This window comes from Capnocytophaga sp. H2931 (genome assembly GCF_002302535.1).
GTDB classification, from domain to species: Bacteria; Bacteroidota; Bacteroidia; order Flavobacteriales; family Flavobacteriaceae; genus Capnocytophaga; species Capnocytophaga canis.
Genome location: NZ_CP022381.1, coordinates 1,763,980 through 1,879,322, shown reverse-complemented (window position 1 = coordinate 1,879,322; position 115,343 = coordinate 1,763,980). Strand labels below are relative to the sequence as shown.

At 36.1% G+C, this 115,343-nt stretch carries 86 protein-coding genes, 1 tRNA gene and 2 other RNA genes (2 of these 89 only partly in view); 41 read left to right on the top strand and 48 right to left on the bottom strand.

The annotated features are described in order from the left end of the window. The 8 genes from CGC52_RS08015 to CGC52_RS07980 all read right to left on the bottom strand — a co-directional run. On the bottom strand, positions 1–1,539 hold the 5' portion of the coding sequence (locus CGC52_RS08015; RefSeq protein ID WP_095894040.1) for a BatD family protein. 225 nt of this gene lie to the left of the window's left edge; 1,539 of the gene's 1,764 nt are visible here — the first part of the coding sequence; it begins with the start codon at positions 1,537–1,539; the stop codon falls past the left edge of the window. Between the two features lie 87 nt (positions 1,540–1,626). Then, positions 1,627–2,532 carry a tetratricopeptide repeat protein gene (locus tag CGC52_RS08010; protein WP_042008628.1) on the bottom strand — a complete coding sequence of 302 codons (906 nt, stop codon included), beginning with the start codon at positions 2,530–2,532 and terminating at the stop codon, positions 1,627–1,629. A gap of 1 nt (position 2,533) precedes the next feature. Further along, entirely contained in the window at positions 2,534–3,571 is a 1,038-nt protein-coding gene (locus CGC52_RS08005) for a VWA domain-containing protein (RefSeq protein ID WP_042008631.1), read from the bottom strand. 95 nt (positions 3,572–3,666) lie between these two features. Further along, complete coding sequence (locus CGC52_RS08000) at positions 3,667–4,668, bottom strand: VWA domain-containing protein (RefSeq protein ID WP_042008633.1); 1,002 nt, start codon at positions 4,666–4,668, stop codon at positions 3,667–3,669. A 94-nt stretch (positions 4,669–4,762) separates the two neighbouring features. Beyond that, positions 4,763–6,379, bottom strand: a complete 1,617-nt coding sequence (locus CGC52_RS07995; protein WP_095894039.1) for a hypothetical protein — start codon at positions 6,377–6,379, stop codon at positions 4,763–4,765. Between the two features lies 1 nt (position 6,380). After that, positions 6,381–7,247 (bottom strand): DUF58 domain-containing protein, encoded by an 867-nt coding sequence (locus tag CGC52_RS07990; protein ID WP_042008638.1) that lies wholly within the window; start codon positions 7,245–7,247, stop codon positions 6,381–6,383. 388 nt (positions 7,248–7,635) lie between these two features. Continuing rightward, on the bottom strand, positions 7,636–8,289 hold the full coding sequence (locus CGC52_RS07985; RefSeq protein WP_095894038.1) for an SGNH/GDSL hydrolase family protein: 654 nt from the start codon (positions 8,287–8,289) through the stop codon (positions 7,636–7,638). A 40-nt stretch (positions 8,290–8,329) separates the two neighbouring features. Beyond that, entirely contained in the window at positions 8,330–9,331 is a 1,002-nt protein-coding gene (locus tag CGC52_RS07980; RefSeq protein ID WP_042008642.1) for a MoxR family ATPase, read from the bottom strand. A 321-nt stretch (positions 9,332–9,652) separates the two neighbouring features. On the opposite strand from CGC52_RS07980, the gene thrS reads away from it, so the two are divergent. The 4 genes from thrS to rplT all read left to right on the top strand — a co-directional run bounded on the left by thrS (position 9,653) and on the right by rplT (position 13,052). Beyond that, a complete protein-coding gene (gene thrS / locus CGC52_RS07975) occupies positions 9,653–11,590 on the top strand; it encodes a threonine--tRNA ligase (protein ID WP_095894037.1) in 1,938 nt (645 codons plus the stop codon). A 215-nt stretch (positions 11,591–11,805) separates the two neighbouring features. After that, the gene (gene infC / locus CGC52_RS07970) at positions 11,806–12,303 is read left to right on the top strand and encodes a translation initiation factor IF-3 (protein ID WP_212895895.1); all 498 of its coding nucleotides are present in this window, start codon (positions 11,806–11,808) and stop codon (positions 12,301–12,303) included. Between the two features lie 77 nt (positions 12,304–12,380). Continuing rightward, a complete protein-coding gene (gene rpmI / locus CGC52_RS07965) occupies positions 12,381–12,578 on the top strand; it encodes a 50S ribosomal protein L35 (RefSeq protein WP_042008648.1) in 198 nt (65 codons plus the stop codon). Between the two features lie 129 nt (positions 12,579–12,707). Next, positions 12,708–13,052: a 50S ribosomal protein L20 gene (gene rplT / locus CGC52_RS07960; RefSeq protein ID WP_042008651.1), complete on the top strand. Its 345-nt coding sequence runs from the start codon at positions 12,708–12,710 to the stop codon at positions 13,050–13,052. A gap of 523 nt (positions 13,053–13,575) precedes the next feature. Here rplT and CGC52_RS07955 read toward each other — a convergent pair. Next, entirely contained in the window at positions 13,576–25,284 is an 11,709-nt protein-coding gene (locus tag CGC52_RS07955) for a T9SS type B sorting domain-containing protein (RefSeq protein WP_095894036.1), read from the bottom strand. Positions 25,285–25,420: 136 nt separating this feature from the next. Here CGC52_RS07955 and CGC52_RS07950 point away from each other — a divergent pair, with 136 nt between their 5' ends. Both CGC52_RS07950 and ald read left to right on the top strand, forming a co-directional pair. Beyond that, positions 25,421–26,320, top strand: a complete 900-nt coding sequence (locus tag CGC52_RS07950; protein WP_095893075.1) for an IS1595 family transposase — start codon at positions 25,421–25,423, stop codon at positions 26,318–26,320. Between the two features lie 184 nt (positions 26,321–26,504). Then, positions 26,505–27,617, top strand: coding sequence for an alanine dehydrogenase (ald, locus tag CGC52_RS07945; RefSeq protein WP_095894035.1), 1,113 nt, complete (start codon positions 26,505–26,507; stop codon positions 27,615–27,617). A gap of 228 nt (positions 27,618–27,845) precedes the next feature. Here the strand turns inward: ald and rplS are convergent, their stop codons facing one another. From rplS to CGC52_RS07930, 3 genes are all read right to left on the bottom strand, one after another. Then, complete coding sequence (gene rplS, locus CGC52_RS07940) at positions 27,846–28,193, bottom strand: 50S ribosomal protein L19 (protein ID WP_042006040.1); 348 nt, start codon at positions 28,191–28,193, stop codon at positions 27,846–27,848. Between the two features lie 106 nt (positions 28,194–28,299). Beyond that, complete coding sequence (locus CGC52_RS07935; RefSeq protein WP_095894034.1) at positions 28,300–30,198, bottom strand: LysM peptidoglycan-binding domain-containing protein; 1,899 nt, start codon at positions 30,196–30,198, stop codon at positions 28,300–28,302. A 169-nt stretch (positions 30,199–30,367) separates the two neighbouring features. Continuing rightward, entirely contained in the window at positions 30,368–31,129 is a 762-nt protein-coding gene (locus CGC52_RS07930) for a creatininase family protein (RefSeq protein ID WP_095894033.1), read from the bottom strand. 93 nt (positions 31,130–31,222) lie between these two features. Between CGC52_RS07930 and trpS the strand changes: the two genes are divergently transcribed. The 4 genes from trpS to CGC52_RS07910 all read left to right on the top strand — a co-directional run bounded on the left by trpS (position 31,223) and on the right by CGC52_RS07910 (position 36,752). Further along, positions 31,223–32,191, top strand: coding sequence for a tryptophan--tRNA ligase (gene trpS / locus CGC52_RS07925; protein WP_095894032.1), 969 nt, complete (start codon positions 31,223–31,225; stop codon positions 32,189–32,191). Between the two features lie 20 nt (positions 32,192–32,211). Beyond that, the gene (locus CGC52_RS07920) at positions 32,212–33,027 is read left to right on the top strand and encodes a 2,3,4,5-tetrahydropyridine-2,6-dicarboxylate N-succinyltransferase (RefSeq protein ID WP_042006035.1); all 816 of its coding nucleotides are present in this window, start codon (positions 32,212–32,214) and stop codon (positions 33,025–33,027) included. 96 nt (positions 33,028–33,123) lie between these two features. Beyond that, entirely contained in the window at positions 33,124–33,855 is a 732-nt protein-coding gene (locus CGC52_RS07915) for a YggS family pyridoxal phosphate-dependent enzyme (RefSeq protein ID WP_095894031.1), read from the top strand. A 47-nt stretch (positions 33,856–33,902) separates the two neighbouring features. Next, positions 33,903–36,752, top strand: a complete 2,850-nt coding sequence (locus CGC52_RS07910; protein ID WP_095894030.1) for a DEAD/DEAH box helicase — start codon at positions 33,903–33,905, stop codon at positions 36,750–36,752. A 266-nt stretch (positions 36,753–37,018) separates the two neighbouring features. On the opposite strand, the gene CGC52_RS07905 is transcribed toward CGC52_RS07910, so the two are convergent. After that, positions 37,019–38,785: an aminopeptidase P family protein gene (locus CGC52_RS07905; RefSeq protein ID WP_095894496.1), complete on the bottom strand. Its 1,767-nt coding sequence runs from the start codon at positions 38,783–38,785 to the stop codon at positions 37,019–37,021. A gap of 131 nt (positions 38,786–38,916) precedes the next feature. Here CGC52_RS07905 and CGC52_RS07900 point away from each other — a divergent pair, with 131 nt between their 5' ends. Next, a complete protein-coding gene (locus tag CGC52_RS07900; protein ID WP_232751806.1) occupies positions 38,917–39,138 on the top strand; it encodes a hypothetical protein in 222 nt (73 codons plus the stop codon). A gap of 332 nt (positions 39,139–39,470) precedes the next feature. Here the strand turns inward: CGC52_RS07900 and CGC52_RS07895 are convergent, their stop codons facing one another. After that, entirely contained in the window at positions 39,471–46,301 is a 6,831-nt protein-coding gene (locus tag CGC52_RS07895; RefSeq protein ID WP_095894029.1) for a gliding motility-associated C-terminal domain-containing protein, read from the bottom strand. Positions 46,302–46,881: 580 nt separating this feature from the next. Then, entirely contained in the window at positions 46,882–47,301 is a 420-nt protein-coding gene (locus tag CGC52_RS07885; protein ID WP_232751805.1) for an IS1 family transposase, read from the bottom strand. Between the two features lie 216 nt (positions 47,302–47,517). On the opposite strand from CGC52_RS07885, the gene CGC52_RS11370 reads away from it, so the two are divergent. From CGC52_RS11370 to CGC52_RS07865, 4 genes are read left to right on the top strand one after another with little or no spacing between them, the layout of a single operon-like run. Further along, on the top strand, positions 47,518–47,985 hold the full coding sequence (locus CGC52_RS11370; protein WP_111966940.1) for a tetratricopeptide repeat protein: 468 nt from the start codon (positions 47,518–47,520) through the stop codon (positions 47,983–47,985). A gap of 6 nt (positions 47,986–47,991) precedes the next feature. After that, the gene (locus CGC52_RS07875) at positions 47,992–51,702 is read left to right on the top strand and encodes a DEAD/DEAH box helicase (RefSeq protein ID WP_095894027.1); all 3,711 of its coding nucleotides are present in this window, start codon (positions 47,992–47,994) and stop codon (positions 51,700–51,702) included. Further along, entirely contained in the window at positions 51,680–52,333 is a 654-nt protein-coding gene (locus tag CGC52_RS07870; protein WP_095894026.1) for a hypothetical protein, read from the top strand. The genes CGC52_RS07875 and CGC52_RS07870 overlap by 23 nt, the downstream gene beginning before the upstream one ends. A gap of 1 nt (position 52,334) precedes the next feature. Beyond that, positions 52,335–53,801, top strand: a complete 1,467-nt coding sequence (locus CGC52_RS07865) for a tetratricopeptide repeat protein (protein WP_095894025.1) — start codon at positions 52,335–52,337, stop codon at positions 53,799–53,801. Positions 53,802–53,993: 192 nt separating this feature from the next. Here CGC52_RS07865 and CGC52_RS07860 read toward each other — a convergent pair. From CGC52_RS07860 to CGC52_RS07820, 9 genes are all read right to left on the bottom strand, one after another. Beyond that, positions 53,994–54,067 (bottom strand) — tRNA-Ile (locus tag CGC52_RS07860). Positions 54,068–54,172: 105 nt separating this feature from the next. Then, positions 54,173–55,072 (bottom strand): DUF1835 domain-containing protein, encoded by a 900-nt coding sequence (locus tag CGC52_RS07855; RefSeq protein ID WP_095894024.1) that lies wholly within the window; start codon positions 55,070–55,072, stop codon positions 54,173–54,175. 140 nt (positions 55,073–55,212) lie between these two features. Next, positions 55,213–57,432 (bottom strand): NADP-dependent isocitrate dehydrogenase, encoded by a 2,220-nt coding sequence (locus CGC52_RS07850; protein WP_095894023.1) that lies wholly within the window; start codon positions 57,430–57,432, stop codon positions 55,213–55,215. 205 nt (positions 57,433–57,637) lie between these two features. After that, positions 57,638–58,309 carry a spermidine synthase gene (locus CGC52_RS07845; RefSeq protein WP_095894022.1) on the bottom strand — a complete coding sequence of 224 codons (672 nt, stop codon included), beginning with the start codon at positions 58,307–58,309 and terminating at the stop codon, positions 57,638–57,640. Next, positions 58,306–58,803, bottom strand: coding sequence for a hypothetical protein (locus tag CGC52_RS07840; protein ID WP_095894021.1), 498 nt, complete (start codon positions 58,801–58,803; stop codon positions 58,306–58,308). Before CGC52_RS07840 ends, CGC52_RS07845 begins: the two co-directional genes overlap by 4 nt. A gap of 200 nt (positions 58,804–59,003) precedes the next feature. Then, positions 59,004–59,678 (bottom strand): hypothetical protein, encoded by a 675-nt coding sequence (locus tag CGC52_RS07835; RefSeq protein WP_095894020.1) that lies wholly within the window; start codon positions 59,676–59,678, stop codon positions 59,004–59,006. Between the two features lie 95 nt (positions 59,679–59,773). Further along, a complete protein-coding gene (locus CGC52_RS07830) occupies positions 59,774–60,295 on the bottom strand; it encodes a hypothetical protein (RefSeq protein ID WP_042347739.1) in 522 nt (173 codons plus the stop codon). 294 nt (positions 60,296–60,589) lie between these two features. Further along, positions 60,590–61,771: a hypothetical protein gene (locus tag CGC52_RS07825; protein WP_095894019.1), complete on the bottom strand. Its 1,182-nt coding sequence runs from the start codon at positions 61,769–61,771 to the stop codon at positions 60,590–60,592. Positions 61,772–61,920: 149 nt separating this feature from the next. Then, on the bottom strand, positions 61,921–62,826 hold the full coding sequence (locus CGC52_RS07820; protein ID WP_111966938.1) for a leucine-rich repeat domain-containing protein: 906 nt from the start codon (positions 62,824–62,826) through the stop codon (positions 61,921–61,923). Between the two features lie 905 nt (positions 62,827–63,731). Here CGC52_RS07820 and CGC52_RS07815 point away from each other — a divergent pair. Genes CGC52_RS07815 through CGC52_RS07805 form a run of 3 tightly spaced genes read left to right on the top strand, consistent with a single transcriptional unit; the run spans position 63,732 to position 69,552 of the window. Continuing rightward, positions 63,732–66,608 (top strand): ATP-binding protein, encoded by a 2,877-nt coding sequence (locus CGC52_RS07815; protein WP_095894017.1) that lies wholly within the window; start codon positions 63,732–63,734, stop codon positions 66,606–66,608. 18 nt (positions 66,609–66,626) lie between these two features. Further along, positions 66,627–67,748: a formimidoylglutamase gene (locus CGC52_RS07810; protein WP_042006101.1), complete on the top strand. Its 1,122-nt coding sequence runs from the start codon at positions 66,627–66,629 to the stop codon at positions 67,746–67,748. Positions 67,749–67,767: 19 nt separating this feature from the next. After that, a complete protein-coding gene (locus tag CGC52_RS07805) occupies positions 67,768–69,552 on the top strand; it encodes a M14 family metallopeptidase (RefSeq protein WP_095894016.1) in 1,785 nt (594 codons plus the stop codon). A gap of 110 nt (positions 69,553–69,662) precedes the next feature. On the opposite strand, the gene CGC52_RS07800 is transcribed toward CGC52_RS07805, so the two are convergent. From CGC52_RS07800 to CGC52_RS07785, 4 genes are all read right to left on the bottom strand, one after another. Then, entirely contained in the window at positions 69,663–70,451 is a 789-nt protein-coding gene (locus CGC52_RS07800) for a hypothetical protein (RefSeq protein WP_095894015.1), read from the bottom strand. Positions 70,452–70,463: 12 nt separating this feature from the next. Further along, on the bottom strand, positions 70,464–70,895 hold the full coding sequence (locus tag CGC52_RS07795; protein WP_157909020.1) for a DoxX family membrane protein: 432 nt from the start codon (positions 70,893–70,895) through the stop codon (positions 70,464–70,466). 63 nt (positions 70,896–70,958) lie between these two features. Further along, positions 70,959–72,200, bottom strand: coding sequence for a hypothetical protein (locus tag CGC52_RS07790; protein WP_095894013.1), 1,242 nt, complete (start codon positions 72,198–72,200; stop codon positions 70,959–70,961). Between the two features lie 26 nt (positions 72,201–72,226). Continuing rightward, positions 72,227–74,599, bottom strand: a complete 2,373-nt coding sequence (locus CGC52_RS07785) for a TonB-dependent receptor (protein ID WP_095894012.1) — start codon at positions 74,597–74,599, stop codon at positions 72,227–72,229. Positions 74,600–74,670: 71 nt separating this feature from the next. Here CGC52_RS07785 and CGC52_RS07780 point away from each other — a divergent pair, with 71 nt between their 5' ends. The 4 genes from CGC52_RS07780 (at position 74,671) to CGC52_RS07765 (ending at position 78,705) form a co-directional block, all read left to right on the top strand. Next, on the top strand, positions 74,671–75,639 hold the full coding sequence (locus CGC52_RS07780; protein WP_095894011.1) for an AraC family transcriptional regulator: 969 nt from the start codon (positions 74,671–74,673) through the stop codon (positions 75,637–75,639). A 191-nt stretch (positions 75,640–75,830) separates the two neighbouring features. Then, positions 75,831–77,696 (top strand): M1 family metallopeptidase, encoded by a 1,866-nt coding sequence (locus CGC52_RS07775; protein WP_095894010.1) that lies wholly within the window; start codon positions 75,831–75,833, stop codon positions 77,694–77,696. A 4-nt stretch (positions 77,697–77,700) separates the two neighbouring features. Next, the gene (gene rnpA / locus CGC52_RS07770; RefSeq protein WP_042006106.1) at positions 77,701–78,105 is read left to right on the top strand and encodes a ribonuclease P protein component; all 405 of its coding nucleotides are present in this window, start codon (positions 77,701–77,703) and stop codon (positions 78,103–78,105) included. A gap of 21 nt (positions 78,106–78,126) precedes the next feature. Further along, positions 78,127–78,705: an alkylphosphonate utilization protein gene (locus tag CGC52_RS07765; protein WP_042006107.1), complete on the top strand. Its 579-nt coding sequence runs from the start codon at positions 78,127–78,129 to the stop codon at positions 78,703–78,705. Between the two features lie 143 nt (positions 78,706–78,848). Here the strand turns inward: CGC52_RS07765 and polA are convergent, their stop codons facing one another. Beyond that, positions 78,849–81,653: a DNA polymerase I gene (gene polA / locus CGC52_RS07760; RefSeq protein WP_095894009.1), complete on the bottom strand. Its 2,805-nt coding sequence runs from the start codon at positions 81,651–81,653 to the stop codon at positions 78,849–78,851. 189 nt (positions 81,654–81,842) lie between these two features. Next, positions 81,843–82,520: a DNA repair protein RadC gene (gene radC / locus CGC52_RS07755; RefSeq protein ID WP_042344248.1), complete on the bottom strand. Its 678-nt coding sequence runs from the start codon at positions 82,518–82,520 to the stop codon at positions 81,843–81,845. Positions 82,521–82,639: 119 nt separating this feature from the next. Between radC and CGC52_RS07750 the strand changes: the two genes are divergently transcribed. After that, positions 82,640–85,000 carry a hypothetical protein gene (locus CGC52_RS07750; RefSeq protein ID WP_095894008.1) on the top strand — a complete coding sequence of 787 codons (2,361 nt, stop codon included), beginning with the start codon at positions 82,640–82,642 and terminating at the stop codon, positions 84,998–85,000. Positions 85,001–85,018: 18 nt separating this feature from the next. Next, the gene (ruvX, locus tag CGC52_RS07745; RefSeq protein WP_095894007.1) at positions 85,019–85,432 is read left to right on the top strand and encodes a Holliday junction resolvase RuvX; all 414 of its coding nucleotides are present in this window, start codon (positions 85,019–85,021) and stop codon (positions 85,430–85,432) included. 11 nt (positions 85,433–85,443) lie between these two features. Here the strand turns inward: ruvX and CGC52_RS07740 are convergent, their stop codons facing one another. Continuing rightward, a complete protein-coding gene (locus CGC52_RS07740; RefSeq protein ID WP_232751804.1) occupies positions 85,444–86,661 on the bottom strand; it encodes an HD domain-containing protein in 1,218 nt (405 codons plus the stop codon). 266 nt (positions 86,662–86,927) lie between these two features. Between CGC52_RS07740 and CGC52_RS07735 the strand changes: the two genes are divergently transcribed. The 4 genes from CGC52_RS07735 (at position 86,928) to rny (ending at position 89,321) form a co-directional block, all read left to right on the top strand. Continuing rightward, positions 86,928–87,227: a hypothetical protein gene (locus tag CGC52_RS07735; protein ID WP_172917655.1), complete on the top strand. Its 300-nt coding sequence runs from the start codon at positions 86,928–86,930 to the stop codon at positions 87,225–87,227. A 12-nt stretch (positions 87,228–87,239) separates the two neighbouring features. Then, positions 87,240–87,527 (top strand): cell division protein ZapA, encoded by a 288-nt coding sequence (locus CGC52_RS07730; RefSeq protein WP_042006118.1) that lies wholly within the window; start codon positions 87,240–87,242, stop codon positions 87,525–87,527. Between the two features lie 61 nt (positions 87,528–87,588). Further along, positions 87,589–87,694, top strand: a non-coding RNA gene (gene ssrS, locus CGC52_RS07725) — 6S RNA. A gap of 58 nt (positions 87,695–87,752) precedes the next feature. Continuing rightward, on the top strand, positions 87,753–89,321 hold the full coding sequence (gene rny / locus CGC52_RS07720) for a ribonuclease Y (RefSeq protein ID WP_095894006.1): 1,569 nt from the start codon (positions 87,753–87,755) through the stop codon (positions 89,319–89,321). A gap of 156 nt (positions 89,322–89,477) precedes the next feature. Here rny and CGC52_RS07715 read toward each other — a convergent pair whose 3' ends face one another. Further along, positions 89,478–90,002 (bottom strand): adenine phosphoribosyltransferase, encoded by a 525-nt coding sequence (locus CGC52_RS07715; protein ID WP_042006123.1) that lies wholly within the window; start codon positions 90,000–90,002, stop codon positions 89,478–89,480. Positions 90,003–90,011: 9 nt separating this feature from the next. Then, positions 90,012–90,431 (bottom strand): nucleoside-diphosphate kinase, encoded by a 420-nt coding sequence (locus CGC52_RS07710; RefSeq protein WP_042006125.1) that lies wholly within the window; start codon positions 90,429–90,431, stop codon positions 90,012–90,014. A 149-nt stretch (positions 90,432–90,580) separates the two neighbouring features. Here CGC52_RS07710 and ffs point away from each other — a divergent pair. Next, an RNA gene (ffs, locus tag CGC52_RS07705) (signal recognition particle sRNA small type) lies at positions 90,581–90,679 on the top strand. A 9-nt stretch (positions 90,680–90,688) separates the two neighbouring features. Here the strand turns inward: ffs and CGC52_RS07700 are convergent. The 12 genes from CGC52_RS07700 to CGC52_RS07645 form a co-directional block, all read right to left on the bottom strand. Then, complete coding sequence (locus CGC52_RS07700; protein WP_042006142.1) at positions 90,689–91,441, bottom strand: TerB family tellurite resistance protein; 753 nt, start codon at positions 91,439–91,441, stop codon at positions 90,689–90,691. A 98-nt stretch (positions 91,442–91,539) separates the two neighbouring features. After that, positions 91,540–91,791, bottom strand: coding sequence for a type B 50S ribosomal protein L31 (locus CGC52_RS07695; RefSeq protein ID WP_042006127.1), 252 nt, complete (start codon positions 91,789–91,791; stop codon positions 91,540–91,542). A 197-nt stretch (positions 91,792–91,988) separates the two neighbouring features. Then, positions 91,989–92,459 carry a DinB family protein gene (locus tag CGC52_RS07690; protein ID WP_095894005.1) on the bottom strand — a complete coding sequence of 157 codons (471 nt, stop codon included), beginning with the start codon at positions 92,457–92,459 and terminating at the stop codon, positions 91,989–91,991. Positions 92,460–92,571: 112 nt separating this feature from the next. Beyond that, positions 92,572–93,321, bottom strand: a complete 750-nt coding sequence (gene rnc, locus CGC52_RS07685) for a ribonuclease III (RefSeq protein ID WP_095894493.1) — start codon at positions 93,319–93,321, stop codon at positions 92,572–92,574. Between the two features lie 5 nt (positions 93,322–93,326). Beyond that, positions 93,327–94,574: a beta-ketoacyl-ACP synthase II gene (fabF, locus tag CGC52_RS07680; protein ID WP_095894004.1), complete on the bottom strand. Its 1,248-nt coding sequence runs from the start codon at positions 94,572–94,574 to the stop codon at positions 93,327–93,329. Between the two features lie 120 nt (positions 94,575–94,694). Then, complete coding sequence (locus CGC52_RS07675; protein WP_042006133.1) at positions 94,695–94,931, bottom strand: acyl carrier protein; 237 nt, start codon at positions 94,929–94,931, stop codon at positions 94,695–94,697. A gap of 175 nt (positions 94,932–95,106) precedes the next feature. Beyond that, complete coding sequence (locus CGC52_RS07670) at positions 95,107–95,976, bottom strand: sugar-binding protein (RefSeq protein ID WP_095894003.1); 870 nt, start codon at positions 95,974–95,976, stop codon at positions 95,107–95,109. Positions 95,977–96,347: 371 nt separating this feature from the next. After that, positions 96,348–97,103, bottom strand: coding sequence for a hypothetical protein (locus CGC52_RS07665; protein WP_147362910.1), 756 nt, complete (start codon positions 97,101–97,103; stop codon positions 96,348–96,350). Positions 97,104–97,109: 6 nt separating this feature from the next. Next, complete coding sequence (locus tag CGC52_RS07660) at positions 97,110–98,267, bottom strand: 5-(carboxyamino)imidazole ribonucleotide synthase (protein WP_095894002.1); 1,158 nt, start codon at positions 98,265–98,267, stop codon at positions 97,110–97,112. Between the two features lie 169 nt (positions 98,268–98,436). Then, positions 98,437–99,114, bottom strand: a complete 678-nt coding sequence (locus tag CGC52_RS07655; RefSeq protein WP_042006138.1) for a metal-dependent hydrolase — start codon at positions 99,112–99,114, stop codon at positions 98,437–98,439. Positions 99,115–99,173: 59 nt separating this feature from the next. Beyond that, positions 99,174–100,073, bottom strand: coding sequence for a 1,4-dihydroxy-2-naphthoate polyprenyltransferase (locus tag CGC52_RS07650; RefSeq protein WP_095894001.1), 900 nt, complete (start codon positions 100,071–100,073; stop codon positions 99,174–99,176). A 74-nt stretch (positions 100,074–100,147) separates the two neighbouring features. Then, entirely contained in the window at positions 100,148–101,494 is a 1,347-nt protein-coding gene (locus CGC52_RS07645) for a carboxypeptidase-like regulatory domain-containing protein (protein WP_198540560.1), read from the bottom strand. A gap of 273 nt (positions 101,495–101,767) precedes the next feature. Here CGC52_RS07645 and accD point away from each other — a divergent pair, with 273 nt between their 5' ends. The 5 genes from accD (at position 101,768) to nrdG (ending at position 107,667) form a co-directional block, all read left to right on the top strand. After that, positions 101,768–102,622, top strand: coding sequence for an acetyl-CoA carboxylase, carboxyltransferase subunit beta (gene accD / locus CGC52_RS07640; RefSeq protein ID WP_042007812.1), 855 nt, complete (start codon positions 101,768–101,770; stop codon positions 102,620–102,622). A gap of 54 nt (positions 102,623–102,676) precedes the next feature. Then, positions 102,677–103,711: a diphosphomevalonate/mevalonate 3,5-bisphosphate decarboxylase family protein gene (locus CGC52_RS07635; RefSeq protein ID WP_095893999.1), complete on the top strand. Its 1,035-nt coding sequence runs from the start codon at positions 102,677–102,679 to the stop codon at positions 103,709–103,711. A 136-nt stretch (positions 103,712–103,847) separates the two neighbouring features. After that, the gene (locus CGC52_RS07630) at positions 103,848–104,798 is read left to right on the top strand and encodes a mevalonate kinase (RefSeq protein ID WP_042007810.1); all 951 of its coding nucleotides are present in this window, start codon (positions 103,848–103,850) and stop codon (positions 104,796–104,798) included. 624 nt (positions 104,799–105,422) lie between these two features. Next, positions 105,423–107,213, top strand: coding sequence for an anaerobic ribonucleoside-triphosphate reductase (gene nrdD, locus CGC52_RS07625; RefSeq protein WP_095893998.1), 1,791 nt, complete (start codon positions 105,423–105,425; stop codon positions 107,211–107,213). After that, complete coding sequence (nrdG, locus tag CGC52_RS07620) at positions 107,194–107,667, top strand: anaerobic ribonucleoside-triphosphate reductase activating protein (protein WP_095893997.1); 474 nt, start codon at positions 107,194–107,196, stop codon at positions 107,665–107,667. Before nrdD ends, nrdG begins: the two co-directional genes overlap by 20 nt. A 133-nt stretch (positions 107,668–107,800) precedes the next feature. On the opposite strand, the gene CGC52_RS07615 is transcribed toward nrdG, so the two are convergent. Both CGC52_RS07615 and CGC52_RS07610 read right to left on the bottom strand, forming a co-directional pair. Beyond that, a complete protein-coding gene (locus tag CGC52_RS07615) occupies positions 107,801–108,514 on the bottom strand; it encodes a tRNA1(Val) (adenine(37)-N6)-methyltransferase (RefSeq protein ID WP_095893996.1) in 714 nt (237 codons plus the stop codon). A gap of 21 nt (positions 108,515–108,535) precedes the next feature. Continuing rightward, positions 108,536–108,967, bottom strand: a complete 432-nt coding sequence (locus CGC52_RS07610) for an Rrf2 family transcriptional regulator (protein WP_042343925.1) — start codon at positions 108,965–108,967, stop codon at positions 108,536–108,538. Between the two features lie 105 nt (positions 108,968–109,072). On the opposite strand from CGC52_RS07610, the gene era reads away from it, so the two are divergent. The 7 genes from era (at position 109,073) to rlmN (ending at position 115,295) form a co-directional block, all read left to right on the top strand. Further along, entirely contained in the window at positions 109,073–109,954 is an 882-nt protein-coding gene (gene era, locus CGC52_RS07605) for a GTPase Era (RefSeq protein ID WP_095893995.1), read from the top strand. A gap of 162 nt (positions 109,955–110,116) precedes the next feature. Next, a complete protein-coding gene (tatA, locus tag CGC52_RS07600; RefSeq protein ID WP_042346262.1) occupies positions 110,117–110,320 on the top strand; it encodes a twin-arginine translocase TatA/TatE family subunit in 204 nt (67 codons plus the stop codon). Between the two features lie 196 nt (positions 110,321–110,516). Continuing rightward, a complete protein-coding gene (gene mutY, locus CGC52_RS07595; RefSeq protein ID WP_172914707.1) occupies positions 110,517–111,596 on the top strand; it encodes an A/G-specific adenine glycosylase in 1,080 nt (359 codons plus the stop codon). Positions 111,597–111,820: 224 nt separating this feature from the next. Then, positions 111,821–112,225, top strand: a complete 405-nt coding sequence (locus tag CGC52_RS07590) for a single-stranded DNA-binding protein (RefSeq protein ID WP_095893994.1) — start codon at positions 111,821–111,823, stop codon at positions 112,223–112,225. Between the two features lie 60 nt (positions 112,226–112,285). Beyond that, on the top strand, positions 112,286–113,608 hold the full coding sequence (gldE, locus tag CGC52_RS07585) for a gliding motility-associated protein GldE (RefSeq protein ID WP_369800718.1): 1,323 nt from the start codon (positions 112,286–112,288) through the stop codon (positions 113,606–113,608). Further along, complete coding sequence (gldD, locus tag CGC52_RS07580; RefSeq protein ID WP_095893993.1) at positions 113,601–114,158, top strand: gliding motility lipoprotein GldD; 558 nt, start codon at positions 113,601–113,603, stop codon at positions 114,156–114,158. Before gldE ends, gldD begins: the two co-directional genes overlap by 8 nt. A 99-nt stretch (positions 114,159–114,257) precedes the next feature. Next, positions 114,258–115,295, top strand: coding sequence for a 23S rRNA (adenine(2503)-C(2))-methyltransferase RlmN (rlmN, locus tag CGC52_RS07575; RefSeq protein ID WP_042007798.1), 1,038 nt, complete (start codon positions 114,258–114,260; stop codon positions 115,293–115,295). Here rlmN and tsaB read toward each other — a convergent pair. Continuing rightward, positions 115,278–115,343, bottom strand: partial view of a tRNA (adenosine(37)-N6)-threonylcarbamoyltransferase complex dimerization subunit type 1 TsaB gene (gene tsaB / locus CGC52_RS07570; protein ID WP_095893992.1) — the end only. It continues 603 nt past the right edge of the window; only the last 66 of its 669 coding nucleotides appear in the window; its start codon lies off the right edge, out of view; the stop codon is at positions 115,278–115,280. The two genes, rlmN and tsaB, sit on opposite strands and share 18 nt — an antisense overlap.

Here is a 115,343-nt window from a genome sequence, read left to right as displayed (position 1 = left end):
ATAGTTGTGAAAAGCTCGTTCTAGTGCTTCATAGAACGTATCTTTGTCCGTTATTCTCTGTTTTGCTTCACTTAAATACTTCTTGGCTAAACGGTTTGCTTTACGGATTTTGTTTCCTTCCACATCGCCTTGTCTTTTTTGCTGGAATCGTTGCCAGAATAAAGCTATTGGTATAGCGAGTAGGGGTAAAAATAACCACCAATAATAAGCCGATGTACTGAAAAAAAGAGGCTGATCTATTGGTTGTAAATTTGGATTGAGTTGTAAAAATCGGAACTGATTTCCTAAATTTTGTACGCTTTGTTTTACTATTTCTCCCGTGCTTTGAATTTCTTTGGCAGGAGTTCCTGCAATATCAAGGAGAATATCTTCTGTTTTAACGGTATGATACTTCTGTGTACTTGGGTTAAAGTAGGAAAACGAAGTAGCTCCTACGGGATATTTTCCTCCATATTGAGGCACAATTGTATAAGTTTGCTCTACTGTTCCTCGCATTCCCGAAAGGGTGGTGTTGACGTTGTCCTTTTGCTCAGGGTTGTAGACCTCCAAAGATGAAGGGAAAGTAAGTTTAGGTAAATCAAATAGTTTCAAGTTCCCATTCCCCGAAACTTGTACTTTAATTTGAGTCGATTCTGATGCATTCAGCTCTTTGCGGGTTGCGTTTACCTCAAAAGTAAAATCACCCACAGCTCCTGAAAAATCATCGGGTTTTCCTTCTTCGGGAAGCTCACGAACGTTAAGTACTCTATTCCCAGAGCTAACTCGCTGTACGGATTGTTGCATAATGTTTCTGCCGAAAAAATCGCGTTGTTGCGTAGGTACAGCCAAAACTGCATCCATTGATAGTGGTTCCAAGGTAATTTTTCCTGTTTTTTGTGGATATAGCACCATCTTTTTTATGGTCACACAACGGAAATTTTTCCCTTGGTAGGTGCAATTATCTACCTCATACTGCGACATGGCCATCCGTATTTCTTGACTCCAAAAGTTAGGAAATTTTGGAACATCCACAACTCTTAAATCATTCAATGCAACTTGTCCACCCACATAAAGTTTATAGATTACGCTGATTCCTTCGTTCAGATATGGATTTCCTTTTGAAACTTCTGCTACCAAAAACAAATTGTCTTTAATAAGGTCAGTGGTCGGTTTATCCAACGAAGGTGTTTCTACTGCTTTCGTAACACTTATTTCAACTGGCTTTGTGGTATAGGTCTTTCCACCAATATCAATACTCGCCCCTTGAATAGTGAATTTTCCCTCAGCAGTAGGTTGCAAGGTATAACTAAATGATTTTGAGAAAGTTCTCACCCCATTCATCCACATATCTGAAACCGATTGCGAAGGCCCCATAACTACTGTGAACCCTTTAAAGTCAGGAGGAGTAAAATTATCTCCATTTTTGTTCATTGTGAAGTCGATACGCAAACGTTCATTTACTCCCAATTTGTCTTTGCTGACCTTGGCAATAAATTCCACTTCTTGAGAGTGTAACACACTGAAAAATAAGCTAATAATAAATAATATGCGATGTTTCATATTTTTTCTTTATTTCTAATTGTATAGATGACAAAACCTTAAAGCCAATCAACTCCAACTTATTGATTAGTAGTAACATAGAAGCTATTACCAATCTTTTTCTGATTTGATACGCTCACCTTTTACCTTTTTAGCGTTAATTTTCTCCTGAACTTTCCGATCTTCGTTATTCATAGCCTCTAAAATACGCTCCATCTGCTGAGGCGATAGTGACGCAGGAGTGTTTTTGCCTTCACCCTTATCTTTGTCATTCTTGCCATCTTCAGGATTATTGGGTCTATCTTGGTTGTTGCCTTTATCTTGATTTTTATCTTCTTTATTGTCGTCCTTCTCTTTGTCCTTATTGTTTTTGTTATCTTGATTATCTTTATTCTCCTCCTTTTCGTTTTCTTTGTTATCTTGTTTATTATCCTTATTCTGGTCTTTGTTTTCCTCTTTATTTTGACTGTCTTTGTTCTCGTCGTTTTTGTTTTCGTTGTTATCTTGTTTATTGTCTTTATTATCTTGACTTTGAGGAGGATTTTTCTTCAACATCTCTTTAGCAACAGCTAAGTTATAGCGAGTTTCTTCGTCGTTAGGATTATTTCGTAATGCTTCTTGATATGCCTGTACAGCTTTTTCATATGCCTTTTCTTTCATAAATGTATTCCCTAAGTTATGGAAGATTTGATGTTTTTCGGCATGACTTACCTCTGCTGAAGTGGACGCATTTTTCAATCGGTAGAAAGCTTCGTCGTAGCTTTTTTGTTTATAGTACATCGTCCCTAAATTGTACTGAGCAATGCCGTTTTCTTTGTTTTCAGCAATTGCATTTCGATATTCAACCTCTGCTTGAATAGGTTTATCACTGTTGAAAGCCTTGTTTCCCTTTTGAGTATATTTTTCAGACCTATTTTTTGCTTCTTCAAGAGTTTTCTTAGTTTGTTCTTCTCTGTTTTGAGCAAAAGTTATGAAGCCTGTTAATAAAAATACAAATAATAAAATCCGCATCATTCTATTTCTTTTCGTTAAACAAATTGAGTTTTTTTACCCACAGGGTTTTACGTTCAAAAATAAATAAATCGAAGACCAATAGTAACAGAGCTACCGCCAAAAACCATTGGAATTGATCTTGATAATCAACAAATTTTTGAGTTTCAAATTCGGTTTTTTGAGTGCCATCTAAAATGGTTATAAGTTCATCAATCGTTTCTTTTGTATTTTCGCCGTTTATGTATTTTCCGTTGGCATTTTCTGCGATTTCTTTTAGTAGATTCTCGTTCAGTCGAGAGATGACTACCTCGCCATTCTTGTCACGTTTGTAGGACTGAGTTACGTTGCCTTGCTTGATTGGGATAGGGCCTCCTTTTTCAGTTCCTATACCGATGGTGTAGATGCTTACTCCTTGATTAACAGCTTCTTCCGAGACTTCCAAAGCTCCCATTTCATGATCTTCACCATCAGAGACGATTATCAAGATTCGTGCCGTTTCCTGCGTATTGTCGAAATAACTGCATGTCATTCGTATCGCCTCTTGGATTGCCGTCCCTTGTGAGGAAAGCATATCGGTGTCCATACTTTGCAAAAACATTTTGGCAGCCGAATGGTCAGTTGTCAAGGGTAACACCGGATAAGCACTGGCCGCATACGCTACAATTCCTACTCGGTCGCCTTTCAGTTGATTTAGAGTTTCGGACACTAATCGCTTAGCCTTTTCCAATCGATTGGGAGCCACGTCTTCCACTAGCATACTCTTAGAAACATCAATAACAAAAAACACGTCCACACCTTCTCGTTTAACAGTTTCGAGTTTCGTTCCTACTTTTGGATTTGCTAATGCTACCGATAGAGCCACGATTACAACAGAAAGTATTCCTAACTTTAACAACGGTTTAAAGCGTGAACGATCGGGTGCTAAACGTTTTAGTAGATTCTCATCGGAAAATTGTTTTTGTTGTCGTCTCATCCGGATGCGGGAGATAGAAAACAATAAAAATAGTACCCCTACCGATAAAATGAGCCACAAATATATTTTTTCGTCTATGTGTATCATGACACGATTTATTTCTTATCTAATTATTTTACTTTTTAAGTGTTTCGTAACTATTTGGTTTACATGTTTTTTTTCTACGAATAGATATCAAAACCTTATATTTCGTTCCTGAAAATGGAGTGCTTCAATAAAAATTCTAATAGCAATAAAAAGACTCCAATTAGAGCTAAAATTCGAAACTTTTCTTCCACCTTTGTGTATTTGAATTCTTCAATTTCAGTAGTTTCCATTTTATTAATTTCTTCGTAAATCTCTTCCAATTTTTTGTTATTGGTAGCTCTAAAGTATTTTCCCTCAGTAGTTTGAGCTATTTTTTTCATCAGTGGTTCATCAATGTTTACTTGAGTCATTCGGTAAACGAAACTTCCGTCAGCATTTAAAGCATAAGGAGATAGAGCCATTCCATTAGTTCCGATACCAATTGTGTACACCTTTATGCCAAACTCAGCAGCCATTTCAGCAGCGGTTTGTGGGTCTATAAACCCTGTGTTATTCACTCCATCGGTAAGTAGAATGATGACACGGCTCTTTGCTTTGCTGTCTTTCAACCGGTTTACGGCAGTAGCGAGTCCCATACCAATGGCAGTTCCATCTTCTATTTGTCCGTAAGTAAGAGCATTTATTGCGTTGATTATTACTGATTTATCACTTGTTACAGGTGTCTGAGTGTAACTTTCTCCTGCGTAAACAACCAAACCAATTCTGTCCGAAACTCTATCGCGTACGAACTGCGATGCTACTTTTTTCAATGCTTCAAACCGATTTGGCTTTAAATCTTGTGAAAGCATACTGGACGACACATCAATTGCCATCACGATGTCGATTCCTTCAGTAATCTTGGTTTTAGCAGATTCTGAGCGAGTTTGTGGACGAGCTAATGCTATTATAATCAACGTTATAGCTAATATTCGCAACGCAAATAATAAATGATACCCAAAGGTTGTCCATCCGCTTTTTTGCTTAAAAATGGCGGCTGATGAAAGGGTTAGCGTTGGTCTTGATTTTTTGTATGTATAAACATACCATAAGACTAACAAAGGAATGATTGCCAATAACCAAAAGAAGATTGGATTTGCAAAAGTTATATCTTTAAACATACGTTAATTCTTAAAATCATTTTTCTTACATATTTTTTTGATGATATAAATCAACATTCCATGAGGATTATACCATGTTCTTTTCGAATAAGAGCTATTCCCGTTTGAAATGAATTGAATTTACAATTTTTTCGGCGATTTTATAAGCATTAGGGTCGTCAATATGAGTGATTAATAGTTGCTGTAAAGCTCCATTTTCTGTGAAACTATATAGTTCATAATGAGCCTGAAAAGGCGATTTTGTTTTTTCATTTACTAAAACCATTTTTCCGTAAACTTTCATACCCTTCGCACCTGAGGTTGAAGTATATTCTTCGGTGAATGTCGTAATATTGGTTGCTTTAGCAGCTTCTATTTGCGATAGTATCAAATTGTTGACTAATTCGGGATTTAACTCAGCTTGTTGTCCGTTCGTTTGAGGGTGAAATGTAATAATACTAGTCATTACGTACAATTCTGAATGAATACTTCCAAATTCAAAAAAATGTTGTTTCTTCACAGGCATTCCAACCTCTTGTAAATTAACAATTTGTTTACGTTTTAGAATTTCAGGAGTTGATAGTTCTGTAATCGGCACACCATAGTCACTTGTTACCCATTTTTTTTCATATAATTCTTTGATGTATTGACTGTTATAAAAAAGTTGAGTAATGCTATCGGCATAGAAATAGACTAAACTCCCGATAAGCAATGCCACCGTACAGGCAATCCCTGAAATGACAACAAGTTTCCGTTTTTTGTTTTTGTTCTGAATTTCCGCAACTTTTTCGGACAAGCCTTCTGTCGTTTCTATTACTTCGGGTATGGCTTGTTTAGTTTTAATGATGACCTCTTCAATGATTTTCCGATCGTATTCGGCGGTACTGTCAGCGGGTTTGCTTTTGGCAAATTTTACTAAATCAGCAGTTTGTAGTACTGATTTTAGGTTTTTTACCGTTTCTTCCGAAAGATTCAGACTGCCATTTTCTTGCATTAATTTTATTTTAGAAAGTAACTCATCCGTAGTACTTTCTTTAGCTAAAATATGTACATCGTCTTCCAAATATTCGCGGACAATATCTGTCAATTTTGAGTAATACGCCTTGTGATTCGATTCGATTAGATATTTGGAATTTTGCAATTTTTTCAGATCTTCAATTGCCCTTTCGAAAGGAGGTAACCTCCTTCGCAATTCCTCTTCGGACAATTTTTTCTTATGGAAAAAGAAGTAATATGCTAAAAATCCGATTGTTATAATGATGATGATTCCAAGTAAAACCCACAGATAAACCCTTGATTTTGAAGTTGAATTCACACCTATGATTGGTTTCACATCAAAAAGAGGTTGTTTGAGCGTGTCTATTGGTATCGAACGTACCTCTACGAGTAAAGAATCAGTGTAAAAATCTTTAGAATTAATAATTATTTTTTGACGTGGAATGGTGTAACTTCCTGAGTCGAATTGCGTTAGAAAATATTCTTTTATCAAGCGATATTTTTCTTGCTTTCGCATTGTGTCAATGGCAGACGAACGCACCATCTCCAGAGGCATAAATGTCTGTCCTTCAGGGAATGAAATAGGTTCTTCAGTTGTAGTTTCTACCGAAATTTTATATCGTATCTGTTCACCTATTTTGATGTTTTTAGTGTCGGTTTCTACCTTAATTTCCTGTGAATTAGCTGAAAATATACTCCAAAACAATCCACAAAAAATGATAAATTTATCTTTCATTTTATCCTCTTCGTTTAAAATAACCTAATAACTTTTGAGTGTAACTCTCATCACATCGGCAACTTACAGTTCCAGCTCCTGACTTTTGTAACAAATTTTCGTAATAAGCAACATTTTCTCTGTAATACTTTTCATACTGCATCCGAGCCGATTTTGAAGCCGTGTTCACCAGTATCAGTTCGCCTGTTTCTGCATCTTTCACAGTGATGTATCCCAAGTTTGGTAAAGTAGTTTCCTTTTGGTCATAAATGCGGATGCCTGTTACATCGTGCTTTTTAGCCGCAATCTGAATAGGTTTTTCGTACCCTTTATCCATAAAGTCAGAAAGTATAAATACGATTGCTTTCTTTTTCAGTACCTGACTTAGAAATTCCAAGGCTTTGGAAATGTTTGTTTTCTTGCTTTTTGGTTGAAATTCAATCAGTTCGCGTATTATTCTCAGTACGTGTGATTTTCCTTTTTTCGGAGGAATGTAAAGTTCTACTGTGTCAGAAAAAAGAATTAATCCTGTTTTATCATTGTTTTGCAAGGCCGAAAACGCTAAAGTTGCAGCTATTTCAGTGATGATTTCGCTTTTGAATTGGTTCATCGTCCCGAAGAGTTCACTACCACTAACATCAACCATTAGCATTAGCGTCAGTTCACGCTCCTCTTCAAAAACTTTTACGAAAGGTTCGTTATAACGAGCCGTTACGTTCCAGTCGATATTGCGGATATCATCACCATATTGGTATGGACGCACCTCCGAGAAAGTCATCCCACGTCCTTTAAACGTAGAATGATATTCCCCTCCGAAGATGTTATCACTCAATCGGCGGGTTTTAATTTCTACTTTTCGTACCTTTTTTAATATTTCTTTTGTGTCCATTTTTTCAGTTAAATACTTTCAAACCAGGCGTTAAACATAGGTTTTATCTGTAAAAATTGCCTAATCAAGTAACTTCCCTTTTAGTATCATTTATAAATCTGAATTTAGAAAATCAGTAAAAACAGTGTTAAAATCTTGTTTTTTTAACCAGTTATTTCGTCTATCATTTTGCTACCCTTTGTGTATTCTGAACTACGTAATCCTCACGTAGATTCTTCTTACAAGATGTTGCAAAAACTAAAAAAAGACATAAAATATCCTACAGCTACCATTTGCATCTGTTAAAACGTTGATATATTGCATTGATGCTAATCGGTTTTGAATTGATTTTATATCCTTGTATTTCTTTTTTTTTTCATTTCCCATCTAATAATAAATGAATTCAGGTTCACAAATACGGGTGTAAAATATCTCTCCATTGAAAATACCCCTCTGCCATTAAGTGCAAACCATCATTGGTGTATTTGGCTGCCAATTTATCGGTTCCTTTTTCCACAAAATATGGGTATAGGTCAATGTACATAGCTCCATATTCTTCAGCAATAAGTTTATACCTTTGGTTGATATGCTTTATTACTTCTGGTCTCATATGATTTTTGAATGTGCCGAAATCAGGATTTACAGGCAATAAACTCTGAATATGAATCTTTGTTGTGGGAGATTCTTGTTGTATTTTTTGTACAATTTTCTTCATATTATCGACGATGGTTTTTACCTCAAAACCTCGGGCGATGTCATTCACTCCTATCATCAAAAATATTTTAGCAGGTTTAGCCTTTACGATATAATCTAAACGCTCATAAACTCCTTCGGTCGTATCTGCACTGATACCTCTGTTTTTCACTTTTTTCTCAGGGAATAACTCACTCCATTCACCTCCGTTAGTTATGCTATTTCCTATGAAAACAATATCTTCTGAGGTTACAGGTAGCTTTTCAAACAAATCTGACCGTTGCTCGTAAAAATGCGAGTATTTTCGTTCTTGTGTATATCCATTGAGAATAAAAACAACAAAAAAAGACAAGACGACAAATCGTTTCATAATCAAAAAAGTAATAATTTTAAATGTAAAAACAACAGCTCTAAGGAACTTCTACTGTGTTTACGATTTTGTTGATAATCTCAACGGAAGTAACATTTTCTGCTTCTGCTTCATATGTAATTCCAATACGATGACGCAACACATCATAAATAACAGCACGTACGTCCTCAGGAATCACATAACCACGTCGTTTGATAAAAGCATGACACTTGGCAGCAGTTGCTAAATTGATACTTCCACGAGGCGAAGCTCCAAATTTTATAAGAGGTTTTAAATCAGCTAAATTATATTTTTCAGGATAGCGTGTGGCAAAAATAATATCCAAAATATATTTTTCAATTTTTTCATCCATATACACTTCACGAACCACTTGCTGAGCTCTGCGAATTTGATCTAGGCTAACTACTTGATTTACTACCTCTTGTTGGCCTGATAAGTTGTTACGCATAATGAATTGCTCTTCATCCAGTTTTGGGTAGTCAATCACAGCTTTGAGCATGAAACGATCCACTTGAGCCTCTGGTAAAGGATATGTACCTTCTTGTTCTACAGGGTTCTGTGTAGCCATTACCATGAAAGGTTTGTCGAGGACAAAAGTATTATCGCCGATAGTAACTTGTTTTTCCTGCATCGCTTCCAGTAGTGCAGATTGCACTTTGGCAGGAGCTCTGTTTATTTCATCCGCAAGAATAAAGTTAGCAAATATAGGCCCCTTTTTGATAGAAAATTCATTTTGCTTGATGTTGTAGGTCATCGTTCCTACCACGTCAGCAGGGAGTAAATCAGGGGTAAACTGAATGCGACTGAAGGATCCATGTACAGCCTTAGCTAAAGTGTTTATTGATAGTGTTTTCGCTAAGCCTGGAACTCCTTCCAAAAGGATATGTCCTTGTCCTAACAATCCGATGAGCAAAGCATCAACCATATGTCGTTGCCCAACGATTACTTTATTCATCTCTCGCGTGAGTGAATCTACAAAAAGGCTTTCATTTTCAATTCGCTCATTAATTTGTCGTATGTCGACAGTAGTATTATTTTCCATATGTTATACCTCGTATTTTGTGCCTCGCAAGGTAGTAAAAATATTTGTCTTAAGTGTTAAAAATCTTATAAAATAATTAGATTTGTAATGATTTAAGAAATTCGTTTCAGTTTTTCTAAGACAAAGAGGTTTTATTTAACATTTTTTATATCTTGTTATCTGCTATGACAGCACTAAATAACGTCTTCTGTATTAACAAGCAGCTGTGTATCAAAACTCACAAAAGTTGATGAAAATCGATTCTCACTAATAGAATATGCGTTAATTTTTTCATTTTTCGTTTTATTTTTTTACATTTGTCGCTTTAAATAAGTAAATTATATGATCAAAGTTACACTACCCGACGGTTCAGTTAAAGAGTTTAACAAGGGCATAACTCCTTATGAAGTGGCTCTCAGCATTAGTGAGGGCTTGGCAAGAAACGTGTTGTCAGCAAGTTACGACGGAAAAGTGGTTGAGACTACCACGCCTTTGACCACCGACGGAAGTCTAATTTTATATACCTGGAATGATACCGAAGGAAAGAAAACTTTCTGGCATTCCTCAGCCCACATTTTAGCACAGGCTTTGGAAGAAACATACTCAGATATTAAACTAACGATAGGCCCTGCTATTGATAATGGATTCTATTATGATGTAGACTTCGGACAACATAGTTTTTCTGAAAAAGATATTCCAGAAATTGAGAAAAAAATGCTCGAAATCGCCAAAGGAAAGCATTTATTTTCAATGCGTTCCGTAAGTAAAAAGGAGGCATTGGATTTTTACAAAAACAATCCGTACAAAACAGAATTGATAGAAAATTTAGAGGATGGTTCAATCACTTTCTGTGATCACAGCACCTTTACCGATCTTTGTCGTGGAGGGCATTTGCCTAATACAGGTTTTGTGAAAGCGGTAAAAATATTGAGTATCGCAGGAGCGTATTGGCGAGGTGATGAAAAAAACAAACAGCTAACACGTGTTTACGGAATTTCGTTCCCAAAACAGAAAGATTTGACGGAATATTTAGCCCTTTTGGAAGAAGCTAAAAAACGAGACCACAGAAAGTTAGGCAAAGAGTTAGAGTTGTTTACCTTTTCAAATAAGGTTGGGCAAGGGCTTCCGTTGTGGTTACCCAAAGGAGCAGCACTTCGTGAGCGTTTAGAACAATTCTTGCGGAAAGCACAAAAACAAGCTGGATACGAGCAGGTTGTGTCTCCACATATCGGACATAAAGATTTGTATGTAACTTCAGGACATTGGGAAAAATATGGCAAAGATAGTTTCCAACCCATTGCAACACCTAACGAAGGTGAAGAGTACCTACTAAAACCGATGAACTGTCCGCATCACTGCGAAATTTATAACTCAAAACCTTGGAGTTATCGTGATTTGCCGAAGCGTTTTGCCGAATTTGGAACGGTGTATCGCTACGAGCAAAGTGGTGAACTTCACGGACTTACTCGTGTGCGTTGCTTCACTCAAGACGATGCTCACATATTCTGTACTCCTGAGCAGTTAGATCAAGAGTTTAAAAACGTGATTGATTTGGTGTTGTATGTATTTGGTTCGCTTGGTTTTGAGAATTTTACAGCGCAAGTTTCGTTGCGTGACCCTGAAAATCCGACTAAATATATAGGTTCCGATGAAAATTGGCAAAAAGCAGAACAGGCTATTATCAACGCTGCCAAAGAAAAAGGATTGAATTATGTGATTGAAACGGGCGAAGCGGCTTTCTACGGACCTAAATTAGACTTTATGGTGAAAGATGCTTTGGGAAGAAATTGGCAGCTCGGGACAATCCAAGTGGATTACAATCTGCCAGAGCGTTTCGATTTGTGGTATAAAGGTTCTGACAATGAACTACATAGACCTGTTATGATACACCGAGCTCCTTTCGGAAGTATGGAGCGTTTTGTGGCGATTTTGTTGGAGCATACGGCAGGTAACTTCCCACTTTGGTTAATGCCGAATCAAGCTATTATACTTTCCCTTAGCGAGAAATATGAAAATTATGCTCAAAAAGTTTTGAAATTATTAGAAAATTTCGATATTCGCACTTTGGTAGACAATCGTAATGAAACGATTGGTAAAAAAATCCGCGAAGCAGAGACGCAAAAGATACCTTATATGTTAATTGTAGGGGAAAATGAGGAAAAAGAAGCCACAGTTTCTGTAAGAAAACATGGAGGCGAAAGTTTAGGAACACTTTCTGTAGATGCTTTCGTTAAGATTGTTGAAACTGAAATTGGAAAAAGTATAAAGTCGTTTAAATAAGAGAATAGCTTATAGCGAAATAGAAGTAAAACTATTGATATACAGTTGATTATCTGATTTATTTTGGAAACTACACTATCAATACTAGTACATAATCACTTCTGTAGGTGCTAATTTATTATTCTTTGAGTTAAAAATAGTATTAATTAAAAATCAGGAAGATTATTAACAAGAAGGTAAACACTCCAGGTAGAGATGACAAACAACCACACCGAATTAATAACGAGATTCGTGTGCCGGAGGTTCGTTTGGTCGGGGAAAATGTCGAAGTAGGCATATATCCCACTCGCAAAGCATTAGAAATTGCAGATGAATTAGAGTTGGATTTGGTAGAAATCTCGCCAAATGCAACACCTCCTGTTTGTAAAGTAATCGATTACAAAAAATTCCTTTACGAACAGAAGAAACGTGAAAAAGAAATTAAGGCAAAGGCCACAAAAGTAGTTATCAAGGAAATTCGTTTTGGACCTCAAACGGATGAGCACGATTATGAGTTTAAGAAAAAACACGGCGAAAAATTCTTGAAAGAAGGTGCTAAAGTGAAAGCGTATGTTTTCTTCAAAGGACGTTCAATAATTTACAAAGACCAAGGTGAAATTTTGCTATTGCGTCTTGCAACCGACTTGGAAGAGTTCGGAAAAGTGGAACAAATGCCAAAGTTGGAAGGAAAACGCATGACAATGTTCCTTGCACCCTTGCCTAAGAAAAAATAATGTTGTAGTTTTGCACCCGTTTTGCAGAAAACATCAAACAATAAAAACGAAATAATATCGCAAAAATCAAAAGCAAGATGCCAAAAATTAAAACTAAATCAGGGGCTAAAAAACGCTTTCAAGTAACAGGCTCTGGTAAAATTAAAAGAAAGCACGCTTACAAAAGTCACATTTTGACTAAAAAATCGACTAAACGTAAGTTGAAATTAACACACACAACATTGGTTCATCCAAATGATGAAGCAAGTGTGAAAAGACAATTAGGTTTGAAATAATTGTTCTTTTAACATCTGAGTAATTCAAAGTGAAAGACTTTTAGCTCAAAAAGGGAATTAATAACCATGGAGTTAGGTAAAACGAAGTGTCTGAAAATGACCACCTACTACAAAAAATAATTAACATTTATGCCAAGATCAGTAAACGCAGTAGCTCGTAGAGCTCGCAGAAAAAAAATAATGAAGCAAGCCAAAGGTTTCTTTGGTCGTAGAAAAAACGTTTGGACGGTAGCTAAGAATGCTGTTGAGAAAGCAATGCAGTACGCTTACAGAGACCGCCGTAATAAAAAGAGAACATTCCGTGCTTTGTGGATTGTACGTATCAACGCAGGAGCAAGACTTCACGGATTGTCGTACTCTCAATTTATGGGGAAATTGAAAGCAAACAGCATTGAGTTGAATCGTAAAGTTCTTGCCGATTTGGCAATGAACCATCCAGAGGCTTTCAAAGCTATTGTTGAAAAAGTAAAATAAAAAACGTTTAACAAAAGATATTATTTCGTTTTAAAAAGCTGTCCTTAAAGGATGGCTTTTTATTTTGTACTAACTTTTGAGCATTCAAATGTGAAAATGCTGTTTATGGTTATTTAATCCAAATTCCTATCGCGTAATTTGGGCTAAAAATAGTCAAAAAGTTATTCTGATTTTTTTAAAGTGCTTGTAAAAGCTCCAAAAAAAATCAGAATAACTTTTTCTTACACAGATTATAGGATATTCCCATTTTCAAGTTTCTTTGAAAAACAGAAGCAAAAGCTCCTAATTATCGGTGCAGATTTACCCAAAACTAACAACATTTTTCAATAATAACTTATTATATTTCAGCAATATACCGTATATACAATCCTCTTTCAAAAAGAATCAAAATCTTTTGAATTATGTCTTAAATGTTGATATAAATTACCTCCTTTTTGTTTATCTAATAAATTCGCTCTACACTTACCACAGAGATGTTGTAAGAGTCACAATATCTTACAATCTGTTGTAGAAACCATTGATCTTATCGATACAAGGTAAAGTGTCCCATAAATCGACGGTTATCATCTTGGCGATTTATTTCGATGATGTACCAGTAGTCCCCCGAAGGTACTGGTTTATGGTTATAGTTTCCGTCCCATTCATCAAGAACTCCATTTACAAATTGTAACGTTTTGATTCTTCGTCCGTATCGGTCGTATATATGTACATTTGAATTTGCAAAATTTTCCATATTTCGAGGTTTCCAAGAATCGTTTATTCCATCTCCATCGGGGGTGAAATAGTTCGGAATGGTGATGTCGAAATATTCTTGCTCTATGGTCATCGTTCTAGTACATCCAGCGGAATCTTGAACCATTACTTCAATAATTTTGATTATCTTACCATCTTCAATGCGTTGAGGGTCGTTTATATTCATCACATACACGGAATTTTTCCCTTGTTCTTTTCCATTGAAATAGAAAGTGTACTGAGGAGTTCCTTGTTCCGCAATAACCTCAATGGTATTCAGCCTCATGTCCGTTACTCTTTCCAATGTTAAAGGTAGCACGTTGTAAACCGTAAAAGGATCAGCTGTAATGCTACAACTTTCAGAGAGTCCTAAAACAGTATCTTCATAGTACACTGTAATCTGTTGCTTTTTAATGGTTCTGTCAAAGTCATAGATACGTCCAGCAAAACGTGTGGTGTTTGAGAACGTATTTTTTGTAGAAGAACCATTCAGAGTGTAGTACAACTTAGAGAAATCCAACTCAATAGCAAATCCAACTTCCAGATAGTCAGAATATTGGTTGTCGATACATGTACCTTGTTGTTCCACGTGTCGTATAGTCAAATCAGGAAACTCTACCACCGTGAAAGACACCGTATTTTGCATCAAACATTCGTTGGCATCGGTCATTCGAATCTCGTAGTTTCCTGGACCTATGTTGTTATTTTTAAATTCCAATTCTGTACCAGGACTCACGTTGGAATAGCTTCCCACTTCAACAAAACTGCCTTTGTGGACTACCGAAACTCGATATGGAGCTGTTCCTCCTCCGATAACTTTGACTCTCACATACGCATTTTCTTCTCCATGGCATACGGAGAATCTAGAGCTTCCACGGATGATTTCTACATTCATTGGACTTGGTTCATAAATGTTCACTGGAGATGTCCTGATACCACAATTCCACGCATCGATGATTTCAACGAAGTAAGTAGCTTCACCTAAATCTGTGAAAACATTCGAAGTCTGAGGTTCTCGATAAAGTGTATTATCCTTGTAAAGAGCATAATAGTATGTTCCCTCTCCCGATCCTCCACTGGCGTTAACGGTAATGATTCCATTCTGGTCTCCAATACACGTAATGTGTGTTACAGATATGGTAGCTGAGACGCTATTTGGTTGTAGCAACGTCAAGGAAGTTGTTCCAGTAAACGTCGTACACCCTACAGCATCCGTTACAGAGATGGTATAATTATCGGCACTCAATCCAGTGAATAGAGCATACTGAACCACACCCGTTTTAGTGATTGGAGCTCCACCACCAGTTAATGTTACCTCAAACGGAGCTTCTCCTCCTTTGATAGTTACCAACACTTCACCTTTGTTATTGTCGCAGGTAACTCCATAGGTTTCATTGGCTTGAATTTCAATTTTTGGAGGACTTTGTGGAATCACTAAGCGAATTGGTGATGTTTCACAGTCATTCAATAATGATTTAGCAATTACTTCATACGCTCCAGATTTTAGGTTGATAATACCTGTAGTATCTGTGGTCATAGTACCAGTGTACACTTCGGTTGAATTTATTACCGACGTAATAGTGTATGTAAATCCATCGATGGCTTGATTGCCATTTCCTAAGGCTACATCTACGAAACGTAAAGAAACGCTACCCGAATCACCGTAACATGTTGGACGGACGATATTTTCAGCCATTACTTCAAAGGTATTAGGATTGTCCACTCGGTGGGTGGAAGTCAATTCACAACCTGTACTTAGGTTGACAACCTTAATTTCATAGTTACCCATACCTAAACCTACGAATGTATGCGAAGTTGAAGTGATTGTAGTTTGTGTTACAACCGTTTCTGTATCTATGTTTCTTAAGATATAGTTTAAGTTAGTTCCCAAATAGCTTGGTAACACGGACACTTCAACACCAATCTGTTCATCACGACTACAAGTAATGCTTTGTGTGATAGTTACGGTAATAGCTTCTAAGCTAAATGTAGGAGTCACAGTCACAGGAGTTGTGCTTGACACTGTACATCCGTTTTGATCGGTTATCATCATATAGAATGTCCCTCCGTTCAAATCAGGTAGAGTGTAAGAGTTTCCGTTACCTAAGGCAGCGTTAGTTGTAACGTCGTAGAAAGTTGCCTGATATGGAGATGTTCCTCCTTTCACTTTTGTCATATCAAAAGTCAGTGTTGCAGGATTCATTCGTCCGTTGCCTCCACAGGTGTATGCACTTGCTGTGATAGCTCCATTTTGTAAAGTCAATGGCTCTGGAGCGGTCAGTGTGATAGACCTTTCCGCTTGACAATGGTTGTCATTTGACATTACACGAATGGTGTAGCGTACTCCTGCCACCGTACCTCTCAATCCTGTGAAGTCAGCGGTGTAATTGTCTGTTGTGCTTGGAGCTGTAGTCGTAGTGGCTACGACACCTCCAGGGGTTAAGTCTTCCATGCGAACAATGGTAAACGTAAATCCTGCCGGGTCTGAGTTTGGCATACTTATGATAATTTCGCCTACATTTGGGTCGCAAGTGAGTGGCGTGGCTACCAAGGTTGCATCAGCAACATTCGGTGTTATCGGCTCTTGAACTTGTAAATCCTTATAAACAGGGCATCCAACGGTGTTTGCATCATATACCGCTATACGATAATCTCCATATGTAGGATTCAACAGAGTAATCGTAGGTATATAAGCTCCTGCCAACACTACCGTAACTGTTTCACTTGCAGTTCCTTTTTCTTCGATTTGCTCCAAGATGTAGGAATACGTACCAGTACCGCCTGTTGGAGTGCTTACGCTAATTTCTACCGTAGGAACGGTTGTTCTACAAGTAACCACACTGCTTATGTTCGCTGTGTACTGAATCAATTCATTTACCACGAAGGTAGTCGTTGAGCTACAGCTATTACCATCGCGTATGGTGATGGTGTAAGAACCAGCCTCTAAGTTCAATGAGAACGCTTTTCCTGAGGCATCCCAAGTGATGTTTTCTGCTGGTTTTACGCCAGAACTTGTCTGAAGTGTATAGAAATGGTTTCCTACTCCCAACTGGTTCATGGTGATGCGTACAGGAGTTTCCAACGTATTCGGGTCTGTACTACAGAACATTACGTTGGTAGTTCCAATCTGAGGTTCTTCATCTTTCGGTACGAATACGGTGGTGCTTTTCGTACAGCCGTAATCGTCACGCACATAGACCGTCCATATGGCAGTTCCCTGAGGAATAACTACCGTAGTTGCGTGAGTGTTCAACGGATATGTCGGTACAGCACTTCCCGTCACAATGTCATACTTGTAAGGAGCTTTTCCTCCGTTGAAGCTCAAACGAACTAAACCGTCGTTACTACAAGTTGCATTTACTATCGTTGTCGCTGATACAGACAGTTCTGCTGTGGCTTTCTCTATGGTAAAATCTTTGGAAGCGTTTACGCAAGTGTCATTTCCTGAATTATCTTGTTCTGTAAACACAATATAATATCTTCCTGCAGGTAAATTAAATATTGTAGCAGTACTTCCTGGTACAAATGTCTGTGTAGCTCCAGTAACTTCCGTATTGCCGATGTAATTATATACTTGAGCGTTAATGAAAGTCGTTGAAGTTTGCGTTCCTGATGCAGTGAACGTTACACTTCCATCATTGGCACTACTACACCTTGTAGGCTTAGTTGCCGTAATGGTAGAAGTCAATGTTGAGAAAGTCGGTACAGGGATGGTTGCCCGCTGTGTATAATAACATCTCGTGCCACTGTTGTACATCGTAAAGGTGTACTCAACCCCTGGCACCAATCCTGTGAAAGTTATTCCTGCAGATGTAGTCACTGACCCACTAACTGTTTGGGCTGTATGTTTGTGCCATACTGTCTGTCGTGTTCCGTGAGTTACGGTTTGAATACTTCCTGTAAACGTTGTAGGTAACATGTTTTCAATACCTGGTTGGTAAATAGCAAACCAATAACCCTGTGTAGCATTTTCCAAACCTCCTGTAATAGTAGTGAATGCGGTAACACTCACCGTTCCCGTAGTTGCACACGCGGTAGGTGTTGCAACTTGAGTGGTAAGGATAAAATTCGCATTTGCCAATACATCAAAAGGTATGGTAACTTCACAGCCGTTAAGGTCAGTAACAATAGCGTTGTATTGTCCGAAATCCAATCCATTGAACGTACTTGTTGAATGAGAGGTCAAAATTCTTGTTTGTGAGTAACCATTTGAGGTGCTTTCAACCTTCACAGTAAACGGAGGTCTGCCACCACTATTGACAGACACTTGCCATTCCGCTAATTTCAATCCTCCTGTTTCTCTACAACTGATTGGGGTAATTTGAGTCGCTGTTGCTGTCATGGCTTCCACTCCTGGGACGGTTACTGTGGTGGTTACCACACAGCCTCTATCATCAGTAATTTCTACTAGATAACTTCCAATGGCCAAAGCTGTTGGGGTTACCGCTGGTAATATCCGATTTCCTGTGGCATCCAATTTAAACACATTTACAGTGTTGGAAGCTGTAGACGAGTAAAAATCACTTGGTTTAACGATGATTGCTCCATTGTTTTGTCCACAGAACGCCTCTTGGGTTGTAACGCTTGGATTTAAGAATCGCGGAGGGTCGTAAATAACCTTTCTCTCTACGATAGCTTCGCAGGCTTCACCATTCGGGAAATAAATTACCATAAATCGATAGTCTCCTGGTGTAGAAGTGCTGTATGTAGCATTAGAGGTTGCAGAGGCAAAATTTGTATATGTAGCTCCCCCATCATTGCTAACTCTAAATTCTTTCGTAGCTAAAGGATCACCTCCCATAGCCGTCAGTGTAAAGGTTACGGTAGCTCCTGTAGTACAACCTATATATTGATTGTTTTCAGTCACTTGCAAACGCATAGGTGGATAAACGGTAGCTATCACAGTAGCTGAACATCCCGCATTGTCTGTGACGGTAAAGGTATGGTTTCCAACGCTTAGTCCTGTAAATAGATACGAATCATCAACAGATGTGTACATATTAGCATCTCCCACACGCTGGAAGCGATAACCTTCATTTCCTTCGGTTACAGAGATACGTACACTTCCGTTTCCGATTCCATCATAACAATAGATGGTTTCAGCAGTAATGGTTAAAGGTTTTTTGTCTTCTATTACCAAAGAAATAGACTCCTCACAGCCATTACCATCACGAACTGTTACAGTGTAAGTCCCTGCTGATATGTTCACAAATTGATTGTTAGAAGTGAAAGCCGTTGGGCCTAATTGATAGTTATACGATGAAGGATTTCCACCCGTTGCTGTAACAAGGACGGTAGCCCCTGGAATAGCTCCACAAGTGACTTTTTTAACGACTTCAGCCTTTACTACAATAGGAATTGCATCGCCAATAGTGTATGGAGTGAAATCTACCATACAAGAAGGCTGATTGGCGTCTCTAACGAAAATCACACCGTTGGTTGTCACAGGTAAACCTGTAGCTACGAAAGTGTTGTTAGTTGTCGTTAAAGTTACCGTTGTCCAAGAAACTTGACTGCCGATAGCATATTCAATCACGCGTGATGCAGGAGGATTATTGACCTTAATGGTCAAAGTTCCGTCCGAACTTCCTTTACATCTTACGTTAGTTTCAGCTATTTTTTCAATATATAACTGTTTATTCTTTTCGATAGTTATCGGCTTAGAAACCATAGCTTCACAGTGTTGAGTATCTTGCCACACCTCAATATTGTCAATAGCAACATCATTCCCCAAGTTTCCTACCGAGCTATTTGCTTTATTGATGATTACCACTTCTAAGGTATTTTCTTTAATTGTGTTTTTTGGAAAAGTTACCTTATGTGTTTCCCAATTGCCTCCGTGAGGAATGTTTCCATTTCCAACATGCTGACTGCTGAGAACGACCCCTGTGGTGGTTCGTAATTCTACATATAAATTGGCATTTGTTCCCGTATTTAGAAGTAAGCTACGCACATCAAATTGTAGGTGAGCATCGGATGTGTTAGTTACGAATCCGGATATTCGTTTTTTATAAATTATCTCATTATTTCCGTTACCCATCACTGCCAAATATCTACCACCTGTTGGATCAGTAGGTGTTGGATTCACCCAATTGGCATTGGTAGCTACTTGTTGAGTGATAGCATATTCTCCATCGAATAACGTTTGATTTTCACGACAAGTCAAGTTGTTGATATTTGGCATACAAATATCAGCACCCGAACCAAAATCCTCTTGGAACAACAGATTTTTAGAAGCTATATTCGATTGAGTAACATAACGAACCTGAACCAAATGTGTGTTTGGTTCTAATGTTAGCATAAACGAAGTACCACTCACTGTTTGATAGTTTTCTGTTGATCCTACGCGATACTCATAGGAGTTGGAAGAGGTAGCACTCATAGTCACTGTAACCACTCCGTAACCATTGTCACAGCGGTAGGATATTGGGCTAAACTCAATAGTAGGCACCTCCGCAGGGGCAACTACCACATCAAACCATTGTCTACAACCTTTATTGTCTTTCACATAGACTCGCATTGAGTTACTGATGTAACCAATATTGTCAATGGAATAATTCGCCTCTCCATCGAAACTGTAATAGTACGGAGCTTCCCCGCCACTTACGTTGTTCACAGCGATTTTGTACTGTTTGCTTGTAATTCCTGTTCGGCTATCACAATCTTTGTCGGCAACGATACCGATGAACGCCGTGATAGTAGTTTCAGACGGTTTGATTTCGATAGGCTTGTTGATATACGTACAAGTAGTTCCCGAAATGGTTGCGATAACCTCCGTTTCGTACAAGCCTACAGGTAAATTCAAGAAAGAACCCGTGCTGTTTTGTTGAATAGCTCCACCGTTGCGAGTGTAGTCAGCATTCAAACGATACAATCGGACGGTTCTATTTTGCGGAGAAGGGAAGTTTAATAAAATAGACCCTTCATTCGGAGCTGATGCACACTGAATGTGGTTTACATTTAGCTTAAAATTATGTGGAACAGGAGGTTCTATAAGTAAAGGAGGTGTTGAAAGAGCAAAAGCTCCATTACGCTGGTCACCTGCGATAAAAACATACTCTCCTACATGCGTAATATTTGGAATTTCCGCTTCAATAAAAGTTTGATTTTCAGGTAAGGTAGCGATTACCGCATTTTGGAGGGCTAATTCCTCCGAGGCATGTTGCTCAATTCCGTTAATACTCCAAATAGCGAAACGATATGGAGGTTTCCCTCCTTCGGCAGAAAATCGCACACGAGCAGTATTACACTGTGTCCACCCCAAAAAGGATGCTGTCATGGTCATCTCTGTACGCTTATCAATTTTGATGATATCTTCATATTTACACCCCTGAATTTGAGGAGAGGTTACCACTATGCGGTAATTCCCTGCTGTTAAATTCGTGAATTGATAGCTATTTGAGCCTGTGGTTATGTCTCTTTCTAAAGCGTTATCTTTGTAGAGTTTCATATTGTAATTAACCCCCGTTGCACTCATTACAACAGAAAAATAACCTTGTGAATAATCCGATTGATGTCCTACTAAATTCGAAGGAATATCTCCTGATAATCCATTGGTTATCACATCAAAATAGTAACTCGTGTTACAGTTAGCATCTTTGATTTTCAATCGATATTTTCCTGCGGAACTGATTGTGAATGAATTATTGCTACTCACATCCTCCCAGCACGATTCATCGGAGTACGGACATCCTTGGAATGGAGCTGGGCAGGAGCCATTGGCTCGTTGCCATATAAAGTTAGTGTTTTGGAAACTCACCGTCAATAGTCGTGAATTCGATTCACACAAGAAAAATAAACTCGTCCAAAGTCCGTTGTTCGAACACACCATACCGATATTGTTTGCCAATGCTCTTATTGGGTCAATGGCTACAGCAGGAGCTACTAAATTGACAGTTTCTGAGTTAGTTACCGTTATTCCGCTGCAAGTGTTGGTTTTGATAACTTTGTAGATTCCCGCTCCGCTACTTGTTAAAGAGGCGGTGTTAGCTCCAGGAATTGCAACACCATTTTTGTACCACTGATAACTGTCAAAGCCTTCCGTTGAAGTAAGAACAACCTCTTCACCACAGAATAATTCCTGACGCTGACAACTGTCGGTGTTAATTTTGATAGTAGCTGTGTGTGTGCGCATTTGCGGAGCCAAACTACAACCCGCAGGGCCACCTCCAAAAACTACAGAAGTATTTGCTAACAGATGATCCAAGCATGGTTTAATAGCTTGTTCACAACCTCCAGTGATTCTTAATGGAATACGGATTATTCGTTCAGCAGATGCTTGTCGTAAGGTTTCGCCAGGAATGACAAATTGGTAGGTACGACTCGCCGTGTCATAGGTGTATGTAGGCACAAAACTTCCGATTGAGGCTGCTGTTAGCATCGGGCTTCCGTCTAAAGTAACATTGCTGTTTGATGGTAACACTACAGTCATCGTAGCAGTAGTGATGTGCTCACCACCACTGTTTCTGTAGCGGATCTCATATAAGAACGCATCAGAAGTCGGAGATAATTCGGATAAAGGCGTATTACTACCATTCACATAACGAGATGTCAAACTAAGATCCAAAGCGTTCGAAAGAACTGTTACCAAGAAAGTACGGGTGGTTGTGTTTCCTGACAAATCTGTAAAAGTATAGGTAACGGTAGTTACACCCAAAGGAAACTCATCTCCTGGAGTATGCGTACTACTTACTGTTACAGGCGGACAGTTATCCGTGGCCGATACCGTCCATGAAACAGGAGCTAAACATCGTCCCAAAGGTAGCCTTTGTGTGATGTCAGGCATTGGTGCCACAACAGGAGCCTCATCATCATGTGGAATGGTGATTGTACGTCTCAAGGATTTGATTTCTCCTTGATTACAAATTATGGATTGTTTTAAGTTATATTCCACTTCAAAGGTGGTCGTTTTAGTTACAGTAGTTAGGAACACACGTCCGGTATGTAATACTCCACCCACTCGATTGTCTTGTTCATCTAGCTTGAACCAACGAATGTCGTACAGAGATTCAATTCCCGTGAAGTTCAAAATAACATTTGCAGGGGAACAAACATCGGGGCGGTTTACCAGTGGAATCATCCGAGGAGGATAGAAGTTATTTGCTAACACTTCTACATCTTTCGGCACTGAACCACAACGATGTGCCGTAATCACTTTGTATTTCCCTGTTGGAATGTTGGAGAACACATGGGATGTTCCTCCTGACAAATATGTTTGTGACGCTACTACAGCATTCGTTATAGGGTTTATCAACGAATAGGTCAATGGATAGGAAATAACATGAGGATTATTGATGTTTACAGCCACGTATGCTGGTGTGGAAGCATCGCAAGATGAGCTAATAATGTCTGGATCAATAATTTCTTGTTCTTTAATTTCAAAATATGCGTAATCCTTAAAGTTTGGTGCATATGAGCTATGGTGGAAATACGGATTTCCATTCAACGCCTCTTCTAAGAAAGAATAACCTGAATGAGAACTTTTTGAACCATTGGGAGCTATATAGGTGTAATAATAATTATAAAACTCCACTCGATATTCTCCTGTAGGGATGTTTACAAACGTGTTGGTGTATCCAGAAATACGAGGATGAGTTGTTGTCATAGAAACCCAAGTGACAACTCCTGATGCATTGACTGTTTTTCGCTGTAGTGTTGCTTGCATGTTTCTTGTCAGAGGGTCATTTCGATCAAAGTTATAGGTATAAGTCCCTAATTGACAATCCTTAGTGATTGTTTCCTGATACTTTATTGGAAGACGCCCTGTAACGGTTAATGTTTTCGAAGCTATATTTCCACAAGCGTCTGTCACGGTTACTATGTATTCCCCAGGAGGTAGATCACCGATGCTGCGTGTCCCTCCATTGTTTGTAAATTCGATAGGGAATTTTACAGTGCGAGTGTAGGTGTCTGTTTCTAATGGTAATTTAGTTTGGAAAGATACAGAAGTTTGACCATCTGTACGTGCCAAACGCAGTTTCATATTGTTACCATAAAAGTGATTGTAGATATAACCTGTACCCTCATAAATACCAAGACCAGGCTGCAAAACATTTATCGTATTCTCTAATGGAGGTTTAGGAAGGGGAGGGACTTTAATCTCAACTTCTTTTTCTGCGTCAGGGTAACAACCTTCGTGAGCATTCAACCTATACTTCACCTTGTATTTCCCAGCTCCATGGGCTGTTACGTCGATGTGATTATTAGATTTTATGATGCCTGTAGTCAAAGGGCCTGTCCAAGTGTTAGTGCCTTCGTCGAATTTATATACATCTACATGGTTCATCAAATCGGTATTATTTTTTACCGCCCATCTTATGTGGAAAGACATTCGTTTATTATTGTCTGTTGGGAACATTAGGTGGTTGTATGTTCTGAATCCATTGTATTTGTTAACATAAATATATAATTTCTCTACAGGTATACAATCTGCAGTTCGAGAGATACTATAAGAAAGATGCGGAACCGCTTGTTGGGTCACTTCTTCAAACTTGAAATGGTCGTCTCGTTCAAAAATAGGCGGTACGGTGGGTATGTTAACTCGTACTCTCACTTTAATTTCATCATTTTCTTCAAAGGTATAATCTGTGTAGTACCACCCCCCTGAAAAGCTGGATGAAAAATCCTTGATAGTTCCTTTGGTCACGTTCTCCACCACAAAAGTACCCGACTGTTTCATCAGGTTGTCAAGTACAGTTCTTTCCGCACCGCTTAAGTTCGAGTAGATGTATCCACCTCCCGTAAGCAAATGAGAACTGTACGTCATTCTGTACTTACAGACTCCAGAAGGGTCTCTTTCAAAACTCTGAGGTTTTACTCCTACCCCTAAGCATTCATAGTTTTGTACTATTGTCCCCGTCATAACCATCGGAATTCGGCGTGTTTCCCCACATTGTACAACATCTCCTGCCAAATCCTCTATTACCAATACTACATTTCCTAACGGGATGGAATTAGAGCCTGACCCTTCGATGCTTATTACATTGCTTCCCGTAGGTCGTGTAAAATCTTCGGGAGCATATAAAACATTTCCGTTAGGATCTTCAACACTCACTCTAAAAGGACCAGTCCCTCCTGTAGGTATTCTAAATGTGATTTTACCGTTTCTCTGAGTTAAACATGTAGGAGGGGATTGTTTAATCTCCTGAATGTTCATTATCACGTAGGAGCTGGTTACGTTAACTATCTTAGGAGCAGTTTGTGTACCAGAATCCTGATCCATAACTGTTACGGTGTACGTTCCAGCGCGTAAAGCATTAAAGGTGTAGGAAGCAGGAGTTCCCGTCAATTGTTGATATTCAACGTTTCCCGTTCCTTCTGGTGGTGTCAGAACCGCCAAATAGCTTCCTGTACAACCAGCAGGTAATTCTACCTTTAAAGTTGCATCAGAAAAACACGATCCGGGAGTAGGTGTTGCCGTGAAACTATCAATACATGGGGTCTGAGCCTGTGTTACCCAAACAGTGCATAAAAAAACAAATGTTAGCAAAAGATTTTTCATATAGGTTGAATCTTATTAGTTCATGTTTCTATCATCGCTATGCGTAATACAAAAAAATCGAAACATAGCTATGTAGAAAATATTCGATTGATTTATCAATATATTTTCTGTATCTTTGTATTTTAAAATCAGCGAGATGGAAAAATTTGAAGGCAAAAACTTACTAAACTTTATCAAAGAACTACCCGATGACAATGCCTGTAGAGCCTATTTAGCCAAATATAAATGGTCTGATGGCTTTAAATGTCCCAAATGCGGACACGAAAAAGGCTGTCTTAAAAAGAATTTTAGCTATCATTGTTACAGATGTTCTCACGTGGAGACAGCCACCGCCAATACGCTTTTTCACAAAGTAAAATTTGGTTTGCACAAAGCCTTTTGTATGGTTTTTGAGATGGCTACAAGTAGTAAAAGCCTATCGAGTGTGCAAATGGGCGAACGCTATGGAGTTAGCCAAACTTCCACTTGGGGGTTTATGCACAAGGTTCGTACGGCAATGGAAAGTAGTAAAAAATATCCGCTTTCAGACCTTGTACACGTAGACGAGTTTACTATCGGAGGAATGGAAGACGACAAACCAGGAAGAAGTTACGATACTAAAAAGAAAAAAGCAGCTATAGCAATAGAACTAACGGATAAACAACGAGTTAAACGAGTTTATGTGAAGTCTATTGACGATTATTCTTGTAAAAGTTTAACGCCTATTTTTGAAGAACATATTAGTGAAAAAGCTCAAATTACAACCGACAAATGGAATGGTTATAATCCCTTAAAGAAAAAATATAACATTACTCAAATAGAAAGTGATAAGGGTAAAAATTTTAAAAAGTTGCATATTGTAATACATCAGATAAAATCGTGGCTTAGAACGATAATGGTACACGTAAGTAAAAAACATATAGAGCGTTATTTTAATGAATTTTGCTATCGTATAAATCGTTCTCAAAGCAAGATCAACATTTTTCACAATACTATTTTACGTATGATAAATCATAAACCGATAACCATTAAAGAAATACAGAATGTAAATTTATAAATCAAATATTCGATATGCAAATATATATTTTTTAATGGATTTTCTCATAAAAAAACTTCTTTTTAGCGAAAATTTAATGCGTTTATAAATAATCAGTTAAATTTTTCATCTTAATTTTTCAATACTTTTGTTTGTTTTCTTTTTTTTTGTAATTTTATGGCTTCAATTTTAATATGTATTTATTATGATAATAGGAATTCCAAAAGAGATTAAAAACAATGAAAATCGTGTTGGAGCCACTCCAAGTGGCGTGAATGAACTTGTAAAATTCGGACATACGGTTTATGTCCAGAAAACGGCGGGTGAAGGCAGTGGATTTTCTGATGAGGAATATGTGGAAGCTGGAGCTAAGTTGTTGCCAACTATAGAGGAGATTTATGCTCAATCGGAAATGATTTACAAAGTGAAAGAACCTATTGCGGCTGAATATGATTTAATACGTGAAAACCAATTGATTTTCACCTATTTCCATTTTGCAGCAGAAGAAGCTCTCACCCATGCTATGATAAAACAAAAAGCTGTATGTTTGGCATACGAAACGGTCACTGAAAACAATACGTTGCCACTACTAACTCCCATGTCGGAAGTGGCAGGACGTATGGCAGCTCAGCAAGGAGCTCGTTTTTTAGAAAAACCTCAAGGAGGACGAGGGGTGCTTATGGGCGGAGTGCCAGGAGTTCATCCAGCTCGTGTACTGGTATTAGGCGGTGGAGTGGTAGGTTATAATGCCGCTATCATAGCCGCAGGATTAGGTGCTAATGTGCTGATAGCGGATATTTCGCTTCCAAGGCTACGTTTGTTGGATTCAATTTTACCTAAAAATATAAAAACTTTGTTTGCATCCCAGTACAATATCAAGCAAGAACTGGCTCATTGCGATTTAGTTATTGGAGCAGTGTTGGTTCCTGGAGCAAAAGCACCTTATTTAATCACTCGCGATATGCTCAAATTGATGAAAAAAGGTTCTGTATTGGTGGATGTTGCTATTGACCAAGGTGGATGTTTTGAAACTTCACGAGTAACAACCCACAGCAACCCTGTATATGAAGTTGATGGTATCGTTCACTATTGTGTAGCCAACATACCTGGAGCTGTTCCTTACACTTCTACGTTGGCTCTAACAAACGCTACACTTCCGTATGCTATTGATTTGGCAAACAAAGGATGGAAACGAGCTTGTCAAGACAATCGAGGTTTAGCTGAAGGATTGAATATTATCCAAGGAAAAGTGGTCTATCAAGCAGTAGCAAATACCTTTGGATTAGAGTATACACCAGTAAGTGAATTTCTAAAATAATGCGAGGAGTATAGTGATTACGTAGCAAGAAACTATCCTCTTGTAAAAATATAGAAGAAAATAGGCTTAAAAAATAGATCTTTGTGACTTTTTAAAAGTTAATTTATTCTAATTCAGGTTGTTACAGATTAAATTTAACTCGAACGATTTTTTTTGGATAGCCTTAAATAAAAAAGTGAAAAATGAGTTTGAAATTCATTTTTCACTTTTACATATTCACTAATTCGATTAGCGAACTTCTTTAATACGAGCTTTTTTACCTGTAAGTCCTCTGAAGTAGTAGATTCTTGCACGTCTAACTTTACCTCTTTTGTTCACTTCGATTTTTTGAAGAGCAGGTAAATTGAAAGGGAAAATACGCTCTACACCTACTGTTCCAGACATTTTTCTGATAGTAAATGTTTCAGTAGCTCCACTTCCTTTACGTTGAATCACTACGCCTTTGAAAAACTGTGTACGTTTTTTATCTCCCTCTTTAATTTCATAGTACACTGTGATAGTGTCACCTGATGAAAATTCAGGAAAATCCTTTCTTTCTACAAAATTGTCTTGTACGTACTTTAATAAAGGTTCCATAAAAATTTAAAATATAATTTAGTTATCATTGGGCAACATTCACGTCTTTCGCCAGAGGTTGACCAAATCGGGTGCAAATTTAGATATTATTTTTGAAAATACAAGTTTATTTTACTTCTTTTACTTCCATATTTTCGTATTTAACGATGAAAACACCTTGGTTTTCGTAACCTCCACCTTTGTAAGGGTTGCGTTGATAGGCAAATTTATTTTCTAAGTAGGAAGTTTCGCCCACATGTGATGTTGATTGTTCAAAGTTTCCAGTAACTCCTAATCGCAGTACGGCATCCATTGTAATGTCAAATCCTCTAATAGCATATCGGTTAGGCAAAACACCATATGTTTTCACATAGCGTTGCGAAAAACTGTCATCTCCGTTGGAGTATTTATTGAAAGTAGGATAGGTGAACTGCAAATCCGATAACTGATTGTTAGAAATGTTATTAGAGTCAAAAACACTTCCTCTATCAATAGTAGCCAAGATAATTTTTGGAGAAATATCGTTCTTTTTAAGAGATAAAGTTCCGTGTAGCACACGCACCGCGTTGGACACATAGCCAATATCATTGGATTGAATCAAAACAAAATTCAGACGGTTGTAATCAATGGCATTAGGAATTGATTTTGCAGTAACTTCAGTAACGATTTTTGCGTTCGGAAAACTACTTGCTAATCGTTCACGAACCGCAGTGTTCTTAGAGTCTGCCAAAATCAAAATGTTTGCATCTGAGTGATTTTCAGAAATGTAAGTAATCATTTTGTTTTGTTGTACCTCATCAGTTGGAAGTGTTTGAAATACGTTTGGATTTAAATCAATATTTCGGTTTGATAGAGGAGCCAATACCGCAACATTGGTAATATGTTTTGTCAGGTCATTAAACGATTTCGCTGAAAAAGGGCCAATAATTAGCTGTGAGTTTAGCAAATTCTCATCGGCGATTATATTTTTCATGTTGTTATTTTCACTGTCAAACACATTGACTTTAAACGAATACCCCATTTTTTGTAATGAATCTAAGGCAATCATAGCTCCCGAATAGAAATCCGTTGCCATAGGCGTGGCACGATTGTCTCCTAAGCGTGTACGAAGTGCGGCAGATTTGTTTTCTTCCGAAATATCTGATATTCTGAAAGGAAGCACAAAAGATAACTGACGTACATTTTCTATCGATGATAGCGATTGCACATTTTGATTCGAATCTGGAAAACTTTTTTCCTCAAAAGAGGTCATTGAATAGCGATATCGATTGTAATTTTCCTTCGGAATCCAAATTTGAGTATCGGCCTTTACACCATCTTTTAATTCAGGATTCAATTTGATAAGTTCTGCCTCTGATAAGCCAAATTTACGTTGTAAACTATAAAAACCCTCAGCTTTTTCTACAGCGTAAGGCACTAAATCCGTTCTATGATTTGGTTTTGAGGCAACACTTTCAACGGCAGGTACCCAAATTTCTTGGCCATCTTTGAGGTTACTTGCCGTAACTCCACGATTCATTTTTTCTAATTCTGCTTGACTGATGTTATGTTCACGAGCGATACGCCACAGGGTTTCTTGAGGTTTTACTACGTATTTTTTTTGTCCTTGCACACCTTTTTCAACAGTCCCAGTAGCTCTACTGAAAATAGGAATTGAGATTAGTTCTCCTTCTTGTAATCCACGTGTATATAAATCAAAATTATACCGTTTGATATCATCGATGGTGATGTTGTACTTTTGAGAAAGCCCGAAGAATGTTTCTTTAGCTTCCACTGTATGCGGTATAAATCCCATTGGGCGTTGTGTACTGTAATATTTCACCTTTCCACTTGGAATAACAATCACCATACCCTTTTTCATACTATCTTTAAGTCCTGGATTTTGCTTAAAAATATCGGATGGTGACACACGATAAGTCTTAGCAATGTGGTCAATACTCTCATTTGCTTTAATTGTATGGGTCTGCTGTTGGGCGAAGATCACCCCAAACAAGAGGAAAAAAACGATAGAGGTAATTTTTTTCATATTTGTATTACACTTTTTTTTTAGTAATTGAATGCACAAAGATATTGCATTCATTGAGAACAAACGCAATAAACTCAAAAAATTAATATTTTTTTAACCTCAGCATCAACAGTCTTTACTTTCAATAGAGGAAAGCGATGCGGAGAATCAGTATGAGGTTAGATTCTGACTATTCGTATGGGTGCTCAACATCCAGTTTTTCCAACTGAATGAACACATTAGCAATTTTTTCAGTGATGAACTTAAAATATCGCTCTCCTTTTTCAGCGGTAGCTAATTTAGGGTTACCGACACCTGTGTCGGCAGTGATTTTTGACCATTTGCGTTCTGACCACATCCAACCTTCTGTAAATTCTTTTATTTTATGTTTCTTCTCTTTACCTTCGCCTGCCTCAGACAAAGGAAGTACTAATTCAGGACGCAGGTACATTAGCAAACTGGTTTCCATCTCATCGGCATGGTCGCCAATTTGGTCAAAATAGTTTTTTTTCTCTCCATTTTGAAACCAATTGCACACAGAAATATGCATTTTAGGAAATTTTAGTCCTAATTCTCGTAGAATAGGCTTGAAATCATTACCGCCGTGGCTGTTGAGTACCACTAATTTATGAATGTTCTGGCGGTTGAGGGTTTCGACAATGTCCGAAAGTAAAATCAATTGAGTGCTTGGATTGATATTGATATCTAAGGTAATGTCAGCTTGTCCCGTATTTACTCCGAAAGGTATGGCAGGAAGTACGATGATTCTACAACCTTGTTCCCATGCAATTCGTGCCGATTCAGAAGCAATACATTCCGATTCAATTACATCGGTGGCATAAGGCAGATGATAATTGTGTGCTTCCGTAGCTCCCCAAGGTAAAACGGCTATGCTAAAATTTGTTTCTTGTATGGCTTTCCAATTCGTTTCAGCTAAAATATAAGGTCTCATTCTGTGTGAAAATTGATTTAATTAGGAAGCAAAGTTACAAAAAATAAAAATGATTTTGTACTTTTGTAGACTTTATTAAAAAAAACAAAGAATATGGCACGAATTTTAACCGGCATTCAAAGTACAGGAACTCCCCATCTGGGCAATATACTTGGAGCAATTATGCCGGCAATAGAAATGGCTCAAAATCCTGAAAATGAATCTTTTCTTTTTATTGCGGATATGCACTCGCTTACCCAAATTAAGAACGGTCAAGAACTTAAAGCAAACACATATAGCGTAGCGGCTACGTGGTTGGCTTTTGGGTTGGATTATAATAAAATTACGTTCTATAGACAAAGTGATGTGCCTCAAACAGCGGAACTTACGTGGTATTTGAGTTGCTTTTTCCCTTACCAACGTTTGACACTTGCTCACTCATTTAAGGACAAGGCAGATCGTTTGGAAGATGTGAATACGGGGCTTTTTACGTATCCAATGTTAATGGCAGCTGACATCCTTTTGTATGATGCCCAAATTGTACCCGTAGGCAAAGATCAGTTACAACATCTCGAAATCACACGTGATGTGGCTTCGCGTTTCAACCACCAAATGGGCGAAACTTTTGTATTACCACAGGCTAAAATTGAGGAGCGAATTATGATTATCCCTGGAACAGACGGAGAGAAAATGAGTAAATCACGCAATAATTACATCAATATTTTTCTTCCAGAAAAGCAACTTCGCAAACAGGTGATGAGTATCCAAACCGATAGTATACCGCTTGAAGAACCTAAAAAACCAGATACATGTAAAGTTTTTGCTCTATATAAGCTGTTGGCTTCGGATGAACAGACACAAACTATGCGAAATCTATACGAAGGAGGAAACTATGGTTATGGACAAGCAAAACAGGCTTTGTATGAACTTATTTTAGAAAAATTCTCCGAACCGCGTCAGAAATTTCATTATTATATGGAAAATTTAGACGAATTAGAGAAAATATTACAAGAAGGTGCTTTAAAAGCACAGAAAGTAGCAACAGATGTACTAAAAAGGGTACGTGAAAAAATAGGATATTAAAAAAACAACACTATAGCAGTATGACAGAAATAAAAAATACGATAGAAGCAGCTTGGGAAAACCGAGAGCTTCTTAAAGATGAAAGCGTACAAAACGCTATTCGTAAAGTAGTTGATTTGTTGGATAGTGGAAAGTTGCGTGTGGCAGAACCCACTGAAAACGGGTGGCAGGTAAATGAATGGGTTAAGAAAGCCGTTGTGATGTACTTCCCGATACAGAAAATGGAAACCTTAGAAGCGGGAATTTTTGAGTATCACGACAAAATTCCGTTGAAGAGAGGCTATGAAGAGAAAGGAATCCGTGTAGTTCCTAATGCAGTCGCTCGGCATGGAGCTTATATTTCAAAAGGCGTGATTTTGATGCCAAGCTACGTTAATATAGGTTCATATGTAGATGAAGGCACCATGGTTGATACCTGGGCAACTGTAGGAAGTTGTGCTCAAATTGGGAAAAATGTACATTTGAGCGGAGGTGTTGGTATTGGAGGGGTTTTAGAACCTTTACAAGCGGCTCCTGTGATTATAGAAGATGGTGCTTTCATTGGTTCGCGTTGTATTGTAGTGGAAGGCGTTCGAGTGGAAAAAGAAGCTGTTTTGGGAGCAAACGTGGTACTTACAGCTTCCACAAAAATCATTGATGTGACAGGAGAAACTCCAATAGAATTGAAAGGATATGTTCCAGAGCGTTCGGTGGTTATCCCAGGAAGTTACACTAAAAAATTTGCAGCAGGTGAATTTCAAGTGCCATGTGCATTGATTATCGGAAAACGCAAGGCTTCCACCGACAAAAAAACTTCATTGAATGACGCTTTGAGAGAATATAACGTTTCGGTGTAAATATCTATTTTTAAACTGTTTAGACTTTACCAAGTTTGATATTTCTTTATATGATATTCATGCTTGGTGAGGTCTAAATTTATTATTGTTCCCCCAATGAATCAAAATATTACTGAAAATATAAATCAAATTCAAGCACGAATTGAAAATGCTTGTCAGAAAGTAGGAAGAAATCCAAAGGAAGTAAAATTGCTTTTGGCAACCAAAACGGTTAATGCAGAGCGGATAAAAACAGCATTGAATGCAGGATATACGCTCATTGCTGAAAACAAAGTGCAAGAGGTCAAAGAGAAATATGATGCTTTGAAGGACATCCCACATACGAGTCATTTTATTGGGCATCTGCAAACTAACAAAATAAAAGAAATTCTAAGATATGATATCCGTTGTATTCAGTCGCTTGACAGAATTGAACTAGCTCAAAAATTACAACAGCGATTGGCTTACGAAAATAGAAATATGGATGTTTTCATTCAGGTAAACACATCGAACGAGGCTAGTAAATTTGGAATAGCTCCAGAAAAAGCCATTGCTTTGGTGCAAGAGGTAGCTCAATTTGATCGACTACACATCAAAGGATTGATGACTATAGGTTTATTCAGTGCAAAATCAGAAGAAGTTAGACCTTGTTTTCAATTATTAAAGAATTTACAATTAGAAATCAACGGATTGAACATAACAAATGTAGATGTTTCTGAACTTTCAATGGGAATGAGTAATGATTTAGAAATCGCCATTGAGGAAGGAGCAACAATCATCCGAGTTGGAACAGCTATTTTTGGAAAACGTATATATTCAGATAGTTATTACTGGAATGAAAATCATTAACACATTTTTTTTCCCAAAGTACAAACAAGAACTTCATCGCTAAGAATATGTATTTACTTTTTTTTGATTTTACGTTTGACACTGATTTTTCGGTTTATCTGCCTAATGCTTATATTGCTCAGCAAAAAGGCAAGGCGTGGTATTTTTTAAAAAAAGCTACGGATTCCGTGTTGTTAGGATTACCTGAGTTATCCATAAATTTACAACAAAAAGAGGCTTTGGTCTTAGTTAATAGCTTACAACGAACAGTATTACTGCAAAAATTTGTAAAAAAAGGCAGTTCCTTAGAAATTATTTATAAAAACATCACTCAAAAACAACTTATTCAAAGATATATTGAAGAAAAAACGGATGTTTTATTAGAGATTATTGCCAAAAATGGATTTATAACCACTTTAGAATACAGTAGTAGGGATGAAATTTTTAAAAGACGCATTCAGGTTAGTGAAAAAATCATAAAACCTTTTTTAGAGTTTGAAAAAACAAACTTAGGAATTAACTATCGTTTGTTTTTGTATGACAATGACACTAAGATGATTCCTTCGGAACAAAAAATTGAATTGTTGAACAATCAAAAATCATGGATTGTTATCAATCGAGAGTTAATGCGTGTGAATCATATTAAAGCATTGAACATAAAACCTTTTTTGAATAAAACTGAAGTTCATATTCCTGAGAAAATGGTTCATGAATATTTCGATAAGTTTCTTAAAGAAATTCTTAAGAAAGTAGAAATCAATGCCATAGGGTTCAACGTTTTACAAAAAAATAGTATTCAGTCATCGGAATTGCGTTTAGTCAATGATTTTTTTGAAAATCGCTATAAAATTTCGGTGGGATTCAATTATGGAGGTTATGTTTTTTTCAGTAACCAAGGTCGAATTTCCCATTCTGTTCTAGAAGTAGATGAAAATAACGCCATACAAATCATAACTTATAAAAGAGATACATCGTCTGAAGAAAAAATATATGATTTATTTAGGAAAATAGGTTTTGAAGAGGAAAATGGTTTATTTTTCGTTCAAAAAGAAGGTCTTTATGCGTCAGTATATCATCTTTTGGGACACAGTTCTGCTTTTATTTCTGAGAATATCAACATGAATTCCATAGAAATTGAAGGTAAAAAACTAAATAAAGACAATTTTGAGCTTATTTTTGATAACATATATACCGAAAATGATTGGTTTGATTTGAAAATCCATGTAAAAAAAGGGAATAATACGTTTCATTTTAAGGAATTAGTCAAAAATATTAAGGAAAATAATCCAGTTTATATATTGCCTGACGGAACTGTTTTTTTAATTCCCGAAGAATGGTTTGCTCGTTACGGGACAATTGTAAAATTTAGTAAAGTGAATGAAGGCAAATTGCAGTTACCTAAAAGTAACTATGCTCTGTTGAACGATACGCCTGAACTACAACCAAAACAGTTGATAAACAGTGTTGTATATGTTCCTTCTCCTAATTTGAAAGCTACGCTTCGACCCTATCAAAAGGAAGGTGTGCAATGGCTTTTGGATCATCATTACAACGGCTTGGGAGCGTGTTTGGCGGACGACATGGGTTTAGGAAAAACCTTGCAAACAATCGCTTTGTTGGTTGATATTCACGACCGATTGCCCATGCAGGAAAATACCACTCCAACCGATTTATTTGATTGTGTGCAGCAGAAAGAACCGCTAAAAGCCTTGGTAATTTTACCTTCATCGTTAGTGTTCAACTGGTATGACGAAACTAAACGCTTTGCACCGCATCTGAAATGTACGCAATATGTTGGTAATGAGCGTAAAGGTAAATCTAATCGTTTGCAGAATTACGATGTAATATTCACCAGCTACCCTATTGTGACACGAGACGCTAAGTTATTCCATAAACATGAATTTCGATATGTGATTTTAGATGAAAGTCAACGAATTAAAAACAAAAACTCGCAGATTTTCAAAGCTATTCACGATATCAAAGCTACGCATAAAATTTCACTAAGTGGAACACCTATCGAAAACTCCCTCAGTGACTTATGGTCGCAAATGCAATTCATAAACCCAAATATATTGGGGAGCTTTTCTCAGTTTTCGAAATATTTTAAGCAAGGCATTGAAAAGAAAAAGGATCCTATTGTTTTGGAGGAATTAAAAACAATCATCAGGCCGTTTTTGCTCCGCAGAACAAAAGAGCAAGTATTGGATGATTTGCCTGAACTTACAGAACAAATCACTTATTGTGAGCTTTCCGAGGCTCAAGAAAAATGGTATGAACGTGAAAAATCAGCAGTTCGCAATCAATTACTACAAGTTGATGGACAGATTTCGCAACTGAATGCTTTAAATATGCTCATGCGTTTACGTCAAATTAGTAATCATCCTAAATTGGTGGAGAAAAACAGCGATATACCCTCTGGAAAGTATGAAGAGGTTATTAGTTATATGGAATTAATAGCTAATTCATCACAAAAAGCATTAGTTTTTAGTAGTTTTGTGTCACATTTGGCAATTTTTGAACAATGGTGCATTGAAAATAATCTAAAATATGCGAAATTGACAGGAAGTGTACCAACGGATGAGCGGAAAAAGGAAGTAGAAGCCTTTCAAAATCAACCAGAAGTTACATTCTTTTTCATTTCGCTCAAAGCAGGTGAAGTAGGGTTGAATCTCACTAAAGCCTCTCATGTGTTGCTTTTGGATCCTTGGTGGAATCCTTTTTCCGAAAAACAAGCCATTGCCAGAGCTCATCGTTTAGGACAAAAAAACAAGGTGAACGTTATTCGTTTTGTATCAAAAAACACCATTGAGGAGAAGATTATTCGTTTGCAGGAGTCGAAAAAGGAATTGTCACAAAACATCGTGGACGATACTGCAATCATCCACGATGTGATGCAACATATTGATGAAATTCTTTAGGTTCATTTGTAAAGTATCTAATTTTCTTTCAGAGTGTTAAAAAACAGCAGACTTCATCCCAACTGTTGGATTTCTTTCTTTTTTTGGTTGTTTTTTAGCTTTGAAAATCAGAAAAAACAATTTGGCGTCTAAAAGGTATAACTATTCTTTTCTATTTAAAAATTTTGTAGCATTGGAATTCAATTTTTAACACAAAACCCCGATTTTCGGTTTTCGCCGAACTTCGGGGATTCGTTTGTAGCAGATGCTCTTTTTTTTGAACAGACCTACAGAGGTTTCACCAATTCCAAAAACCAAGTTTTCACTTCGCCTTCCAGGTGTGGAGCGATTTTCTCTTCACAAGTTTTGTGATAAGCATTCAGCCATTGCTTCTCGTCATCAGTCAAAAGTGCAGGATTAATACCAGTTGCCATAAACGGACAAAGAGTTAAGGTTTCAAAGTCACAGAATGTACCAAACTCATTTTTACAGACTTCTCTAACAGCAACTAAATTTTCATGTCGAATCCCATATTTATTTTCTAAGTAAAAACCTGGTTCATTTGAGCAAACCATTCCTGGCAATAGCTCCTGTGGGTTCATATCCTTACGAATGTTTTGAGGGCCTTCATGCACGTTCATAAAACTACCTACACCGTGTCCTGTACCATGTCCATAGTCTTTGTTATTTTTCCAAAGAGCCATACGTGCAAAAGCATCCAGCTGTACACCACGTGTTCCTTTGGGGAATTTCACCAACGAGAGTTGAATCATCCCTTTAAGAGCCAACGTACTATCGTTGATAAACTCTTGGGATACTTTTCCTAACGGTACAGTACGCGTAATATCGGTTGTCCCCTCTAAATACTGTCCTCCAGAATCTACCAAGATACTTCCTTCTGCAAACACCTCTTTGCTACCGGTTTCAGGAGCAGAATAATGCACTATAGCTCCATTTCCTTGATATCCAACAATGCTTCCAAAACTTTCTCCTACGAAATTTTCTCCAGCCGCTCGAAATTCTCTTAACTTAACCCCTATGCTGTATTCTGTCATTGGTTCTTTACCTACTTGATGTGTGAGCCAATAAAAGAATTTAGCTAAAGCTACACCATCACGAACCATTACGGTACGGAAACCTTCTAATTCGGTAGCATTTTTTACTGCCTTCATTAAATTTCCAGGAACAGGAGATTGGATAAGCACATTCCCTTGAATTGCCCTGAAAATCGCCTGATTTGTATTTGGTGCAATAAGAATCTGTTTATCTTTTATTTCTGTAAGATATGGAAAGAAATCGGAATAAGCCCTTATCGTTACGTTTGCTTGGGTCAAATGAGCTCTTACCTCATCGGTAACTTTTTGTGTATCAACAAACAAAAAAGCATCTTCATTAGAAAGAACTATATAACCCAGAAATACAGGATTGTATGCTACATCACTCCCTCGGAGATTGAGTGTCCAAGCTACATCATCCAAAGCTGTGATAATATGGAGGTTTGCTTTTTGTTGCTTCATTTTCTCCCGGATAGCTTTCAATTTTTCTGCCACCGTTTGTCCCGCCCATTTGTCAGGATGTACAAAAATTGAATGTAAAGGACTTTTCTCTCGATTTACCCAAACTTTATTTAACAAAGGGTTGTCTTTCAGTTCAATATGTTTAGTAGCTAGTGCCTTTTCCAATTTTTCCCAAGCTACATGTGATGTTGCTAATGCATTCACAGCAACTACCGATTTCTCAGGAAGCTCTGAAAGTAACCAATCCGCATAGTCAGGTGTACCTTCCACACCTTCTTTAAACAAATCAATACCCGACCCTTCAAGTTCTATAGGAGCTTGTACAAAATAACGAGAATCCGTCCATAAACCTGCTTTATCTTCGGTAATAACCACAAATCCCGCTGACCCTGTAAATCCTGAAATCCACTGACGTTCAAGCCATTCTTTTGGTAAATATTCACTTAAATGCGGATCGGCACTGAATACTACAAACGCATCCACTCCTTCGGTTTGCATTTGTTTTCGTAATAATAATAATTTCTCTGACGTTTTCATCATATATGCTTTTAATTTCATTTTCTGTACCTAATCCACAAATGTAGGATTATTTTAAAAAAAAGACAAGAATTTTTAAAATATTTTAGGTCACAACTATCCGAAATTTTTCAAATAAAAATTTCGGATAGTTGTGTTTTTATACACATAAAAAACTTAAAAGTGCTTACAGAAGTTTAAAAAACAATCTGCCTTGGTTGTTTACTTGGTATGATAATTATGAATTAGGCATTCCCAATACAACTAATGCTATTGACGGTCATTTTGCTGATTTAAAGAATAAATTACGCAGTCATAATGGATTGTCCTTAAAGCGTAAAATGAGGTTTATAGATGAGTTTTTAAAGGCATAGAGACTCTCTAAAAATATTAAAGGGCTACTAATGATAGTAACCCATTGTTTATGGACATTTTCGTCGAGCCTCTTTATTATCCCTGACAGGTTGCTCTCCAGCAGAGCCTGTTTCTGTTTATAAAGATCAGACAAAGAAAATGCTTTTTAAATTCAAATCAAAATTTGGTAAAAAATTAGAGCCTAAAAAATGTCCATTAGAAACAATCATCTAAAAAACAGCCTAATTTTTGTCCATTATACCTAATTTTAGTTTGTGGAAAAAACCAAAATATAAAAAAAACGGAAACCATCAAAAGCTTCCGTTTATTTTTTGTCGGTCAGCAGTCTTTATTAATATTTGATATACATCCAACTAGCTTTAGTATATTTCCTATTATTTTTATCAGAATATTCAATGATATAATAATACGTTCCTTGTGGTAATTTACTTGAAGGGGCGATAGTTAAGCCTATATTTGAATGCCCTTTAAATACCTTTTCTTTGTTGTTATATCCTTTTATTTCAAAGACTTTTATACCTGAGTAATTATATATTGCGACCTTATTAGTTGGAAAGTCCTCAATTCCTCTAATGTAGAAGAAATCATTCAAACCATCTGCATTCATTGACATTCCATTGTATGGAATAACATCGTTTAAGACTCTAATTGTTACCAGTGCAGTTGCACAACTTCCTAAACCATCACAAATTTTATACTCAAAAGTATCTATACCGACAAATCCTTTGTTTGGTACGTAGATTATCACATCATCGGAAGGATTGTTAAACGCTCCGTTATTGAACAAGCTGACTTTTCCGTTCGTAGGTGAAACTACCACAGACAGAGTTCCTGTTGTTGGTACGTTTTCATCGTTTTTCAATACACGTACTCCCACTGTCATTCCTGTCAGAACTTCATCCTCATCATCATTTGCAATAATATAGGAAATTGGTGTTTGAACTTTCGTAACGATTAGCACTACTGTTGCTGTAGCACAATTTTCAGGAACTGCTCCTATCTCGCATATTTGATATGTAATGGTATATGTTCCTGTGTTTGTGCTTGATGCAACTGTTAGCGTTCCTTCCGATGTTATCGCAACACCACTTCCTCCGTCATTTAGAATTGATGTAGAAACTGTGGAAGAGTTCACTCCAACTCCCCCTAAACTGTCATTAGCATGAACCGTTTCTGTACTCGTAGAACCTACTTCTATCGTAATAGTGTCATTTTCTGCATTGATAACATTTGTTGGTGTTTGAACTTTCGTAACGATTAGCACTACCGTTGCTGTGGCACAATTTTCAGGAACTGCTCCTATCTCGCATATTTGATATGTAATGGTATATGTTCCTGTGTTTGTGCTTGATGCAACTGTTAGCGTTCCTTCCGATGTTATCGCAACACCACTTCCTCCGTCATTTAGAATTGATGTAGAAACTGTAGAAGAGTTCACTCCAATTCCCCCTAAACTGTCATTAGCGTGAACCGTTTCTGTACTCGTAGAACCTACTTCTATCGTAATAGTGTCATTTTCTGCATTGATAACATTTGTTGGTGTTTGAACTTTCGTAACGATTAGCACTACCGTTGCTGTGGCACAATTTTCAGGAACTGCTCCTATCTCGCATATTTGATATGTAATGGTATATGTTCCTGTGTTTGTGCTTGATGCAACTGTTAGCGTTCCTTCCGATGTTATCGCAACACCACTTCCTCCGTCATTTAGAATTGATGTAGAAACTGTGGAAGAGTTCACTCCAATTCCCCCTAAACTGTCATTAGCGTGAACCGTTTCTGTGCTTGTAGAACCTACTTCTGTCGTAATGGTGTCATTTTCTGCATTGATAACATTTGTTGGTGTTTGAACTTTCGTTACGATCAACGTTACCGTTGCTGTAGCACAATTTTCAGGAACTGCTCCTATCTCGCATATTTGATACGTAATGGTATATGTTCCTGTGCTTGTGCTTGATGCAACTGTTAGCGTTCCTTCCGATGTTATCGCAACACCACTTCCTCCGTCATTTAGAATTGATGTAGAAACTGTGGAAGAGTTCACTCCAATTCCCCCTAAACTGTCATTAGCGTGAACCGTTTCTGTGCTTGTAGAACCTACTTCTGTCGTAATGGTGTCATTTTGTGCATTGATAACATTTGTTGGTGTTTGAATTTTTGTTACGATCAACGTTACCGTTGCTGTGGCACAATTTTCAGGAACTGCTCCTATCTCGCATATTTGATACGTAATGGTATATGTTCCTGTGCTTGTGCTTGATGCAACTGTTAGCGTTCCTTCCGATGTTATCGCAACACCACTTCCTCCGTCATTTAGAATTGATGTAGAAACTGTGGAAGAGTTCACTCCAACTCCCCCTAAACTGTCATTAGCATGAACCGTTTCTGTACTCGTAGAACCTACTTCTATCGTAATGGTGTCATTTTCTGCATTGATAACATTTGTTGGTGTTTGAACTTTCGTTACGATCAACGTTACCGTTGCTGTGGCACAATTTTCAGGAACTGCTCCTATCTCGCATATTTGATAAGTAATGGTATATGTTCCTGTGCTTGTGCTTGATGCAACTGTTAGCGTTCCTTCCGATGTTATCGCAACACCACTTCCTCCGTCATTTAGAATTGATGTAGAAACTGTGGAAGAGTTCACTCCAACTCCCCCTAAACTGTCATTAGCATGAACCGTTTCTGTACTCGTAGAACCTACTTCTATCGTAATAGTGTCATTTTGTGCATTGATTTCACATATTTTCTGCACAACAAATGTAGTTGTTGCACTGCACACTCCGTTAGAAAGTGTCATTGTGTATGTATTTCCAATAGTAAATCCTGTAATAATCTCTCCTACATGGGTTACAGAAGGATCGTTAAACGTGTAAGTATAGCTTGTGTCATAATTCGTAATCGTCGCTATTCCAGAAGTTACGCAAGTTGCATTTGTAACTTGTATGTTTGCTATTGGTTTCGAAATTACTGTAATGGTTGCTACATTTGCTATTGGCGTCACAACACACCCCTCAGCATTGCTTACTGATGTCAAAGTCAATGTATGTACACCTGTGGCACTTACCGTTACAGAGGTACTTCCTCCGAATAAGTTTACACTCGCTGAAGTGTCGTTTAGTCTATAGTTTACAACAGTATTAGGAGTGCCTATTATTTCAAAATAAGCGGGGGTTCCTTCACATACAATTGTATGAGAAGTATTAACCACTGGTATTATTGGAGATGTTTTTACAGTTACGCTTACTATATCACTAAAAATATCGTCACAAAAAGGATTTGATATTTTAACATAGTAGTATTTACTTCCTCCTGTACCTGTCGAAGGCGTATATGTTGAAGAGGTTGCTCCTGTAATTAAAGAAGCTCCAGTGGTGGTTGCTACTCCATTTTCATACCATTGATATACCTCTGTTCCTATAGAGGAAGATGCTAAAACGGATAAAATGACAGCCTCATTTTCGCATACTACAACCGAATTCGGTTGAGTGGTAACTGTGAGTGTTGAAAAAGACAAGGTTACTGCTCTTGTTTCGGGTTCACATACTGTAGTTTCTACACCATAATGGTATATCTCCGTAGGCTTTAAAACATAATTTTTTGGTAATTTTATCTTTGAGGAGCCTACAATCTGATAGATAGTCCAACTTGCTGTCGCAACTGATATGTTTGGTAGTTTTGATATTAAATCTTCTACTGTTGCTCCTTTACAAACAGTTCTACCCACATTAATAAAGTCGGGGTCTATTGCATGTGGATCATTTATAACAAAGAAAACAGGAGCCCTAATTAACTCACAAGAGGGATCGGTGCCACTCAGATATACCGAATAGTACATTGTAGAGGTAACTACAGCATTAGGTAGTGTAGTTGTAGGAGTTATGGCTGTATTTGAGTCATACCATATAAATACATTATCGGGGGACTCTCTTTTAATTGCCGTACGTACATGTTCCTCTACCTGCTGTAGCGTTAGAGGAGAATTGACACAATAGCTTAATGTTTGAGTTTTTACCCCAACTGCCCTTTGGATGATTAATGTAGCTGTTGTGGAAGTTACTTGTCCACAAGGAGAAGTGTACGTGTAAACAAAGGTAGCTTGATTTCCTACGGTTCTTTGTAATACTCTCAAGTTGATGTTAACTGTCCCTTCAGACTCTTCAGGAACGACGTAGTTTCCGGATTGTTCAGTAATTACCCCCGTGAAAGACTGTAATGAACCGAATAATTTATCTTTAATGTCGTAATTAGTAGGTAGAACTTTACCTTCTGGGGGAGCACATTCCACAACGACTGGCGACACGGTAGAAAAATCTGGAAGAGGATTTTCTACTCCCATGGTGAAAGTATGTGTATAAACCAATGTACATGTAAAAGTTGAAAAGCTCTTAGGCGTAAGGGTCAATACATAATAATTTGGAGTAAAGTCTCCCACCTCTAATGAAGGAATTGATAAGGTCGTCCCTGTGGAAGTAGCTCCTAAACCATCGGAACGTACCCAACTATAATCAAATGATTTGGTCATATCAGGAATAGAAAGCTCTGCAGGAACACCTTGACAATATGGGCCTATCCTATTTGGTGTTATCTCAACAGGAATGATGTTTGCCAATGAACGAGATAGTATTTTCCTATTTCCACACGCATCACTTATGGCAAAGGAGTAGGTAGCCGTAGCGCTTGATTCGTCAATCATGAAAAATCCGTGATTAGTTGGTGTGTAGGTAGTTAATGCTATTCCATTTCTTCTTAGGATTTGATAGGTGTATGGCTCTCTTCCCCCTTCTCCTATAATTTGCACTCCGTAAGAATTGCCTTGACAATGTACAACTCGTACATCTGATATGGTAGGTCTTTGTGAAGCAAAATCATACTCACTAATGATATTATCAGAACATCCCAATTGGTTCAACCCTCTTCGTGCAAAGACTCTAAATTTCGTATAAATACTCGAATATTGTGATAAATCAATTGGAGGAAGATTTTGAATCAAAGGTCTTTCGTTTCCTTTGAATAATATTTCCCCATAAAGATGTCTTTGTGTTCGACTTGGAGGTGGGGCCGGATTTGGATTCTCCCATATCTTCGTTATGGGGTTATATGCCATCAACTCGTACAGTATTTCGTATGAGTCTGGACTGGATGCAGGACGATCTATTTTAAGAGTAGGTCTACAATGAGCGTCAACCTCCCAAGTAACCGTAGGGTAAGGATTCTCCACTGTAGTAATAGTTAGCTCTTTATCTGCTCCACATGAGAAGTTTTCACCACGAATTTTGTAAGTTCCAGGAGGCATATTTCTGAACGTCATAGAGTGTGTTGGAAGATTCGTATGAGGATATGGATACGTTATCACATAAGGGAGTACCATGCCTGTTGGCAAATCACTGTGATTACCTGAATAACTCATAATACGAATTTGTTGTGGAGGATTTTCTTTATCAAATCGTAAACCTATAGTGCCACGTTGCTGTTCACAATCAGCGAGATAAGAATGAAACGAGAAGTAAGCTTCAGGAGAGGTTGTTGTACTGATTACGGTTATGCTTCTCGTAAATGAAAAAACACAACTCGGATTATCATTAAAAATCACACGTACCCGATAATCACCTAATTTCAAAAACTCAGGCGAAACAATTACTAAAGAGTTAGTAACTTTTTCTTTTACATAAGAATTTCCATAAGTGGATGTTTTATAGAAACCAGCATGAATTGGATTAAATTCAGAGGGATAATCTTCCAAAACAACATCAAATGATTCCTTTACTCCTGTAACTTTAACAGCAAGACCCTTATCCTGACATGTTATCTTTGGTTGTTCTAACGATAATCCTTTATCCAAAACTTGTTCACGTGTTTCAACTTTTTTTGTGTTTTTATTCTTGTCAAAAACGATAGTTCCCCCACAACCTTCTTGAATAATGGTTCGTATATTCCATACTCCCGATTCTTTTAGGATGCCCAATTCAACATGGTCTTTTTTAAAAAACAATTTTCCTTGATTGGATGACAAATCAAAGTCTCCTCCATTGTCAATTATGTCCTGTTTGCTATTGTAAACATGTGTATTGGTGTACACTTGATTTGTTGGTGAGGTATAAACTAATGTAACTGTAAGAGGGTAAGGTAGTTTATCTCCTTGAAGTACTTCATAGTCTGTGGACACTTGAGATGTGAATGACATATCTCTATCACAACCAGCTTTAAAGGTACTAGCTCCAACGACGTAATCAGTGTTTGCATTCGAAAATGAGGGTGGAGATGTTTTTATATAAACGGGGTTATTCCCCACACGGATATCTCCACAGGCGTTTTCAACATCGACTCTATATTCTCCTTCCGAAAGACCTGTAAATACATGCGAAGATTGCTCTGTAATAAGAGATCCATCTGACCAATTTCTTAATCGGTAAATATGGGGAAAAGATTGCGATTCAGTCATGGTTACTGTTATAGTTCCAGCTGCAGGAGCTGCACAATACTGACCTTGTGCAACAAATCTGATATCTTTCTTTTTGTCTTTTATAACAATGACTTTTGGATTTGCTTTTACTACCTGACCAGGAGGAGAAATTCTTTCTGCTTTAAGTTCGTATTTACCAGCGGGTAAATTCTCGATACTATTGGAGGGTAATAAAGTAAAATGAGTGTCTGCTTCGCGTTTATAAAAATATCTATAATTAGTAGCATCAATACCTGCACCTACCATATTAAGGTAAATAGCTCCCCCTTCTGTACAATCTTCATGGCGATAACGTACATTCAAAAAACGATTATTAGCAGGTCTTAACTTGACACTACCAGGAAACACATGCACACAAGTTCCTTTTAATCCTTTGACAGTGAATCTTCTTTCACTCGGGGATGCATTAAATATCCCTACATCAATAGCCATTGCTTTAGCTATAGGGTCGTATGTTGCTGTATAAACATCTCCTGTCGCATTGTCTGTCGCAGTAAATACGTAATCCGTAGTGTCATACGTGTTTTCTAAATAAATGATACCCTTGTCTCCTATCGTAACGCGATGGACAGAGGAAGTGTTTAGAAAAATGGATTCAAAATACAACAAATCATTCGCATCACACTGTCCCCAAATTTTGGAAAGAGGGGCAACTAAAAAAAATAGTAAGCCCCATAAAATATTTATTTTTTTCATAGTTGTGTTTTTAGTGATTTAATGTTACACTTATCATAATTTCTATTTTTTATACATTTAATTTTATTGTAGACTGTATCAAAATTCATAAGCAAATTCGGTCATAATTCACCGTCATTTTGTTGTTACATTTAATTCCGTGACTACAAAGGAAGACCTCAAATCAATGGACAAAGCTACAAAAGACAAATCATTTCTCAAAACAAAACTTGTTGAAATTTAAGACATTGCTTAAACTTTAACATATTCAACTTTTTAATTATTATAGTGTTCAATCCAAATTATACGATGGGATTTTTTTATTTGAAATCAATGGGATAATCCCATAATTCTATGAATCAATTTCGACGTTGTTTTGTCAGGGCTATTCGGAGTTTAATTTCATTATCTACTTTTTCAAAATAGGCTCCTATAGCAAATGTCCTACATCGTAATATGTTGATAATGATTTTTGCGTTTTCTCCTGCAAAACAAATATTCTAAATAGACATCAGATTATACGCAATCATCAAAAATATCAAAGCTGCTTCGATTGGAAAAACCTCTTTCAAATTAAAATTCCCTGCTACAAAATCTTGTTTTAATTCCTTAAATTCTGTTCTCTGCATCGCCTCGCTGAAGTATAGCCTCCATAGATCAACCGCTTTTTATTTTTCTTTTTTTTCACAAAAGTCCAAAGTTCATCAACTTGTAACGATTTGTATTTGTTTTGTTTGGGTTTGATTTCTCGATTGAAATTTACCAAAACCGAAAGTACTTTTTTGATGCTAACTTTCTCAATTTCAGCAATATCACGAATGCCTACATTTCTTGCCAAAAGCAAGAGAATTTTCGCAGCGATATGCGAAGCCCAACCTTTGTAGGTCAGATTATGGTCGCCGATGAATTGGCGTTTACAGGTTTTGCAAAGATAATTTTGTTTTTTGTTCTTTTTATTCCCATTTTTGACTATCTTTGTGCATTGACAATTGGGGCAGTGGAGTTTAATTGTTATTAGCATTCAACAAAAATACAACTTTACTCCCTGATTGTCAAATTTTTATACCATCATACTTTTTAAAACACGACCAATTTACCAGAATACCTCATTCATTATCAAAAAGCAATTGATGATTATTACAATCAAAACTATCAAGAGGTTTTAGTTAATATTAACAAAACAATTGCGATATCCGACATTGACGATTGGAGACATTTTGCTTTTAAAGCTAATGTATTGGAAGATTTAGGACGATACAATGAAGCCATCGAAAATTATACTAAAGCTATTGATTATGCGAGTGATGATATTCGCATATACGCTCAATACCACCAAATAGGATTTTGTTATATGAGTTTAAACAATCATAAGAAGGCAATTGAATTGAAAAAGAAACATCCAAATTCCCCACTCAATGAAGATTTGGAGGGAATGTATATGGGAGTGATGTTGGGAGTAGAATTTAAGCGTATGTATAACAACAGAGGAAATTCCCTAAAAAACATAGGAAGGCTTCAAGATGCTTTTGAAGATTGCAAGAAGGCATTAGAGTACGATGTCAATTATTCCAACCCATATTTGTTACTTTCTCAAATTTTTTCCCAAGCTGATCAAGAGGATAAAGCACTCATATTTTTGAAAAAATCAGCGGATTTAGGAAATCAAAATGCACAACGAATGTTAAGACAATTAGGCTATTTTTAAAAAACAATGAAAAAATACACAGCTAACTACATACATACTAATTCTAATTTTGTTATCCAAAATTTAAAAGACAGACAAACGGAAGACACAGAACTATATGCTTTTTGTTGTGTTTTGAAAAACATTTTACAAAGAGGTGTCCCCACTTGGATGTCTAAATTTCTACAAGAAAAATTGGGTAAAATTCACGAAAAGGAAAATTTTACAAATTATTTTTTGTATCCAAACTCAGAAAAGGTTGTTTGGCATAGTACAATAAAGGGAGACGAACAAGAAAATATTTTTCCTGCTCGTCGTTTTTATGAAGAAATTATTCTCAAAGAATTTGGGGAATATGCCTTTATTCAATCACTTATTGTGCCCGAAATAGAAATCAATGAAATTTGTGGAGACAACGAAAGCTTTAAAAATCAGCAAGTTGATTTTTATCTTCCACAGGCAAAATTAGTTATCGAAATAGACGGAAAACATCATGAAGAAGAAAGCCAAAAAAAATTAGACACCGAAAGAGACAACTACCTAAAAGGGAAAGGAATTTTAACCATTCGTATTAAAACAGCTGAACTTAAAAACAGAAAATATACAGACAAAATAAACGAGATACTTAATCATTTAGGAAGATATGAAAAATTATTAAATATATACAAGTTAGCATATTCCATTGATATTGAGAATGTTTCAAAAGAAATCCTCAACGAAAAATATCTTCCAACAGCCATTATTCGTTTTCAAATATTGGTATTGGAGTTATTGATGAATGGTCAATTGAAACTTGACACTGATTGGAATTTTAATATTTTCACAGAAGTCAATCTAAATAATTTTGCAGAATTAGCCATTGAAGATATTTTTATTTGGTTCGAGCATTTGTATTTATTAAAAAACAAAAAATCAATTAACAAACCTAAGGTCAATATTCATTTTGCAGAAGAAAAACACGAATTTAAAACCAATTTTATTAATATAAATTTTTCATTGTCAAAAAGATATACGGATGAAAATCTGCTCTATCCTGAAACAATTTTTGTAAGAACGGATTATTTTGATAGGATACGCGATAAAAATTATTTCCAAGTAAGTACTTCTCAACCTATCAACTATGAGGTTACCAAAGATGATGAAAAGACGATTGAGTTTTTTCTGCAAAATATTTTTGATAAACCGAATCTTCGCGAAGGACAATTTCCAATTATTGCCAACGCCCTAAACCGAAAAGACACTATTGGTCTTTTACCAACAGGGGGTGGAAAATCGTTGTGTTATCAACTACCTTGCTTATTGCAACCCAGCATTAATTTTGTAGTTTGTCCCATCAAATCGCTTATGTATGACCAGAAAGAAAATTTAGATAACATACTGATAACTAATACTAATTGGGTTACAAGTGATTTAGAACCAGAAAAAAAAAGCAACATAGAACAAAACTTTGAACAAGGAAAATATCTACTCACGTGGATTTCCCCAGAGCGTTTCCAAATACAAAGTTTTAGAGATAAGATTTTAAGTATTAACGCTAAATTTTCAATTGCCTATGCTGTAATCGACGAGGTACATTGCCTTTCGGAATGGGGACATAGTTTTAGACTTTCGTATCTGAATTTGGCAAAAACCATTGACGCACTCAGTCCAAAAGATGAAAACGGAGAAGGAGTAATCAAGTTTTTAGGACTTACCGCCACGGCATCAGTTAATGTATTGAAAGATATAAAAATAGAATTTTCAAGACAAAAAACACGATTAGAAGACGAAAACATAAAATCATTAACAGATTACAGCCGAAAAGAACTTGAATTTCAAGTCATCAAAGATAAAAAGGACAAAGCAGAGGAGTTGAAAACTCTGCTTGAACAATTCAAAAACGAAGATGGCTTCTTAGAAAATGACGAAAGAGCAGGGCTTATTTTTACACCGAATGTAAATGGTTACAAGGGCTGTTATACAGTTTCTAACCATTTATCAACAATATACCCTAACAAAGTGAGTTGGTATGCAGGAAGTATTCCAAATGATAAAACATATCACACGGTAAAAATACCTGAGCAATATGCTCATAATCATCTTGCACTTATTAACGAAATAAAACGGCAGTTGAAAGATTTTGATAATACTTTATCAGAAGAAGAAATTGATACAATTATACGAAATAACGGGGATATCAATCAAATACAAAGCAGAGCAAGTAAAAACAATGGGGTATATCTTCTGTCAATTAAACAGATTCCAAAATTCAGTGAAAAAAAATTCAAAGACCACAAAGACAAGGTTCAAAAAGCATTCAAGCAAAATAAATACTCATTACTTGTTGCTACCAAATCGTTCGGAATGGGAATTGATAAAGATAACACTTTTTACACCATTCATTATGGCATTCCCTCCTCTGTAGAATCGCTTTATCAAGAAGCAGGGCGTGCGGGAAGATGGGCAAAAATTCCTGAAAATGAACATAAAAAAGGAAGGTGTTTTGTTTTATTCTCTCCTGAAACTTTGAGTCCAAGTCAAACAAATAAGGTTATAGATGAACAAGATATAGACTTAAATGATTTACATCAAACGGACACAAATGATTATATTTCAGAAGTTTTTGCACAAAACACAACTATTAAACGCATTAAAGAGATAACAGAAGCTGTAGAGAAGAATGACCAAAAAGATGTTTCGGCACAACTATATTTATTTTTACAAGGGTTAAACGATGTTGATGAAGATTTAAAAGCAGTTTTAGATTTTAAAAATCGTTATTTTGAAAAACATAAAACAAAAACAATCACTTTTTTTGGTACAAAGGGACGAGAAAACCAAGAAAAAATTATTTACCGCTTGTCTCTTTTAGGAATCGTTAAAGATTGGACAAATAATTTTGTAAATCAGTTTGAAGTAACATTTTCATCTGATGAGGATAGTCACATTTTAAAAAGTATTGAAAACTATGTTGGAAAATACGAATTAACCAAAAACATTGCCAATGAAATAGAGAAAACAGAAGGTAGTAGTTTTTTAGAAAAAAGCACAAGGTATCTTTTGCAATGGATTTTTGACCATATTGTTTATAATCGCAAACAATCACTTAAAACATTGTATGACTGGTGTTTAGAATTTAAAGATAGTGCTTCATTTAAAAAACAATTGGATAGTTATTTTGTTTTTAGTGATTTAACTTTTATTCTTCAAGCTCTTGGCGAAAAACCTCTTGATTATAAAAATTGGTTTGATGTTTTTTATTTTGAAGAGGAAACAAATGAGTCAATTAACGGACAATTAAAAAAGAATAAAATATTCATTCCTACACTAAAAGATAAGATGTTACGCAATGATAAGTATAGAAATTTGCGTGATGTCATTAGCCGTTTTTTGGAAAGTTATAAAAATAATATTGGTTTAGATTTTGTGAGTGGTTTGGTTCGTTTAGCTTTAGATGATTTCAAAAATTTGGATGGAAAACCACGTTTTGAAAACGCCCTTAAAATGATTACAACAGAGTTCTCCAAGGAAAATCAACAAGAAATATTAGACAAATTGATGTCCTTAGGAAAACATTTTGAAACACACCAAAAAGAACAAATTTGTATCTCAATTAAAAAATATTTTTCAGAGCAAGTTTTTGTTTCCTTTGCAGACGAATTTCATCTGCCCTATTTATTAGTTGATTTGTATCAACAAAGAATTGAAAAATTAAAGCAAATAAATAATCAGTTATATGAGCAACTTAGAGAAATTTAGCCAAGCACTTGAAAATTTGAATACAGAAGCTCAAAATTTAAAAGAGATAGGTGCAACTTATAAGAAAATAGAATCTTTATGTTCTGAATATAAGGAAATTAATGATAAAGCAACGAAAAATAACGATACTTTGTCTGAAATATTGCACTTGCAAGAGCAGGGGCAAAAAAAGATTTCAGAATCAATGGTAAAAATTGAGCAAGAAAGAATCTTTTTTCAAAAAGAATTTACTCAAACCATACAACGAAGTTTTGAAATCATTACTTCTTCACTTAAAGAAATAGATGATAATCGAAAACTGTACCAAGCAGAACTTACAGAAAGTATTCACAACGATATTGATATTCTTTCTAAAAACAATAAAACCTTATACCAAGATTGGGAAAAAGATGTACGAATAAAATTAGAAAATCACAAGTTTGAAATAAAACAACTTATTGAAAATGAGAGAAATCAAATAAAACAAATTTTTGAAATCGAATTTTCAAAGGCTGTTAAAACACTTTCAGAAACCATACAAAACGAAAGTCAAAGTATTCGTAAAAAACAAAATACAGACAAAAACTTCGTATTGTTTTTCTCTATAGTTATTATCTTACTCTGTGCCTTTATAATCTATAAAGTGATATAATATGCCGTACACCCAAAGCAATCAACCCCAAACTCCCAACGAAGGCAATTCAGAGGCTTTATTTTCATTGGGAAAATACCATTATGAAAAGTATGTCCTTTCATATGGAGCAGAAGATTTCTATACGGCAAAAAAGTATTTGCAAATTTTAGCTGAGCAAAACAATGATGATGCTCAATTTCTGTTGGGAATGCTTTACAAAACAAAAGAGGGTGCTCATAGCAAAGAGGCGATACATTGGTTTTTACAAGCAGAACAAAACGGAGTTAAGGATGCTACTGACGAGCTAAATCAATTTCACTATATCAAAGAAAAAGCTGAAAATGGCTGTCCAGAATCCCTATTCCAATTGGGGGAATACTACGAGTTTCAAGGATTCTATGCCGATGCTGCCGAGTGTTGGGAAAAAGCTGCCCATCAAGGGTGTGTTTTGGCACAAAACAAACTTTATGATTTCCACAAAAGTAATCATAATTACGTAGAATCTGAATATTGGGAAGCAAAACTAGCTCAGAACGAAAAAGATAGACAAATTGAACTGGGAGCATTACACCTTCAACTTGAGAATTATAAAGAGGCTATATATTATCTCAAAAAAATAGCCGTAGGAGAAGGTGAATACGGAGAATATCCTTACCAGTCGTATGATGATTATATTGAAGAGTGGCTTTATGGTTGCCATAGAGAGACGCTTCAAGAAGCTATTTATTGGTTGAGCAGGATAGCGAGAATAAATGAAAATATAAAATCCTATTTAATAAAACTTGATGAAAAGTTCATTTCTTTGCTATACACTGAAAAACACATTTTTTGGTTGGAAAAGTTAGCTAAAAAGGAAAGTATTACGGCTCACGAATATTTGATGCTTCTATATTACGAACAAGGATTGTTTGATCCTGCTTCACATTGGTATGGAAAATCATTTGAAACGGGTAATGAGCAGGAAATAAAGATAATATGGAAAATATATAATTCTCCTTTTAAATATAACTCTTTGTTTTCAGACACAATATCATATTGGGAGGAAAAATTAGCTGAACGAGGCTATGCAGAAGCCCAATACGAAATAGCAAATGACTATTTTGATAAAGGAAATTACGAGAAAGCTATTGAATGGTATGAAAAATCTGCTAAACAGGGGCATTATTGGGCTCAATGCTATCTTGGAGAATTATTATACGAACAAGTAGAAGACTATAACAAAGCTATTTATTGGCTGAATCAAGCCGAACTACAAAAAAAAGACTATGACGACGATGAATCTTTTCTTCAAGTCAATCCTAAATCTTTTAAAAATTTAACCCAAGAATCGTGGCAAATTGTACTACATTGGTATAGAGTTGCTATCGAAAAAGGAGATTATTTGGGGCAACTGCATTTGGGGATTTGCTATAATGAAGGTTTAGGAACTGAGAAAGACCTTGATAAAGCTTTGTTCTGTCTTAAAAAATCAGGAATTAGTAATTAAGTATAGATAGTTCATTGTTTAGTTTAAGCATTAATAATTTTAAGACACTATCCCTCTAAGTGTGTAAGTTAAAAAGTTGGGGTTAAGTTTTGGGAGTATCCCATAATGCAAATGTATCAAATGTTTCACATATGCTTCACACATAAAAAACAGAAAAGGCTTTACATTTCTGTAAAGCCTTGATTTTCTTTGTGGTCCCAGCTGGGCTCGAACCAGCGACCACCTGATTATGAGTCAGGTGCTCTAACCAACTGAGCTATGAGACCTGTCCACTGTAAGACGGTGCAATATTACATCTTTTTTTTTTCTTACGCAAGTAAAGAAAGAGTATTTTTTACACCATTGTATTTAAGTCGTTAAATATGAAACCTTTATAACTTCATAATTTTATTAGCAGGTTCATAATACAAAAAATTGTATTTTAAACTACCTCCAAAATAATCGTGTTCATTTCGCAGTGAGGCGTAAACATTCAACTCTTGTCGGAGTGCTTTTTCAGCATCTTCATTGATTTTTAACGGATTTAATGAAGAAAGTAAAGGTCTTAACCGATTAATCAGATTTTGATATTGAGCTGAAGCATATCCCATTTTTTGGTCGTTTTTTACCAAGTGACTTAACACAGCATCTCGGTTTCCATTGAGTTGGTAAATAGTTTCTAAAACATTTATCTCAACGTTATTTAAGCCATTCGCCACCAAAGGAAAACGTTTCAAGTGGAGTTGGATAGCATTAGGCAGTGCTGTTAAGCGAGTTTGTATGTTTTTGGTGTGTTTTTCTAATTGCAGAGGAGAATTGCTACAGTAGAGTTGCCAAATGTAATCAGCGTATTCGATATCATCTTGAATTAGCGGATGTCGCTGGGTGTAGGCAAGTTTTATTTTTTCAATAGTTTGGCTGCTTGGAAGTAAATTAACCCATGACACTTGAATATTTTTGCGGTGTTGCTTTATCCATGAAATCACACCTATCATGTTAAACTGACTTTGTAAGTCTTCTGCAAACCATAATACTATTTCATCTTGTGTTTTTTGATTGCATAGGTTTCTATATTCCTTCAAAACGGTTTCAATAAACGATGATTTTTCCGTATTATATTCATTTTTAAAAAAATCATACCGATTTTTCCAAAAATGTTCACTACCTACATCAGTTGTTGTTTTCCCCTCACAAAGCATTTCATTCCAAGTGATTACTTCTGATTTTGCGTAGGTTTGTTGCAATTTTTCAGAGGTAGATTGGTTGTTAGTAATATGTAGTACTCGTTTCATAATATCATTATTTTAGTTGTACAGACCATCCGCAAACTTACGAAAAAAAATAATATGATATATTTTTATTTTCGAAAAAAAATAATGAAGAGTAATAAAAAAGGCTATCTTTTTCAGTTAGATAGCCTCTTTTAAATACATTAACTCAAGATTCTATTTAATGTTTTACTTGGTTGCATTGCTGCATAAGTTCGTTTTTCATTCGGAGCATAATATCCCTCAATGCTGACAGGATGTCCCTGAACGCTTACTAATTCCTCAACGATTTTTGTCTCATTATCTTTCAACGCTTGTGCTATAGAAGCAAATTCACCTGCCAATTGGTGATCTTTATCTTGATTTGCCAAAGCCTCAGCCCAATACAAAGCTAAATAGAAATGGCTTCCACGGTTATCTAATTGTCCTAATTTTCGTTGAGGTGATTTATTGTTTTCCAACACTTTTTCGGTAGCTTCACCAAGAGCATTGGCTAAAACTAAGGCTTTTGGATTGTTGAAAGTTTCTGCAAGATGCTCTAATGAAACTTCTAATGCCAAAAATTCGCCCAATGAATCCCAACGCAAGTAGTTCTCTTCCAAGAATTGCTCCACATGTTTTGGGGCAGATCCACCAGCTCCTGTTTCAAACAATCCTCCTCCGTTCATCAGAGGTACAATAGAAAGCATTTTGGCACTGGTACCTAACTCTAAGATAGGGAACAAATCAGTTAAGTAATCACGAAGTACATTTCCTGTTACAGAAATGGTATCTTCCCCTTTCTTTAGGCGTTTTAACGTATAAACCGTAGCTTCTTCTGGTGATAAAATTTGGATATTTAAACCGTTGAGATCATAATTTTTAAGATATTCCTCCACTTTTTTGATAAGTTCATTATCGTGGGCTCTGTTTTTATCCAACCAAAAAACGGCTGGAGTTTGGGTTGCTTTAGCACGTGAAACTGCCAACTTTACCCAATCTTGAATAGGCGCATCTTTCACTTGACACATACGCCAAACATCACCAACTTCTACATTATGAGACAAATAAACCACTCCATCTTCCCCAATAACGTTCACTATTCCCGTCGCAGGGATTTCAAAAGTCTTGTCGTGAGAGCCATACTCTTCCGCTTTTTGAGCCATCAGTCCTACGTTCGGAACAGTCCCCATAGTAGTTGGGTCGAAAGCTCCGTGTTCTTTGCAGAATGCGATTACTTCTTTGTAAACTCCTGCATAAGAGCTATCAGGAATCACCGCCAAGGTGTCTTGAGCTTCGCCTTTGGCGTTCCACATTTTTCCTGAATTGCGAATCATTGCGGGCATTGATGCGTCAATAATAACATCGCTTGGCACGTGTAAATTGGTAATCCCTTTATCAGAATTTACCATTGCCAAAGCAGGTGCGTTTTCGATAGCCGTTTGAATATCTTTTTCAATAATCTCTCGTTCAGTATTTTCCAAATTCGACAGTTTAGCGATGATATCGCCCCAGCCGTTATTTGCGTCCGCTCCGATTTTTTTTAGAATATTTGCATGTTTTTCAAAAATATCGGCGAAGAAGGTACGCACTGCATGTCCAAAAATAATAGGGTCAGATACTTTCATCATCGTAGCTTTCATGTGTAATGAAAACAAAATGTTTTTATCTCTTGCCACTTGTACTTGTTCTTTTAGGAAAGTAAGCAAGGCTTTTTTGCTCATCACTGCTGCGTCAATGATTTCGCCCTTCTGTAAAGATGTTTTTTCTTTCAAGACTATTTTCTCTCCTTCAGCGGTTGTAAGCTCAATTCGTACGTTGTCTACTTTTTCTGTAGTTACCGACTTTTCACTGTGGTAAAAATCGCCTGTGGACATAGTAGCTACTTCGGTCAATGAATCTTTGCTCCAAGCGCCCATAGAATGAGGGTGTTTTTTGGCGTAGTTTTTCACTGCCTTTGGAGCTCTTCGGTCTGAATTTCCTTCTCGAAGCACTGGATTTACGGCACTTCCTTTAATTTTATCGTAACGTGTTTTAATCTGTTTTTCTCCTTCGGTAGTCGGATTTTCGGGGTAGTCAGGCAAATCGTATCCTTTGGATTGTAACTCTTTTATGGCAGCAATCAGCTGAGGTACTGAAGCACTAATGTTTGGTAGTTTAATGATGTTAGCCTCAGGTTGTGTTGCTAATTCTCCTAAAACTTTTAAAGCATCTTCCACCTGTTGTTCTTTGGTCAAAAAATCAGGGAAATTCGCCAGAATACGTCCCGCTAAGGAGATATCTTTCAACTGAAAATCAATATTTGACGAAGTCGTAAATCGTTTGATGATAGGCAATAGAGAATGGGTCGCCAATAACGGAGCTTCATCGGTTTTAGTGTAGATTATTGTTGCTTTTTGAGTCATTACTATATGATTTTTTATTAAGAAACCACAAATGTAACATTTTATTTCTAAAAAAAATAGTATTCCCTTAAAATATTTTAGCACAAATCTCAAAATAGCCATCACCTTCAAAAGAAAGTAATGAGTGCATTTCTCGTTTACGTACGAAGAAAAACGAAACGAACAAAATTATACTAAACGTATCGAAGTTTTTAATTCACGCACTTTAGGAGGTAGTGCCTTTCTTAAAAATCAGTAATAACTCATTGCTTCCTTCAACATTAGGAAGAACCTTTACTGTCGCATATTGTTTGCAATACTCAATAAAACGGAGATTCCTGATGGCGTCCTCTTTTCTTACTTTCATTGTGTTAAACAGAATGATTCCGTTGTTATTCAGCAATGAAATTGTTTGATTGATAAAAGCTTTCGAAAATAGAAAATCAGGCATGTGGTTATCCTGAAAAATATCAACGATAATTAGGTCATAGGTTTGTTTTGCTGTTTTGACAAAATTCTGAGCATCATCAATTACGATGTCTAAACCATCTATATCATTGATTATAAAATACTTATTTGCAATATCAACTACTTCACCATCTAATTCAACCGCTGTCATAGCCCCTTGGTAACCTATTTCATCAATCAGAGTTCTCACAACACTTCCTCCTGCCAGTCCCATTACTAAAATACGTTCCATTTCTCGCACACGTGCGAAACCTATTTTCTTCAAGCCAAATCGCAGAATACGCTGAAGACTTCCATAGGAATAGTTCGTATTCGGTGTATCAAGTATATAGCGACCGTTGTGTAATAACACCTCCAACGATGTACTCACCTGTGAGTCTTGTTTATGTACCGAAATAGGAATAATGTAACTAAGTATTTTCTTTATCATTCGATTCTTTTGAAAGTATTTTTGGCGTGATTCACGATTGCTTTACACAGTTGAGCATCTTTCTCGTCCGTATACTGAATTTCAATAATATAAAAACCTCTTTCACTATTGATTGTATATTTCATAAACGATGTTTTACCGTCTATCATTCCTTCAAGAAAATAGTAATCTTCGTCATGAAATTCTGTATTAGAATACTTTACATTTTCACTTTTCAAATCTTGATCATACGCCTCTTTCAAATTAACCCAATCAGATTCATCATTTATGATAAATGCATGATATCCTCCAAGAAGAATATCTTTTTCAGGATATCCAAGCCGAATTCCATCTAAATGGTTCATTACAACATCCATCTTCGTTGGATATTCAAACTGAAATTCGTAGTCCTGATTCAAATAAGTTTCATATGTAAACTCTGGCTCCCGTGGCTGTTGATTGTTACAACCTATCGAGATAAATATACCTACAAAAAAGATAATTAATTTATTCATATATTCTGATTTTTAATCACTTACAAACAATTTGTTACAAGAATATCAACTTTGTGCCGAATTTGATAAAGTTTCTGTTGTTGGGGTAACACATATTACTTTTATCCAGCCTTTGTTTTGTATCTGCGGAAAGGTTATATCTACTTTAGTCTTATCACAGGCGAGCAGAAAAAGTTTAATGTGCAGTTTTTCAAAAGAAACTACTGAGCGTAGTCCCATCTATACTCTCCTGTACCACTTACCTTCCGTTGGTTTATGTCAAATTTATATTTTTCTAAACATATGATTGGAAATCCATCAGTTAGAAAACCTCTTTTTTCAAATTCTTTTTTTTGTTGTTCTAACTGGTCATTCATTAAATTTTCAGGTATTTCCGTGTTTGATTTCCAGGTTTTTGTAGCTTCTTCCCAATATATTCCGGGAGGGGTTTCCTCTCCGTACAGGTAGATGTGAAACACGCCACTTTCCTCTCCTGTTTCAATTCCCCAAACTGAAGATGATGCCTCTAATATTTTCTCTCCTGTTTTAAGATTATAAGCCTTCAAATCACGGGTTCCGCCTGTACCTAAACTGACCAACAAGAAATGATTGTCAACCTTTTCTAATGAGACATATTCGTTATCCGATGCCAATTCAAAAGAGGCTATTCCTTCTTTTTTCGCTTGGATTTTTAATTTGTTAAACATTTCATTTTCATCATCTTGATTGACTATACGACAAAATGAATCTTCAAACTCGACTGTCTCTCCTTGAGACAATTCAGGTAAAGAAACCTCTTTTGGGATTTGTTCCTCGGTCGTATTTTGCTTTTTCGGTGTGGTTTCACAACTCACAATCAATAAACATGTTACAACTATAAAATAAATAAATTTCATTTTTTCAAAATATTTTTATTTGCTTTTTTAATTCCATATTTCAACACAGAAAACAGGCTCTCCAGATTTGTTTATTTTTCTGATAATATTTTATATCAGTCAATAAAATTAGTGTTCATATAATCAATTTGAAAACTATCCCCGTTCTTAACAAGTATCACATCTGACGAAGTTTTTACTTCCCCGTAGTCGATAAAAACATTAAAACTCAAGTCTTTTAAATGTTTTATTTTCAAGTCCTCAAGTTTGTCAACATCTCCATTTCCTGTTCCAAACACATTAAGATCATCTTCTTTCACTGGGTTATAAACACTTGCCCATTTCTTTTTATATTGAGCTCTGGCTTGTTCCAAAGCTTCTTCCGAATCGTAGTTATCCTCTGCCCAAAAACTGTAAAGCTCAATGGCTTCATTGTAAAATTCTAAAAATCGTTTCGTATAGAGTTTATCATCCCCTCCCCATTCAGGAAAACAAAATCCATTCCCGTTAGGACATTGGAATATAGCATACAACCACTTTTCGGCAGCTTCAACCGAAACTTTGTCGTTATCACTGTTGCTTTTGCAACTCCACAGTAAGGTAATCACTGCGATACTAAGTATTACTTTAATTTTCATAATCTGTAAATTTATTGTTTTACAAAAGTTTCTGCAAATTTTCGTCAATATGAAAGCTCTTTGTGGTAAAAAACACACTCAAGGTGAGATGAAATATCATCATCACCTCGAATATGTTTAAAAACCTAATTTAACATTACAAAGATAATTAATTTTCACTAATGTCTTATGTTTTTCTCGCTCTTATTAAGAGTTTTTTTCTTTCAAAAAGCCTATAATTGTTTGCTTACAGCTTTAATTCTAACAACTCATCAATTGTTTTTCAAAACAATGTGTTTTTGCTCATTTTTCTGTTTATTTGCTGATTTTTCTAGGATTGTGTGTCCCATCAAAAGGAGCTGTAAATTGGTATTTGTTTTGCCATTTTTTTCCGTCGCCTGGCTGTTGTAGATTGTACTGACGCAAGTACGTTACGCCTCCTTCGTTAGTCAAAAGTCCCACTAACAAACTCCGATGCGTGATTTCGTATGGATAGTTTGGACTTTTGAATGTCTTCCAATCTTTTTCTAAAAACACAAGTTTGTCTACTTTAAAAGCTCCTTCAAATTGTTTTTTAGCGTCAGCCAAAGCTTTTTGCGTTGTTGCGGGTGTCATATTGTATGTTTTTGGCATATCTATACCTTTTGCCGTATGAGCATCCCAGCCTTTTACTCTTTGTTTTATCTGTTCATATTTGTTTAATACAAATAGATAACTATCATCCTGTACTTTTTTGGGATGCTTCTCAAAATGTTCTTTCATTGTTGTAGCAATTCTGAAACTCATTTTGCAGCTATCGTATTTCCCAGCCTTTTCGAATTTTTCAATATTGTTTAGCATTCCAAAAAAAGCTGCTCCGATGGTGTTGAAAGGTGTTTTGTCATACACCATTTGATCCAAACGTACCACTTCAAGCCCCATATCTGCTACACGAGCTCTGTGAGAATAAAGTAAAAGAAGAATACCACTATCGGTCACTACCTTTGTATGTTCATTATCTTCATATTTTGCTTCAAAAGTGATGTCTCCATAGCGATGGGCTTCCAATAAAGTTTTACCTGAAACATAGAACGAATAAGGTTTAACGCCCTCAGGATCAGCGTTAAATACAGCAAAGTAAGCGTGTATAACATTGTCATCTTGAAAAGAATAACGTTTTCCTCCTTTGTTGGGCAAATTTACCTCAAATAACTTGGATTGAATACTTTCACGCAATCCTCGATTGTTCAACTGTTGATGTGTATAAATTTCCTGTGAGATCAAGGCTTGCTCACTGTTGGCATCCAGCAGATAAAATTCTTTGAACGCAGGATTGTCATAAGGCTTGTGATATAACCTTTCATCTAACTGTGTATAAGATTTTCTAATCTCTCCGATTGATTTGGTATATCCCTTTTCAACTGTTTTATTGTTGAGTTCAGGATCGTTCTGTGCATTGATTTGTAGCGAAAATACCACAAGCAATCCTAGTGTTGCTTTTAGAATATTTGTTTTCATAGATTCCTGTATTTCAATTTAGTTAAAATTTTAGTTCACTCAGGATTTTATCCTGTCTAAATCACAAAATGCTTTAATCAATTTATGATAAATGTGTTCGATTTTGCATTTCTTCCCCCATTTGATACGTATTTTGGGGCATTTTTAGCTTATAATTCCTTGTGGAAATTAACAATCACTCTCCAACATTTCTCGTTTTTTCCGATATTAATGTCACCATTTGTAAAAACATTTTTCTCTGTTTTTCCTCGTGGGGTTTTGTTAGCTGTCAAGTAGAGGAAACCTGTTGTGTCACAACGCTGTGGTAAACTATTCATGAAAGCCGTCATATTTTCCCCTTGAATATGATTTCCATAACAAAAGATTGTTTTAAGACTTATGTTTCTACTGACGTCCAAGGATTTCAAATTGGTATCGCTACAATTTAATTCCTCTAGGTTTGCATTCGCTTTCAGATTCAAATTCTCAATCTGGCTTCCTCGAACGCAAATTCGTTTTAAAATGAGATTTCTGCTCACATCTACCGATCTGATTGGATTAACCCCCATTGACAACTGCTCCAGTTTTAGATTGTTACCCAATTCAAGTGAGGATATGCTATTCTCGGAACAATCCAGTTCTTTTAGATTTACATTTTTTGACAGATCAAGCTCCTTAATATTGTTTTCCGAGCAGTATAATTTCTCCAGTGCAGGATTTTTACTAACCTCCAATCGTTCCACTTTTGCTCGTGGGATGTATAGTGCAGTTACTTCGCCATAAATAGTAATTTCAGGAGCATCTACTTCAAAAATAGTGTACTGTCCAAAAAGTGTTTCGTTAAACTTCTCACCAACATCTTCTCTTTTGTTATTGTTCCAATCAATCCAAACAGCATTTTGTTTCGATGTTTCTGCTTCCAAACTGAGGCAAATGCTTTCTCCTTTTTTCTTCTGTGTTACAAAAGTTATTTTATTCGATTTTTCCATCAAGGATTCGTAATCCTCCATCTCATCTGTTGAACAGGCTGCAAATATTAACACAGCCAAGAACATTATCAATTCTCTCGTTTTCATCTCTTCTAAATTTTAATGTTTTATGCTGTTTTACTTTGTTATTTTTTGGTTTTAGTGTTGTCCTTATTTTCAAATAATTTCCTTTGTAGTTTCGTAGCACGAGTTATGTTACCCTCTCGACTACATAACCCTCAACTACGATTTAATATTTGAATATGAAAAAAAATAAGTTTTCTTTAATCTTCTTTGGTAGCTATAGCTGTGCCATCCTCCCGACAGCACAGCCTTAAACTACTACTAACATTTGAATATGAAAAAAAATGATTTAACTTCTAATCTCACAAGTTGCGCTATCCTCCCGACTGCACAACTTCACTAATTAAGTTCTCTTTTTATATTTTAAAAAACCATGATGTTTTTCTCTAACAGAATAAAGTAATTTTACTTTCTGTTTTCTGGTACAAAGGTAGGGTGAACCTAAAAGAAGTAGTTGTAAAAATCAAACTACTTTTTGTAAAAATGACGCATTAACAATTTCAAAATTTGTATAAATCATATACCTCAAAATATGTTAAACATTTTAAAATGAGTAAAATATAAATACAAAACTATTTGAAAAATGAATCCCTTTTGTTTAGCAGTTAATGTTTTGATGAGAAAAGAATGCTGTATTTGTTGATATTCAAGAATATATAAAGTTCTTCGGATATGCCTTTTGTCTGCTATTTATTTTTTATACATCTGATAATCATATTATTACAAATATTTATCTTTTTTTATCTACAAATTACGATTTGTATAAATCACGCATACACATGCATCTACCTATCTAGTAATCAGATTTTTATGAATACAAATTATTTTTATAGTTAAAATGCATTAGGAGAAGTGTCTTTTTAATGTATATTTTTTTTACAATTGGAAAAAAAAATTTACTTTTGTTGCGATGAAATGCAGTTCAGAAAATGAAATATATAGAAAATAAATTTTTCGGTTTCTTTGTCGTTTTTTCGTTTCTGATTATCTATGGTTGTTCCTCTGAAAAAACACAAGTTGTAGATAATGAGGCGAAAAGCATGTACTTAAAGGAAGCTCAGAAACTTTCTCGGAAAGAAGATTCTCTAAAAATAATGGTTCAGAAATATACTGATGAGAAAAACAATGTCGCTTTGATGATGTTTTACAGACAATTAGGTAAAACCCAGCGTGAAAACACACGCTTTTCTGATGCCATCACCTCGCACCAAACGGGGTTAGAAATTGCCTTGAAACTCAACGACACTCTTGAAATTGTTCAGGCTCTCAACGATTTAAGTACTGATTTCAGACGTATAAGTGCCATGACAGAAGCTGCTAACTACAGTTACGACGCTCTTCATTATATCGAAGCTTTTTCCGATGTTAAAAACAGTGGACGAAAATTGCGAGTAATGACTCTCAACGGTATAGGAAACATTAGTGAACGTTTGGGTTACTCGGATGATGCCGAACGCTATTTTCGAGAGGCTCTTAAAGAAGAAACTGCCTTAGACAGCAAGGTGGGACAGGCCATCAATTATGCCAATCTGGGATCTATTTTCCGAAATCGACAGGAATATGATTCCGCAAAAACTTATTACAACCTCTCATTACAGAAAAATATTGAAGCTAATTCAAAATTAGGCATTGGACTGTGCCATAATCATTTAGGTAACCTTTATGCGGTAGAAAAAAAATACGATTTAGCAGAAAAAGAATATCGAATTGCCTACGATTTGATGGAAAAGCACTCCGATAAATGGCACTGGCTCAATGCTTGTATCGCCTTGGCTAAAATAAATCTAATCACAGGTAAAACAGAACAATATCACGAATATATTTCTTTAGCAGAAAAAACGGCTCAAGAAATCAATTCGACGGGACATTTAGCTGAAATCTATTTACTTAAACACGACTATTCCATCAAACAAGGTAAATATGAAGCTGCTTTGAAACAGTACAAATTCAGTAAATCCATGACCGATAGCATTTTAGGCGTTAAAAACACCAATCATTTTATGGATTTACGGGTAAACTACGAGCGGGAACAAAATTCAAGGCAACTAAAAATCATTGAAGCTGAAAACCAAATCAAGGAGGAGCGAAGAGAGCGAGTTCTTTACTTGATGTGGTTAGCTGCTGTTGTGGGAGCTATTATCATCGGTTTGTTGTACTATGCTTATCGACAACGCACCCGAAGCAACCAAATCTTAAAACAGATTGAACAAACTCGCTCGGATTTCTTTACAAATCTGACCCATGAATTTAGAACTCCATTGACTGTTATTCAAGGACTTAATAGACAATTACAACAACGTAAAGACTTAAGCGAAAAGGAAAAGACACGGTTTATGCTTGCTATCGACCGACAAAGCGAAAATCTACTTAAGTTGGTTAACCAACTTTTAGATATTTCTAAATTGAAAAGTGGTACGGACAATCCGAAATGGGAACGTGGAGACATCATCTCTTACTTGCGTATGACTGCTGAAACTTTCGGATTATTCGCACAAGAAAGAAACGTAAACCTAGTGTTTTATACCGATATTGCAGCTCAAGAGATGGATTTCGTTTCCTTCTATATGGATAAAATCATTAGTAACCTACTGTCAAACGCTATCAAACACACTGAAAACGGCGATAAAATTGAATTTATTGTCTTGAAAGGAAAAAATCCTAATGAAATTATGATTCGTGTGGCAGACAATGGAGATGGTATCCCGAAAGATGAATTAGACCGTATTTTTGAATTATTTTATCAGAGTCCTAACGTAAAAAATAATTCAGGAACGGGTATTGGACTGGCTTTTACAAAAATGCTTGTTGAAAAAATGAAAGGGAAAATTGAAGTAGAAAGTGAATTGGGAAAAGGCTCAACCTTTACCGTTACCTTGCCTTTAAAAAATAAGAAAATGCAAAATCTTCCGATGCTGGTGCTTTCTAAAGCAGACCATATCGTTATAAATACCTCGCAAAATCAAGATAATCATGATGATGACCATGGTAGTGATAGAATTACACCTATGGGCACTGATGTCCCAATTGTTTTAGTGGTTGAAGATAGTAAAGATGTTTCCTTATTTGTAAAATCTTTATTGCAAAGTAATTACAATGTTATTACTGCTAAAAATGGAGCGGAAGGGTTGCTGATGGCTGAAAAATATATTCCCGATATAGTGATTACCGATGTGATGATGCCTGTAAAAAACGGATATGAATTCTGCACTGATATGAAAGACAATGTTTTGTTGAATCATATTCCTATTATTATGCTTACTGCAAAAACCTCAGAGGAAGATCAATTGGAGGGATTGCGTCATGGGGTAGATGCTTATATGCGTAAACCTTTCAGAAGTGAAGAATTATTGATTCGGATTGAAAAAATTTTAGAAAATAGAAAAATATTAAAAGATAAATACTTAAGCGTTATTGAAAGTAGTGGAAATAATATTTCCGAACAAAAAGCAGACAATGATGAGAAGATGAAATTCTTATGCAAGGTGATGGACATCATTAATGCTGAGATTACAAACCCTAATTTCAACGCTACTTTTATTGCTGATAGAATGGCTATGAGCACTTCACAACTAAGTAGAAAACTTAACCAAATTGTTGGAGTTTCAACGGTGTCATATATCTTGCAGGTAAAACTCATAAAGGCTAAAAAAATGTTACAGGACAGTTCCATAAGTTTAGGAGAAGTTTCCGACGCATGTGGATTCTACGATTTGAGCTATTTTTCTCGTACATTCAAAAAAGAATTCGGTATCACGCCAAGTGCATACCAAAAAAATGCATCCATGAAAGGGTTCTTGAATACATAAAAGTTGAAATCAAAAAAAATGTCGTTATTATACCTACAACCCATCGATAGCACCTTAGCTTCAAAAACTTACAAACCACAGCAATTAGGTTCGCAAATAAGAAAACACACCTTCGAATTGGGTGTTCCTGATTTAGATGAAATTAAAGTGGCTTTCTTTAGTGTAGAAACCGCTGAACGAACTTTGCATGAAGTTCGCAAGAGTTTGTATGCTCTTTATAGAGGTAATTGGAATTTTCCGATTGCCGATTTGGGAATTTTGTACGAAGGTCACTCCACTAGCGACACTTATTTTGCAGTTAGAGAGCTGGTAAATTCTCTCATAAAACAAAATATTACCCCTGTTGTTATTGGAGGAAAACGGGATTTGACCTATCCTATTTATCGAAGTTTTGACACTTTAGAGCAAATGGTCAATTTGGTAACTGTAAATCCTACGTTTGACTTTGGGGATAAATATGAATTGTTTTCGGAAACATCTTATTTGAGTAGAATTCTATCCGAAGAACCTATTAATCTATTTGATTTTACAAATTTAGGTTACCAATCGTACTATGTAGCCCAAGAAGAATTAGATTTACTCGAAAAAATGTGTTTCGATACCTATCGTTTGGGAATCATTGTCAACGACCTACCGATGATTGAACCTACCATGCGCGATGCTGACATTGTAAGCATTACGATGAACGCTATACAAGCACGAGATATTGAAAACACTGATGGATTCGTGAATGGTTTTTCCAATCGTGAGATCTGTGCTATTTCTCGATACGCAGGTATCAGTAGTAATGTTCAAGTCTATGGTATATTCGACATCCCCGATACGGGACTTGCTGCCCAATTGACAGGACAAATGTTTTGGTATTTTTGCGAAGGGTTTAACTTCAGAGTCAAGGAGTTACCTTTGGTGAATGACAATAACTATATCAAATACATTGTCCCAGTTGACGACATACAAATTGAATTTTTTAAAAGCGTAGCTACAGGTCGTTGGTGGATGAAAGCAGGAAGCGAAAGTTTTTCAGAACGCAAGCCTCATCTTCCACTGGGATTGATTCCGTGTAATCATAAAGAATATCTTGATGCAACACAAGGCGTTATTCCTGAACGTTGGTGGAAAGCTTATCGGAAATCAATTTAACTTTGTAATATATTTAAAAATGAAAAACAACATATATATCTTAATTGCACTTATCGGATGGACACTGGTAGGCTGTGAGCCTCCTTTTTTTTCCGAAACACAAAGCTTTGTTACTCGTTTTGAAACTTCCAATGGAGAGGAGAGTGCAACCTATGAGGAAGTAATCGATTTTTACAAAAACCTATCTGCAAAATATAGCTCCATCAATCTAAAAACAATGGGGCTAACCGATGCAGGACTACCTCTACACATCGTTACTTACAGCACAGATGCTGAGTTTAATTTTACTAAACTTCAAAAAGATAAAGTTATTATCCTGATAAACAATGGGATACATCCAGGAGAAACCGATGGTATTGATGCTACAATGCTATTGTTTCGCAATTTGGCTGAAAAACAGATAAAAACACCTGAACATGTGGTTGTAGTTGCTATTCCTGTCTACAACATAGGTGGAGCTTTGAACCGAAATTCAACAACCCGTGTGAATCAGAATGGCCCTAAGGAATATGGATTTCGAGGTAACGCTAAAAACTTGGATTTAAATCGTGATTTTGTGAAATCAGATTCTGAAAACGCTCTTTCTTTTGCAAAAATATTCCATTTGATACAACCTGATGTTTTCATTGATAACCACGTTACTAATGGTGCGGACTACCAACATGTACTTACCTATGCCATCTCTCAGCCAAAAAAATTAGGCTCTTTTCTAGGTGGATATATGCAAGATACCCTAATTCCGAATCTATCCGAAAAGTTAATCACACATCAGAATAGTGTGAAGAATGATTCTATTGAAAATCCTTTTCTACACTTGGCTCCTTACGTAACTGTTTGGAATACAACCCCTGATAATGGATACAGAGAAATGCTCGACACACCTCGTTATTCCACAGGATACACAAGCCTATGGGGTACTATGAGTATACTAATCGAAACCCACATGCTGAAACCTTACAAACAGCGTGTCGAAGCGAATTATGAGATGATGAAGGCTCTATTGGAATTACTTGAAAATGATTCAAAAAACATCAAACAGCTACGTACTAAACAAAGAGAAATAGCCCTTACAGAAAAATCGTATCCCATTCAATGGCAATTAGATAGTTCACAAGTGTCGTCCATAACATTCTACGGTTATAAAGCGGATACTCTCATCAGTGAAGTTACAGGACTACCACGTTTGCACTATGATCGGAATCAGCCCTATGTGAAAGAAATTCCGTACTATAACCACTATGTACCTACCAAACAGGTGGAGGTACCACAAGCGTACGTTGTTCCTAAAGCATGGACAAATATCATTGATCGGCTCAGGGCTAACAAAGTAAGTATGAATGAAATAAATAGAGACACACTCATGTCGGTTGTTTATTACCGCATTGAAAATTATAAAACTGTAGATACTCCTTTTGAAGGGCATTATCTCCATTTCGATACGGAAGTTTCAAAACACAAAACAGAAATACAACTATCAAAAGGTGATTGGATTATACACTTAGACCAACCAGCGAAACGTTATCTGTTAGAAGTTTTAGAGCCAGAAGCTCCTGATTCATTTTTCAATTGGAACTTCTTTGATGCCATTTTACAGCAGAAAGAACATTTTTCACCCTATTTATTTGAAAAAACCGCCTTAGCTTTTTTAGAAGAACATCCACAACTTCGAGACTCATTGGAATTACTCAAAAAAAACGACCCGAGTTTCGCTAAAAATAGCTACGAACAACTAAATTGGATTTACCGACAAACACCTCATTACGAGAAATCACACCTGCGATACCCAATTTTTAGAGTGGAATAAAGGTGCGCTCTTAAGTCTCCTGTAGATTTGACGCGTACAATTCCGCTCCCCAAAAGATTATCACAAAGGCTATATATATATACGGATGTAAAAATTACTAAATTAACAGTTCACTCCGTTCGAAAATTTTTGATTTTCTCCTCATTAAAATCACTTTCTTTAAAATACCTATTTACATAAGGAATTCCTTTCATCAAAACAATATCCTTAGGCATATTTTGCTGAGTAAAAGACATCGCAGTATTATGTAATGATGAAGATACTGCCGTATCTTCATTTGAAAATAATTGTAATGATTTCTCAGATACAACTGAACAATAAGTTTTCACCCATTCAATTATACTTTCCTCTTGTGATAAATCTGATTTCTCAATATACACATTTAGCAGAGATTGAAAATCCTTAAAGTTTTCTGCATTACCGTACTCATTAAAAAGATTCTGTACGGGGATATATGAGTTTGACAAATTTACCTCCCTTTTTTTTATCTTTGCAGACGGAACGATAGATTCTAAGCTACTCATTTGCTTTTGCATATAGTTGTAAATGATATGCTGAGTATCTGACTTCAATCGTTCTTTTGTATATTCAGGACTAATATTTTGCACAATTAGTAGGATAGCATCTTCATAACTGATAGACGACAACTCTTGTGTTTTTTCTTTACGAACTGCCATATTTGAACTAAATAAGTGCATTCCGGTGAGTGAACGGTATTTTAAAGGTACATAAACTATTTGCCCTATGTTCGTCAGATCGAAACGTACAAAATGTTCGTCGTCGCACGACTGCATATACAATAGTAAATTACGATCGTAGCGAGGTGGTATCTCAAAATAATACCAATTCAAATATTCACGCATTACAAGATTGAGTAATAACTGATAAGAAGGTTTCATATTATTAGTTAATTATATCCAACTTCCTCGCTTTTTGAACAATACTTTTGAGAGTTCGGGCAAATGTATGGCGATGAGATACAAATTCATCACTAAAATTATTATATCGAACCATAAAAAATCCGTAGCATGGCTAATATACCAATGGCAACCCACCATACCGATACACATAGGCAGTAACCAAATCCCCCCAAACAGATAGGTACAACGAGGGATTAGTAATAATCCGCCGACCAACTGTGCGAAACCAATGAGGTATATAAAACCTGTGTTTTCCCAAATGAGATAAAAATCCAGAAAATCACCGCCCAAACCAAAATCAATATACTCTTGCGGATTGATTCGCATGGTTAGTTTTTCCCAACCGTGAGGAATAAATGTATAGGCTAAAAAAGCACGAAACAAATAGCCCAATACCGTCGCAACCCATTTTATTTTTTTCATATCTGTCATAGTTAAATTTAAAAAAATCCGAATTAGGTGAATAACTCGGATTTTAGAAAATCGTTATTTCTGTATTACATTCACGCCCATTAGTCTTCCACTTTCTTTGAGTTGAAACTCTACTTTAGTTTTTCCATTGGTAGGGTCGTAAGAAGAAAGACCTGAAAATCCATCTGTTACATTATTAGAAATAAAGAATATTTTGTCTTTATATAAGAAAGGATTTTGATAGCAAGTATAATTATCCACAGGTATGTCTAATGCTTTCTTCCGCTTGGTTTGAGCGTCTATTTCTGTCCATTGCCAAACATCTGCTCGGTATTTTATCCCGTGTTGTCCTCCGCCGTAATAAGAAACCGCTCTTGATGGAATGGTGGTATATACCTTGCCGTTATGGGCAAAAATACGGTTAAATTCTGCCGGAAATTGATAATCATTGATATCTAAAACAAAAGTAGTATCAAATTGATTTTCACCTTTCTTAATTCTTAGTATTTTAGACGAATACATTTGCGATTGATTTTTCATATCGCCAACGGCTACCATATACAAATCTCCCGTTACGGCATCTATGCTCCATAGTGGGTGGTCTGAAAAAAGTGATAGATGTGTTGTCCCTTGAAATGTGGTTACGCCTTCCAGTTGATGAGTGGAAAGATTATAAACCGCGATTGCCACTTCTTTTCTCTTAGGCACTACTTGCCATAAGCCAGCTTGTCGTTCTCCGATTTGCACATCCATATAGAGTTTGTTGTCTCTTTTCGCTAAAATGAGTTGCCCCACAGCTTCATAAGGTTCTCCTTCCGACAGAGAAGATAAATCAATTTCGCCTGTGCGTTGCATCGTAGCAGGATTAAAGGTTTGAATTTTTAATCCCCCACGAGATAAGTCCCAATAATAGCCTTCGGAATCACTCACAACAAGATAATTTGTTTCATAGGTGTTATTTACCGTAGAAAGCAAGCCCGCATCGGAAATGGTAGCGTTATCTTCTAATCTTAATTTAGAAAGTCCTTTATTTACATAGGCATCCAAACGATAAAGATGATTGCCAAAGGTACGACCACCTGCCGAATAGGCTAACTGATGAAATGGTTTTCCGTCAAGGGATACTTCCCCATTGGGTTTTCCCTGAAAGGTATAGATACCTCCCGACCAGTCTGCTTGACCGTTGTAGATTACCCAAGTGTCCTTACTTTCTCCCGTAGAAGGAGTAGGGGAATCCTCATCATTACGATTACATTGCACAAAAACAATACTTAATAGTGCAACGAAAAACAGTTTTAAAAATTTTTGATTTGTCATAATTACTATATATTTAGAATTTAATTTTAATTAAAATGATACGCTATTTTGAAATAGAAAGCTCTCCCAGGCTTTTGAACCCTAAAATTATCATACAGCTTTTCATTGGTCAAGTTATACACATTAAGGCTCAAACTTACTTGAGGACGATGGAAGAAATAGCTAATTCCTGCATCAACACTTGCCATACCTAATCTATTATCGTTGGGAATAAGTAACTCCGTAGCTACTTTTTGGAGTTTGCCAAACAAGGGCGGCTCTACTTTTCTGCTCATTGCCTTTAAAAAAAAGCGATGCACATAATTGATATGATAATGAAAACTTAGTTTGTCTTCTTTTTTAAAAATATCAAAAAAATGAAATCTTGTATAGTGGTTTCCAAAGAAATACGGAATATTGGGTACGCGTGCACCTTCTAAAAATTTCATTGTCTTTTCAACATTGACCGAACGAATGTCTTGGTAAGTAATATTCACAGCTGTTTCCCATCGGCGAGACGGTCGGTAAGTCAGTTCGTATTCTCCTCCTAATATTCTCGTATTGTGATAATTGATATATCGATTGAATGGAATATCTAGCTGCAAGAAGATAATATCGGATACTTTCCTATAAAATATATTGAAATTACTATTCCATTGATAGTTTTTTGATGTGAAATCAACTATAAAATTGAAGTTGTGGCTGCTTTCAGGTTTTAGTTCTAAATTCTCCTTTATCAGGACGGCATCGCCATAGAGTTCATATTCATCAGGCAATCGAGTGGCGTTTTCGTAAGTCGTTTTTAATAAAAATCGATTTTCTTTTACGCTTATTCCTGCGGTGTAGCCTATATTTTTGCCTTGATGATTGGCTTGCCAAGAAAATCCGTAATTATCTGTACTAAAACCTTTTGCGGAATATTGGTAATGTTTTAGTGCGAATACGGTTTCTATCTTTTTATTCCACCAAAAGGAAGAAAGCCCAATAGCGGCGATGTTTCGTCTGTAATGTGCAGGAAACGCCAATACATCAGAGTTTGTAATGGGTGAAATAGCTCCTAATGGGTCGCTTCCTATTCGTTTTTGTTGATGCCAAGTGTTTCCTAATTCTATTTGGTGTGAATCGGTGAGTTTATAGCTTGTATTTACTCTCCAATGAAACAAATTAAATTTCAGATGCTGTTCATTTCCTCTATTGATTTCTCCTTGTTCGTTCGTTTCAGCCGATACATTCCCTAACCAATCATATCGTTTTTTGCTTATATCTATCAACTGATTATTAAAAATACTATAAACCGTATTGATATTCAGTTTTAATCTTTGGTTTAAAAAAGCATTTTGGTATTGAAGATATTGAGTTATATTTTTTTCCTTAGCGTATGGCTCTCCAAATACTTTTGACATATCGGCACTATGTTGTATTTCTTTATATAGAGAAGAAAATAGCACGCCTACTTTTAGTTTTTCTGCCCATTTTTTATTTCTAACCCCAGCATACCACTCTCCGTACATATTTTCAGTAGCATCGTGAAATCTTGGTACTTCTATATTTTTGATTGTAGAAGTATTGGAATCATACAATGGAGCTGTGATGGTAAAATTATTCTCAGAAGTAACCAAACTGCTTTGCATACCAAGATAGTAATCTCCTGATTTATTTAATTTTAGAAAACCATTCAGCGTAGTTTTATAAGTACCAAAAGACCCTGCCGTAGCCGTAATATGCAACAGATTTTTTTTAGGGATTTTTGTCAGAAAATTTATTCCTCCTCCCAAGGCATCTGCCGATAATTCAATGGGTAATGTTCCTTTATAGATATTTACTTGCTCTAAAAGTTCAGGAGCAATCATCGATGGGTCAAAGCTATGACCGTAGAGTTCTATTGGCATTCCATCTTTAAAAATTCTAACCGCTTTCCCTTGCATACCTCCCAGATTGATTTGCGACAAAGCTCCTACACTGCCATCGGTTCTTAATTTTATTCCTGCCGTTTGGTTAAGAATGGTTCCTATATTCTCGGCTCTATGTTGGGCGTTTTTTAAATCAATTACTTGCACACTGAACGGGCTTTCTTTCAGCTTTTGTTTTTGCGTTTTGGCTTCAATGATAACTTCACTCAGCTCATAACTATACATTGATATACGAATTTCGTTATTGGGCAAAGAACAATCTACGGTAATTGTTTGGCTATGTATAGGCTTGTTGTTGTGCCAAATTTCAATATTGTATCGTCCAGATGTTATATTTTCAAAATAAACGATGCCTTTATCATTCGGAACGAATTTTTGCTCTACGAGGCGTAAATGAAGTTCTTTCAAAGGGTAGTTCAGTGAGAAGTCATATACATTGATACTCACAGGACAAGCAAAAACGCTCATAAAAGGAAACAGCGTAAAAAATATAACTTTTAAAAACCTCATTATATTTATTTTATCTAAATAAAACTAATTATATTTGTCGCAAAAGTAAGACGAAAAATGCTTCTTGGGTTGTGAGATACGAATTTTCGGTTGTGAATTTGGGAATTATGGAATATAAATTAAACGAATACAATATTTTAGAATTACTTACGGAATATCCAGCTACTTATTTTTCTATTGGTAGCGGAGGGTATTTTCATCATACTCAAATCAATACTGAAAACTTTACTTTATTTCAAAATCAAATTTTTTCAGGAGAAAAAACGATACATTTGGATGGTGAGTCTTCTGTTCCCAGTTTGGAAATACAAATCAATATAGGCGAAAATGATATACCTTTTTATATCAATCCTTCCCAGCGAAAAATAGCAAAAAAATTGCATTGTAATTTACTGTATATCAATGGAGAAAAAAGCCGTGTTTCGTTTCAAGCTCAGCAAGAATACAAGACCTTTGATGTGCATATGCCTCTTCATAGAATATTTGAATATTATGGGAATAATGCTATCATAGATAAGTTTATTAAACGAATTGAAAATCAAGAACCTGCAATGCTTTTCGATGAATATTTACCAATTTCTCACACAGTTTATGAACCTATTAGAGGTATCAAGCAGTGCAATTTGCCAGATTTTTTGAAAAAAGAATATCTGAATATAAAAGTTCAAGAAATTTTTCTAAGTATATTATCCGAATCCGAGCGGAGTTTTGACCCCAATAGTATCAGCTTAAAAGATCAAAAGTTGCTTTTGCAAGTCAAAAATTTAATGGAGCAAAATATTGAAAAACCGCTCACCATCATAGAATTATCAAGATTAGTGGGTATGAATGACAACAAGCTAAAAATATTCTTTAAACGCTATTTCGGTTGCACTATATTTGAATATTTCCAACAATACAGAATGCACAAAGCTAAAATGTATCTCGAACAAAAAGAACTTACAATCAAAGAAATAGCATACCAGTTGGGCTATTCCAACACGGCTAATTTTTCAAATGCTTTCAAACGATTTTGGGGTATTTCCCCAAGTGAAAAATAATTGTCTGTTATAGAACTCCAAAACCAATCAGAATTTTAACTTGTTGATAGTATGGTTATATCTTAAATTCCATTAGCAAGTGTAATTTTTTGAGATTGTTTTTCTCCTCTAATTCTAAAAATTGATTTTGCCTATTTGTACAGAAGTTATATCTTTGTGCTTTTACGTTTAATTTCAAAATTAATAATACTATGAAGAAATACGGTCTTATTGCCTTACTTCCATTCTTTTTTGCATACTTAAATGCCCAAAATACAACTTATTGGCAACAAAAAGTCCATTATGAAATGGAAATTGATGTTGATGCAAAAAACTTTCAATATAAAGGAAAACAAAAACTCACGTATTTCAATAATTCTCCTGACACCTTGCAAGTAGTTTTTTATCATCTCTATTTGAATGCTTTTCAGCCTAATAGCGAAATGGATTTTCGTTTACAGTCAATTGCTGACCCTGACCGTAGGATGGTTAAGAACTTGGGAACTGCGGAAAATCCTGTCTACGAGAGTCGTATCGCTAAATTGAAACCTAACGAAATAGGGTATATTAATGTAAAATCGTTAAAACAAGATGGTATTGCTGTGAAGCATACTACAGAAGGCACAATTTTGAAAGTAAAACTCAACAAGCCAATTCCGCCCAAATCAAAAGGAGTTTTTACAATGGAATTTGACGCTCAAGTTCCTGTTATGGTTCGTCGTACGGGGCGTAATAATCCTGATGGAGTAGCCTTATCAATGGCTCAATGGTATCCAAAAATAGTGGCATATGACTATCGTGGTTGGCATCCAACAGAATATATCGGTCGCGAATTTTATGGAGTTTTTGGTGATTTTGATGTGAAAATTACCATTGATAAAAATTATGTACTTGGAGGGAGTGGTACTTTGATAAATGCCGATGAAATTGGTTTTGGTTATGAAAAACAAGGAGTCATTTTACCAAAAACTAAAGGAAGAACCAAAACGTGGCATTTTGTAGCTTCCAACGTACACGATTTCACTTGGGCTGCCGACCCTCAGTTTAAACACGATAAAATTACATTAAACGACGGAAAGACATTTCATTTCTTATACAAAACCGAAGTTGAAAATTGGAAAAAAATACAACCTAAACTGGTAGAAACCTTTGAACTTTTCAATAACCTTGTTGGTAAATATCCATGGGAACGCTACTCTTTTATTCAAGGAGGTGATGGAGGAATGGAATATGCAATGTGTACCCTTTTAGTTGGTGGTGCAAATTACGATGATTTGTTAGGCACTGCCGTTCACGAGTTGGCTCACGCTTGGTTTCAACATGCTATCAACACCGATGAGGGATCATATGCATGGATGGATGAGGGCTTTACATCATTTATTGAAGATTTGGCAATGGCATTAGTTATCAACCCTACCAAAAATGAAACAAATCCATTCGAAGGTTCTTACAAAAGATATTTTCGTTTGATAAAATCAGGATGGGAAGAACCAGCTACTACACATGCCGACCGTTTTCAACGAAACTTCGCCTATTCAGTAATGGCTTATAGCAAAGGAACGCTATTTTTAACTCAATTGGGATATATCATTGGAGAACAAAACCTTATTAAAACGTTACAACAATTTTACAAAGAATATGCTTTAAAAAGCCCACATCCTAACGACTTTGTACGTGTTGCTGAAAAAGTATCGGGTATGCAACTTGGATGGTTTTTAAATGAATTTATCAGCACTACTCACACGGTGGACTATGCCATAGAAAGCGTTAAAGCGAAAGGTAAAAAAACCGAAATTACCTTGCGTCGTATTGGAGCATTACCACTACCTGTTGATTTATTTGTGGTTGATAAAAGTAAAAAAGTAACCTATTGTTACATTCCGTTGCGTATGCAATTTGGGGAAAAATCTAATCCATATCAATATGAGAGAAAGGTATTCCCTGCATGGGGATGGGCAACCCCTACTTACACCTTTGAGATAGATATGCCGTTTGAAGAACTTCACGGCGTTGAAATCGACCCATCAGAAATGACAATAGATATTAATCGTCAAAACAATTCGTTTACGAATCAATAGAATCATGAATTTTTGTTTCTCAAAAGAGGAAAAGCTCTGTAAATTAGAGCATATTCAAAAATTATTTTCAGAAGGAAAAAGTGTTCAAAGTTTTCCACTTAAGTTCTTGTACATCCCTATTGAAAAAAGACGAGAGAACACTCAATTTCAGCTACTTATCAGTGTTCCGAAACGTAATTTTAAAAAAGCTGTAGATCGTAATCGCATCAAACGGCTTATACGCGAAAGCTATCGATTACAAAAACATCAACTAGCTACTTTTACGAATGAAAAATATGCTTTAGCATTTATTTTTACAAGTAAAGACATGCCTACTTATGATTTGATTTTCAACAAAGTAAATAGATGTTTCGAGAAGTTTGCACAAGTCTTGGAAACTCAAACAAAAGATTGCACATTAGAAAAATAAGCCAAATAAAAAGTTTTTAATATGAATTTACTTCAAGAATTAAAAAATCGCAGTGGAAACTGCTGTGAGTTGTGTGGAGCAACCGAAAATTTACATATTTATGAAGTTCCTCCTGTTGGAGCAGGGGGTGTTGATGGCAGTTTATTGGTATGCGAAACATGCAAAAACCAAATTGAAAATCCCGCAATGATGGATACAAACCATTGGCGTTGCCTGAATGACAGTATGTGGAGCGAACATAGAGCCGTAAAGGTAATGGCGTGGAGAATGCTAAACCGTTTAAAATCAGAAGGATGGTCGTTAGATTTATTAAACATGATGTATTTAGACGATGAAGAGTTGGCCTTTGCTAAGGCTTCCGACGACCATTTGGACGAAAGTGAACGTATTGTGCATCGTGATAGCAATGGAGCTATACTTGAAGCTGGAGATAACGTAGTGTTAATCAAGGATTTGAAAGTAAAAGGATCCAGCATGGTTGCTAAGCAAGGAACCATCGTTAGAAAAATATCCTTGGATAGAGAAAATGCCCAATATATTGAAGGAAAAGTAGACGGACAACAGATTGTGATTGTTACACAATATGTTAAGAAAGTGTAAGCCATCGATAAAAACCAATACTGAGAAATCTTAAAGGTTTATATTCGTAAAATATGGCAAAAATCTTTGTAAATCACTTTTACAAGGATTTTTTTGTTAGCTACATTCAACTCACAAAGTATGCGAGTTGAATGTAGCTACTATTAATGAGCCTCTAACCAATTTTTACCTACTCCCAAATCGACTACCAAAGGAACAGTAAGTGAAAAAGCATTTTCCATTTCGTATTGGATAGCACTTTTAACGGCTTCCAGTTCGTCTAAGGGAACATCGAATACCAACTCATCATGCACTTGCAAAAGCATTTTGGTTCGAAATTGCTCTTTTTCCAAACGGTTTTGAATACGAATCATCGCAATTTTAATAATATCGGCGGCACTTCCTTGAATTGGAGCATTGATGGCGTTCCGCTCAGCAGCTCCTCTAACCACCTGATTACGTGAATGAATATCTGGTAGATAGCGTCTTCGTCCCAACACTGTCTCAACATAACCATGTTGCTGAGCAAAAAATATTTGTTTGTTGATATACGCTCGTAAATTTGGATATGTAGCATAATAAGTTTCTATGAGTTCCTTACTTTCGGTACGTGAAAGGTCCGTTTGGTTGCTAAGTCCAAAGGCAGAAACTCCATAGATAATCCCAAAATTCACGGTTTTAGCATGGCTACGTTGTTCGCGTGTAACGGCTTCAATAGGAACATTAAACACTTTAGCTGCGGTGGAGCGATGAATATCTTCCTTGTTTAAGAATGCTTGAATCATATTTTGCTCTTCACTTAGTGCAGCAATTATCCGTAATTCAATTTGCGAATAATCCGCAGCGAGTAGTACATGTTGTTCATCACGAGGTACAAATGCCTTACGTACTTGCTGTCCTCGTTCAGTACGAATTGGGATGTTTTGTAAATTTGGATTATTACTACTCAATCGTCCAGTAGCTGCAACGCTTTGCATGTAGGTTGTATGGACACGCCCTGTTTTGGGATTTACCTCGTTAGGTAAACTATCTACATAAGTAGACTTTAATTTCTGTAACTGCCTCCATTCTAATATATTAGAAACAATCAAATGTTTATCTGCAAATGCTGAAAGTACCTCTTCGGAAGTGGCATATTGCCCTGTTTTGGTCTTTTTAGGATTTTTAGCAATTTTCAATTTTTCGAACAGAATATCCCCCAATTGCTTGGGAGATGCCAAATTGAACTCCTCCCCTGCTTCAGTAGCAATGGCTTTTTCTAAAGTAGCTATATCGTCGTCCAATCCTGCTGATAACTCTTTGAGAAAATCAGTATCCAAACGAATACCTTCAAGTTCCATTTTCGTAAGAACCTGAATTAAAGGAGCTTCCAAATTATAATATAATTCATCAACCTTCGATGATTTCAACTTTTCTTCAAAAACTTCCTTAAGTTGCCATGTGATGTCAGCATCTTCAACAGCATATTCCTTTTGGTCATGAAGCGACACTTGACGCATCGACAACTGATTCTTACCTTTTTTTCCGATAAGACTTTCTATGGAGACAGGGGTATAGTTCAAATACGTTTCCGCCAACACATCCATATTGTGCCTCATATCTGGATTGATGAGGTAATGAGCAATCATAGTATCGAAAATCAATCCTTTAACTTCTACTCCATAATTGTGTAATACTTTGATATCATATTTCAGATTTTGGCCTACTTTCGTAATATGCTCATTTTCAAAGAATGGTCGGAAAATTTCGAGTTGTTTGCTCGTTTGTTGTTGATTCTCAGGGAAAGGTACGTAATAACCCTTTCCTGCACTCCATGAGAAAGCAATACCAACCAATTCAGCTTCCAAGCTATCAAGATTCGTGGTTTCTGTGTCAAAACAGACTTCTTTCTGTTGTAATATATTCTGAATAAGAATTTTACATGCCATTGGAGTATCTACCAACTGATAAAAATGTGGTGTGTTTTGTATGTTTTTTCTTTCAGAAATATGCTCAGTTGCAAACAAATTACCTTGCACAACTACAGGGGCTGTTTCCGAAGAAAATAAATCAGACGGAGCTTCGATTTGCTTTGTTGCTGAAGCTGTGGTCTGGTAAGTTTTGATAAGATTCTGAAGCAGTTGTCGGAATTCGAGCTCTTCAAAAATTTTGGTAACAGCCTCCATATCGGGTTGCGACAGTTCAAAATCGGTTTCATCAAATTGAACTGGAACATCCAAAATAATGGTTGCTAATTTTTTGGAAAGCAGTCCTTTTTCTGCATTTTTTTCGATATTTTCACGCAGTTTCCCTTTGAGTTTATCGGTATTAGCGAGTAAGTTTTCCATACTACCAAAGTCAGCAAGAAGTTTCTTTGCGGTTTTCTCACCAACTCCAGGCAATCCTGGTATGTTATCGACGGCATCTCCCATCATTCCTAAAAAATCAATCACCTGATCTGGACGTTCTACCTCAAATTTTTCTCTTACTTGGTCAACACCCCAAATTTCGACATCATTTCCCATCCGAGCAGGGCGATATACGAATATATTCTCAGAAACTAACTGAGCATAATCTTTATCGGGAGTAACCATAAACACCTGATAATCTTGTTTTTCGGCTTGTTTAGCAAGGGTTCCAATAATATCATCGGCTTCATAACCTTCTTTTTCGATGATGGGAATGTGCAAAGCTCTCAAAATCTGTTGAATATAAGGCACTGCTATACGAATAGCCTCAGGGGTTTCATCCCGATTGGCTTTATAGTCCGTAAATAATTCCAACCGGTCGACACTTCCTCCTTTGTCGAATGCCACCGCCAGATGGTCTGGACGCTCTTTTTTTATAACATCAAACAACGAGTTCATAAACCCCAAAATAGCTGAGGTGTTGAGCCCTTTGGAATTGACTCGTGGATTTTTGATAAATGCGTAATATCCTCTGAAAATCAACGCATAAGCATCTAATAGAAATAGTCTTTTTTTTGACATTTTATTGATCTTTTATTAACCGAAACTCTCAATCGGACAAAGGTACACATTTTTGGCGAAATTGTTGGCTCATGACACTTTGCTTTTAAAAGCAATCCGCAAAAAAAATTGACAAGCATCATTTCTTTTGATTTTTCACAACCTACTGAAATTCAAAAAAAAAATATTTCCCACAAAAATACAAAACTCTCAAAGTTCTCCTTCATCAGCGAAGCTGAAATATGTTTTTTCGTTCAGAATGATGTGATCCAACAATTTAATATCCAAACTCTCCCCTGCCATTTTTATTTTCTGGGTAATATGCCTATCGGCTTGGCTGGGTGCTAAATTCCCTGATGGATGATTGTGTACCAAAATTAAAGCTACTGCTCCCCACTCTATGGCAGCTTTGAACAACAGACGCACATCTACCACCGTTTGAGTAATTCCTCCTTTTGAAAGTTGTGTTTTGTGAAGCACACGATTGGCATTATTCAGGAACACTCCCCAAAACTCCTCGTGAGCTAACTCTCCAATAATGGGTTGCATAAGCTGAAAAACATGTTTTGAGGCTTTAATGACTGGCTGTGGTTCGGGTAATTCAGAGCTTCTGCGTCTACCCAATTCTGTAGCTGCGAGAATGGTAATTGCCTTTGCCTCCCCTACTCCTTTAAATTGTTGCAACTGCTTCAATGTCAACTTTCCTAATTGTGTTAAATTATTGTTTACCGATGTCAGAATACGCCTACTCAATTCCAAAGCACTTTCATTCCGACTGCCTGAACCTATCAAAATAGCCAACAATTCGGCATCACTGAGTGCATTTTTACCCTGTGCCATCATTTTTTCACGAGGTTTGTCATCATCCGACCAATTTTTGATAGAAATATGCGTATTTGTTGACATAGCTTTATAGTTTTCAAAAATTCAATGCTAAAAGTAGAAAAAAAAATGTAAATTACAAAATATCAAAAAAATAGATTATTTTTGCAATACATTAGTTGGTGATGGGGCGTATTTTTCTTGCAATATTGGTTGTTGTATTGGGGTTCAGTGCCTGTGGCAGAGGTAAAAAACCTGTCAAAGGCGATGTGCTTCTATTCCCTGAAAACACTCAGGTTATCTATCGAATCAACGACAAGAACAACTTTTTGAGCGCCATCGAAAACAATGAATTTTGGAAAGAAAACAATCCTAAACCATTACGAACTTATGAAACAAAACTAATACAAAGCCTCCCTACTGACAATAATATTTGGGTTGCTTTTACCGGCTACAAGAATTTTTTCGCAATCGCTAAACAAGAAACTTCCGATACGCTCAGCATCTGGAAAAATGCAAATCAACATGTTCAAAAACAATCACAATTTGGCAAAGAATGGTTCTATACGATAATTGACAATAGACTGATTGTTAGCAATGTTTTTGAAATACACTCCTTCTTTAACACAGATAAAACCAACCCTACTAACAAAACTGAAAGTCAAAGCATTTTAGAAGATTTACAAAGAATCGCTACAACGGCATGTAGTGCAAATCTTTTTATGCAAAATGAACAGGCTAACCAGTTTTTCAGTCCATTTTTTAAGAAAAATATTACCAAAGAATTTGACCATTGGCTGGCGTTGGACTTATTTTTGGAAGAAAACGATATACGTTTCAGCGGAATGGCTATTGTTAAAGACGATTATCAGAACGATGTACTGATACGTTCCTCTCCTTACGAAAATGATTTGACAAAGGTGTTTCCTGCCCAAATTTTGGAAGCTACCTCTTTTTCGTTCAAAGAAGCCGAAAACATAGTCTTGCGAGATTCAATCCACGTGCCTTTCAAAAAAAAACTCAATGGCATAGCTTCTGTGCGTACTATTGATGGATTATTTGTGGTCGCATCGTCCTTTGATGTGGATGAAACCTTATTGCAACTTCCTATTTTAACGGAAGTCACTCAGAGTGATTTTGCCATGTATGAACTTACGGACGATTCCTCCTTGGATTTCTTCAAATCATTTGAACCAAACTTCAAACCTCGATTTGTGAGCGTGTATGATGACTATCTGCTATTCTCAAAATCCAAAGAATTGCTCATCGCAGTTATGGGGGATATCGACCGAAAAAACACACTTTCAACGAACAAATCCTATGAAGTTCTAGAAAAGAACACGGCTTCAACTGCTAACTTAACTTATATCGCTAACCTACGCGATAACAGTGAATTCAATAAAAAATACCCAAAAATTGCTGAAAACTATCGGTGGGCGGTCTTTCAACAAACATCTCAAAATGACTATTGCATACTAAATTTCGCTAGCAAAAAACAAACTCAAAAATCGCTCTCCGAAAAAATCAAAGAACGTTTTCAATTTTCTTTTGACGAAAACATGATTACCCCACCAACGATTTTACTAAATCACAGAACAAAACGTTTAGAAATTGCGGTACAGGATCAGAACTACGACCTTCATTTAATCGGTAATAACGGAAGTTTGTTATGGAAAAAACAATTGGACGGAAAAATCCAAAGCCCCATCTATCAAGTTGATTTGTTCAAAAACGGATTCCTACAGATGGCATTCACCACTGAACATTCCATTTGGGTAGTGGACAGAAATGGCAATAACGTAGCCCCATTTCCCAAAAAGTACAAAGGAAAGATCACCCCAATGGAAGTATTTGACTACGACCGAAATAGGGAATATCGTTTTCTTTTTGCTGAAGGAAAAAATCTACATATGCTCGACAAAAAAGGTGAGGTAGTAAGCGGATTTCTACGCAAAACCACCAACGCTACTCCACTATTCACACCAAAACACTATCGAGCCAACGATAAAGATTTTTTAGTATATCTGTCTGATGATGGAAAATGTAATATTTTGCATCGAAATGGAGAAATTCGCATCCCAATTCAGGGAAAATATAATTTTTCAAACAACCCTCCGTTGTTTTTTGATAATCGTTTCCTATTTTCAACTCAACGAGGTGAATTGATACGCATCGACCTTAACGGAAATACCATCGTAAATGATCGCGAATGGGTTCGAGAACACTATTTAATTGGAAATCAACACACAACATCTTTTCTTTCAGGAAATACAATTTCTATAGGAACCACGCGAATTGACATTCCTGATGGACGATATGAACGTCAACGATTATTCCGCATTCGAGGCGTGAACTACGTTTCTGTTACGGATTCTTATCAAAAGAAAGTATACCTTTGGAACGAAAAAGGAGAGTTGATACAGGATTTTCCCCTAATAGGAAATACCCCTATTGCTATTGATGTGGATTTGGATAAATCGATTTGGATTGTCGTTGGAAAAACCAACAAGCAATTGCACGTCTATGAAGTCCGAGATTTAAAATAAATGTAAAAATAAAAACATATGTATCGAATTTTAGCCATTGATTATGGAGTCAAACGTTGTGGCATTGCCGTTACCGACCCTATGCAAATCATAGCCTCAGGATTGACAACCGTTGCTACAAATGAGCTTTTACAATTCTTAAAAAAATACGTAAACGAAGAAAATGTAAGAGAAATAATTGTAGGCAAACCGAAACGGATGAACAACGAAGATTCTGATATTGAAGCTCTTATTCTAAATTTCATAAACAAATTAACCTCAGAATTCCCTGAACTGACTATTCTCCGTGAAGACGAACGCTTTACCTCAAAGATGGCTTTCCAAACGATGATTGACAGTGGTATGAAAAAAAAACAACGTCAAAATAAGGAACTTATTGATGAAATCAGTGCTACGATTATCTTACAAAGCTACCTAAACAGAAGAAGATAAAACAAAATCAACTATTTAGGATAATAAACATAATGTTTTACCACAGGTCTGGACAAGGCTTCCAAATTCAATTGGTCAGAAGCTTTAATTACGTCAGTAATCTTTCCTTTCTTGGTTAGTATTTGTATCCTTTGGCGTTCCGAATTGTATGCAGTATTACTAACTACTCCTGAGAAAACAAAAAAATCAGCCTCCTCTTTTGAGATATTATAGTGTTGCATTACCTTTTGACGTTGACTCTCCAATTTTTCAGTTTCAAAGGGATAATTTTGCATTTTCACCTTTGGTAAATCCCTATATAAAAGCATTTTACTTAATTTAGACAATACAAAATCTGAATGAAATTGCCATTGTTTCATCGCGGCAATAATGTCTGTATCATCCAGCATAGCAAAGGTATCTAAAATTTCTTTAGAAAAATAATCTTTGCTAACTCTACATTCTATAAAATATTTGAGCGGAGAGGACATGGACACGGACTCACCGCGTTGTATAAGCTGTTTGACACGCTGCAACACCTTGATTAGCAACTGTTCTGCCACAACACTCGTTTTATGCAAATAAACCTGCCAGTACATCAACCGTCGAGCTACCAAAAATTTTTCTACCGAATAAATCCCTTTTTCTTCAACCATCACTTCATCATTCCGTACATTAAGCATTGAGATGATACGCTCAGGATTGATGTTTCCTTCAGCAACTCCGGTGTAAAAACTATCGCGTTTCAAATAGTCCAATCTATCCATATCAAGCTGACTTGCAACAAGTTGATTCATAAACTTACGCGAGTACGTCCCTTGAAAAATTTCAATTGCAAGATCTAATTTTCCTTTAAACTCTCGATTTAATTCTTGCATAAAGAGCAAAGAAATTTCCTCATGTGAAATATTTTCAACAATACTGTGTTCCATGGCATGTGAAAAAGGGCCATGTCCAATGTCATGAAGTAAAATGGCTGCATACAACCCTTGTGCTTCTTTATCAGAAATCTCAACACCTTTATAGCGAAGAGTTTCCACGACTTTTTGCATCAAATGCATACACCCCAAAGCATGTTGAAAACGGGTATGTCTTGCTCCTGGATATACCAAATAAGACAACCCCATTTGTGTAATTCGACGCAACCGTTGGAAATAAGGATGTTCCATCAAATCAAATATAAAAGCATCCGGTATGTGAATAAATCCGTGAACGGGGTCGTTGACAATTTTTAGCTTGTTTCTTTTCACCTATTGAGTTTAAAAGGCAAATATAATGATTTTCAGTGATATTTTAAAAACTCCATACAATAACAACATGAACATATGCAAACCCTTGATATCAATGCTGTGATTTTTTCGTCAAAATAAATCAAGAAATGTGCAAAATTGGGAGTTTATATCAATTAACCAAAATACTGAATATCAAATACATACAAATATAAATTCAATTAATTCATTGAAAAATTGTTTTTTTAAGCATTCTGTATTAACTTTGTACCCACAGAATACGTTGAATGTCTGCAACAGAAAATATATATGATTTGGCTCGATTGCTCGAAGAAAAAGCAATGCAGTTGAAACGTAAGATAGAAGATTTAACATCTGAAAATCAACGATTAAAAGAGCAAACAATCTCTTTGTGCAATGAAAAAGAGATTTTAACAAAAGAAATTATTCTTTGGAAAGAAAAATACGAAGCCATAAAAGTTGCAAACGGTATTCTCGGCAGTAAGGAAGAAAAAACAAAAGCAAAACAACAGATAAACGCTTTAATCAGAGAGATTGACGCTTGTATTGTTCAACTTTCAAAATAGACCCAAACAAAAATGGATGAAATTTTGAAAATTAAAGTTTCAATTGGTGATAGGGTCTATCCGATGAACATCGAACCTCATCAAGAAGAAGGATATCGCAAGGCAGCTAAAGAAATCAACGAGTTGATTCAAAAATTCGAATCAACATATGAGTTGAAAGACAAACAAGATGCTTTGGCGTTGTGTGCCATTGTTTTAGCAACAAATATTGAACAAAAAAAACTCGACGAGAGTCAAATAGATTCTACGGTTAAAGATAAATTGACTTCCATCAACGAATTGATGGATGCCATGCTTTGATTCATATGTTCTTACAAATAGAAAGGAATTACTGCCTACATTGATCATGATTTTTTGGTAAACTCAACATTAAACAAAATAAAAAAGGTAAGTGGAGTTGTTAAAGCGTGCCGTCATCGAACGGATTCTTGACCAGCTCAGTAGCCTTAAACCTGTTCGCGGAGTTTACGCAAAACTCTCAAATCAATGTAGGTTTTTTTATACATAATTTTTTAAAACAAGCAAATGGAAACAGTAATATTAGGAATTGTGGTCGCAGGAATCGTAGGGATTGCCTTAGGATTTGCCATCGCAAAGGTATTGGAGAAAAAAAACGCTTCAAAAATTATCTCAGAAGCTAAAACAGAAGCAAATACTATTTTAAAAGAAGCTAAGAGCGAGGGTGAAAACATCAAAAAAGACAAAATCCTACAAGCAAAAGAAAAATTCCTAGAACTCAAAAGCGAACATGAAAAAGTCATTGCCAGTAAAGACAAAAAAATGGCAGAGACTGAAAAACGTATCCGTGACAAAGAATCGCAGGTTTCAAACGAATTAGCTCAAAACAAACGACTTAAGGACGAATTGGAAGAGAAAAACAAAGAAGCCGAACATCGTCTACAATCACTTAACAAAAAACAAGAAGAAATTGAACGTCTACACAAAAGTCAAGTAAAACAATTAGAGGTTATTTCGGGACTTTCTGCTGAGGAGGCAAAAACTCAATTGACAGATTCATTACGAAGTGAGGCTCAGGCTGATGCGATGGCATATATCCAAAGTACTATCGAGGAGGCAAAGTTAACTGCCCGTCAAGAAGCTAAAAAAATCGTCATCAACACCATTCAACGCATTGGAACTGAAGAAGCTATCGACAACTGTGTGTCGGTTTTTAACTTAGAATCGGACGATGTAAAGGGTCGTATAATCGGACGTGAAGGGAGAAACATTCGTGCTTTGGAAGCCGCCACTGGTGTAGAAATCATCGTGGACGACACTCCTGAAGCCATCATCCTATCTTGCTTCGACGCTGTACGAAGAGAAATCGCACGATTGTCACTACATAAATTAGTTACGGACGGACGCATTCACCCTGCTCGTATTGAAGAAGTTGTAGAAAAAACTACCAAACAGATTGAAGAAGAAATTATCGATATTGGTAAACGAACCATAATTGATTTGGGAATTCACGGTTTACATCCAGAGTTAGTAAAATGTGTAGGAAGAATGAAGTATCGTTCTTCTTATGGGCAAAACCTTTTACAACACTCTCGTGAGGTAGCAAAGCTATGTGGTGTAATGGCTGCCGAATTAGGACTAAATGTAAAGTTAGCAAAACGTGCAGGATTACTACACGATATAGGGAAGGTTCCTCAAGTAGAAACCGAGGTTCCTCACGCCATCTTAGGAATGGAATGGGCAGAAAAATACGGCGAAAAACCTGAAGTTTGCAACGCTATTGGGGCTCACCACGACGAAATTGAAATGACTTCCCTATTATCCCCTATCGTTCAGGTGTGTGATGCTATAAGTGGTGCTAGACCAGGGGCTCGTCGTCAGGTATTAGATTCTTACATTCAGCGCTTAAAAGACTTGGAGGATGCAGCGTTCTCTTTCAATGGTGTGAAAAAAGCATATGCTATTCAAGCAGGACGGGAGTTGCGTGTGATTGTAGAAAGTGAAAAAGTGAGTGATGATAAAGCTGCAGAATTATCGTTCAACTTATCTCAGAAAATTCAAACAGACATGACCTATCCGGGACAAGTAAAAATCACCGTTATTCGTGAAACTAGAGCTGTGAACATAGCTAAATAGGAATTGTTGAACGTAATGTTATAAACATATTTACCCGATTGGAGAAACCAATCTAAAAGTATACAGCCCCAAAAGTTAAATATTTTTGGGGCTGTACATTTTAAAAAATGAAAACGTATTGATGGTACTTCCTCATTTATTTTTAAGGTAGCTTTTTCAGTATTTCAAAACACTATAAACCTCGTGATTTCCTAATTTTTGAACACCTTTCAAGAACGTAAGTTCAATGAGGAAATTCAACTGGACAATATTTCCTCCGAGAGTTTCAACGAGTTTTACTGCTGCTTCGGCAGTACCTCCTGTGGCGAGTACGTCATCATGAATTAGAACGTTCTCTCCTTTTTTAATTGAATCTGAATGGATTTCGAGTTGATCCTGACCATACTCTAAATCATAGGTCTGTGCAATAGTTTCGAACGGGAGTTTGCCCGGTTTTCGTACTGGAACAAATCCTGCTCCTAAACGTTGAGCTAAGAGCGTTCCGAAGAAAAATCCACGACTTTCCATTCCGATTACTTTATCAATTTTCTTTCCATCAAGACGCTTCAAAAATAAGTCTAAAACCTGTTTGGTTGCTTGGACATCAGCCAACAGAGGTGTAATATCTTTAAATACGACACCTGGTTTTGGAAAATCGTAAATATCTCTTATTTTACTTTCTAAATACGTAATTTCATCCATCTTTCTTCATTAAAAAGTTTCACGTCCTGAGAAATGAAAGCTACTTTCAATAGCTGCGTTTTCATCACTATCTGATCCATGAATAGCATTTTCAGAAATAGACTTGGCAAATCGCTTACGAATAGTCCCTTCAGCAGCGTTTTCGGGGTTGGTAGCTCCAATAAGTTTTCGGAAGTCTTCCACAGCGTTATCTTTTTCTAAAATTGCTGCTACGATAGGGCCTCTCGACATAAATACTACCAAATCTTGAAAGAATGGACGCTCTTTATGAATTGCATAAAATAGCTCTGCATCTCGACGAGACAATTGTGTGAATTTCATTGCTTTGATTTTGAATCCCGCTTCTGTAATCTGATTTAAAATTGCTCCAATGTGTCCATTCTCCACAGCATCGGGCTTAATCATTGTAAATGTTCTGTTTGTAGGCATAACTAATTATATTTTAATATTTTAAAAACTATTTGTAAATCAGCAATATAGCATATTTACACACACTTTTTTATTTTCTTGTTCCACAAATATACACATTTTTTTCTAAAAAAAACTTGTTTAGTGCACAAAAGTATGTATATTTGCACCGGCAAGTCCTACACGACCAGCTCCTACAAAATCCTCCAGGGTGGGAACACAGCAAAGGTATGTGGTTGTAGCGGTGCGATGTAGGTAGCTTGCCATTTTTTATTGACTCAAAGTCCCCTTTCTTTTTGGATTTGCTCATAAGCTTGTTGCACCTGCTTAAACTTTTCCTCAGCTCCTTTTCTGATAGCTTCGTCTTGTGTAATCACCTTGTCTGGGTGATATTTTTTTGCCATTTCACGATAAGCCTTTTTCACCTCAGCATCAGTAGCATTTCGATTGATTTCAAGAATGGTATACGCATCACGAATACTTTCTTTCTGGCTGCGAACAAACATGGCTTTAATACTTTCAAAATCATGTTGTGAAATCGCAAAATATTGTGCAATCTCTTTAATCTGACGTTCTTCTGAGTCACTAACTATACCATCAGCTTTGGCAATTCCAAAAAGAAAATGTAGAATCTGCAAACGAGTTTCGTAGGGAGTACGAGCTCTTAGAAACATACTAACTCGCTGAGCAGATATTTCACGTCCTTTCACTAACTCGTTGAAGGTTCTGAAAACAGCATTAGCTCGATCTTTCCCATACATTTCAACAAAACGAAGCCTGACAAAATCGAGTTCTGATTGGCTGACCTGCCCATTAGCTTTAATAACTAATGAACATAAAGAAAGTAGGTTAACCTCAAAATCTGCTGGACTTACTGTTCGTTGTTGTCGATAATTTGATTGCGATCCATACTGCCCACTTCCGCCAGAGTTATTTGTAAAACTTTTCAACAAATACCCTAAAAAATATCCAATAATAGCCCCTGGCAATTTAAAAAGTAAGTATCCTAATAAAGAAAGTATCCACTGCATATCAATTATTACAAAAATATTAGTAAAAACAAAACTGCTCAAAAAATCAGTTTGACCCAATTTTTTGAACAGTCTCGTGCATTAAATAAAAAAACTGCTTATTTTTTAAATTTAGCATATTTGCTTTTAAACTTATCGATACGTCCTGCGGTGTCAATAAGTTTTGATTTTCCTGTATAGAAAGGGTGAGATGTTCTTGAAATCTCCAATTTCACTAATGGATACTCAGTTCCTTCAACTTCAATTGTTTCTTTAGTGTCGATAGTAGACTTCGTAATAAAGATTTCTTCATTTGACATATCTTTGAAAGCTACTAATCTGTAAGATTCTGGGTGTATTCCTTTTTTCATCGCAATGTATATTTTTTATCCACTTAATTTTTCAAAGGGCAAAGATAGGTATATTTATTTAATTAGCAATAGTTTCAGTTAAAAAATATTGAATTATTTTAGATTAACGTGTATTTTATCTCATTCAAAATGCCGCATCAATATCATCAAACAATTTAAAATCAGTCCTTTGTTCTGAAATGATATTTTTGAAGACACTACTTCACAAAATAATTTAAACTGATAACCACTCCCAAATGCATACTCTCATGTGTGTTATTAAATTGAATAGCATCCTCAATCGAATTCAATTCAAATCCATAACTTGTTGAATATGAATTAAAATTCTCAAAAAAACCATGTTGATAATCTTCCTGAAGTTGCTTTTGTGTTGATATAAGTAATTCCTTTAATTGCTGAACCTCTTCTTTTGTCGGCGTATGCCCATCGGGAGCCGTACCTTTTCGATAGGTTTCTATAAAACTCTCAGGCACTTTGGGTGTTAATCCACTAAGTTTATAGCACAATATTTGCTGAGTTGCAACGCAATGAGCTATATTCCATAAAACATTGTTATTGAATCCATTAGGAATTGTTGCTAAATCCTGCTCTGTCAAACTATCTAAATAGTTCAACAATTTAGCACGAGTAGCCTTATGCAGGTTGAATGTTTGTGATGTTAGTTTCATTTGGAATATTTTTTGATTTACAAAAGTACGGTTTTCTTACAAAAACAGGAAGGATTTATAGGAAAAACAAAATTGATTTAGCAAGTAAAACCACAAACGAGTTCGGCACAAATCACTGAATTAGGTTCTTGTGTTTTCCTTGAATTTTGTAACACGCTCGTTTGGCAGCGTTTTCTTCTGCTTTTTTCTTAGAAGTAGCTCTTGCTTTAGTCACAGAAAAACCTTCCACATAAATTTTTGACACAAAATACTTTGCTCCTGAGCGGTCTTCTTTATCTTCGTCTGTATCAAAGGAAAAAGTGAGTTTGTGTTTTTGACACCATTCAATGAGTAAACTTTTATGGCTAAGAATCTTATCTTCAAGGTTTTTAATATTTATGCAAGGTTTTATCAATTTCCTTTCAATAAATCTCATACACTCACCGTAACCTTTATCGAGATAGATTGCTCCTATAAGAGCTTCAAACAAATTTCCTGTTATATTGTTCCCTAATTGTTTTGGGGGCAATTTTGTGCGTAAAAAATCTAACAATCGCATTTCTTTGCCTAATTCATTCAAATAGCGACGTTCTACGATTTTTGATCGCATTTTTGTCAAATACCCTTCATCTTGTTCAGGAGCATTCTTAAAAATATAGTCTGCGATAACTGCTCCCAAAATAGCATCACCCAAAAACTCCAAACGTTCATAGCTTTTCCGTTTGGTTTTATCATATTGATAAGACGGATGCGTAAAAGCTTCGCTATAAAAGGACAACGTCTTTGGAGGATAGCCTAACAGTGCTTCCATTTTGGCATAAAAAACCCCGTCTTTTTTCTTTTTAAAACGGGTAAAACTTAATATTTTTTTTAGATTTATCAAAATGACTATATTTTTTTGAACAAGACACAAGCGTTATGACCTCCAAAACCAAATGTATTACTCATAGCGACTTTGACATCTCTTTTTTGAGCTTTATTAAATGTAAAGTTGAGTTTAGGATCAATACTTTCATCTGCAGTTTCAAAGTTAATTGTCGGAGGAATTATTCCGTGTTTCACAGCTAAAATAGAAGCGATAGCCTCTACAGCTCCTGCAGCCCCCAATAAGTGCCCTGTCATTGATTTTGTTGAATTTAGATTGATGTTATATGCATGTTCTCCAAAAACATCTAACACTGCCTTTGATTCTGCAACATCTCCAAGAGGAGTTGAAGTACCATGCAGATTTATAGCATCCACTTCTTCTGGTTTCACCCCAGCATCTCTCAAGCAGTTGAGCATAACGTTCTTAGCCCCTAAACCTTCTGGATGTGGAGCCGTCATGTGATTAGCATCTGCGGAAAGTCCTCCTCCTGCCAATTCACAATAGATGGTTGCCCCACGAGCGATAGCATGTTCATATTCTTCTAAAACGAGAGCTCCTGCACCTTCACCTAACACAAAACCATCTCGGGTTGCATCAAACGGACGAGAGGCTCTTGCATAATCATCATTACGTGTAGAAAGAGCGTGAAGAGCGTTAAACCCTCCGATTCCTGGTATAGTAACCGCAGCTTCCGAACCTCCAGAAATAATTACATCGGCGTATCCCAAACGAATATAGTTCAAAGCGTCTATAATCGCATTAGCCGATGATGCACAAGCAGATACGGTAGCGAAATTAGGTCCTCTAAATCCATACTTGATAGAAATCATCCCAGGAGCAATGTCTACAATCATCTTAGGAATAAAGAAAGGATTAAAGCGTGGACTTCCATCTCCTTTTCCAAAGTTAAGCATCTCATCCTGAAACGTTTCCAGCCCTCCAATACCTGAACCCCAGATAACTCCTACACGGTCTTTATCAATGGTTTCAAGATCAATTTTTGCATCTTTGATAGCCTCATCAGAAGCTACCATAGCGTATTGTGTAAATTTGTCTAATTTTCGTGCTTCTTTTCGGTCGATGAAGTCTTCCACCTTGAAGTTTTTTACCTCACAAGCAAATCTTGTTTTGAATTTTGAAGCGTCAAAATGCGTTATCATGCCAGCACCACTTGTACCCGCAATCAAATTCTCCCAATATTCTTGAGTGGTATTTCCTATTGGGGTCAAAGCTCCTAAGCCTGTTACTACAACACGTCTATTTCTCATACAATTAAACAAATTTAGTTCATTAATAAAAAAAAACAGTAAGCCATAAGACTAATACGCTGACTCTAAACTGATTCAGTTATTGGCTTACTGCTTACTGCTCATAGCTCACAACTTAAATTATTGTTTAGCCTCTTCAATATATTTGATAGCTTGACCAACTGTTGCGATGTTTTCTGCTTGGTCATCTGGAATTTGAATATCGAATTCTTTTTCGAATTCCATAATCAACTCCACTGTGTCCAATGAATCAGCTCCTAAATCGTTTGTGAAGCTCGCTTCCGTTACTACTTCGTTCTCGTCTACACCTAACTTATCAACGATAATGGCTTTTACTCTTGATGCAATGTCTGACATAATCTTTATATTTTTAAAATTAAATACCGATGGCAAAAGTAATAAACTTTTTTTAAAAACACTACTTTTATTGGTTAAATATCGATGTTTTTTGTTTTTTCAAATCATAACTCATTGTTAAACAGCATCTACACCTCACCTTTTAACAAAATGACTGTTAGACTTTTATTCCGGCTTAGTGATACTGAACCTCTCTGAGAACCATATAACGAGCTATACCGTCCACATATTCGACGCGTTCTATCCAATTCCCTCTTTTGTCATAAGTATAAACATAGGCTACTTCGTCCAACATCAAACCTAACCTATCGTATTTAGTTTGTGTGGTAATATTTCCTGAAGAGTCATACTCAAAGACAACCTTATAAATAAGTCTCTCTCCTTGGTAAAGAATCGCCTCGACCATTCTACCTTCTGCGTCATAGGAATAGGTCTCACAGTTATCTGGCTTTGATGAACGAGTACTAACATAACGACAGAGTTTTGAAACTCGCCCTGCATCATCGTACTCGTGTGTATATTTACCACATGTTGACTGTTCTGTTTGTACACAAACTTCTTCTATTTCTTGACCCTTATCGTTATTTTTATAAGCATACACTTCAAAAATAGCACCTTGAGAATTATACCCTCGGAATGCTATTTTATTTCCTTTTTGATCGTATAAATAAACGCTTCTTTTGGACATCTTACCATCTGAACCGTAGGTTTCGCGAGCCGTACGCTTCCTTGTATTACTATACCTATAAACCACCTTGTGATTCAACTTACCTTCTTTATCGTAATACAACGCATCCGTTTTGTACCCTTCTCTATCAAAATTGGTTACAACGTCCCCACGCCAATAATCTGCTTTTTTTCCTTTGTAAATAGTTCCGAAACTATCAACGGCCATGTGCGATGTAACTCGCAATGACCTGACGTTTCCAACTAAACCGATTTCCTTCAACTGACTGGTAGGTTTTCGGGGCGGCACCATCTGTGCAAATGTAAAATCACAGAAAAAACTAAATACAATAAATATGATAACTGCAAATTTTTTCATCTCTTTTTGTTTCTAAAAATTAATCTAAACGTACTGAATCTCATACAAAATTACATAAAACGATTCGTTCAGTAAAATTTTTCTGAATTATTTAACAAAAAAAATGTGATTTCCTTGAAAAAACACCTTTTTCCTTGTTTTCTATAAACCTTTCGTATCTTTTAAAAAATCCAAAAAAACACATCTTAATACTATAAATCAATGAGTTAAATAACACTCTCTAAAAAAACAAATGCTACGCAAGTAAAATTCACGTAGCTTTATATTCTTTAGAATGTTATAATGAAATGCAAAACTTGAATAGAACTTAAAGATGTAATGATTTGTTTAGAAATGATGATAATGCTGAGTAGCAAAAATCAAAAATATCCTCAATAGTATGTGATTTTTCTTTCTGTTAATACCTGCGACATACCGTAGATTTCTTCAATGCGTTCAATCCAATTACCTTGGTTATCATACTTGTACGTAAATTTTTTTTGTCCGTACAATTGCCCTCCATTTCCATAGTAATTCTCTTCAATTACATTATTTTTTTCATCATAGACATATTTCAAAACCACTTTTTTACCTTCCTTATCCTCAATGTAACGTTCTGATAGATTTGATTTTGAATCATATATAAATTCGGATTTCATCAAAAAGTTCTCTTTTGAGTCGAGTAACAATTCATTTATCTTAAGCCCTTTTTCATCGTAACAAGCGATTTGTTTTCCTGTAAAAACACCATTAGCATCGTATCCATTTACATCTTCTTTTTGAGTTTTGGAATTGTAGGTATGTTTCATAATCTCTTGCACTTGTTTCTTTTGATTGAACACATCTACTTGTCGCAAAAGGTTGTTGCCCTCGTAAATGTACACCCAACTTCCTATGATTTTTTCATCCGTTGAGAATTGTTCTCCGGAAACCTTGTATCCTTTGATGTTGTACGAAACCAGGGTGTTAAACCCTGTCATTGGACTACCTTTTTGCATCTTTCCGTTGTCATTAATATACTGATATGTAATGCTTTTTACAGATTTAACTTTCCCTTTTAAATTTTCTTTTTCCCAGTCGGTTATAGGAAACTGAGCATATCCCAATAGCGAAAATAGGAATAATAGAGTAACAATATTATATCTCATACCAAATTAATTACTAATTACTTTAATCGTTTCCTTAACTTCTTGTGCGATGCGACGTGCTTCAACCACATTTTCACTAATGATAGTTACGTGTCCCATTTTCCGAAATGGACGTGTTTCACGCTTTCCATAAATATGAGGCGTAACACCTTCCATTGCCATAATTTTTTCAATATTTTGGTAGACTACCTCTCCCGTATGCCCTTCGGCACCTACTAAATTCACCATAACTCCAGCGAGTTTGCTTTCCGTTTTCCCTAAAGGAAGGTTTAAAATAGCTCTCAAATGCTGCTCAAACTGACTTGTGTAGGCCGCTTCAATACTGTAATGTCCTGAATTGTGAGTTCGAGGAGCTACCTCGTTTACTAAAATATCATCTTCTTGTGTTTGAAACATCTCTACCGCCAACAAGCCAACAATTCCAAAGGCTTCAGCCGTTTTCAAGGCTACTTCACGAGCCTTTTGTGCCACAGTATCGGAAATACGTGCAGGACAAATGACATATTCCACCTGATTAGCTTCAGGATGAAATTCCATTTCAACCACAGGATAAGTTCGCACCTCTCCCTGTAAATTCCGAGCCACAATCACAGCTAATTCATTTTTGAAAGGAATCATGGTCTCAGCAATACACTCTCCCTTAGGCAAACTTTCTAAATCGGTGACCGAACGGACTATCTTTACTCCGTTGCCGTCGTATCCAAATCGAGTACTTTTCCATACAAACGGAAACTTTATGTGAGAATCTTCAATGGCTTTTTTTAACTCTTCAATTGATGGAAAACGAAAAAAATCGGCTGTAGGGATATTATTTTGAGCATAAAATTGTTTTTGAAAACCTTTATTTTGAATAATCTTTAAACTCCTTGCTGAGGGGTAAACCTTAACTCCTTCTTCTTCCAATTTTTCGAGTGCCTCTACATTTACGTTTTCAATTTCGATGGTAAGTACATCTACCTGTTTCCCGAAATTGTAAACTGTATCAAAATCTGATAAGCTTCCTTGAAAAAAACGATTACACGCCAGACGACTTGGAGCGTCCGAACTGGGGTCTAACACAAAGGTTTTGATATCATATTTTCGTGTTTCTGTGAGCAACATTTTACCCAATTGCCCTCCTCCTAAAATTCCTAAGGTAAAATCTGATGAAAAGTAGTTTGCCATACTGATTATTTATCTGTGAATAAGTTTGTCTCTGCACTCTATACATCTTTTGCTAAGAAAGAAGAGTAAGTTCTAATGAAGTATATATTTACCAAAAAGACTGTCTGAAAAGTTGACTTTGAGCAAATCAAACTCCATACAGCCTTTGATAATAGATATGAATATTTTTTTAAACCGTAATAAAGCTTCCAATAGCAGGTAAAAGCAATTCTTTTCCTTTAGCTTTGAAGCTACGTTTTGCTAACTCGTGATCGATTTTAATGAGATTGAACGTATCGTAATTCACTCCCATAATGGTATTACATTTCACGAAATCAGAAGCCATGATAGCATCTTCTACATCCATAGTAAAATTACCTCCAATTGGAAGAATTGCCAAATCTAATTTGTATCGAACAGGAATAAGTTGCATATCAAAATGTAGAGCTGTATTTCCTGCAATGTAAATGGTTTTATCCATTGTTTTGATAATGAATCCACCTGCACAACCTCCTGCTTTCCCGTTTTGGAAAGTAGATGAATGTAAGGCAGGAACAAATTTTAGCACCCCAAAAGGAAAATTATTTCCCCCTCCCAAATTCAACGGATGACCATCAATACCTCGATCGTAAAAATATTCAACAATCTCAAAATTTGAAATTATTTTTGCGTTAGTACGTTTGGCAATCGCCTCAACATCGGTAGTATGATCTTGATGAGCACTGGTTATCAAAATATAATCGGCCTTGATACTATTGATATCAATATGCTTTGCTAAAGGATTCTCTGAAATAAAAGGATCAACTAACAAATAAGTTTCACCAATTTTTATTCCAACGCATGAATGTCCGTAATATGTGATTTCCATTTTAAGTAATTATGAAATGTGTTTATAATTATAAATTAGTAAGTAAAAGAGTGGCTAAATTACAAAATTTGTCCGATAAAAAACAAAAGTGACATAAAAAAAGTACTCAAAGCGACCTTTTTTAACTCTTTGTCCAAGTTTTTTAACACTTTGTTGTTCTTAACAGTGATTAAATGCAACGCTAATGGAATGAATACCAACAAATAAACAAGCTGCCAACCTGTCTGCAAATGCAATACAGAAAATACTAACATGCTAAGCATCGCTACTACAACCAAATAATAGTGATAGAATTTAGCCAAGTTACTTCCCATTTTGACTACTAAGGTGTTTTTACCCATAGCTTTATCGTTTTCATAATCACGCATATTATTGATATTCAACACAGCTACACTGAGTAACCCAACAGATGTAGCTGGTAAAAAAATCTTCCAATCTAATTGGTGCAGATACAAAAAATATGTCCCAACTACGCTAACCAATCCAAAGAAAATGAAAACGAACAAATCACCGAAACCTCGATACCCATAGGCTGACTTTCCCACCGTATACTTAATGGCTGCCACAACACAAGAAACCCCTAACAAAAAGAAAATCAACACATAAACCCAGTTTTCTTTCCCAAAAGCCACATAAATCAAAGCCATTGCAACAAGCATTGACAACAACGCCGTAATGATGATTAGCCTTTTCATTTGACTTTGGGATATTTTCCCACTCTGTAGCGCTCGTTGTGGCCCTACACGATTGATATTATCAGTTCCTTTAACTCCATCTCCGTAATCATTAGCGAAATTAGAAAGTATCTGAAAGAGAATCGTAGTGAGAAGTGCCAACAAAAAAATATTCCATTGGAAGTACCCTACACGAAAAGCCAACGCACTACCCATAATAATCCCTGAAACAGAGAGCGGTAACGTTCGCAAACGAGCAGCTTTTAAAATCGTTTTTAGTTCCATCATAATGTAATAGGCCACAAAAGTAGGAATTATCAGACGAATAAAAAAATCACTTAGGTAATTCAGGCGCTCGTTCACGCGTAGGAGACGATGATAAAGTATGCAGAAAAGCGATCATGATTCCATGACCCTACGCGGTAATGCTTTTCAGCCGAAATTTGCATATTAGCATTAAAAGGTTCTCCTTTAGTGTGCATCACTCCCAAATACTGTGGAGGCGTATAAACCCCTGTATGCAAACTCGTTTCAGTTGCCGTGGGGACTACCAAACCTCCATTATTTAACCACGAAGAATTATAATCTTCAGTGTAGGAATATGAAAATCCACCTTGTAACGACAATCGGTCGATCCATATTCGATTCAGTTGCCATCGCGAACGGTTACTTAAAGTGATGGCATAATCTTTCTTTTCATTTTTTGCTTGAAAATTAACCTCATTTTCCTTGTCCTTTCTAACTCCATCTAAATTAGTTCGCAAGGTCATTGACAGCGAGTTATGAAAAAAATCATCACGCTCTGTAGTCCATATAGCACTCCCTGTCAATCTGTTAAAACCATTTAAATTATTGACCGGTTGGTTATTCGAGTTTAAGTAATCCAGTGAAAGACTTAGTTTGCCTATCTTGGGGGATAACTGAAAGCCTTTTCCTACCGAAATGGATTGCCCTCCTCCCTGTAATTTAGCATCTATCAAAAAAGGATGAATACCTGCTTTACGCTCAATAATAACCAAGCCCGTAGTGGCATTTCCATATTTAGCATCAGCAATTCCTGTAATAACTTCAATTTTTTCGATATTTGACGTGGGTATCGTTCTCAAATCCAACCCTGAATTAACATTTGATGAATAACTCGTAGTAGCCATTGTCCCTTTATAAGTTTGCATATTTTCATCATTAGAAAGAGGCATATCATCTAATATATAACCCACCCCGAAAGCATTGTTGCCAGTGTTAATTGCCGTTCGCATATTCAACACCTTCGGTGAAGTAAAATTAGAGGCAACTATCCTTTGCCCTGGAAGCTGCTGCAGTACATCAGCTAACGAAAAAGATTGGAATTGACTAATCGCGTATTTGTTGAGTACAATTTTCGAATTTGCTACCCCTTTTTCAGGGATACTTGCCGTTACTACCACATCATCCAATCGTAAGGTTTTATCCTTCAGAACAATTCGTATCAAAGAAGAAGGTGAAGAACCTACCAATGATTCCTCTTCTTTTCCTAACATCTTGAATCTTAATAAATATTCTTGATGAAAAGTAATCGAAAACTTACCTTCTTTATTTGAAGTTGTCCAACGTCCTGATTTTTCATCAACAATGACTACTCCATGTAAAGGCTCATCATGAGTATCAACCACAACCCCAGCAACTTGTTGTGAAAAAACCTGTATGGAAACAAATAGTAATATGTACAAAAACAAAAACTTCATTATTGAACTCTAAATTCGGAGCAAAAGTATTATTTTTATTTACTCTAAACAAACTTAAACATTTTATTTAAAAACAAAAACTCAAAAACAAAAATAAACAACTACATATCAACTAATTAGTAAACACCTTATTTCATACCATAAAAACCAAAATCTAATCTAATCACAAAACAATAAAGAAAACACATCAACTTTCAAATGTATTTCTTTTTATTTTTCACTTTTTTTTATACTTTTGTCGGATAAATACAGAGGATTATGTCTTGGTTTAAAAGAACAGCAAAAGGAATACAAACCTCTACTGAGGAAAAAAAAGATACACCAAAAGGATTATGGTACAAGTCTCCGAGCGGAAAAATCGTTGAAACTGAAGAACTTGCAACTAATTATTTCGTAAGTCCTGAGGATGAGTACCACGTACGTATCGGAAGTAAGGAATATTTCCAGATTCTTTTCGATAATAATGAATTCAAAGAATTAGATGCCAACCTATCTTCAAAAGACCCACTGGAATTCGTCGACACGAAATCCTATGCCACCCGCCTAAAAGAGGCTGAACAAAAAACAGGTTTAAAAGACGCTGTACGCACGGCTGTAGGAAATTCTAAAGGAGAGAAATTGGTGGTTGCGTGTATGGATTTTGCCTTTATTGGTGGTTCAATGGGAAGCGTAGTAGGTGAAAAAATTTCTCGTGCTATTGATTATGCCATCAGAAAGAAACTTCCTTTCCTAATGATTTCAAAATCAGGAGGTGCCAGAATGATGGAAGCTGCTCTTTCACTAATGCAGATGGCGAAAACTTCGGTGAAATTAGCTCAGTTAGACGAGGCTAAATTGCCCTACATATCGCTTTGTACCGACCCTACGACAGGGGGAACAACGGCTTCATATGCTATGCTTGGTGACATCAACATCGCTGAGCCTGGTGCTTTGATTGGATTCGCAGGGCCGCGCGTGGTAAAAGACACCACAGGTCAAGACCTCCCTGAAGGATTCCAAACCGCCGAATTTGTTTTAGAACACGGATTCTTAGACTTTATTGTAAATCGGAAAAATCTGAAAAACAAAGTAAATCTATACATCGATTTGGTGATGAATCGCCCGCTTCGATAAAAAAACATAACACAACGAGCGATTTTATCAGTCGCTCGTTTTTTTTGCAAAGATATGAAATACCAAACACAGAAAGGAACAGTTTCGGCAAAGGCTCCAAGCAACATTGCCTTAGTCAAATATTGGGGAAAACGCAAAAATCAACTCCCTGCAAACCCGTCGATTAGCTTAACGTTAAACAATAGTTATACGGAAACAACCATTCATTTTGAACAGCTAACCACCCCAACGGATGACTTTCAGTTTGAATTTTTCTTTGAGGACAAGCCTAAACCTACTTTTCACCCTAAAATCACTACGTTTCTTAAACGAATTTATGAATATATGCCTTTTTTAAAGGATTTCCATTTAGAAATTCATTCGAGAAATTCGTTTCCTCATAGTAGTGGCATCGCTTCATCAGCAAGTAGTATGGCAGCTCTTTCGTTATGTTTGATGCAAATGGAAAAATTGCTATACCCTCATTTGACAGAAGATGAAACCTACTGGCAAAAGGCCTCCGTATTAGCACGTTTAGGCTCTGGAAGTGCTTGTAGAAGCATACAAGGGAAAATCGTAGTATGGGGGAAACATACTGAAATACAGGGAAGTTCGGACAAATACGGGGTTGTGTACCCATATAAAGTTCACGAAATTTTCAATAATTTTCAAGACACTATACTATTGATTGATAAAGGACAAAAACAAGTAAGTAGCTCTATTGGTCATGACTTGATGCACGATCATCCTTTCGCAGAACGACGCTTTGAACAAGCTCACGAGAACATCAGCAAGTTAATCCCTGTTTTTGAAAATGGTGATTTGGACAAATTTATAGAAATCACAGAAAGTGAAGCTCTTACCCTACACGCTATGATGATGACCAGCACTCCTTACTTCATACTAATGAAACCTAATACGTTAGAAGTAATTCAACGCATATGGCGATTCCGAGAAGAGACGAAAACTCCTGTTTGCTTTACACTTGATGCTGGTGCAAACGTACATGTTTTGTATCCAAATTATTGTAAGAATGAAGTGATACAATTTATTCAAAAAGAATTAGTTGTGTATTGTGAAAATAAGCAGTATATTTGCGACCACAATTAAGTCAATGAATAATTAACAAATAGCAACGAAGTAATTACGAATTAGATTAATTTGCACCTTTAAATTCGTAATTAGCTTTGAACCCTAGGACAGCAATTTGAAATTGTTCGTTGTCAATTAAAAAATCATTAATTTAATGAAAAGACCTCTTTTTTACTCGAAAATATTGCTCTTTGGCGAGTATGGAATCATAAAAGATTCCAAAGGATTGGCTATACCGTATAATTTTTATAACGGAGCCTTGAAAACATTCGATGAGGCTGACCCTAACAAACTTGAAGAGGCAAGAAAATCAAACCGAGCGTTAGCTGATTTTTCGGTATATCTGGAACAACTTTCGACCGAAAACCCTGAAATTGTTACTTTTGACATCGCTCAACTGAAAAGCGACATCGCCGAGGGAATGTACTTCGACAGTAGCATCCCACAAGGATATGGCGTGGGAAGTAGTGGCGCGTTGGTAGCTGCTATTTATCATCAATATGCTCATGACAAAATCACTGTTTTAGAGAATTTGACTCGTGAAAAACTTTTGAAACTAAAGACTATTTTCGGTAAAATGGAATCCTTTTTCCACGGCACCTCGTCTGGATTAGATCCTTTGAACAGCTACCTTAGTTTACCGATTTTAATTAAATCAAAAGATCATATTGAACCGACAGGAATTCCCTCTCAAGCAATTAACGGCAAAGGGGCTGTCTTTTTGTTGGATAGTGGAGTTGTAGGAGAAACCGCTCCTATGGTGCGTATTTTCATGGAAAAAATGAAAAATGAAGGCTTTCAAAGTATGCTCAAAACCGAATTTATTGAATACACAAACGCCTGTATTGATGATTTTCTGAAAGGAAACATCAAATCACTATTTAGCAATGTCAAAAAACTTTCAAAAGTGGTGTTAAACAATTTTAAACCGATGATTCCTGCTGAATTTCACACTCTTTGGAAACAAGGTATCGACACTGGAGATTATTTCTTAAAACTTTGTGGATCAGGAGGAGGAGGTTATATGTTAGGTTTTACCGAAGATTTGGAAAAAGCTAAAAAGACCCTCGCTGGACACAAAATAGAGGTGGTCTATCAGTTTTAATAATAACTATCGGAATTCAATTGTAGCTAGATTTAAAGCATATTCTCTTCTCAGTAAGAAGCTACTTTTGGAAAATTATTAATTTACTGCATATCAGATAAACATATTTTAATATTCATTATCAAGAAACCCCGAAATTCGGCAAAAAAGCTGAAAATCGGGGTTTCTACTAAATTGAATGTTTTTTAAGTATCCACACCGCTAAAATACTTCAGATATTGGAAGAACTACTAAAAAAGTTTAAAACACAAGACTTAATCATTTTACAAAAAACATCTAAAAAGTAAAAATCCAACAGTTTTTTTATCTGAACTGCTTGGATTTTTTTGTGTCTAAATTTTAGGTAAAATGAACATTTTACAAGCATGCCTATTTATCAAATGTTGATAAGTTTGTGCATAAATATTCTAGATTTTAAGATTTATATATCTTTTATTTACATAGCTTCGTAGTGTGATAATTAAAAATATCATAAATCTATTAATCAAGTAGTTATAGATTTTTTTTGTTATCACAAAACTCAATCGTTTTTTTTCTGAAAATTTCAGAAATTGAATCACTTCCACTAACTATATTTTGCATCGACTTAACCTTTGAATAATCTCATCTGTAAAACGATTTATTATGTCAAAATTCACAAAATTAACGCCCGAACAACTAAAAACGAAATGTAATTTTATTGAGAATTACCTAACATCGCAAAATGCAGCGAGTGGTTCTTTGTTTGATTCTAATGCTAATGTTTCTAACAAAAACATAGCCACGATGGAAGCCGAACTGAATAAAGATATTAATATTCAGGTAAATAGAATGTTGGTTTCACGCAAGATTGCTCAGCTTTTTGGTCAGGATTTAGCCAATGAATACATCAGGCAAATTGAAGAACACGAAATTTATGTACACGACGAAACTAGTCTGAAACCTTATTGTGTGAGCGTTTCGATGTATCCTCTTTTGCTTGACGGATTGTTGAAACTTGGTGGCGAATCCAAAGCTCCGAAGCATTTAGCGAGTTTTTGTGGCTCGTTTGTAAATTTCTTATTTTCAGTATCTTCTCAGTTTGCTGGGGCAGTGGCAACGGTTGAATTTTTGATGTATTTTGACTATTTCGCTCGAAAAGACTACGGAAAAGACTACCTAAAAACGCACACAAAAATAGTAGAAAACGAAATGCAACACGTGGTGTATGCTATCAATCAACCTGCGGCGGCACGTGGTTATCAATCTGTTTTTTGGAATATTTCTTTGTACGACAAACCTTATTTCGATTCGATGTTTGGGAATTTTGTTTTCCCCGACGGCAGTAAACCAATTTATGAATCGTTGGATAAAATCCAAAAATATTTTATGAAATGGTTCAATAATGAACGAAAAAAAGCCATTCTGACTTTTCCTGTGGTTACGGCGGCGATGCTAACCAAGGACAAAAGAGTTCACGATGAAAATTTTGCCAACTTCTGTGCCGAAGAACTTAGTGAAGGAAATGCATTTTTCATCTATCAGTCCGACAATGCCGATTCACTGGCGAGTTGTTGTCGTTTGCGAAATGAAATTTCGGACAATACGTTCAGTTATTCGTTGGGTGCAGGTGGCGTTTCCACAGGAAGTATCAATGTGATTACCATCAATATGAACCGATTGTATCAAAAAGGGCTTTCTTTGGAAAAAATGATTGATAACATTCATAAATATCAAGTTGCGTATCGTGCTATTATTCAGGATTATAAAGATGCTAAAATGCTTCCTGTGTACGATGCAGGATTTATTTCGCTTGACAAACAATTTCTTACCATAGGAATCAACGGAATGGTGGAAGCCGCAGAATTCTTAGGATTAAAAATATCTGATAATGAGGAATATAAAACATTTGTCAATAAAAATTTAAAGCTGATTTATGAAAAGAACAAAGAAGCCAAAGCAAAATACGGCTATATGTTTAATACAGAGTTTGTTCCCGCTGAAAATTTGGGTGTGAAAAATGCCAATTGGGATAAATCTGATGGGCTTTTTGTTCCGAGAGATTGTTACAATTCATATTTTTATGTAGTTGAAGATGAATCTGTTAATATAATAGATAAATTCTTTATGCACGGACACGAATATATCCAATTTTTGGACGGAGGCTCGGCATATCACTGCAATTTGGAAGAATATCCAACCCAAGAAGGATTTTTGAAACTATTCAATGTAGCTGCGAAAACGGGTTGTAATTATTTCTGTTTCAATGTAAAAGTAACTTATTGTAATAGTTGTGGTTATATCAACAAACACACCACTGACCATTGTGTAAAATGCCATTCCAATGATGTTGATTATGCTACTCGTATCATCGGTTATTTGAAAAAAGTAAGTAATTTCTCGAAAGACAGACAAAAGGAGGCTCAAAAAAGATATTATGGCAATACTGCGATATAGCGAGTATAATATTGTTTTACAGGAAGTTCCTAATGAAATTTCGCTTTGTTTCACGATAACAGGTTGTCCGTTAGCTTGTGAGGGGTGCCACTCTGAGCATATCTGGAATCCGAATTTTGGACAACCTTTAACGCTTAGTTTATTGGAAAAACTCATTGAAAAGTATGAGGGAACTATCAGTTGTGTGCTTTTTATGGGAGGAGAATGGGATATTGATCAGTTGCTGAAATTTATTACGATTGCAAAAGAAAACAATTTAAAAACAGCACTTTACACGGGATTAAACATCAAGCAGGTAGCTCGAAAATATCCACAATTATTGGAGCGTTTGGATTACATCAAAACGGGCAAATGGATTCCCTCATTAGGCGGACTTGATAGCAAAACCACAAACCAACATCTGTTAGAAATCAAAACAGGAAAAATATTAAACCATTTCTTTTGGAAGGAATGATTATTAGGAAAAATATGAAATAACTTTTTAGATATATTACAGTTGAAACCACATAAGAATATTAGGAGAATTCAACTTGCTAGTTGTAAATAAAAAAGGGGCTATAACTATAAACACGGTTACTTCGGAAAGTCTACATTTTCAAATAAAAATCCTTTGTAAGAGAAATATACGCTTCCGTGTACTGACCTCGACCTTTTTCAATTACCAATAAATCAGAGGTATACTCCCCCTTGTTTTTGATAAAAGCAATCAAGCTACGTTTCAATTCGCTCTGTTCATTACCTTTGACACGAGTGATTTTCTGAGGAAATAATCCCTTACTTTGAGCTAAATTTATAAACCTTTCTTCTTCCTGAAATGGAATAATGACTGAAAAAACACCTTCATCGCTAAGTAATTGCACTACTCCATCCATAAGAGTCTCGAAAGGCAATGAGTCTTCAAAACGAGCTTTGTTCCTTGCCAACGAATTGGTTTTATAATTTTCAGTATAGAACGGCGGATTTGAAATAATTAGGTCATATGGCTCTTCTCCTTGCATTTCTTCAACAAATTCTTGAAAGGAAGCAAAATAACAAAAAAGCCTGTCACTCCATGGACTATTTTCAAAATTTTCAGTACATTCAATGAATGAACTTTCATCAATTTCAACAGCATCGATGGTCATTGCCTCGGAACGCTGTGCCAACATCAAGGACAAAACTCCTGTCCCTGCACCAATGTCTAATATACGATGTGGAAAATGATCAACAGACACCCATGCCCCTAAAAGTACATTATCTGTACCTATTTTCATGGCACTTTGGGATTGCAAAACTGAAAATTGTTTGAACTTGAAAATCATTTGAATAATGAGTCACGACAATTAAACAAACAAAAACGCCTCCTTATTGATTACTTTTTGAGAAAAGTAATCAATTGAGTTTTCCATTAATTCTGTGATAAGTCCTTTTTTGAAAGGTTGCATCGCATAGTGGATAGGACAAGGAAATTCTTCGGAACAAGCCTTAAGCCCCATAAAACAGTTTGAAAAATTTTCAACATCATCCAAATTTTCAATAATTGTGATCAAAGGAGCTTGTTTTTCATGATCTGCCAACCAAAATCCTCCTTTTGGCCCTTTAGTGGAGCTAATAACTTTCTTTTTAGCCAAAGTCTGCAAGATTTTAGCCAAAAAAGGCGATGGTATATTTAATTTTTTGGAGATTTCCTTAGTTCCTATCTTATTACTCTCTGAGCCATTAATCGCCAAATAAATAACAGCATTAATGGCATACTTACTAGGGTTGGAAAGCATATTTCTTTATCATCTACATTAGCGGACAAAGGTACTACTTTTTATTTGATTTGTAATTATTTTTCGTATTTTTGTCCAATAATAACCTAAAAACGCTTCTTACACATGACACACAAGGCAGGGTTTGTAAACATAATTGGAAATCCAAATGTAGGAAAATCAACTTTAATGAATGCTTTCGTTGGCGAGAAACTTTCCATCATAACCTCCAAAGCTCAAACCACCCGACACCGCATTTTCGGAATTGTTAGTGGCGACGATTTTCAGATAATTTTTTCTGACACTCCAGGAATTATCAAACCTGCTTATGAATTACAACATTCAATGATGGATTTTGTAAAAAGTGCTTTTGAAGATGCTGATGTGTTAATATATATGGTTGAAATTGGTGAAAAAGAACTGAAAGACGAGGCTTTTTTTGAAAAAATAAACCGTATGCAAGTACCCGTGTTGCTTTTGATCAACAAAATAGACAAATCATCACAAGAAACTTTGGAAAACCAAGTAGCTTATTGGAAAGAAAGAGTTCCTAAAGCCGAAATTTTCCCCATTTCTGCCTTGGAAGGCTTTCAAACTGCAGAAGTTTTTAATCGCATTATAGAATTATTACCCGAATCACCTGCGTTTTTCCCAAAAGATCAACTGACAGACAAACCCGAACGTTTTTTCGTTAATGAAATCATTCGAGAGAAAATATTGATAAACTACAAAAAGGAAATCCCTTATGCAGTAGAAGTAGAAACAGAGTCATTTGTCGATTCAGAACATATTATTCACATTCGAGCCGTGATTATGGTGGAGCGCGAAACCCAAAAAGGAATCATCATTGGACATAAAGGGGAAGCCTTAAAAAAAGTTGGCACACAAGCTCGAGCTGATCTGGAAAAATTTTTCGGCAAACAAATTCATATTCAAATATTTGTGAAAGTGAACAAGGATTGGCGTTCCAACTCTCGACAATTGCGACGCTTCGGATACAGCCAGTAGATTTATATGATATAAAAGAGTAAAAAGCTCCAGCAACTCAAATTATTCAACACTTTTTTACAAACCTTTTATAACATAAAATGTAGCTTACATCATTTTAAAAACTAGCGATTCTCTTTTTTTTGAAATAAATTTATATCTTTGCACAAAAAAAGAAACAGTATGTTAGCTAATAGTATATTTTTAGGAATTGCAGGGCCTTGGCAAATTGCAGTGGTTGTTATCCTTATTCTTCTTCTTTTTGGAGGTAAGAAAATACCTGAGTTGATGCGTGGATTAGGAAGTGGCATCAAAGAATTTAAAGATGCAACCAAGGAGCCAAACAAAGATGAAACTAATTCTTCAATAGAGAAAAAGCAGGAGTAATTAATTCTTTGAAGACAGTCTTTTCGCAAAGCATTTTTTGCATAAAATTATCGAAGATAACTATCCGGAAAAATCTTTTTCAGGCTAAATACAGATGCGAATACCGTAAAATCTTGTGATAAACTAAAACTAAGATGTTTGAGCTAAAGTTTTTCGGATAGTTTCTTTTCAACGATTTCCTACAAAACAATCCATTTTGAATTTATCGAATTCTTCATCGAAAGTCGAGGCTTTCGACCGTTTTTTTTCTCAACGACTTTTGCAGTGGTACAATAGCGAAAAAAGAGATTTGCCGTGGCGACAAACCACAGATCCTTATAAAATATGGCTATCCGAAATCATCCTACAACAGACCCGTGTTGCACAGGGATTGCCTTACTATGAGCGTTTTACAAACCATTTCCCCTCTGTTTTCGACTTAGCAAATGCATCCGAAGAACAGGTACTGAAGCTATGGCAAGGCTTAGGATATTATTCCCGTGCAAAAAACCTACATCACACCGCTAAAACGATTGCTTTTGACCTCAATGGAAATTTCCCTACAACACATAAGGAATTATTGAAACTCAAAGGCATAGGTGATTACACAGCAAGCGCCATTGCATCTATTTGTTTTTCAGAATCTTGCGCTGTTGTTGATGGAAATGTTTATCGAGTTTTAGCCCGTGTTTTTGGCATAGAAACTCCTATCGACACTACCTCAGGTATTATTCAGTTTAAAAAATTGGCTACCAAACTATTAGATCCAAAAAATGCGGGAGTTTACAACCAAGCTATTATGGAATTCGGAGCGATACACTGCAAACCACAACTGCCTATGTGCGAAAGTTGTGTCTTTTCAGACAAATGTGTTGCTAAAAATCAAAGTAAAGTAGAAAGGCTACCCGTAAAAATTGGGAAAACAAAAATACGAAAGCGTTATTTTAACTACATCGTACCTATTGATAATCAGAAGCATACAATATTGAATAAACGTAACAATAAAGATATCTGGCAAGGATTGTATGAATTTCCACTCATAGAAACTGAAAAACCTTACTCGGAAGCAGAAATAAAAGCCGAAATAGATAAGATATTCGACTGTATAACAGATATTTACCTACATAAATACGAAAAGATTCACAAATTATCACATCAGCATATTCACACTCAGTTTTGGATAATCTCCATGGAATATTCATTGAAAAATAGCATTGATAAAGAGGAAGTTAAAAACTATCCTGTATCGGTTTTAACAGCAAATTTCTTGAAAGAATTTTGGTTTTTTAGAAATTAATTGTACTTTTGTCGAAAGCCTCAACACATTTTTTATCTATTCGATTGGACAGAAGCTTGGATTCAAGTGTAGAAAGAAACAAAATAAAGCCCCATCAGCAAGACAAAAATAAAAAAATTATTATCCGTTTTGTGTGTATGAGAAAAAGGAAATAATTTATTGTCTAATTCTTCTAACCAAAAACGATTAGAAAATACAACATAAACCCTTAAAAATTGAATACTATGAGTGCAGGAACATTAAACAAAGTGATGCTTATTGGGCGTTTGGGAGATAAGATAAAATTGACCTATTTTGAAGGAGGTAATTGTGTTGGACGTTTTTCATTGGCAACCAATGAGGAATATACCAACAAAGCAACCAATGAGAAAGTGGTTGAAACAGAGTGGCATACGGTAGTGGTTCGCAACAAACAAGCTGAAATTATTGAAAAATATACCAACAAAGGTGATTTGATTTATGTTGAAGGACGGATAAAAACTCGTCAATGGCAAGCCGAAGACGGAACAACTCGTTATACAACCGAAATCTATGCCAACGAATTTACGCTTCTGCCGAACAGCCGAAAGGAAGAAAAATCAGAGAAGAAATCACCTGCGGATGACGTAAATAAAAGTCTGCCTTTTTAAAAACATTGTTTAACTAATATTAAAATTTTGGACTCAGAGCCTCCCCTTACCTTACTTTTGATGCCGTTAATGGCAGTGGAAACTATTGCGTTGCAATTTAGTATGCTTGATTGGAATATTATTTTGCAATTTGCTGTTTTTTTAATACTCTTAGGTTGTTCTGCCTTGATTTCAGGGTCTGAAGTGGCACTTTTTTCACTTTCACCAACCGAAGTGAATAGCCTCAACGATGGAAAATCGGCAGTGGGAGGCATTATCGCTCGCTTGGTCGAAAATCCAAAGAAATTGTTGGCTACAATATTGATTTCTAATAATTTAGTAAATATTTCCATTATCTTATTATTCGTTGATTTAGGAGATTTCCTCTTCGGAAATATTGAAAGCGAAATCCTGCGGATGATTTTAGATGTAGGAGTTGTTACATTTATGATTTTACTCTGTGGGGAAATCGTCCCGAAGATATATGCAAACCGGAATAACATCCTTTTTTCCAAAACTGTGGCATATCCAATTTATGTTTTGGATACGCTTTTCACTCCGTTGAGTGTTCCGATGAAAGGATTTATATCTGTGATTCATAGCAGATTCGGAAAGCAATCTACACATATTTCTGTTGGGCAATTGTCACAAGCCTTAGAGTTGGCATCGTCTGATGACACGACTAAGGAGGAAAAGAAAATTTTGGAGAGTATTGTTTCATTCGGAAATACAGAAACTCGCCAAGTGATGGTTCCTCGTATTGATATTTTTGCATTGAGTGAAACCCTGACTTTCAAGGAAGTAATCACCGAGATTGTGCGAATGGGCTATTCGCGTATTCCTGTTTACAACGAAAGTCTGGACGATATCACAGGGATTATCTACATCAAGGATTTACTTTCTCATTTGGAAAACGACGATTTCGACTGGCTAACTGTTAAGCGCAAGGCTTTTTTTGTCCCCGAGAACAAAAAATTAGACGATTTGCTCAGCGAATTTCAGGAGATGAAAATACATTTAGCGGTGGTAGTTGATGAGTATGGTGGCACTTGTGGGATTATTACTTTAGAAGATATCATAGAGGAAATTGTCGGAAACATAAACGATGAGTTTGACGATGAGGATGTTATCTACTCCCAAATTGACAAGGACACCTACGTTTTTGAAGGAAAAACAGTGCTAAAAGATTTCTATCGGATTATGCAACTAACAGATGAAGAGGAACTTATATTTGAGGAAAAAGAAGGAGAAGCAGAAACCTTAGCTGGTTTTTTGTTAGAAATTGCGGGGGATTTCCCTCAGAAAGGTGTTCCTATTGTATTTGAGAACTACCAATTTACTGTTCAGGAATTTGACAAAAAACGTATAAAACAAATCAAAATACACAGAGAGAACAATGCGTAGTTTATTATTTATCACATTGATTTTCACAATATTAAGCTGTGAAGAAACGGTGTTACCAAAACCAAAGGCTGCTCTTCGATTGGAATACCCACAGGCGGAATATAAAAGCTATGCTAAGGACTATTGCCCATTTGAATTTGAAACTAACACTTCTGCATTTGTGAGAACTAAGAAGGATGATTCATGCGACTTTGATATTGAATATCCCGCAATGAAGGCTACTATTTATATATCATATAAGAAAGTAAAAGACAATATTCGCCATTTGTTGCGCGATGCTCAAAAGTTTACATTTGAACACACCATCAAAGCAGACAATATTGCTTCCAATCAATTCGTAAACGATTCTACTCGCGTGTATGGAATGTTTTACCAAGTTTATGGCAATGCAGCTTCACAGGCTCAATTCTACGCCACTGATAGCACCACACATTTCATTTCGGGTTCGGTCTATTTCAAAGTAGTACCTAACTATGATTCAATTCAACCCGCAAGCCATTATTTGGAAAAAGATGTTCGCCGAATTATGGAAACCCTACGATGGAAATAAGACAATATACATGGAAAAATAATAGCATGTGAAAAACACTTCTTTTCAAAATATTTTCACAATTAATAGAAAACAACCTGAATACGCGAGAAAAACAAGATGATAGAGAAAAAAGATATTAGAGCATTAAGCAAAGTAGAGTTACGAGATTTCTTTGTAACCCATGGAGACAAGGCTTTTCGTGGAAATCAGGTATATGAATGGCTATGGAATAAAGGTGTGCACTCCTTTGAGGCTATGACCAATTTACCGAAACAAACTCGTGAAATGCTTGAAAATCATTTTTCGATAAACCATATTCAAGTGGACGTGATGCAACGAAGTGCTGATGGAACTATCAAAAATGCGGTTCGCCTTCACGACGGATTATTGGTAGAATCGGTATTGATTCCTACCGATACTAGAACCACAGCTTGTGTGTCAAGTCAGGTAGGATGTAGTTTGAACTGTAAATTTTGTGCTACAGCCAGACTAAAACGTATGCGTAATCTACAGCCTGACGAAATTTTCGATCAAGTAAAAGTCATTGACAATCAAAGTCGTATATTTTTCAACCGTCCCTTGTCAAATATTGTTTTTATGGGAATGGGCGAACCTCTAATGAACTACAACAACGTGCTATCGGCAATCGAAAAAATCACTTCCGATGAAGGATTAGGAATGTCGCCCAAAAGAATAACGCTTTCGACTTCAGGAATTCCGAAACTAATCCGAAAAATGGCAGACGACGAAGTCAAATTCAAATTAGCGGTATCATTACACTCCGCCATTGACGAAGTACGAACATCCATAATGCCATTTAACGAAAACTTTCCTTTATCAGAACTTCGTGAAGCTTTGGAATATTGGTACCGAAAAACTAAAAACAAAATCACCTACGAATATGTAGTATGGAAAGACATCAACGACAAGAAAAAAGACGTAGATGCTTTGATAAAATTTTGTCGTTTTGCTCCTTCCAAGGTAAATTTAATTGAGTACAACCCTATTGACGATGGTGACTATCAACAAGCGGACAGCTCCGCCATTGACATGTACCAAACTATGTTGGAAAATGCTGGGATTACGGTTACCGTTCGTCGCTCTCGAGGCAAAGATATTGATGCTGCCTGTGGTCAATTAGCTAACAAACGATGAAGTGGTATGGAAAGGTTTTAAATAGTTTGGTTCGAAATAGGCAATATC

Coding starts and splice junctions, on each gene's coding strand:
- CGC52_RS08010 (WP_042008628.1), bottom strand. CDS start 2,532: ATGATGCGGATTTTATTATTTGTATTTTTATTAACAGGCTTCATAACT.
- CGC52_RS08005 (WP_042008631.1), bottom strand. CDS start 3,571: ATGATACACATAGACGAAAAAATATATTTGTGGCTCATTTTATCGGTA.
- CGC52_RS08000 (WP_042008633.1), bottom strand. CDS start 4,668: ATGTTTAAAGATATAACTTTTGCAAATCCAATCTTCTTTTGGTTATTG.
- CGC52_RS07995 (WP_095894039.1), bottom strand. CDS start 6,379: ATGAAAGATAAATTTATCATTTTTTGTGGATTGTTTTGGAGTATATTT.
- CGC52_RS07990 (WP_042008638.1), bottom strand. CDS start 7,247: ATGGACACAAAAGAAATATTAAAAAAGGTACGAAAAGTAGAAATTAAA.
- CGC52_RS07985 (WP_095894038.1), bottom strand. CDS start 8,289: ATGAAACGATTTGTCGTCTTGTCTTTTTTTGTTGTTTTTATTCTCAAT.
- CGC52_RS07980 (WP_042008642.1), bottom strand. CDS start 9,331: ATGGAAAATAATACTACTGTCGACATACGACAAATTAATGAGCGAATT.
- thrS (WP_095894037.1), top strand. CDS start 9,653: ATGATCAAAGTTACACTACCCGACGGTTCAGTTAAAGAGTTTAACAAG.
- rpmI (WP_042008648.1), top strand. CDS start 12,381: ATGCCAAAAATTAAAACTAAATCAGGGGCTAAAAAACGCTTTCAAGTA.
- rplT (WP_042008651.1), top strand. CDS start 12,708: ATGCCAAGATCAGTAAACGCAGTAGCTCGTAGAGCTCGCAGAAAAAAA.
- CGC52_RS07955 (WP_095894036.1), bottom strand. CDS start 25,284: ATGAAAAATCTTTTGCTAACATTTGTTTTTTTATGCACTGTTTGGGTA.
- CGC52_RS07950 (WP_095893075.1), top strand. CDS start 25,421: ATGGAAAAATTTGAAGGCAAAAACTTACTAAACTTTATCAAAGAACTA.
- ald (WP_095894035.1), top strand. CDS start 26,505: ATGATAATAGGAATTCCAAAAGAGATTAAAAACAATGAAAATCGTGTT.
- rplS (WP_042006040.1), bottom strand. CDS start 28,193: ATGGAACCTTTATTAAAGTACGTACAAGACAATTTTGTAGAAAGAAAG.
- CGC52_RS07935 (WP_095894034.1), bottom strand. CDS start 30,198: ATGAAAAAAATTACCTCTATCGTTTTTTTCCTCTTGTTTGGGGTGATC.
- CGC52_RS07930 (WP_095894033.1), bottom strand. CDS start 31,129: ATGAGACCTTATATTTTAGCTGAAACGAATTGGAAAGCCATACAAGAA.
- trpS (WP_095894032.1), top strand. CDS start 31,223: ATGGCACGAATTTTAACCGGCATTCAAAGTACAGGAACTCCCCATCTG.
- CGC52_RS07920 (WP_042006035.1), top strand. CDS start 32,212: ATGACAGAAATAAAAAATACGATAGAAGCAGCTTGGGAAAACCGAGAG.
- CGC52_RS07915 (WP_095894031.1), top strand. CDS start 33,124: ATGAATCAAAATATTACTGAAAATATAAATCAAATTCAAGCACGAATT.
- CGC52_RS07910 (WP_095894030.1), top strand. CDS start 33,903: ATGTATTTACTTTTTTTTGATTTTACGTTTGACACTGATTTTTCGGTT.
- CGC52_RS07905 (WP_095894496.1), bottom strand. CDS start 38,785: ATGAAAACGTCAGAGAAATTATTATTATTACGAAAACAAATGCAAACC.
- CGC52_RS07895 (WP_095894029.1), bottom strand. CDS start 46,301: ATGAAAAAAATAAATATTTTATGGGGCTTACTATTTTTTTTAGTTGCC.
- CGC52_RS07885 (WP_232751805.1), bottom strand. CDS start 47,301: ATGCTAATAACAATTAAACTCCACTGCCCCAATTGTCAATGCACAAAG.
- CGC52_RS07875 (WP_095894027.1), top strand. CDS start 47,992: ATGAAAAAATACACAGCTAACTACATACATACTAATTCTAATTTTGTT.
- CGC52_RS07870 (WP_095894026.1), top strand. CDS start 51,680: ATGAGCAACTTAGAGAAATTTAGCCAAGCACTTGAAAATTTGAATACA.
- CGC52_RS07865 (WP_095894025.1), top strand. CDS start 52,335: ATGCCGTACACCCAAAGCAATCAACCCCAAACTCCCAACGAAGGCAAT.
- CGC52_RS07855 (WP_095894024.1), bottom strand. CDS start 55,072: ATGAAACGAGTACTACATATTACTAACAACCAATCTACCTCTGAAAAA.
- CGC52_RS07850 (WP_095894023.1), bottom strand. CDS start 57,432: ATGACTCAAAAAGCAACAATAATCTACACTAAAACCGATGAAGCTCCG.
- CGC52_RS07845 (WP_095894022.1), bottom strand. CDS start 58,309: ATGATAAAGAAAATACTTAGTTACATTATTCCTATTTCGGTACATAAA.
- CGC52_RS07840 (WP_095894021.1), bottom strand. CDS start 58,803: ATGAATAAATTAATTATCTTTTTTGTAGGTATATTTATCTCGATAGGT.
- CGC52_RS07835 (WP_095894020.1), bottom strand. CDS start 59,678: ATGAAATTTATTTATTTTATAGTTGTAACATGTTTATTGATTGTGAGT.
- CGC52_RS07830 (WP_042347739.1), bottom strand. CDS start 60,295: ATGAAAATTAAAGTAATACTTAGTATCGCAGTGATTACCTTACTGTGG.
- CGC52_RS07825 (WP_095894019.1), bottom strand. CDS start 61,771: ATGAAAACAAATATTCTAAAAGCAACACTAGGATTGCTTGTGGTATTT.
- CGC52_RS07820 (WP_111966938.1), bottom strand. CDS start 62,826: ATGAAAACGAGAGAATTGATAATGTTCTTGGCTGTGTTAATATTTGCA.
- CGC52_RS07815 (WP_095894017.1), top strand. CDS start 63,732: ATGAAATATATAGAAAATAAATTTTTCGGTTTCTTTGTCGTTTTTTCG.
- CGC52_RS07810 (WP_042006101.1), top strand. CDS start 66,627: ATGTCGTTATTATACCTACAACCCATCGATAGCACCTTAGCTTCAAAA.
- CGC52_RS07805 (WP_095894016.1), top strand. CDS start 67,768: ATGAAAAACAACATATATATCTTAATTGCACTTATCGGATGGACACTG.
- CGC52_RS07800 (WP_095894015.1), bottom strand. CDS start 70,451: ATGAAACCTTCTTATCAGTTATTACTCAATCTTGTAATGCGTGAATAT.
- CGC52_RS07795 (WP_157909020.1), bottom strand. CDS start 70,895: ATGAAAAAAATAAAATGGGTTGCGACGGTATTGGGCTATTTGTTTCGT.
- CGC52_RS07790 (WP_095894013.1), bottom strand. CDS start 72,200: ATGACAAATCAAAAATTTTTAAAACTGTTTTTCGTTGCACTATTAAGT.
- CGC52_RS07785 (WP_095894012.1), bottom strand. CDS start 74,599: ATGAGGTTTTTAAAAGTTATATTTTTTACGCTGTTTCCTTTTATGAGC.
- CGC52_RS07775 (WP_095894010.1), top strand. CDS start 75,831: ATGAAGAAATACGGTCTTATTGCCTTACTTCCATTCTTTTTTGCATAC.
- rnpA (WP_042006106.1), top strand. CDS start 77,701: ATGAATTTTTGTTTCTCAAAAGAGGAAAAGCTCTGTAAATTAGAGCAT.
- CGC52_RS07765 (WP_042006107.1), top strand. CDS start 78,127: ATGAATTTACTTCAAGAATTAAAAAATCGCAGTGGAAACTGCTGTGAG.
- polA (WP_095894009.1), bottom strand. CDS start 81,653: ATGTCAAAAAAAAGACTATTTCTATTAGATGCTTATGCGTTGATTTTC.
- CGC52_RS07750 (WP_095894008.1), top strand. CDS start 82,640: ATGGGGCGTATTTTTCTTGCAATATTGGTTGTTGTATTGGGGTTCAGT.
- ruvX (WP_095894007.1), top strand. CDS start 85,019: ATGTATCGAATTTTAGCCATTGATTATGGAGTCAAACGTTGTGGCATT.
- CGC52_RS07735 (WP_172917655.1), top strand. CDS start 86,928: ATGTCTGCAACAGAAAATATATATGATTTGGCTCGATTGCTCGAAGAA.
- CGC52_RS07730 (WP_042006118.1), top strand. CDS start 87,240: ATGGATGAAATTTTGAAAATTAAAGTTTCAATTGGTGATAGGGTCTAT.
- rny (WP_095894006.1), top strand. CDS start 87,753: ATGGAAACAGTAATATTAGGAATTGTGGTCGCAGGAATCGTAGGGATT.
- CGC52_RS07715 (WP_042006123.1), bottom strand. CDS start 90,002: ATGGATGAAATTACGTATTTAGAAAGTAAAATAAGAGATATTTACGAT.
- CGC52_RS07710 (WP_042006125.1), bottom strand. CDS start 90,431: ATGCCTACAAACAGAACATTTACAATGATTAAGCCCGATGCTGTGGAG.
- CGC52_RS07700 (WP_042006142.1), bottom strand. CDS start 91,441: ATGCAGTGGATACTTTCTTTATTAGGATACTTACTTTTTAAATTGCCA.
- CGC52_RS07695 (WP_042006127.1), bottom strand. CDS start 91,791: ATGAAAAAAGGAATACACCCAGAATCTTACAGATTAGTAGCTTTCAAA.
- CGC52_RS07690 (WP_095894005.1), bottom strand. CDS start 92,459: ATGAAACTAACATCACAAACATTCAACCTGCATAAGGCTACTCGTGCT.
- fabF (WP_095894004.1), bottom strand. CDS start 94,574: ATGAGAAATAGACGTGTTGTAGTAACAGGCTTAGGAGCTTTGACCCCA.
- CGC52_RS07675 (WP_042006133.1), bottom strand. CDS start 94,931: ATGTCAGACATTGCATCAAGAGTAAAAGCCATTATCGTTGATAAGTTA.
- CGC52_RS07670 (WP_095894003.1), bottom strand. CDS start 95,976: ATGAAAAAATTTGCAGTTATCATATTTATTGTATTTAGTTTTTTCTGT.
- CGC52_RS07665 (WP_147362910.1), bottom strand. CDS start 97,103: ATGAGATATAATATTGTTACTCTATTATTCCTATTTTCGCTATTGGGA.
- CGC52_RS07660 (WP_095894002.1), bottom strand. CDS start 98,267: ATGGCAAACTACTTTTCATCAGATTTTACCTTAGGAATTTTAGGAGGA.
- CGC52_RS07655 (WP_042006138.1), bottom strand. CDS start 99,114: ATGGAAATCACATATTACGGACATTCATGCGTTGGAATAAAAATTGGT.
- CGC52_RS07650 (WP_095894001.1), bottom strand. CDS start 100,073: ATGGAACTAAAAACGATTTTAAAAGCTGCTCGTTTGCGAACGTTACCG.
- accD (WP_042007812.1), top strand. CDS start 101,768: ATGTCTTGGTTTAAAAGAACAGCAAAAGGAATACAAACCTCTACTGAG.
- CGC52_RS07635 (WP_095893999.1), top strand. CDS start 102,677: ATGAAATACCAAACACAGAAAGGAACAGTTTCGGCAAAGGCTCCAAGC.
- CGC52_RS07630 (WP_042007810.1), top strand. CDS start 103,848: ATGAAAAGACCTCTTTTTTACTCGAAAATATTGCTCTTTGGCGAGTAT.
- nrdD (WP_095893998.1), top strand. CDS start 105,423: ATGTCAAAATTCACAAAATTAACGCCCGAACAACTAAAAACGAAATGT.
- nrdG (WP_095893997.1), top strand. CDS start 107,194: ATGGCAATACTGCGATATAGCGAGTATAATATTGTTTTACAGGAAGTT.
- CGC52_RS07615 (WP_095893996.1), bottom strand. CDS start 108,514: ATGATTTTCAAGTTCAAACAATTTTCAGTTTTGCAATCCCAAAGTGCC.
- CGC52_RS07610 (WP_042343925.1), bottom strand. CDS start 108,967: ATGCTTTCCAACCCTAGTAAGTATGCCATTAATGCTGTTATTTATTTG.
- era (WP_095893995.1), top strand. CDS start 109,073: ATGACACACAAGGCAGGGTTTGTAAACATAATTGGAAATCCAAATGTA.
- tatA (WP_042346262.1), top strand. CDS start 110,117: ATGTTAGCTAATAGTATATTTTTAGGAATTGCAGGGCCTTGGCAAATT.
- CGC52_RS07590 (WP_095893994.1), top strand. CDS start 111,821: ATGAGTGCAGGAACATTAAACAAAGTGATGCTTATTGGGCGTTTGGGA.
- gldE (WP_369800718.1), top strand. CDS start 112,286: ATGCCGTTAATGGCAGTGGAAACTATTGCGTTGCAATTTAGTATGCTT.
- gldD (WP_095893993.1), top strand. CDS start 113,601: ATGCGTAGTTTATTATTTATCACATTGATTTTCACAATATTAAGCTGT.
- rlmN (WP_042007798.1), top strand. CDS start 114,258: ATGATAGAGAAAAAAGATATTAGAGCATTAAGCAAAGTAGAGTTACGA.